Source organism: Streptomyces sp. NPDC048751 (assembly GCF_043198595.1).
Classification (GTDB): Bacteria; Actinomycetota; Actinomycetes; order Streptomycetales; family Streptomycetaceae; genus Streptomyces.
On record NZ_JBICUX010000014.1, the window covers coordinates 111,013 to 223,893 of the forward strand.

Sequence of the window (112,881 nt, forward strand, 5' to 3'; positions counted from 1 at the left end):
GCCGAACGCGCCGGAATGCCGCTGACCCGGGCTGCGGGGCTGTACGACGGTGCGGCACGCGGCGCGGCGCTGACGGCATCCGCTCTCGGAGGTGTGCTGATCGCCGTACTCGGAGCCGAGAACGTTTTGCTGGTGGATGCCGCGACCTTCGCCCTGGCCGCGCCACTGTTCGCGTTCGGGATGCGCGGCCTGCCAGAGGCACAGGCTCAACGACGGGCCGAGCCGATGTCGCTGCGTGCCTACGGTCGTGAACTCGCGGAAGGATATTGCTTCGTGGCAGCCGCGCCGCTGCTGTTGGGCCTGTGCCTGATGACACTGGTCACCAGGGGCCTCGACCAGGGGTGGAGCGCCGTGCTCCTGCCCGTGCATGCCCGTGCATGCCCGTGAGGAGCTTGATGGTGCCGTCGATCTCGGTCTACTGAACGCGGCATTCGGCATCTGCGCACTCACGGGGGCGCTGGTCTACGGGGCGGTCGGGAGCCGCTTTCGGCGGTGGCCCGTGTTCACGATCGCTTTTCTCGTCGGGGGCCTGCCGCGCTTCGTGGTGGCCGCCTTCACCGACACCTTCACCCCGCTGGCCGTGATCATGGCGGTAGAGGGCCTCGCCTTCGGTGTACTCAACCCCATCATGGCCACCGTGACGTATGAGACGGTGCCGGAGGACCTGCGCAGCCGCGTGCGGAGCGCGACAACGGCCTCGGTCCAGCTGGTCACTCCGCTGCTGCGTAAACCAAGTAAACGGGGACTTGGGAGTTCTCGATCCTGCCCGCGGCACCGGTGTACTGACGTTGGACGCCGACGGTGCAGGTGCCCTTCCTCACGTCGCCGGTTTCATCGACCACGAGCATCGCCTGCTCGTCGTGCAAGTGCTCGACCACATAGCTGCACAGGTCATCGCGGACGACGTCGGCGTGCCACTTGGCCCGGTTCAGCAGGTGCTGCATCCCGTCCGGGGTCGCCTCCCCGGCCCACTCAGCGATGGTCCAGCAGTTCTTTCGGGGCAGGTCCGAAAGCAGTCCAAGCACCAACCGCTATATCCGACGCCGGGGTTCAACCCGGACGCGGCCTGCGATCCGGCCCATCAGGCCCTCGAATGCCTCCTGCCACCGGGCAGGGTCTACGCTGTGTCCCGCAGCCACCGCATGATCTTCAGTCTTCACACACCGATGATCAACGGTGGCTGCACCCGTCTTCCTACCGGGTTGGAGTGGGGCACGAAGTGTCGACATCGTCTGAGTTCCGTGGCTTCGATCTGGTGCGGCGTGGCTATGACCGCCATCAGGTCGATCGCTATCTCAAGACCCTGTCTGAAGCCGACTCGCCTGTCGGCCCGCCGCCGTTCCGGATCGTGGGGCGGGGCTACGACCGCCATCAGGTTGACGCACGCATCAGGGACCTCCTGGCTGACAGAGGCATCAACGGCTAACCATCCGCGTCCCACCAGGCAGTGCTGTCTTCACGCCCAGAGCGGCAAGATCAGAGACCATCCGCCGCTGGTGCATGAAGTTCGGGCAGACCTACGCCAATGCGCTGCGCCGCCGCCAGCCCCGGCCTGGTGACAAGTGGCACCTGGACGAGGTCTTCATCAAGATCAACGGCGAGCAGAGTACCTCTGGCGGGCTGTAGACCAGGACGGCATGGTGCTGGACATCCTGGTGCAGAACCGGCAGGACAAGACCGCGGCGAAGCGGTTCTTCCGCCGCCTCCTCAAGACGGCAGGCGCGGTGCCGCGGGTGATCGTCACGGACAAGCTCCGCTCCTACGGCGCCGCTCACCGCGAGGTCATGCCCTCCGTCGATCACCGGCAGTCGAAGTACCTGAACAACCGGGCGGAGAACAGCCACCAGGGCACTGTCACGTTGGCTGACCGGTGGAATGATCTTCTGGTAGATCGTGCTGGAGAGGGCTGTCCGTGCGGGCCGTGTCGCCGTCGTGTAAGAGGCACCGGTACCCGGTCGAGGCCATCTCCCACTGTGTGTGGATGTATCACCGCTTCCCGCTGTCGTTGCGCGAGGTCGAGGAGCTGATGCTCGAGCGCGGGATCGTCGTCTCCTACGAGACGATTCGCCGCTGGTGAACGCCCTCGCGAAGTCCGCGCAATCGGGTGAGACGGAGGCGATGCGGGAGATCTGCAACGCGGAGGACGGCGCGCACGCCGAGAAGGCGATCGAGGCGTTCGCGAAGACCTACGGTACCAAGTGGCCCAAGGCCGTCGCGAAGATCACCGACGACCGGGAGGAACCGCTGGCGTTCTACGACTTCCCGGCCGAGCACTGGATCCACCTGCGGACCACGAACCCGATCGAGTCGACGTTCTCCACGGTCAGGCTCCGCACCAAGGTCACCCGCGGCGCCGGCAGCCCGGCTGCCGCACTCGCCATGGTGTTCAAGCTCGTCGAGTCCGCCCAGGACCGCTGGCGTGCGATCACCGCGGCCCACCTGGTGCCACTGGTCCGCACGGGAGCACGCTTCGAACGCGGCCAGCTCGTGGAACGAAAGGAGCTGGCGGCCTGATGACCACCCCGGAGTCTCCCTCATCGGCGGCGTCGACGTAAAAGGTGTTCAGCACCAGTTCGCCGCCCCTGGGGAGTCGGAAGCACCTGCCCAGGCATGCGGGTGCGGTGCCAGGACCGCTATGTCGCTCCCGAACCCCACCACCAGCCGCCCGTCGGACGCCATGGTCACGGCGGTCACCTCCGAGGGGAACACCAGATCCGAGCCCACCTGACGGTGGGCGGCCATGTCCCACACCCGTACCGTCCGGTCATCACCGCCGGTGACGACGAGGGGACGGCGGTCGATCACGGCCGTGGCGAGGGCCCACACCGGACCGGTATGGCCGGTCAGTGGCGCACGCCCCGTCACTTCCATGCACGCGGCCACGTCCCACACCTGAACCTGCTCGTTCCAGTTGCCGGTGACGGCGACCAAGCGGCCGCCGACGACGGCGGCGGTCAGCGACACCCGCTGCCTGTTGCCCCCGGTCGGGGGTGCGACCTGGCCCTGATACAGACGCTCAGTCAAATTCCATGCCCCGACGGTGCTGTCGTCGTGCAGAGTGACGGCCTTGGTGTGGCCGTCCACCACCGCCACTGCCACTGCCACCGCCACCACGACGCCGATGCGCCCTGCCGGTGGGTCGCTCACGAGATCGCCCACAACCTCGCCCGTGGCCGGGTCCCACATCAGCAGCCTGGGAACGTTTTCCCTGCCTATGAGGACCACGGGCCGACCGTTCACCACGCCTGTCGCCGCAGCCCACGCCCCACCAGCGAGACCCGGCAGGGGACGACCGTCGGCCAGGTCCCACGATTGCACCAGCGCAGACGGGTCGGCGATGAGGGCAACGGGACGGCCGTCCAGCATCTCCGTCGCCGCAGTCCACACCGCGCCACGGGCAGGCAGGGCGACACCGATCCGCTGTGCCAAAGATGCCACCTGTCCGCGACCTGGACCGCCTGCGGTGCCCCGGCCGTGGCACCTTCGGCGACGAACGGTGCCCGATCGCGGCAGACCACCTCCACCTCGGGCCGTTTCGCGAGCCAAGCTGCGAGGCTGGATGCCTCCCGATCGGCAGCAGATCCAGTGGACGCCGGCTTTCGACGTCGACCAGGACAGTCCCGTAGCGACGACCTTTGCGGGTCGCGTACTCATCGACGCCGACCACCCGCGGGGCTGGAACTTCGGGGTCAGGTAACCCCTCGACCAGCCGAAGCACCGTGCTGCGGCTCACGGACACGCCGAAGACGCGCGCCAGACGGGCGCCGGCCCGACCGGCGAGCGCGAGGCCGACCGCGGCCAGCGCCGACCGCAGCCGCTCGGTCCGTCGCCCGTACCGACGGGTCAATCCTGGCAGCTGTTCGGCGAAGGTCCGCCGTCCGCACGAGATGACCGGGCAGAGGCACCTGCGGACGCGCAAACAGAGAGCGACCCGTCTGCCTCCACTGGGCACATCAGCGGGAAATCGCAGGTAAGAGCTGTGAATCCGCCGTGACCAGATCCCACATCCGGGACAGACGGCTCCGGGCACCGTGCTTCGGACCTCTATGCGTACCGCCTCGTCGTTCACCGCGACGGACAGCACCGCCACATCGGCGATCGACGGGAACAGCAACTCCTCCAGCCGAAGCACCATTTCTTCCACGAGCCGAACTGTCAGCCACACCGCACCCGGGACGGGCCAATTCCGGGCAACTTCCCCACGGCCCACTCACCCGACAACCCTCACTCAGCGTGCATGCTCCACGGAAAGTGAGCCAGAACCAGCAATGGAGGCGAGGCCAGCTGGCTGACCGGCGATACCTGGACCGCCCCCGAGAGGCTGTGGGAGGACGAACGTCAGCCGATCCGCTACGAGTCCACCTGGCGGGAGGCGGCCTGGCTCCCCAGCGGCCTGCTTCGCCGCCTCGGGCTCCTGCACACCGTCGCCGTCCCTCAGGTCGTCACCGGCCATGAGGCCCGGCTGGGGGAGTGGTGGATCCTGGAGCTGGACCACGATTCCGACATCGGGCTGCGCCGGGCCGAGCTGGTGCAGGCCCTCACCGGCCCGGAGCACGGTCTGCCACTGGAACTGCAAGGGCACCGCGATCTGACCCCCGGCGGGAGCCTCGGCCTGGTCCTCCTGAAGTCCCCGGACCGCACCGCCACCCTCCAGCTGCGCTATGACCGAGTCGACTACCCGATCTGGGAAGACCGGGCCGAGATGTTCGTGGCGATCCGGCGGCGCACCAGGACCATGACGGGTGAGGCATCGTTGCCGGCGATGCCCGGCTGCTCGGCCACCGGCTGAGCCAAGTCACGAGGTGAAGGGGCCTTCGTCAAGGCCCCTTCACCGAAGGGATTGCCGCGTTACGACGATGTCCCATGCCCCGCGCGCTTGCCGTACCGTTTTCGGACTGCGCCTGCCCAGGGGAGTGCGGCGGGCCGGACCGGGGAGAGGACGGCGTCGGAGTGGACGGGGACGATCAGGAGACCTGGGGCGAGCGAGCGATCTGCCGAACCGCAGATCCGGACGAGCTCTTCGTGGACGGCGCGGCCCAGAACAGGGCCAAGGCCCTCTGCACCGGCTGCCCGGTGCGCACCGAGTGCCTGGCTTATGCCCTCGACCATCGCATCGAACACGGAATCTGGGGCGGCATGACCGAGCGTGAACGGCGGGCTCTCCTGCGACGGCGCCCCCTGGTCACATCCTGGCGACGCCTGCTCGAAGCCGCCCGGTCGGAACACGAACGACTCGCCGCTCCGGACGAAGGACAGGCCTGGGACGCCGCAGGATGAAAGCTCACCTGTCCCGCCGTTTCCTCTCCCGACACCTGCGCCGCTGAGCCCGGGCCTACAGCAGGTCCACCTCCGCGTCGACGTACTCGAACTCGCGGGCCATGTGCACCAGCGCCTCCCGCAGCAGGCGCTGGCGTTCTGCGCGGCCCATGGCGGGCGCGGCGGTGATGGTGACGGCCATCCGCGACCTGGTGCCACCGTCGTTCCTGCCGAGGGGCGCCAGGTCGACGAGCGTGTCCAGGGGCGGCAGGACGCCGTTGTCGGCGGGCTGTTCGCACGTCATCCGCAGTTCGGTGGGCGGGGCGGCCCACGAAAGCCCGGCCGGGTCGCCGACGACGTTGGGCAGCAACGCCGCCCGCCCAGACGCACGTCCATTGAGGTGAGCAGAAATACAAGGTTCGCGAGACGAGCGGAGCGGGCGGCCACCCGTCCGGGTGGCCGCCCGCGCGCTGTCACAAGCTGAGGTAGAAGCGCACGGTCGTGCCGTCGTCGCCGGTGTGCATGCGCACCAGGTCGGCCACGTAGTTGACCAGCATCAGGCCCCGGCCGCCCAGCTGGCCGTGCTCCGGCGGGCGGCGGCCGGCCAGCGGATCGGTCAGCCGGCCCGTATCGCGGACCTCACACACCAGCTGCCCCTGCTCGGCCCAGATGGCGAGTGTCCCGTGGCCTCCGCCGTGGACGACGCTGTTGGTTGTCAGCTCCGCGACCGCCAGCTCCACATCCATCAGCCGCTCCCCGGTCATGCCCAGCCGCATCGCCTGAGCGAGAGCGAACTGGCGGACCGCCGGAAGGTCCTCGCCACCGTAGGAGAAGGCCGCGGCGTCCGGTGCAGGCGCCAGCGCCTGGTTGTACCGGTCGACGATCGCCTGCCAGTCGTAGGCGTCGCTGACCGACTCACGTCCCTCCCCGCTGATGAGGGTCGGGTGGGTGACCTTCGCATCGGCGATCACCTCCGGGTCCAGCCGCACCTCGTCGTAGGGGCACAGGATCGTCACCGCCCGGCCCTCGAACGCGGTGTTGATCAGCGCCTCGTGCTGCGCGCACGCCGGGTACTCCACCGCGCTGCGTCCGGCCCAGATCGGCTCGCCGATGATCCGCACGCGCCCCTTCGGGTGGGCGTCGGCGAATCCGCGCAGCACCTTGGGGATGATCCGCCCCGGGTTGCGGCCGGCCTCGGTCATGTCCAGGAACAGGATGCCCTCGGCGTCCCCGCCCAGACCTGTCTTGATCAGTTCCAGGTTGGGGCCGGGCACCGCCACGGCCATCGGCTCGCCGTTGGTCAGGCCCTCGCGCAGGAAGGCCACCGTCTGCTGCGTGTACTCCTGCTCGGTGCGGTAGAAGAGGGCAGGGTGCACGAACGTCTCGTGGGTGGTCACCGTGCTCGTCACAGAGCCACCTCGATCCGGTCCAGGCCCGGCCAGAACATCTCCAAAACCCGCGGCAGCTGCGGCGGGGGATTCTCGACCACAACCTTGCCGTCGGGCAGGTTCATGGCGGTGACCGCCAGCGCGGTTACCCCGGCCACGTCGACGAACGCCACATCCGACAGCTCCACGTACGACACGCCCGCGTGCCGCCGGGCCAGCTCGGACAGGGCCTGCTCCCAAGACGGGCGAGTGAGGGCGCTGATCTCACCGCGGGCTCGTATCCCGGAACGACCGGGCAACGGGCTCACCTCCAACGCGGCCCTCCCGGGCTCCGCCGGGGCGGGCCAGCCCACCGCATGTGGGGCATCCACGCTCGGACTCCTTCACATCAAGCCGCCTGCCGACCGTCCCGGCACAGGCAGAGGAAAAGCTCCGCCGACGGGGCAGTGTATCCAGGCGGCAGACACGCCTGGTTCTGCAAATGGGAGCGAGCAACCTGTAGTCGGCCGATATGCCTGTATGCGTCTCATGCCCGGTCAGGGGCGCCTCTCGCCCAAGACTCGCGCAACAGTAAGACGCACCTTGGCGCGGTTCGGGCTCGAGGGCTGGAAGGCCGAGTGGCGGCAAGGGCATCGATGCCGCGGTCACTCACCCCAGCGCGCACCTACGCGCTCCCAGGGTTCGGCGTCTGCGCGGGAATGCCCTGCAACCAGGTGGTGACTCGTCTGCAGTGGGGTTGGGAAGCAAGCCCCCCGCGGGTGTCCTCCGGAACTACTGCCGGGGGACTCACGCGTAGTGACGCGCTGGAATCGGATGGATGCGGACTGGGAACCGGGGCAGGCGTGTGAGAGTGCCCCTGTCCGATGTCTTTCTCGGTGATTGCCTTGGCCTCATCCGTCCATCCCCGTCCACAGTCCACATCGGCGTCGGCCGGATGAGCTGGTGGAAGGGCTGGAACGGTTGCGGGCGGAGAACCGGCAGCTGCAGCAGGCCCTCGCCTCGCACGCCGTCGTCGACCAGGCCATCGGCGTCCTGACCGTCCTGGGACAGATATCCCCGTGCGACGGCTTCACGATGCTGCGGGAGGTCTCCCAGCACACCAACATCGAGCTGAACCAGGTCGCTGAACAGGTCCTCAAACACGGTCAGGGCTCGGCGCTGCCCGATGTCCTTCTCGGGGAACTTCACGCGGCTCTGGCCCGCCACGCCGCCTCACGCCCTGTCTGATTGGGGGCGGCCTGCGTCGTCTACAGGGGCCGACCCCCGGCGATGGCGCCGCCGGGGGTCGTCCAGGAGGGCGATGCGGGCGGTGATGCCCTTGCCGACTGGCTCCCGCTGCGCTTCGAAGCCCTGGGCGACGGCCATGACGCTCTCCAGACCGTGCTGGCCCACCCGTCCCGCGTCGGCGGCCCTCGCCACCGGCAGCACCGGATCGCAGTCCCACACCACCACCTCGACCGCGTCGCCGACGATGCGCAGGTCCATCAGCACCGGGCCCGGCGCGTACTTACGGGCGTTGGTGACCAGTTCGCTGACCACCAGCCGGGTGAGGTCCATGGCACACTGCGAGACCGGCAGGCCGTACTCGGCCTGCACACGGGTGAGGAAGCCGGCGGCGAGGTGGCGGGCGCGGGCGATGCACGTGCCGTCGCCTTCCAGGGCCACCGTGGTCTGTATGGCTTGCTCATCCGGTACCGCGCTGTCCTCACCCACCGGGGCTGGTTCCATCGCGGCTCGCTTCTCCTACCCCGTTCACACCCCCGCGCGTACCCGCGCATGCCTAGTACACGCTTTACGCCTTCGGTAGGAAGGCATTACCCGGGCTGTGCAGGGCAGCACTGCAGGTGAAGGGCCTGGTGTGCCAGGATCACCGACATGGCTGAGGGAGAGATGGCGGACACCGGACAAGCTGAGCAGCCGGGTCAGCTGTCGGTCGTCTCCGCCGCCACCGACGGCATCCGCGTGCTGACCCTGGCGGGTGAGATCGACCATGACACCGGCCAGGCGCTCCGCCAGGCCCTGGACGCCTCCGGCGCTCCCCGCCCCCGCATCGTGGTCGATCTGAGCAGGGTCACCTTCATGGACTCCACCGGCATCAACATCTTCGTCGCCGCCCACCGCCCCCTCACCGAGACCGGCGGCTGGATACGTCTGGCCGCACCCGGCGAAGCCGTGATGCGCACTCTGCAGATTGTCGGCGTCGACGCAGTGATCGACTGCCGTGAAACCCTCCACCAAGCCCTCGGCAACTGACCGATCCCCCGTACCGGCCATGTGCTGACCGATCGGCTCAGTGCTGATGGTGGTCGCGTTTGGACAGGTAGAGGGGACTGAGCTGGCGCCAGTAGCCGTGCACGAGGTCTTCTGCCTCCTGCACCGCCCGCTGAGCGTGTGGCGCGTCCGTCGGCAGGTGTTGCTCGGCTTGGACCATGGTGGATCCCCTGCGCCGGATCTCCCTCAGTGCCGTCCAGCGCGAGGCCCGGCGGGCTACGGCAGCATTGCGCGGCCTGGCACTTCGGCCCGCCAGGCACCAGCGCGTGAGCAGTATCGCGGCCACCACTGACAATGCGCTGGCGGCATAGACCTCATGACCTGCCACTGGCTCCTCCTGCCGGACACCCGTTCGGACCGTGCCGGGTTCATGTGCCCCGGTATCGCATCGTCAACGTCACAGCTGGGCTAAGAAACCCTCACAAGCCATCACCGCGTGGTGGGGGGTCGGTACTCAGGCGGCCAGCGGCACGTTCGCCGGGCCTGCTCGACCCGGCCCGGCGCGGCCATGGTGGACAGGGTGCTCATTCTGCGACGGGTGCGCCGCAGACGGGGACCGTGTAGCCGATCAGGACGTCGTCCAGCTCCAGGCCCTCGGCAGGGTCGAACGAGTCTGTGACGAACTGGGCGGCAGCGTTGTTCAGCACGGTGCACGCCAGCTCGTACGCGGGGCCGGGAGCCGAGCCGGGCGGTCGGCGGAACCGACGGTGATCGGATCCATACTGGCAAGACAGCCGGCTCAGGCGCGCTTCCGTCCACGGCAGCACGGCGAACGGGGCGGCGTAGCCGGGCGGGCGGATCTCACACCTATGCCCGGCGGGTCCCACTGAGTCAGGTGTACTCGTCCACGATGTCGACGATCAGCTTGGCCGCTTCATCGCGTGAGATGAAGCCTTGGCGTTCGGCATCCCGGACTCGGGCGATGCGATCCCGCGCTGGTTGCGGGAGCGTGGCCTCGGTGCGCCGGTGGACAGGTCCGCCGCCTGCGCCGGGCGGACGTTGCAGTGCGTTCCGCCACTCCCCAGTTCGCGCACTCCACAAGGGGTAGGTGACCCGAGTCTTGAGTTTCTGGTAGGCCTGCGTCACCTCAGCAAAGAGGCTCGGCAGGTTGTAGCTGGGTGGCATCTGGGGGACGAATTCCCAGACGCCGGAGGACAATTGTTGAAACCTGTACTCGACGGGGGATTTGGTAGGACCAAGTCCTACGTCTTCCAGTGCCCAGTCCGAGATCGGGTAGGAGTACCACTTGCCAGTAGGCGGGTGCCATCTCCACCGTTCGGGAGTATCCAAGCCGCGCAAGTGGACCTCTAGCCCGGCGGTGAACCGCTCGTAGGCGGGGTCAGGCGGAGGGGCGAAGGGGGACTTGAACTGCGGAAAGTCGCTCATGTCTCCAAGCATGGGACGGTCCACTCGTGGGCGCAGCTCGTGCCGCCGGGCCCTACGGAGGCGTCGTCTGGGCCAGCCTCGGTGATTGCGCGGACGGCCCGGCCCGCTGGCACGACGGGCGATGAACGCCTGCCAGACGCTGATGGCCGCCCGCCACCACGGCGGCGAACACCGCGCTCAGCGCGATCCATGGCGCTGTCACGTTGTTGGGTGGGTAGGTGTCTGATGGTGCGGCGTGGTGTGGTGGAGCCCGGTTGGGGGCTGTGTTCAGGCCGTGGTGGCGAGGCCGGCGACGCCGGTGATCTGCTCCCAGATTGCGAAGCGGACGGTCATCTCGGCTTGGTAGTCGTGTGCGGGCATCAGGTGGCGGCGGGGCCGGAAGTGGGGCGAGATGCCGCTGAACGCGGACAGAAACCGCTGGGCCCCGCCCACCGAGCGGAAGCCCTTCATCGCCCGTTCGCGCTGCCTGGTGGGCTGGTGGCTGTTCTCCGCCCGGTTGTTCAGGTACTTCGACTGACGGTGCTCGACGCAGGGCATGACCTCGCGGTGGGCCGCTCCGTAGGAGCGGAGCTTGTCAGTGACGACCACCCGCGGCACCGCGCACGTCTTCTTCAGAAGTCTGCGGAAGAAGCGACTGGCGGCGGCCTTGTCCCGCCGGTTCTGCAGCAGGATGTCCAGGACGTGCCCGTCCTGGTCGACGGCCCGCCACAGGTACCGCTGCATGCCGTTGATCTTGATGAAGACTTCGTCCAGGTGCCACTTGTCACCCGGCCGAGGCTGTCGGCGGCGCAGCGCGTTGGCGTACTGCTGCCCGAACTTGCCACACCACCGCCGCACCGTCTCATAGGAGACGGTCACGCCGCGCTCGAGCATCAGTTCCTCGACCTCACGGAGGCTGAGTGGGGAAGCGGTGGTACAGCCACACGCAGTGGGAGATGACCTCAACCGGGTACCGGTGCCCCTTGTACGACAGCAACGCGCTCCCCATGGACGACCCCTCCCAGCCTGATCGACCCGAAGATCATCTCACCGGTCAGCCAACGTGACAGCGCCTCGTCGGGGGTTGGTCGCGTTGGGCCCGCCCGTGCCTTCGTGCGGTGCCTGTGGGGGCGGCTCCTAGCGTCGCGAGGGGCGCAACCAGGTCTGTCGCCGTCGTGCAGCACGCCAGGCAGCCGAAGCTGCCTCCAGGTCGTCGCGGGTGCGCACGGTGTGTGGGTGCTCAGGGCCCAGCACACGGACGCGGTCAGCGAGGGTCTGTCGCAGCAGGCGTACCGCCCCTTCTTGCTCGCCCATCCTGGCCAGTGCGCTGGCGAGGTTGTGGCGGCTGGTCAGGGTATCGGGGTGGTTGAGGCCCAGCACACGGATGCGGTCGTCAACGGTCTGCCGGTGCAGGCGGACCGCCTCCGCATGTTCGCCCATCCCGTCCAGGGTGAGAGCGAGGCTGTCACGGCTGGCCAGGGTGTGCGGATGCAAGACTCCCAGTACACGGGCGTGGTCATTAAGAACCTCTTGCAGTAGCCGTTCCGCTTCCGCATGCTCGCCCATCCTGGCCAGTGCGCTGGCGAGGTTGTGGCGGCTGAGCAAGGTGAGGTGATGTTCGGGGCCCAGCACACGGATGCGGTCGTCAACGGTCTGCCGGTGCAGGCGGACCGCCTCCGCATGTTCGCCCATCCCGTCCAGGGCGAGACCGAGGCTGTCACGGCTGGCCAGGGTGCGCGGATGCAAGACTCCCAGCACACGGGCACGGTCGGCGAGGGTGTGCCGCAGCAAAGACACCGCTTCTGCATGCTGCCCCGTCCCGTCTAGGGCACAGGCGAGGTCATGACGGCTGATCAGAGTGTCAGGGTGCGCGGGGCCCAGGACACGGCTACGGTCCTCCAGGGTCTGCCGGAGCAGCAGTATCGCCTCAACTGGCTCGCCCATTCCGAACAAGGCGTTGGCCAGGTGGTTGCGGCTGGTCAAGGTGTCGGGGTGCTGGGGACCCAGGGTGCGGCTCTCGAAGTCGAGGAGGCGTTCGTGGAGCAGACGGGCTGCACTGAAGGCGCCAGCGTGCTCCAGTACTTGCGCGAGCGTACCGAGAGCGGTGCGGTGATGTGTGGAGAAGCAAGGGTCCGGGAGGTCGAGCAGCATTGGCAGGTGAGGGGCGAGGAGTACGGCGGCAGGCCAACCGGCGCGCCCCTGCTCGTCTACCTCGTGCACGGCCGCGGTCAACCGCTCGGCAAGGGCTTGGTGCCACGTGGCGAGATGGGATGCCCCGGCCGCTAGAGCGACGGCATTGATCTCTCGGATCAAAGGGTGCAGCACCACCTGCGCCGGGTCGCTGATGCCCGATGCCTGCCCGGCGTTGCCGGGAGAGTAAGGAAGGTCAAGCAGGCCATACCGGTGCAGACCTGCAAACGCAGCCTCCAACGCTGGGACGGTGACGTCGTCTCCCGTGACGGCAGACAGCAGGTCCGGGGTGATGAGGGACAGCGGGACGGGAGCTTCGGCCAGTACGGCTAGTAGTCGCAACACGGGGCGGGCCAAAGCGTTGCCTTCCCGGGCGAGCTGGTCCAGGGACACCTCCCAGGTGTGCCGCACCACAGTGCGGGCGACTCGCGGATGAGAGGCGTCCGGGTGTTCGGCTCCCAGCAGGAGGGGCAGTTCACGCTCCAGGGCCTGGCGGTAGGTGGTGAAGGTGCGGTAGCGGCTGGTAGGCGCGGCCAGGTAAGTACCGGCCGCGTGCAGCGCCAGCGGAAGCCCGCCCAGCCGCATGGCCAGGTCCCGAGCCTGCTCGGCTGTGCCAGCTGCGGGAGCAGCGTCGACCAGGATCTGGCCTGCAGGCTGTGCGGGCAGCGGCTTCAAGGGCAGTAGCCGGGCACGCGGCCCCCATGTCTGCGGGCTGCAATCTCGGCTAGTCATCACCAGCAGGCCTCGGCCGTGTGGGCGGATCCAACCGCGGTAATCGGCCAACGGTTCCCCTGCCGGGCCGATCTCTTGCGGCTCGTCGGCGTTGTCCAACACCAGCAGCCACCGCCGGGCCTGGCCCAGCTGCCGCCACACTACATCGGGCAGACTCGCCCGCCCGGCCCGCGCGGACTCCAACTCTGCCTCGGGCAGCCCACAAGCCAGTGCCGTCTGCACCATCTGCTGCGCCAGCTCGGCGGAATCGCGCCAGCGCACCCAAAACACTCGCCAGCCCGCCGCGTTGGCCTGCGAGGCGAACTGCGCGGCTACCGTTGTTTTCCCCATTCCGCCAGCCGCGCACAACACCGCGAACCGTCCTCGTGGCCGCCGCAGCATGCCTGCCAACTCGGCCAGCTCGGTTTCGCGTCCGCGCACGCGCTCCACATGTGGGGGGCGCAAGGAATCCTGCTGGCCCCTGGCCGGTCGGCCCACCGGTCCCAGCCGCGCTGGCGGTCTTGCTGCAACATCCAGCCGTCGGGTCCACAACACCAGCCCGATGCTGGCCAACACCAGCACGGCGAACAGCGGCCAGATTACCCACGCGTGAGCCGCCCATCCTGGCACGGCGGCACTGGCGTAGTTGGTCACCAGCCCCAGCCCCGCCGCCACGACTGCAGCAGTCCCCGTCACGGCCATCCCAGCCCACGCACCCTGCCTACGCCGCATCGTCACCACCCCCCGGTCCACCGTCATCAGCATGCCCAAACCGAGACCACCTGCGCAGGAGGTTGAAAGACTGGTGGTCAAGCTGGTGAGGCGCCCCTCTCTCACGTCCAGCACACCCGTTTCGAAAGAGCCGGCAATCAGGTAGCCCCGGTGCCGGGCGGTATCGAACTTGCTGGGTACGTAGCCGCGTACCGGGCTGGGTACTTTCACGCGAACGCTGACAGCTTGCAGCGATGGCGTGCCGACTCGGGGGTGCGTCGAGCTGCTCCGCTTCTGACGCAGATGCTGCTGCCACCACGAATACGAGACCGGGTCGGCGGCCACGGATTGGCCCCTGAGACCTGACCGCAGCCCGCACCAGCCTCCGCAGGATGATCCGTGACGAAAACCTTCGGTGAGCGATCACAACATCGCTGGCACAGGGACAGAAGGGGCTGTCACGTTGGTTGGCCGGGTGGGATGATCTTCTGGTTGACTGTGCTGGAGGGGGCTGTCTGTGGGGGCCGTGTCGCTGTCGTACAAGGGGCATCGGTATCCGGTCGAGGTCATCTCCCATTGTGTGTGGCTGTACTTCCGCTTCCGCTGTCGTTCCGCGAGATCGAGGAGCTCATGCTCGAGCGCGGGATCGTCGTCTCCTACGAGACGATCCGCCGCTGGTGCGCCAAGTTCGGGCAGACCTATGCCAACGCGCTGCGCCGCCGACAGCCCCAGCCCGGGGACAAGTGGCACCTGGACGAAGTCTTCATCAAGATCAACGGGGAACAGAAGTACTTGTGGCGGGCTGTCGACCAGGACGGCAATGTCCTGGACATCCTGGCGCAGAACCGGCGGGACAAGGCCGCGGCCAGGCGTTTCTTCCGCAGGCTGCCTGAAGAAGACCGGTGCGGTGCCGCGGGTGATCGTCACCGACAAGCTCCGCTCCTACGGCGCGGCTCATCGCGAGGTCATGCCCTCCGTCGAGCACCGGCAGTCGAAGTATCTGAACAACCGGGCGGAGAACAGCCACCAGCCCGCCAGGCAACGCGAACGGGCGATGAAAAACTTCCGCTCCGTCGGCGGAACCCAGCGGTTCCTGTCCGCGTTCAGAGGGATCTCGCCCCACTTCCGGCCCCGCCGCCATCTGATGCCAGCACACCACTACCGCGCCGAGATGACCGTCCGCTTCGCGATTTGGGACCAGATCGCCGGCGTCGCCAGCCCAGCCGCCACGGCCTGACCACAGCCCGGAACCGGGCTCCACCACGCCACGACGTGCCATCAGACACCTACCCACCCAACAACGTGACAGCGCCGACCGACGGGCACTGGACTCCGCCTCCTACATGCTCCCAGTCTTCTCGCTCCTCCGGAGTATGTCCTGGAACGCCTGGACCGTAGCAGGTGGCGGGGTCCCAGCCCGGGTGTCGAGCAGGACCCGGCGACGGGACGCCGGGCGGAGCGGCAGGGCCGTGATGCCCTGGCGTGAGGCGAGGCTCAGCTCGGGCACGACGGTGACGCCGAGGCCGGCTCGCACCATGGCCAGCAGAGTGGCCATCTCCCGCACCCGCTGTGCCACGCGCAGTGGGAGACCGGCCGCGGCGTGCAGCTCGTCGAGCAGCGGCTCGCAGCCGCCGTCGGAGACCAGCAGCGGGTCATCCTGAAGGTCCGCCAGGGCTACATCGGGCTCGGCGGCCAGCGGGTGCCGCTTGTCGACGACGGCCACCATCCGGTCGGCGGCCAGCACCAGATCGGAGGCAGCCGGCGGCGCAAGGCTCGCGCGCATTCCCAGGTCGATCAGCCCATCCGCAAGCCACTGCGCGACCTCCTGATCAGTCCCCTCCCACAGAGCGACCTCAATGCCGGGGTGGATCCGGCGCAGTTCGGCGATCAGCGGCGGGAGCAGCTGGCAGGCCGAAGGAAAGCCGCCGATGCGCAGCCGTCCGCGGCGCAGGCCACGAACGGCGGCCGCCTCCTCCTCGATCAGTTCCACCTGGCGCAGCGCGGACCTGGCGTGCACCAGAATTCGCTCGCCCAGGCCGGTCAGCCGAACGCCGTCACGCCCACGGCTGATGAGGGCCGCCCCGATCTCCCGTTCCAGAGCGGCCACGGCATGACTGACGGCCGACTGCGTAAGCCCGATCTCGTCGGACGCCGACGTGAAGCCGCCGGCGTCCACGACAGCGACGAAAGCACGCAGCTGCCGAAGCCCAAGTGACATGAAATCTCTTCATCCTCATATGAAGGCCATCTGTTTGCCTCATGTTCGCATCCGGCTCGACGCTGCTCCCCATGAACCTGCGCAGTCTCGCGTCGCTGACCGCCCTGGGAGCCCTGTGGGGTGCGTCGTTCCTCTTCATCAGGGTCGCCGTACCTCAGTGGGGCCCAGTCGCGCTGATCGAGGCCCGGTGCCTGCTCGCGGGCGCCGCGCTGTGGCTGGTACTGCGGGCGCTGCACCAGGAGCGCCCCACCTGGCGGCAGCACGGGAGCGGGAGGCGTTACCTCACGCTGGGCGCGGTGTCAGCAGCACTGCCATTCACGCTCATCGCCGCCGCCGAGCTGCGCCTGCCTGCCTCTTTGGCGGCCACCCTCAACGCCACCACTCCACTGTTCGCCCTGCTCATCGGCGCGTCACGGGGACAGGAAAGGCTGACGGCGTGCCGCGTCGGCGGCGTGCTCGTGGGCGTGGGCGGCGTCGCGGTCCTCGTCGGGCTGGGTCCCGTCAGGCCAGACGCGCCCCTGCTGCTCGCCGTAACCGCCAGCCTGCTGGCCGCGCTGTGCCTCGGCCTGGGCGGGGTGTACGCGGCCCGGCACTTCGCCACGGTCCCCCCGACCGCCGTGGCCGCCGGCCAGCAACTGGCCGCCGCCGCCCTGCTGCTGCCGCTGCTGCCGTTCGCGCCACCCCCGGAGCTGCCCGGCGCACGCAGTACCTGGGCGGTCCTGGCGCTGGCCCTGCCCTGCACCGCGCTCGGCTTCGCCCTTTTCTACCGGATCGTCGCAGCGCACGGACCGGTCACGGCACTGACCGTGACCTTCCTGGTCCCGGTGTTCGGCGTGCTGTGGGGCGCGCTGCTGCTGGACGAGCCGCTGACCCCCAGCATGCTGATCGGCCTGGCCGCCGTGCTGGCCAGCGTCGTCCTCGTCACACGTCGGCCGGGCGCTACCGTCACCGGCATGACGAGCGATGCCCCCGAAGGCCCGCCGACCGTCGACGCCTCCAACCCGGTGGCGATTCTGACGGCCCGCGGCGTCCCGTTCCGCCTCCACCCGCATCCCGCGCTCGACACGCCGCAAGAGGTGTGCGCCGCGCTGGGTATCCCGCTGGAACAAACAGTCAAGACCTTGGCGTTCACCGCCCCCGACGACCGACTGGTGCTGGCCGCGCTGCCCGGCCACGCCCGGCTGCGGTATGGCCCACTGGCCCGCGCCGCCGGAGTGCGCCGTACGGATCTGACGTCGGCGCCCGCCGAGCGGCTGGAGAAGCTGGACATGCAGCCTGGCGGCATCTGCCCGGTGTGCGCGGACGAGTCGGCGGTCGTCGTCTTCGACGAGAGACTGACGGATGCGGGGCGCATCTACTGCGGCAGCGGGCGGCGCGACAGCAGCGTCGAAATCGAGGCGAGCGAGCTGATCGCGCTGATCCCGGCGGCGAAGATCGCCGCCATCGCGGCGTTCGCCGATGCCCGGACGAAGGAGGAACGAGACGCGTGAACACCCCAGATGTCCGAGGCTGTCGAGATGCGAGGGCCGACGACGCGACGGACGCCTACCGGCTGCTGTGCGAGTTTGCGACCAGTTACCGGACCGATCGTGCCGTCTTCGATGCCGCGACATTCCCCGGTGTTATGGCGGCAGTCGGGAAAGGACGCGCAGAGTTTCTGATCGCCGAATCCGACGGGCAGGTCGCCGGATACGCCCTCGCGGCGCGGATGCCGACGCTGTTCGCAGGCGGAACTGTCCTGCAGCTCCTGGAGTTGGCGGTCCATGAACCGCTGCGCGGGCGCGGGCTGGGCTCGCTGCTGGTGCGGGAGACGCTGATACGGGCCATGCGGGCGGGCGACGCCGAGATGGTCGTGCCCACTCGCCGGGCTGCCGACTTCTACCGGCGCCTGGGTTTCGTCGAAACCGCCACCTATCTCAAAGTCGTCCCGTAGCGGGCACTATCGGGCCTGGACCCGAAGTTCCGCTGATTCAGCGCCTGCTGTCGCCGGGCGCGAGCAGGCTCGTGACCTCGGCCATCGCCTCCGGGGACGGCTTGAAGTACCGGCGGACGACCTCCGGCTTCTTGTGCCGCGACTTGGCCACGAGCATCAGCAGCGAGTCGCCCTGCTCACCGAGGGGGCGGGGCGGAATGGCGGTATTCGTGCAGGTCCCATCCGGTGCCCAGCCCGCGAACAGGCCGCACGGGCCAGGGTGAGCCTCACACCCGCCCAACCCATGCAGGCCCTTCTCACGTCACGGACCGATCGCGAGCACCGCTCTTCACAAAGTCGCTACGACCGTGCCGGCCAGACCAGCGCCTGGGCGACGATGACGCTCTCACCGTTGAAGGTGACGGCGGGACCTTCGTGCAGTTCGTAGCCAAGACCAATCGCTTCGCTAACACGCTGGCAGAACGCGGCGTCGTCCTGGCCGGTCAAGATTCGATAGATAGGCAATCCGTCTGGTGGTGTGCTCATGAGAAGAAGGATTTCAGACTCACCCCCCGACCGAGCCAGCGGGCCAGCATGTCCGAAGTCCATCGCACCCAAGGTCGTTAGTTCGGAGAAATCCCCTATTCCGAGGTCGGGCGCGGTGTCGCCCTCCCGGACGGCCGCATGCTGCCGCTCTCCGAGGACGACCTTGCCCGCCTCCCGCTGCCGACCAAGCGCACGATCACGGTGGTGGGCTTCATCGAGCCGCAGGGCGTGGTCCCGATCAGCTATGACCGGCCGTACTGCGTCGCTCCCGCAGCGCCGGAGGCGGACCGCCCGTACGCGCTGAACCCCGGGGATATGCACCGAATGCAAGTCGACTTCTCGGTGTAACCCTTCTGCCTGGACCTCTGTCGCGGTCTCACGTTAGCGCCGAACTTCCCTTCTGAACTGGCCGGTTGCCGCCATTCGTGCATGTGATGCATGATTCGCGCAGCGGATGAGCTGAGGGGGAAGTGGTCAGTGCTGGAGGTGAGAGCAGTCGTGCTCGCATGCTGCTGCTCGACGGCGTTGCCCTGCTCCATCCCGAGGACGCTGTGTTCGAGGCGATGTTGGAGGGCTGGGCTCGCCAGCAGCGCGGGGGCCGCCGCTTGGCCACGGAGACGATCCTGGGGCGGCAGCGGATCGTGCGCCGGTTTATGGCGGGCATCAACGAGTACCCATGGACCTGGACTGCTGGCCACGTGGATGAGTGGATGACCTGTCTCATCGCGGAGGAGAAGCGGGCGAGATCGACGATCCGCAGCTATCAGGACGCTCTGAAGCTGTTCTGCGACTACATCACCTCGCCGTACTACCAGTGGCCCGAGGTGTGCGAGGCCCGCTTCGGCACCCACCCGGTGCAGGTCTGTCATGAGTGGAACACGGTCGCCCATCTGACGGACTACGAGGGACGGCCGGGCCGCCGGCCGATGACCCGGGAGGAGGTTCAACTCCTCCTGGATCACGCCGATGACCAGGTCGATCGCGCGATCAGGCTGGGCCGCAAGGGCGCACTCGCGGCGTACCGGGATGCGACCGTGTTCAAGGTCATCTACGGGTGAGGGCTGCGCTGCAACGAGACCTCTCGGCTCGATACGACTGACTTCTACCGCAATCCCAAGGCGCCGGAGCTGGGGCGGTTCGGTTCACTCCAGGTCCGCTACGGCAAGGCGAGCAGGGGTTCTGGGCCTCGCCGCCGGATGGTGCTCAGTGTCATGCCCTGGGCCGTGGAGGCGGTCCAGGACTACCTGGTCAATATCCGCCCGCGGTACCGGTGCAGCGGCGGGTCGGCGGTGTGGCTGACGGAGCGGGGCGGCCGGCTCAAGCCGCGTGAGATGGAGGAACGCTTCGCGGAGTACCGGGACGAACTGGGACTGGATGTCAGCGGGGACTTCATGAACACGATGATGCGTAAGGCGCTCGACCGTGCCTATGCGGCGGATCAGGAGACATGATGGCGGACAAGCTCGACTACCAGTGGCATCTGCGCACGGTCATGGCAAGCCACGGGCTGTTCTCGACCACGGATCTGCGGCCTCTGCTCGCCGAGCGGGGCATCGACCTCTCGCCGAGCCAGGTCTACCGCCTGGTGGTGGACAAGCCGGAGCGGCTCAGCTTGAAGACGCTGATGGCGCTGATGGACATCCTGGGCTGCCGGATGGAGGAGCTCATCGAACCGGTGGCCACCGCCTCCGCAGGCCGCCGGCGCGCAGCCGGCGGCGGTGCGGGCGAGGGAGGAGTCGGCGCCTTCAGGCCCAAGCGGGCCCGCATCACCGGGGACAGTGACGGGTGACGGCTGCCGAGGAGCCGCAGCGGTACGCCGCCGACCCGGACGGCGTGATCTGTGAAGCGGTGCTGTGCGCCGAGCCGCACCTGGATCCGGTGATTGTGGCGAGAGTGGTGGGTGAGGTGGCGCCGGATCGCACGCGCCGCCGCCGATTGGCCCGAAGCCTTCAGGAGGCTCCTGACCTGCTGACCTCCGGCCGGCCGGAAGGCCCACGGCTGGTGGTTTCCCCGGCTCGGAGATCGCCGTCGGGATGCAGCTCAAGCACGTCGCCACGAGGGCGCTCGCGAACACCACCACCCAGGGCTACACCGAGCCCTCGCCCGCCTGGGCCCACCTGAGAACCGCCATCAGCGAGCGCCGCTTCGAGCGACTGGCCGAGCTCTTCGCCGCCGACGGCCGCGGCGAGCCAATCGGCTACGGACCAGGCGCCGACCGCCTGCGCGAGACCTTCGCCGCCATCCGCGCCAAGGCCGCCGAGATGAGAGCGACCAACAAGGCACAGCGAGGCGACGTCCGCGTCGAACTCGACCTCCTTCGCCGCACGCGCCTGTCCGTCCGCTTCGGCAAGCTCAACCACTGCACCATGGATGACGCCAACCCAGTCGGCGCCAAATGTCTTGAGAACGCCATCGCCCCCGAAGGCCACCAAGGCCCTCTGATCGACCGGTGCCAGCCCTCGCGCTGCGCCAACAGCGTCATCGCCCCCGCCCACCAGCCCCTCTGGGCAGCAGAACGAGCCTCGCTGACTGACCTGCTCGCCACCCCAAAGCTCCCACCCAACCGGCGGGCCCTGCTCACTGAGCAGCTCAACGAAGTCGACCTCGTGATCCGAAAGGCCAGCCGATGACCCCGCCCACGGTCTCCGCCAAGACTGAGCAGACCCTTCGCGAGGCGATGGAACGGCTCTTCACCGGCAGACCCGCACGAACCGACGGCAAACTGACCAAGAACAACCTCTGGCGCGAAGCTGGCGTCAGCCGGGCCACCATGAACCGGGCCACCGCCGTCCTCGCAGAATGGGACGCTCGCGCTGGCCACAGCCCAGCCAGCCTCCGCGACCAACAGCAGCGCGACGAGATCAGCCGTCTGCGCCGACAGCTGAAGGACAACCGGAAAGAGCGTCACCGGCTCCGGCATCAGGTCGATGCCGCAGCAACCGTCATCGCCACCCTCCTCGCCGAAAACGCCGCACTCCGCCAGCAACTCGCAAACCGCTCCGCAATGGTCATCCCGTTGCAAGGCGCCAGCGAGGTTCGATGAACTGCGAAAACATGGCTGGCCGAGACTCAGGTGGCTTGCGCGAAAGTCGTCTGCCGCAGGTCAGGATGGGACACCACGGCCAAACCGCGCAGAGGGTGACTCAAGACATTGGCCCGCGGGGATCGCTTTCACGCCGCACCACCAGCTGCTCCGCTCGCCTATATCCGTGCTCCGGAAGCCGCTCCTGGCCTTCCGGCGCACGGACCTGAGCCATGTCACGGCCAGATGGACCTCAGCTGCCACGCCTGCATGTGGTCGAGGGTGGCGCTGCCGCCTTCGGCGAAGGCGTCGACGCCGGTGCTGGAGGCGTCCGGGAAGACCTGGTCGGTGAGGATCACCTGTTCGCCGCGGGTGTTCTGGGCGTAGACCTCGACGGAGGAGGCGTCGACGAGGACGTGCAGGCTCAGCCCACCGCCGTGCAGGTCGAGGGGGGCGTGCTGGACGCCGGAGAAGGTGGGGTCGAAGTCGGTGGCGCCGGAGGCGGTGCGGTCGATGTAGACCTCGCCGCTGGCGGTGTCGTAGCCGATGCGGGTGCGCTGTCCGGCGCCGGTGCGGACGTCCAGGCCGAAGCGGTCGGCGGTGCCGGCGGTGAGGTCGGCCTGGAGTTCCTGGCTGCTGCCGTGCACCGCGAGCGGGGTGGTGGTGTTCGTGACGCGCGTTCTGGGCACCTTGGTACCGGCGCTGCGCAGGGTGGTCAGTTCGCGGACCGGCTGCTGGATCAGCTGGACCTTGCCGTTCACGGTCTTCAGGGAGAGCTGGCGGGGGAAGGAGTCGGCGCTGCGCCACGGGCTGGTGGGGATGGCCTGCCCGTAGTTCCAGTTGTTCATCCAGGCGATCATGACGCGGCGGCCGCCGGGGGCGTCGTTCCACGTGTTGGCGGCGTAGAAGTCCGCGCCGTAGTCGAGCCAGTGAGCGCGCTGGGTGGTGTTCAGGGCGGGCTTGTCGGCGGTGATGAACTGGTCGGCGAGGACGTGTCCCCAGCCGCCGGAGTTGGCGTCCACGATCTGGATCTGGACCTTCTTGCCCTTGTAGGCGGTGGTGTTGAAGGAGGCCCAGTCGAGGTTCTCGGAGTCGGCGCCGGTGGCATTCTGCACGACCTTGCCGTCGACCAGCAGGTTGACGCCGGTTTCGATGGAGGGCGGCTTCGCCTGGGTGTCGGAGAGGACGACCTGGTCGAGGTTGAGGTGACCCCAGCCGCCCGTGTTGTCGTCCACGACCTTGATCTGGGCCTGCTTGCCCTGCAGGTCGGACAGGTCCCACGAAGACCAGCTCAGGGCTTCGCCGTTGGATCCGGTGGCAGAGCGCACGACCTTGCCGTCCACGATGAGCTCGACCGCGGTGGGGGCGTCGGAGCTTGCGGGGTGGTAGCCGCCGCCGATGAGGAAGTCCAGGTACTTCTTGTCGATGGTGAACGTCGGGGAAGTGAGGGTGCCGGTGGAGGCGTCCCCGGTCAGGAAGGTGTTGACCAGGCCGTTGCCGAGATAGCCGGAGACCTGCTGCTGGCCCGGGAGGGCGCCCTGGGCCGGTCCGGTGCCGAAGGCGTCACCGGTGGTGGTCCAGTCGCCGAAGGGGCTGGTGTAGGTGCTGCCCTCGAAGTCGGCGAGGGTTTCGCCGGTGGGTGCCGGTTGGTCGCCCAGGACGGTATCAGGTTGGTACGGGTGGTTGCCGCCGCCGACCTTGAAGTTGATGTAGTCGCTGGTCACGGTGAACTCGGGCGAGGTCAGGGTGCCGGTGGAGGCGTCGCCGCCGTGGAAGCTGTTGGCGAAGGCCTTGCCCTCGATGCCGGTGACCTGTGACTGCCAGTCCACCGCCCCGGTCGCCGGCGCGCTGCCGAAGGCGTCACCGGTGGCCTTCCAGTCGCCGAACGAGCCGGACTCGAAGTCCTGCATCACGGTGCCGCTCGGTGGGGTGTAGCTGCCGTCGTCGTCGGAGGTGAACTTCTTGCCGTTGAAGTCGCCGACGAAGTACTGGGCGCCGGAACCGCCCGCTATGCCCCCGGGGTTGAGGTTGACGGCCAGCACCCACTTGGTCTTCCTCGCGTCGCCGTCGACCGGCAGCGGGAACAGGTCCGGGCACTCCCACACCCCGCCGGTGGCGCCGGCCGGGCCGAAGTCGCTCTGGTGGGTCCAGTGCTTGAGGTCTGCCGAGCTGTAGAAGGCGATCTTGTGCTGGTCGGCGAGGGAGACCGTCATCAGCCAGCGCTGCGTGGGGGCGTACCAGAAGACCTTGGGGTCACGGAAGTTGTTCGAGCCGATGTCGAGCACCGGGTTGTCGTCGTACTTGATCCAGGTGGTGCCGCCGTCGGTGCTGTAGGCAAGGGCCTGCTGCTGCTTGCCGGAGGCTTTCTGCGCGCTGGTGTAGATGGCGACGAGCGGAGGGTTCTTCTTCGTCCCGAAGCCGGTGGTGTTGTTCCTGTCCAGCACCACGCTGCCGGAGAAGATCATCTCCTGGTCGTCCTGGGGAATGGCCACCGGGAGCTGCTTCCAGTGCACCAGGTCGGTGCTGACAGCGTGGCCCCAGGACATGTTGCCCCAGGTGTTGCCGGACGGGTTGTACTGGAAGAACAGGTGGTACTTGCCCTTGTAGTAGATCAGGCCGTTGGGGTCGTTCATCCAGTTATGGGCCGGGGTGAAGTGGAACTGGGGGCGGTACTGCTCGTGGTAGAGCGTGTCGGCCATGGCGGGGGAGGCGGCGACCAGGCCGAGCCCGGACAGGACGGCCAGTGCGGCCAGGAGTCTGCGGCGCGGACGAAGGGTTCTGGACATGGCGCTCCTTGCAGGCGGGCGGGCTTCGGCTCAGCCGTAGGGGACGTACGCGTGACGCTTGATGCGTGTCAGGTGCGGGCGGCGGTTGCGCCGTGGCCTGGTCCAAGGCCACGGGCGAGCCCGGCTGTGGGGGCAGCACGGCACCGGCAGCTCCAGCCGGGGGGCTGGAAACGTTTCGCAGAACGTACGGGCAACATGTCGCCGAAGTCCAGGCCCTGTGCGGGAAAACTCCTGAATGCGAGGATGAGGGCGGCTGCACGGTGCCGTTGATCCCCGGGAGAAAACGTTGTCCAGCGAGCAGAACGACACAGGTCGGCGAGCGGCGACCATACGTGACGTCGCGACCATGGCCGGGGTTGGCATCGCCACCGTCTCGCGGGTCATCAACGGCAAGCCCGTCACCCCTGACCTGGCGCAACGGGTGACGCGAGCCGCCGAGCAGCTCGGCTATCGCCAGGACCTGACGGCCAGCAGCCTGCGCCGGGCCGACCGCCGCACACACACCCTCGGCCTGGTCCTGGAGGACGCGGCCAACCCCTTCTCTGCCGCGCTGCACCGCGCGGTGGAGGACGCTGCCGCCGAGCGCGGCATGCTGCTCCTGGCCGGGTCTACCGACGAGGACCCGATCCGGGAACGCAGCCTGCTGAAGACCTTCACCGCCCGCCGGGTCGACGGCCTCATCGTGGTGCCCACCGGGCAGGACGGCGCCGACCTCGATGCGGCCCGCCGCGCCGGCACACCCGTCGTCTGTATGGACCGCCGGACCACAGCGCCGCAGGTGGACACCGTGACGGTGGACAACCGGGCGGGCGTGCGGGCGGCGGTGAAGAGGCTGCACGAGGCGGGTCACCGGTGCATCGCCTTCCTCGGGGATCTCCGCTCGATCTGGACCGCCGAAGAGCGTTACGCCGGGTTCGTGGAGGGGCTCGCCGCGGTGGGATGCGTCCTGCACCCTTCTCTCGTCAAGCGCGGCCTGCACGGCGCGGACGCCGCCCAGGAGGCCACCCGTGAACTCCTGGCGCTCGCCCATGCGCCCACGGCACTCGTCTCCGGCCAGAACCTCCTGACCGTCGGGGCCCGCATGGCCCTGCAGGAGCGTCAGCTGCAGCGCCGCGTCGCGCTGGTCGGCTTCGACGACCTTCCCCTCGCTGACCTGCTCGAACCGGGCATCTCGGTGATCGCCCAGGATCACTCTGCCATCGGCCGGGAGGCCGCGAACCTCCTGTTCGACCGGCTCGACGGCGAGGGCGGGCCCGCCCGTCACCGGGTGCTGCCCACCCGCTACCTCGCCCGCGGCTCCGGCGAACTCCCCGCTCCCGGGCGCTGACGACTTCCCCGTGAACGAGTTGTTTCCGGTGTGTTGACGGGTCGGGCTTCTCGGTGCTTCACTGCCGGAACCGGTACCGAAACCGGTTCCGGAACCGCTGCCGGTACCGATTCCGCCGATCTCTGTACGATCGGCACCTTCGGTGCGGGAGGACGTCTTCCGCCTCTGCGTGGAGTGAGAGGAGGTGGCATGGGAGTCACCATCGCCGACGTGGCCTCACGGGCCGGCGTCAGCAAGACGACGGTCTCGCGAGTGCTGAACGGCAAAGGCGAGATCAACGAGAACACCGTCCTGAAGGTCCGCAAGGCGATATCGGAGCTGGGCTATGTGCCGAGCGCCGGAGCAGTCGGGCTCGCACGCGGCACCACACAGATGATCGGCATGCTGGTCCCGGACATGGCCTGGGCCTGGGCCGGCATCGTGCAGGCGGTCGTCGAAACGCTGGAGGCCGAGGGTTTCGGGCTGCGCATGCTGACCTGGAACCGCGGTGAGGAATCACTGCGCAGGCTCGGCCTGCAGGTCGCCGCCAAGTCGTTCGACGGTCTGCTGGTGATAGAGCCCGAAGGTGCCATGGGGTACATCACGGAGCTGCACGAAGCGGGGCTGCCGGTCGTGCTGATCGACGATCGCTTCCAGCGGCCGGGATTCCCCTACGTGGCCACCACCAATCGAGAGGGGGGTGCCCAGGCGGCGCGGCACCTGCTGGAGATCGGGCGCCGTCGTCCCCTGGTGGTGACCGGTCCCGAGGCGTTCGGCTGTACCCGGGAACGGCTGGACGGCTTCGTCGATGTCTATGCCGAAGCCGGGATCGAGATCGGCCAACACAGCATCATCCCCGGCGACTTCGACTTCGACCGCTGCCGTAGCGCGCTGGCGCGCGCTCTCGCGGACGGCGTGGAGTTCGACTCGGTTTTCGCGCACAACGATCCCTCGGCGGCCGGCGTGCTGGCCGCACTGCACGAGGCCGGTCTGTGGGTTCCGCAGGATGTCGCCGTGGTGGGCTTCGACGACCTTGAGATGGCGTCGTACACCTACCCGGCACTGACGACCATCCGCCAGCCGATGCGGGAGATGGGTGAGGCGGCGGCGCGTCTGCTGCTGGACCACGTGCGCGGATCGCCGAAGGCCGCCTCCTCGTGCATCGTCCCGACCAGCCTCGTGATCCGGGGCTCGACGTTACAGCCGGGCCTGAACTGACGCTGCGTCACCCAGATGTGTACGGCGTCGGCGTCTCACCAACTGTCCGTCTCCGCCGCTCCTGCCCAGCCCCGCAGGCGGGGACGGACCCCATCCGCCCAATGAACTGACCTCCCGGCTCTCGGGCAGGCTGGTAAGTCGGCCGGCTCTACCTGAAGCCGCTCCACGCAGCGGCCCCGACCGGCCTGTTCGGCTGTCGGCCGACTTCATCACCCGCCGCGCGGAACCGTGTTCACGCGTCACCGCCGAGGTGCAGTTTCCCTCGGTGCCTTCCTGATCCGGCACACGAACGGTACGCCGGGCACACCCCGCCCGGACGCTGCCCGCCGGGTCGGACGTTCCAGCCGCGACCCGCGGCTGACGGCCGATGCCGCTGCAGACGAACTCACCTCTTGGGCCGGCCCATCCGGGTGCCTGCCCGCTTGCACCTCTTCGCCGTCCCCCCGGCGCCCCTTTTTCGCTCAATGGCAAGGAGCCGCCCAATGCGTACTTCTACTCGTCACACCGTCAGAACCGTCCAGGTCCTGTGCGTCACCGTCACCGCAGCCCTGGTGGCCACCGGCTGCGGCCGCAGTGCCGACTCCGGGCCCGGCAAGGACGCACCCGCGAAGATCGGCAGCGGCAAGGCCACCGGCAAGGTCGTCATGTGGTCCATGGGCGACACCGACCCGGCCCTGTTGAGCCTGGCCAAGAAGTTCGAGCAGCAGAACCCCGACGTCAAGGTCCAGATCACCCCGGTGCCCTGGGCCTCCGCGCACGACAAGCTGACCACCGCCGTAGCCGGCGGCAACACACCGGACATGTCCGTGGTCGGCTCCACCTGGATGGCCGAGATGGCCGCCATGAACGCCTTCCAGGCCACCCCGACGTCGTTCAAGTCGGCGGACTTCTACCCCGGCCAGTGGGACACCACCAAGTACAAGAACACCTCCTACGGCGTCCCGTTCATCGCCGACACCACGGCGGTCTACTACCGGACCGACCTCACCGAGAAGGCCGGCATCAAGGGCCCCCTGGCAAGCGACCGGGACGGATACCTGAAGGACCTCAAGGCCATCCAGGCCACCGCCGGCAAGCAGAACCCCAAGCTGCGCCATGCCACCGGGCTGGTGATCGGCTTCAACTCCTGGATTTTCTGGGTGCCGATGGTCTGGCAGCAGGGTGGCGACATCTACGACGCCAAGACCAAGAAGTTCACCTTCGACACACCGGAGGTCGCCAAGGCGCTGGAGTACTACGCGAGCGTACCCAGGCAGGGCCTGGCACCGACCGACAAGGAGGACAACGTCCAGGGCTTCCAGGACGGGCTGATCGCCACCTACCAGGAGGGTGCGTGGGCCGGCGGTGCCTTCCACAAGGACTCCCCGAAGCTGGACGGCAAGTGGAAGACCATGCCGGTGCCGTACAGCAAGCAGCCCGCGGCGTTCGCCGGCGGCAGCGACCTTGCGGTGTTCAAGGACGCCAAGAACCCCACAGCGGCATGGAAGTTCTCCCAGTTCCTCACCGAGCCCGCCAACCTCGCCGCCTACAGCAAGGCCACCGGCGTCCTGCCCCCTTCGCCCGCCGCCTGGTCGGAGGGAAAGCTGACCGAGGACGAGACGAAGAAGGCGTACGAGGAGCAGCTGAAGGTCAGCAAGGCGCCGCCCGCCATCACGACCTGGCAGCAGATCGCCGACGCCATCGACTCCGAACTGGAGAAGCTGTCCCTCGGCAAGGCCACCGTCGCCCAGGTGCAGAAGGATCTGCAGTCCAAGGCCACCAGCATCGGCACCGGCCGCTGAGCGCCGGCGCGTGAGCAGTCCTCTGACAGCCTTCTTACGGACGGATGACATCCATGTCCACGAAAACGCTCCCCGGGCGGGGCGACGTCCATGAGCTGAGCACCGGGCGGCCGGACGGGGGTGCCGGCCGCCGGCACTCCGCGCCCCGCCGCACGGCGCGCGCGCAGGCCCGGGCCGCCTGGATCCTCGGCGCGCCCTTCCTCGCCCTGTTCGCGGCCTTCATGGTGTTGCCGGTGGTCTGGTCGCTGCTGATGAGCATGACCGACACCCAGAGCGCCGACCTACGTACTCCACTGAACGTGTCGTTCACCGGCTTCGACAACTACGTACGGCTCTTCGAGGACGAGCAGTTCGTTCATGCTCTGCGCAATACCGGCGTGTTCGTCCTGGTCGGCCTTCCTCTGACGCTGGCCGCAGGGCTCGCCGCGGCGGTCGCTCTCGACCGCGGCATACGCCGCTTCCGTGCCGTCTTCCGGGTCGGCTTCTACCTGCCGGTGATCACCAGCGTCGTGGCCGTCGCCGTGATCTGGAAGACGCTCCTGGACCCGCGCGCGGGGCTGGTGAACACCGTCCTGGCCTGGTTCGGGATCGACGGCCCGGCTTGGCTGGCGGACACCCGGTTCGCGCTTCCCGTCATGATCGTGATGGCAGTGTGGCGCAACCTCGGCACCGTCATGATCATCATGCTGGCCGGGCTGCAGTCCGTACCCCAGTCCCTGATGGAAGCGGCCGAACTCGACGGTGCCGGGGCCTGGCAGCGGTTCTGGCGGGTCACCTTCCCGCTCCTGCGCCCCGCCCTGCTGCTCACCGCCGTCACCACCGGCATCGGCTATCTGCAGTTCTTCGACGAGCCGTTCGTGATGACCGGCGGCGGGCCGCTGGACTCGACCCTGTCGGCCACGTTGTACGCCTACAACCAGTTCGGCAACGGCAACTACGACATGGCGTCGGCCGCCGGCTACGTCGTCTTCGTCCTCATCGTCGCGCTGACCGTTCTGCAGTTCCGGGTACTGCGAGACAAGGACTGATCCCATGAGCACCCTCACGCACCCTGGCACCGGACACGCGGACACGGACCGGACCCTGCGGCGCCGCCGCGTCCGGCAGAGGTGGGGTCAGCCCTGGCTGTATCTGCCGCTCACCTGCTGCCTCCTGCTGATGATCGCGCCGTTCTTGTGGATGCTGTCCGGCTCCTTCAAGCCCGAGGCCGACATCCGCAAAGTACCGCCCGTTCTCATCCCCACCTCACCCACGACCGCCAACTACAGCCAGCTGTTCCGCAGCCTCGACTTCACGAGCATGTTCGCGAACTCCGTGATCGTGGCCCTGGTCATCACCGCGGGCAACCTGCTCTTCTGCTCGATGCTCGGCTACGCCCTGGCCAAGCTGGACTTCCGTGGTCGGCGCGTCGTGTTCGGCCTGGTCATCGGCACCCTCATGGTCCCCGGCCTGGTCACCTTCGTACCGCTGTACGTGCTGGTGGCCAACATGAAGCTGACCGGCTCGCTGCTCGGGCTGATCCTGCCGTTCCTGGCCGGCCCGTTCGGGGTGTTCCTGATGCGGCAATTCATCTCCACCCTGCCCGACGAACTCATCGACGCCGCCCGGGTCGACGGCTGCCGTGAACTGGCCGTCTTCTGGAGGATCATCCTGCCGCTGACCAGGCCGGCCCTGGCCACCCTGGGGATCATCACCTTCCTCGGGTCCTGGAACAGCTTCCTGTGGCCCCTGGTCGTGGCCCAGAACCAGGACCAGTACACGCTCCCCGTCGGCCTCGCCCTGGCCAGCAGCGGCCAGTCCTTCACGCGCTACGGCATCCTGCTCGCCGGTGCCGTGGTCGTCCTGCTGCCGGTGATGATCGTCTTCCTTCGCTTCCAGCGCCAGTTCGTCGCCGGAATCGCCACCACCGGCCTGAAGTGACCTCCGTCGCTCACCCTCATCAACTCTCTGACCTGCAATGACTCATGACTTGGAGACCACAGTGGGACAGCCGGTCCGCGCTGCCGTGTACCTGGATCCGCGCGCCTCCGCGGAAGCGAGAACCGAGGACCTGCTGTCCCGGATGACCCTGGCGGAGAAAGTCGGGCAGTTGCTGATGCTCGACGCCCAGCACGGGGACCTCGAGGACATCGTGTCGGCCAAGCTGGCCGGGTCGGTCCTGCATGTGATGCCCGAGCGCATGCCGGAAGCCATGGAACGGGCCCAGCGGACACGGCTCGGCATTCCGCTGCTGACCGCCGACGACTGCATCCACGGCCACTCCTTCTGGCCCGGCGCGACCATCTTCCCCACACAGCTCGGCATGGCCTGCACCTGGGATCCCGCTCTGATCCACCGGGTCGCCCGTGCGTCCGCGATCGAGATCTCGACGACCGGGATCCACGGGACGTTCTCCCCGGTGCTGTGCATCACCCGGGACCTGCGCTGGGGCCGGATCAACGAGACGTTCGGCGAAGACCCGTACCTGATAGGCGAGTTGGGGGCCGCGATGGTGCGCGGCTACCAGGGTGAGGGTCTCGGCGACCCGACCGCCGTGCTGGCGTACGCCAAGCACTTCGCGGGCTACTCCGAGACCCTGGGCGGACGCGACGCCAGCGAGGCGGATCTCAGCCCGCGCAAGCTGCGCTCGTGGTTCCTCCCCCCGTTCGAGCGGGCGGCCCAAGCCGGCTGCCGCGCCTTCATGCTGGGCTACCAGTCGATCGACGGGGTGCCCATCACCGCCAACGAATGGCTGATCAACGACGTGCTCAAGGGCGAGTGGGGCTTCACCGGCACACTGGTGACCGACTGGGACAACGTCGGCCGGATGGTCTACGACCAACGGACCTGCGCCGACTACGCCGAGGCGGCGGCGGTCGCGGTCAACTCCGGGAACGACCTGATCATGGCCACGCCGGCGTTCTTCGAGGGCGCCCAGGAGGCGGTCGCCCGCGGCCTGATCGAGGAGAAGCAGATCGACGACGCGGTACGGCGGGTGCTGCGGCTGAAGTTCGAACTCGGGCTCTTCGAGGACCCCCGTGCCCCCGACCCCGAGCGGCAGGCGCAGGTGATCGGCTGCCGCGAACACGCCGACCTCAACCTCGAGACCGCCCGACGTTCCCTCGTACTGCTGCGCAACGAGGGGGTCCTGCCCCTCGAAGGCGGGCTGACCGCGGACGGAACCGGCCGCGCCACAGGCCAGGGCACGCCACGCACCATCGCGGTCATCGGCCCCAACGCCGACAGCCCGGAGGCCATGCTCGGCGACTGGGCGGGTGCCACCGGCCAGGTGCCGTGGATGCCCGAAGGACATCCACGCGAGTTGGTCGAGACGGTGCTGGACGGCCTGCGCGCCGTCGTCCCCGCCGACTGGACCGTCACACACGCCCGCGGAGCCGACATCGAAAGCCCCGCCTTCGACCCCGACCAGTGGGTCGCCGGGCCCGACGGCCAGCCGCAACCGCCCGTGTTCCTCCCCGCCCCGGTCGATGAGGCACAGCTTCGGGAGGCCACCGCCGCTGCCGAGGCCGCAGACTACGCCGTCGTGGTCGTGGGGGACACCATCGCCCTCACGGGCGAGGTGCGCTCCACGGCCACCCTCGACCTCCAGGGAGGCCAGATCGCGCTGCTGGACGCGGTCGCCGCTACCGGCACGCCCATGATCGTCGTACTGCTGCAGTCCAAGCCGAGCACCCTCCCCGACTCGGCACTGAACGCGGCAGCGCTCATCGAGGCGTTCAATCCGGGCATGCGCGGCGGCCGCGCCGTCGCCGAACTCCTTCTCGGACTCACCGAACCCGGCGGCCGGCTCCCGGTCTCCTTCGCACGCCACGTCGGGCAGCAGCCGGTCTACTACAACCAGGTGCGGGGCCAGCACGGTGACCGCTACGCGGACCTCACCCAGGACCCCCTGTTCGCGTTCGGCGAGGGCCTGAGCTACACCACCGTCACCTACTCCGACCTCACCGTGCACGAGGACGAGGTCTCCGCCGACGGCACCGTCCACGCCACGGTGTGCCTCACCAACAGCGGAAGCCGCCCGGCCCTGGAGACGGTCCAGGCGTACGTCAGTGACCTGACCACCAGCGTCACGTGGGCCGAGCAGGAGCTGAAGGCGTTCACCCAGGCCGAAGTCCCGCCCGGGGAAACCCTCGCCGTCGGCATCAGCGTCCCTGCCGGACACTGCTCACTCGTCACCGCCGACAACCGCCGCGTGGTCGAACCAGGCGAGTTCATGCTCCGCGTCGGCCCCAGCTCACGACGGGAGCACCAGCTCAGCGCGGGATTCCGCATCCGGGCCTGAGGGCCGGCGCCCGGCTGCCCCCCAGGGGCAGCCGGCGGGCCCTGCCTGACATACCGAAAGGCACGCGTGTGTCCACTCCACCCCTCGATCCGCACTACCCCGTCGCGCATCTGCGCCCGCCCCGCAACTGGCTCAACGACCCCAACGGGCTGGCCTTCCACGACGGCTACTACCACGTCTCCTACCAGTACAACCCGTACGGCGCGACACACGCGAACCTGCACTGGGGCCACTTCCGCAGTCCCGACCTGCTGAGCTGGGAGCCGCTGCCGATCGCCCTGTCCCCTACGCCCGGCGGCGTGGACGGCGACGGCTGCTTCTCCGGCAACGCCGTCTCCGACGGCGACCGGCTCGTCGCCTTCTACTCCGCGCACCTCGTGGCCCGCTCCCCCCAGCACCAGCCGGTCACCTGCGCCGTCTCCCACGACGGCGGCACGACCTTCCGCCCGCGAGGCGAACTGCTCATCCCCGAGCTGCCCGAGGGCTGCACCATGTACCGCGACCCGTACGTCTGGCGGGACGGTGACGGCTGGCGGATGCTGGTCGGCGCCGCCCTCGCGGACGGCCGCGCCGCCGCCCTCCTGTACGACTCACCCGACCTGGAGACCTGGGTTTACCGAGGCCCCTTCCTGGCCCGCCGTCCGGAGCCCGTCGGCGGCACCGAAGAGCTCACCGGCGACGGCTGGGAATGCCCCCAGTACCTCCCGGCAGCCGGCGGACAGGCAGCCCTCATCTTCAGTACCTGGACCGAACCCACCGGCCCGATGCGCGTCGCAGCTCTGATCGGCGAAGAGCATGACGGCCACTTCGAGGCAGGCGCACCGGTGTGGGCGGACCACGGCCCGGACTGCTACGCACCCGCCCTGCTGCGTGCCCCTGACGGCAGATGGCTGCTGTGGGGCTGGTCCTGGGAAGCCCGCGACCAGGCCTGGGCCGTCGCCGGCGGATGGGCCGGCGTCCTCACCGTGCCCCGCGAGATCCATGTCGGCGGCGACGGCACGCTGCGACAGCGGCCCGCCACCGAGCTGCTCACGCTGCGCGGTGAGCGCATCGTGCAGGCCGAGGGTGCGACCCATGGCCCGGAGCCGGTGGAACTGGGCAGCGTGGGACGGGCCTTCGACCTGACGGCCGGTCTGGAGCCGACCGGGACCGCCGGCCTGCGGCTGCTCACCACCCCGGACGGATCCGAGTACCTCGACATCCGCCTCGATCCGGACGCAGGCGAACTGCTCGTCGACCGCCACCACGCCTCCTTGGACACGCGGGCCCACGGCGGTGCCTACCGGATGCCCTGCCCCACCGGACAGCCGGTCGAGCTCCGCGTGGTCGTCGACCACTCCATCGCCGAGGTCTTCCTGACCTCCACCGGCCAGGTCCTCACGCTGCGGTTCTACCCGACAGGGCAGGGCCCGTGGCGACTTCAGGCCCGCACCGCACCGGGCACGCGCCTTCGCTACGCGGTCGACGCGTGGGAGTTGCACCCGCTCGTGATCAAGAGGCCGACCGCCGGCGCCGCAGAGCAGTACTGAACCAACAGGTCTGAAGGAGGATCCTCAATGAGCTCGCACGGATTTGGACGACGTCAGTTCCTCACCACCGCCATCGGCGTCGCCGCCGCCTGGACCCAGGTTTCCGGCAACGCTGCCGCCGCCTCGTCGCGCAGTTCTTCCGCGCAGGTCTGGCTGACCGACATCTCGGCCAAGAAGTGGGTCGTCGGCCAGAGCGATGTGCTCTTCCGGACGAGGAACACGGACAACCCGCTCACGATCAAGGTCGACGACAGCGTCAAGTACCAGAAGATCCAGGGCTTCGGGGCGGCCATGACCGACTCCTCCGCCTGGCTCATCAGCAAGCTCTCCACCGCTGACCGAGCGAAGCTGATGCAGAAGCTGTACGACCCCTCGAAAGGCATCGGCCTCAGCCTGATCCGTACGCCGATGGGCGCCACGGACTTCAACGCGTCCGGCAACTACTCCTACGACGACATGCCGGCCGGACAGACGGACCCGACGCTGTCCCACTTCTCGGTCCGGCACGACGAGAAGTACATCATTCCGGTCCTGCGGCAGGCGCTCGCACAGAACCCGCCCGCCAAGATCCTGGCCAACCCATGGAGCCCGCCAGGCTGGATGAAGACCTCGGACTCCATGATCGGCGGCACCCTCAAGAGCGACTACGCTTCCACGCTGGCCGACTACTTCGTGAAGTTCATCAAGGCTTACGACAAGGCCGGTGTGCCCATCTCCTACATCACGCCGCAGAACGAGCCCATGGGCACGCCCAGTTGGCCCGGCATGTTCCTGTCCGCATACCAGGAATCCGCGTTGATCCAGGAGATTGGCCAGGCATTCGCGGCCAACGGCATCTCCACGAAGATCCTTGCCTGGGATCACAACTGGGATGTGCCCTCGTACCCCGAGACGATCTTCAGCGACCCCGCAGCCTCCCAGTACACGGCTGGCACCGGATGGCACATCTACAGCGGCAACCCGGCGTACCAGACTGTGGTCCACAACGACTTTCCGGGCAAGGAAACCTACATCACGGAGGCCAGCGGAGGCGTCTGGCAGGGTGACGACGAGACGGCGTTCCATGACGCACTCGGCACCTGGATCATCAAGGGCATGCGCAACTGGGCGAACGGCGTGATGCTCTGGAACACCGTCCTCGACCCCGAGCTGGGGCCCCTCAACAGCGACACCAACGGCATCCCCATGTGCCGGGGACTGGTCACGGTCGATCCGGACAGCGGGCAGGTGTCCTACAACGTGGACTACCACGCACTCGCTCACGCCAGCCGGTTCGTGAAGCCCGGAGCGCATCGCATTTACTCGAACACCTTCGGGGAAGGAAGCATCGAGAGTGTCGCGTTCCTGAACCCGGACGGCTCGAAGGTCGTGATCGCGTACAACTCCGGAACCTCCGCGAAGGACTTCAGCGTGGCGGACGGGAAGCAGTCCTTCGACTACACCCTGAACGCCGGCGACGCCGTCACGTTCACCTACGCGGGCGTGCGCAGCGGCGGGACCCCCGCGGCGACCACTGTCGTCGACCCCACCCATGACTTCACGTTCAAGTCGTCGCTGGGGCCGATGACGGTCACGTACGACCCGGCACTCCTGCAGTACCAGAACGCCGTCCGCACCGGAAGCAAGCTGCTCACGTACTCCCTGCCGATCGGAGCGTCCATCAAGACGCCCGGAACGTCACTGAGCCGTGGCAAGTGGACCGCTACGGCCTCGTCGAGCCCGGACTGGGGTGCGGCCTCGAACGCGATCGACGGCGACATCAACAGCCGGTGGAATCTCGGCCAGGGGACGACCAGCGGCGCCTGGTTCCAGGTCGATCTGGGGAGCCCGACGGGCTTCAACAAGATCGTCTTTGCCACCGGAGAGAGCAACTCCTTCGACTACGTCACCAAGTACCAGATATACGTCTCCGACGACGGGGCCGACTGGGGCAGCGCGGTCGCGAACGGCAGCGGGAACATAGGGAAGATAGCCGTCACATTGCCGGAGCAGACGGCACGGTACATTCGCATCGTCTGCGTCGCGGCATCCGGTTTCTGGTGGAGCATCGCCGAAATCAACGTATACGGATCCTCGAGCGGCACCGGTTCGATCGCAGCCCCGACAGCGGTGCCCAAGGGCCTCCAGCTGAAGACCTGGACCAGTCCGGAAGGGGCGCAGGTCACCGTGGTGTTCAACGGCACCTCCGGCAGCCGGAGCTTCCCGGTGTCCGCCGACGGCTCGTACACCTACACCCTGCCGAGCGGAACGTCGGCGATGTTCACCACGCAGAAGCTGTCCAGCTTCCCCACACCGGTCTTCGGAAGCCTGAAGCCGAAGCAAGGCATACCGCGCGCCAAGTTCACGATCAGCGGTTCTCACTTCGGTGAGGCGCAGGGGCTGGGTACGGTGCGTTTTGGGAAGCTCTTCGCCGAAATCGACAGCTGGTCGGACACGAGCATCAGCGCGTACGTGCCAAGCGGTCTTGCAGTGGGCACGTATAAGGTCTCGGTGAACGGCGCCGGCGGAGCGGAAGCGGGTTCAGCTCCGTTCGACGTCATCGACCTGGGGCCCGCGCTGTCGCGCACGGGCTGGACCGCCACGACCTCCGACACAAGCCCGTACAACGACGGTCCCGCGAACATGCTGGACGGCGATGCCGGCACCCGGTACAGCTCCGGAAGGGGCCAGTACGACGGTCTCTGGATCCAGATCGACATGGGGCAGACGCAGACGTTCGGCAAGATTCTGCTGGATTCCGGCAGCAATATCGGCGACTATGCGCGAAGCGCGGACGTGTACGTCTCCTCGAACGGCACCGATTGGACCAAGGTTTCCTCTATAGACGAAGGTCAGCGAGTCGAGCTGATTTCCTTCTCGACTCAGACAGCCCGCTACATCAAGGTCGTCAACACCGGCAATGTCGCGAGTAACTGGTGGTCAATCGCAGAATTGACCGTCTATAGCTGACCTCGGGCATTCAGGCGGGGTGACTATTCACCTTGCCTCCGAGGTCTAGAAAGTGCCTCCGGCCAGCGAAAGCAGGGATCCCTGACCCCCTTGTTCTCGCAATGGCCGGAGGCACTTCAGTGTCCCGGGCGACTTTAGGCCCACAGCGCCTCGGACATGCCTCAGGCCCAGCAGGCCGTCGCAAGCTGGCCGGCCGCCTCGGCGCTGATGGTCGCGGGGTCCCGGGGCCGCGTCCACCAGCGGCATTTGCCCCGGACCTCAAGGGCCACCTCCGCCTCGACAACGGTGCAGAAGACTGCAGAACCTCATCGGCACCCGTCATCTCCAGAATCCGCCGCAGTGGAGAAAGCCGCTCTCGGTGACGGGCGATGGTCGGCGCTCATCGGTCCGATGCCGTATGGCCTGTCTCATGAGACATATCTCAGCCTGGAGAACCTTGGCTGCGGTGGCCGAGCCGGCGCAGGTCCGCCGAGCGGGTGCCGGCGGGCAACATGGTGGAGATCCAGTGGGTTCCCGGAGGGTCTTCGCGTCGACGAGCCTCCTGTTCACCCTGGTCAAGAGGTCTCATGGGAGCTCCACTCGATGGTGTGAGGTTCTGACGATCACTGGCAGATTCCTGCAGTGAGGCCCGTAATTTTCGGGCTCGTGGCGGATTCCGGAACTCGCCGTTTCTCCGTCATCACAGGCGGAAGCAGCGACGAGGTTGAGGACGAGCCGGGCGCTCAGGAACACCTGGAGCCTGGTCTCGCAGACGTGCGTACGCTGCAGCGCCGAGCAGAAGAGACCTCTGAGCCAACTGACGAGCGAGGGCTGTTCCAGGACGCGATCGCCGAGTACCTGTGGGCTCGTGACGTCGCAGGCCTGTCGCCTGTGACGTTGGAGTCCCTAGTTGTTGCGGGTCAGGGCGTTGTTGACGGCGTCACGTGCTCGTCCTCCTGCAGGGGGACGCTTGCGGCATATCTCGTGCACGCATCGCACCTTGTGAGTAGGTCGTGCTCGCAGTTGATCACGTGCACGAGGAATCGTTCGGCATCCTCGAGTTGTGCTCGCTGCGTCCGGATCCTGTGGAGTTGCCGCTCGATCACGCCCGTTCTCTCGGGTTCACCTCGGTGCAGAACCTGCCGGATCTCCGGCAGGCTCATGCCGACGCCCTGGCATGCCCGCAGAACCCGCAAGCGGTGAAGGTGCTCCTCGCTGTAGTCGCGCTGGCCTGACGGTGTGCGGTCGGGCACGACGACACCTACATCGTCCCAGTGCCTCAGCACATGCACCGCTACTCCAAGACGGTGAGCGACCTCTCCGATCTTCATGGGGGCCATTATCCCTGCTTGACCTCAGGTTGACCTGAGGTTCTAGCTTCATCGCATGAATACGAGGGAATCGCGGCTGCCGGATCCTGTCCACATCACCGTCGACGGGGCAAGCGTCGCAACATACGTACTGGTCCCCGAGCGGGGGGCTCCGCTGGGAGATGTGGTGTTCTGCCATGGCACGCCGTGGTCGTCACAGGTATGGGCGGAGGCTGCACGGCACCTAAGCAGCAGGTATCGGGTGTTCATGTGGGACATGCCCGGCTACGGCAGATCACCGAAGGATCCGGCAGTACCGATCGATCTTGCCTCCCAGATGTCACGATTCGCTCAGCTGCTCACGTACTGGCGCCTGGACAGGCCATACGTCGTCGCACACGACATCGGAGGAGCCGTGGCACTCGGGTCTCATCTGCTTCACGACAGTGAGTACGCGGGTCTGTTCCTCTGGGACGTGGTGACACTCGATCCGTGGGGATCGCCGTTCTTCCGACTGGTCGCCGACCATGCCGACGTGTTCGCGGAACTCCCAGCCACGCTCCACACAGCCTTGGTCAAGGAGTACATCGCCGGTGCGGCACGCCACCAGTTGACAACCGGTTGGGTAGATACTTTGAGTCGGCCGTGGTTGGGGGCGTCGGGTCAGCCGGCCTTCTACCGTCAGATCGCTGCGCTCCGGCCTGAACACACCAGGCCGGTCGCGGAACGCCTGCAGCAGGTGAGCTGCGCGGTGACGATCGGCTGGGGCGAGCAGGACCCCTGGATTCCTGTCGACCAGGCAGCTCAACTGCAAGACCGGCTCCCCGGGAGTCCACGCGTGACCGTGCTGGGCGAGGTTGGGCACCTTGCCCCTGTCGAAACGCCGTCGCGTGTGTCTCGCGCTCTCAGCGACTGGCTCGCCCAATCCGTAACGTGCCACGGCAAGGGTACGGACAGGTGAGAACTCATGCCAATGCACCGCTGTCTATCGAGGGGCGTCGCCGTCTGATCGAACGGTGCAAGACTCGTCCGATCTCGCACGTCGCAGCCGAGATGGGTATCTCGCGGGCGTGCGCGTCGAAGTGGGTGAACCAGTGGCGCAAGCACGGCGACATCGGCCTCCTCGACCGTTCGTCGACCCCGCACCACCAACCGACCGCGACGCCGCCCGATGTCGTGGAGCAGATTGAGTCGATGCGGCGGGAGCACAAATGGTCCGCGGCGCGGATCGCGTTCGAACTCAACCAGACTGGCGTCACGATCAGCCGCCGTACTGTCACTCGGGTACTGGGGCAGCTCGGGTTGAACCAGCGAAGATTCATCGACCCCGACGGTGACTCCAACCGCAAACCACGCGCGATCATTGCAAAGCGGCCCGGGCACATGGTGCACGTCGACGTCAAGAAAGTCGGGCGCATCCCCGACGGCGGCGGCTGGCGCGCCCACGGCCGCGACTCCGACCGAGCCCGCGCCGCAGCCCGCACCAAGACCAGGACCGGAAAACGTGGATACGTGTACCTGCACTCCGTCGTCGACGGGCGCACCCGTCTCGCGTACACCGAACCACTGCCGGACGAGAAAGCCGCAACAGCAGTCGGATTCCTGCACCGCGCACGGGCGTGGTTCGCCATGCACGGCATCACCCACATCGAACGAATCGTCACCGACAACGGTGCCTGCTACCGCGCCGACGCCTTCACCAGAGCCTTGCTCGGTGCCAAACACAAGCGCACCAAGCCCTACACACCGAAGCACAACGGGAAGGTGGAGAGGTACAACCGCATCCTGGCCGAAGAGTTCCTCTATGCCCGCACCTGGACCTCCGAACAACAACGCTCCGACGCTCTCGCCACCTGGAACGTGCACTACAACTACCACCGCCCTCACGGAGCAATCGGCGGTCGACCACCCGCCGCAGCCCTCGACCGACGTGTCACCAACGTCACGGCCTCATACACCTAGTGCAACCCGTCCTGCAGATCTGCGCTTTCTACGACACCGTGCCGTGGCGCCTGACGCCGCGGGACCTCGACCGATACTTCGCCGGCCCGGGCAAGGCGCCGAAGCAATCCACCACGAGATCGAAGATCACACGGATCGACGGTTTCTTCGCTTTCCTTGAGCAGCGATACGCCGGTGAGATCCTTCGTCGCTTCGGTGCTGCAGTCGAGTCCCCCATCGACGCCTTCAACCGACCGTGCCATCGCTGGGACTTCGGCCTGCGCATCCCGCCTTCGGCGCGCGCCATGAAGGAGTTCTTCGCCTCCTGGCGGGAGTCCTTGCCGGGCGAGCGGAAGTACCCGGTGGCAGCCCGGAACTACGTGATGAGCAAGCTCACCTACATCTCGGGGGTACGTGCCGCGGAGCTCTGCGGCATCCGGATCGGCGACATCCACTGGGAGAACGGTCAATGGGGGCGGTTCCTCGTACATGGGAAAGGATCGAAAGGATCCGGGCCTCGCGAGCGCGAGGCCTTCCTCTTTCAGGAGGGACGTGACCTGCTGTGGTGGTACGTCGAAGAGATCCGTGGGGAGTTCTGCGACGACCCCACCGACCCGCACGCGCCGCTGTTCCCGTCGGAGCGAGTACCGAGCGCGATCGCCGCGCTGAACCTGCCGACGTCGCCTGCCCTCCTTCCAGACAGCTTTCGCAGGGTGCTCAAAGCAGCTTCGAAGCAGCACCTGAAGGGACCGGTGCAGGAGTTGTTCCCGCACCTTCTGCGCCATGCCTGCGCCACCCATAACTACGAGGCCAGCATGCCTCTTTGGGACGTACAGGTCCTCTTGGGACACACCTGGGCGACTACGACGGTCGGCTACCTCGCGACAGCGAAGGGCGACCCGGAGCGCCAGTGCCTGGAATCTTCCCGGCGAGCAGCTCGCCGGCTGAGCTCGGAGACGTGAACCGATGAAATGGAACCTGCGCTGGGCCGCTGCCCGCCGCGACATCTGGCGGCCCACCCAGCTACTCGCCGCTTTCCAATAAGTCGGCTTCAACCCATCGCTGAGCAAGACGGCAGCGTTGTGGTCGTCCAAGCCGATCACCGTCCGACTCGATGACCTCGACATGATCTGCACCGCCTTGGACTGCACCGTCGCCGACCTGATGGAGGCCGAGCCGGTCGCTGCGGCGACTCCTTCGGCCTCGGAGTGGGCGAGTCGCCGGTGAGGGCGCGAGCGCGGAGCAAGTCCGCCCGGTCCCCAAACCCGGCAGCGGAGGCCGGCGTCGCTCGATGCCTCCCAACTGAAGGGCAGGGGGATGCCCCGTCACCAGGGCCCCGGGCTCGGCAGTTGCGCTCACTGCTTGGCCTGGGCAAACGACCGTAAGCGCCTGTGCTTCGGATGCCGCGGCTGGCGTCAGCTCCATCCCGACGTGTCCGCCTGTGAGCGCTGTCAACGCCACCTGCCGCTGAAGCAGGGGAAGTGTCGCTTCTGCACCTTGTTGTTGAAGGAAACCGAGTTCGATGTCAGCGGCATCTCTCTGGCAGGTGGCGACCAGCTCTGGTTCGGCCGCGAGTTCGCCTTGCGCAGGAGCGACAGGTACTTCAGTGGCAGTCCCGAGGGGCGGCTCAAGGTCAAGCGGAGGCGATTCAGGCAGGACACGCTCGCCCGTCGTCCCACCTCGCCCCATGTGATCGACCCCAGTCAACTGGAGCTGTTTCCGACGCCACCCCGGGATTGGAGCCGTCTTCGCCCCGACGACGAGTACGCGCTCACCCCTATGGCCAGGGCGCTGTACGGCGACTTCACCGACTACTTGCGCGATCAGGGAGTCGACCCCCGCTACGCCGGAACCGGAAGCCTCCGCACGTTGCGCGTCCTGACCGCTCACCTCGGCGCCGCGGCCCCCATCGACGAAGTGGACGTCAAGGCCATCGCGACTCTGAGCGACCATCACAACGGCCGGCGAGTGATCTGCTTCCTCCGCCAACGCGGCATCCTCAGGGCGGAACCAGCACGAGACGCGTACCTGCTCCGCGCCCGAAAAGTAGCGGCCTCGCTCCCCGCTCCGTTCGACCAGGCCGTACACATCTGGATCGACGTCCTCCTGGGCCAGGGCAGTCGATCCAACCCTTCGCTCGCGTCCGCAACGATCTACAGCTACGTCCACAACGTGCATCCAACCCTGAAGACCTGGGCAGAATCCGGGATCACCGACCTGAGAGAGATCACCAAGGACGACGTCCAAACCGCGATCACCGATCTTGCCCCCGCCCGACGGCACTCCGTCCACCCGCCTCTGCGTTCCCTGTTTGAGCACTACGCCGCGAAAGAAGGATCTTCCGAGATCCCGCGCGGAGCGTTTCGCTGCCCTCTCCGGTGAAACTGCCCGTGGCCCAGCTGTATCTGCGCGACATACCCCTGCTGCGGCCACCCGGACAGGCCGATCTGCTCCAGGTTCTCTGGTGTCCCTACGACCATGATCCGGATTACAAGCCGTCGACCGCGCTGTTCTGGCGGTCCGCCGCCGAGGTCGTCGACATCCTCGCCACACCGCCGGAGCCGTACGAGGTGAACTGTGAGGGCTATGTGCCGGAGCCGTGCGTCGCTCCGCGAGCATCGCGGCGTTCCGCTGCTTTGCCTCCTCCTCCTCCTCGGGTGTTGTCGCAGGACCACCGTGATCACCGTGCCACCGGGCCCGCATGCGCCTGATGAGCCGCACGTCGGCCGGCGACTGGCGGAACCCGCTGTCCACGTGCAGGTGCGAGGCTTCGCAGTGCGGCCACGGCTCCTCAGCCGGCCACAGCAACGGCCCCCCCGACCGAGCTCTCCCCGACCGAAGGAGACCCGGGACGAGGGTGCAGCCGGATCGCGGGACGCGCCAACGGCGCCAGCTCAGGAAAGACCGCGGTCACGTCCACGGGCCGCGGCGGAGTAGTACGCACGAAAACCATGCCGGTGATCCTGCCATCAGACACTGACAACCCCTGGCCGCCTCAACCAGCTTCGGTGGCATCGGTGTTCAGCTGGTCAAGTCCAATGCATGCAGCCTTGGTCACAGCGACAGCAAGCCTGCCTATGCGACAACTGGACTGCATCGGCTCAGCCGTCACTCGATCAGTGGCAGGGCATGACACCGGCTTTGCCTAACCGGCCACCTCGTACTGCCCCACCTGACGGAAGTAGCGCAGGGTTTCAGGAGAGCCGTCGTCCAGGGCTGCGTTTGCTGCGGCGCGCAGGGCATCACTGATGTTCGGAGCCGCGAGCATGCGAACGATGTAGAAGGCGTCGTCCTCGGCTTGGGCCAGTCGGTAGCCGGTCTTCAGCCAGGCGCGCATCTCCTCCGGGGAGCGGGTTTCGAGAAGTTTGTTGGCCTCGTTGATGACTCGCTTGTCTTTGTTCTGCGTTGCTGTGTAGAGGATGCGGGCGATGTGGACGGCGTCGTCCTCGGCTTGGGCCAGTCGGTAGCCGGTCTTCAGCCAGGCGCGCATCTCCTCCGGGGAGCGGGTTTCGAGGAGTTTGTTGGCCTCGTTGATGACTCGCTTGTCTTTGTTCTGCGTTGCTGTGTAGAGGATGCGAGCGATGGCGACCTGGTCGTCTTCGGCCTGGGCCAGTCGGTAGCCGGTCTTTAAGAAGGTGCGCATGTCATCCACGGTGCCGTTGAGTGCCTTATTGGCCTCTCGGGCGACCCCTCGGCCGGTGTCTTCGTGCGCCAGGATGGCGGCGATTGCTGCTCGCAGTTCGTCCTGCGACATCTCGTCCACCGGTGTGTCGGACATGGACGCGACGGTGGCGGCGACAGGGGCCGCCGAACCGTTGGCGTGCGCCGGGGCGGTGAAGAGGAGGGCTGGGGCAAGGGCGGTGGTCACGGCGAGCAGAACGGCACGCATCGGTCTCATGGGTATGCGCCTCCATGTTCGAATTGTAGGTAGGCAGATGATCTCTCATGCTCGCCCAAACCGCATCGGGAATCGGGTAGTCCGGAAAGGGCGTTCGGACTCATCGAGCTTCGACCACCGGCCTGTACGACCTCGTGACCAGCGAGGGTGACGACGGCACCATGCACCCTGCCGAACCGCTCTGGACGCCCGGCGAGGACGGGGTGGAGTCCAATCAGTGCGCTCCACCGGGTGGGGGAGTGCGTTGACGGCCTGCCCCGTGCCGTGCGGGTGTCGGCGGCCGGGGTTCTGGAGGCCATCGGCAAAGGCCTGCACGCCGAACAGGCTCGGGCCGCGATGAAGGCGCTGTTGCTCACCGTCTACGTCTGCCGGGCCGGTCGCTGACTGCTTCGACGGCCTGCGGTCAGGTGTCGTCGATGTGGTCGAAGCCCCGCAGGAGCGGCGTCAGCTGTTGGGCAGCCCCGCACTGCGTGCACAGCCGGGTACTCGGATGCTCCGCCACGTCCAGGGCGCGGTCCACATCGTGCAGAGGCGCCCCCTGCGGCGCTTCCTCGCAGTCCGGCGCGTGTAGGACGCCTCGGTCTGAGTCTCGCCCTTCGCGCATCTTCTGCAGCACCCCACCCGAAGGCCGCTCTCCGAGGACCTCCCGGACCACCGACTGCGGTGACCGCTCCAGCCTCTCGGTGACGACCTGGGCGTAGTCGACGCCGTCGACCGCCCGCACGCGGCGCTGATCCGTCGTAGCAACCGACGTGCGTCGCAATGTCATCATCCGGCTGCGCGACCCGGTCGCGGCCGTGCGGCAGAACATCTCAACGCGAATGGCACGGCGTTGCTCCGTTCCGCGCTCGAGCATGAGCTCCTCGACCTCGCGGACTGGCAGCGGGAAGCGGAAGTACAGCCACACGCTGTGGAAGGTGACCTCGACCGGGTACTCGTGCCCCTTGAACGACAGCAAGACGGCTCCCACGGACAGCCCCCTGCGACACGATCATGCAAGAAGGTCATCCCGCCCGGTCAGCCAACGTGACAGCGCCCTCAAGCGGCGTACGGCCGGACAGCGCCTGGGTGCTCGGTGTTCCACCAGTGTGTCCAGGCAAGCGCTTCCGCTCCACTGTGCGGTCCTGCAACGGCATGGCCCCGGATCTTTCCGGCGACGCAGTCCCGGGACATCTCGGCCGCCGCGCCGACTGACCGGCCCGGCACCGCCTGCCGCCGTTGACGCCGTCAGAACGCCCATACCTGCCCCAGACCTCCCCTGTCGTGGATGCCGAGCTTGCGGTAGACCCGGCCGAGCGCGTTGTCGACCGTCCGTACTGACAGACCGCACTGGTCGGCGATCTCCCTGCTGGTGTGCCCATGAGCCGCCAGTTGCGCGATCTGCCGTTCGCGCGGGCTGAGTTCCGCCGCCGGAGACAGGTCCGCCAGCGCAGGGGTCGCCGCGTCCTCGCACTGCCGTCGCAACGAGTGGGCGCGGGCTGTGGCCCGTCGGCCGGCCCCCTCCCAGGCCGTGCCGCCCGATGCGCGCCACAGTGCGGCCGCTTCGGCGAGGCATTCGGCAGCCAGGAGCAGCGCGCCCATCGCCGTCCAGGCGTCGGCCACGACCACCAGCGCGTCCGGGTCACCGTCGGCCACCGCGCGCGCATGGGCGGCACGAGCCGCCGCGTAGGGTCCTTGGGCGTCCTCGGCCAGTGCGCGTACGCGAGGGGCCGCGTCCCGGTCGCCCCAGCGGAGCAGATCGTGTTCAAGTGTCAAAGCGCCGGCGAACTCCCCTTCGGCCCGAGCCTCTTCGGCCCCGGTGCGCAGGACGGCTTCCGCCTCGGGGCGGCGCCCCCGGCACCGCAACGACCAGGCCTTTGCGCGCAGCGTGTCAGCCTGAGCGAGCGGGGAGTACGGGTCGGTGGAGCCGGGGGCGAGTGCGGCCGTCTCCGGGGCGCAGCGACCGGCGTATGCCTCAGCCAGCACCAGCCCGGCGAGCGCACGCTGCTCGGCGAATCTGTGTCTGCACAGATGGGCCTGCGCCCGGGCCTCACGGAAGTGGGTGGCTGCCTGCGCACACCGGCCCCGGTCGAGCGCGATCCGCCCCCGCACCCAGCCGAACCAGACGACCAGCGCGGGCACCGGTGAGGGCAGCAGTGCCTCGAGCCCCTCGGACGCGGCCCGCTCCGCCTCATCGAACCGGCCCGCCTCCAGCAGGCCCGCCGCGACGAGGTAGAGGCTGCGCGCCGGATAGAAAACCGCCGACCGGTCGGTGAGCATGCGGTGCGCTGCATGGGCCGCGCGGCCGCTGCGGACAGCGTCCTCGGGCCGTCCCGAGGACAGTTCCACCCTCAGGCGGGCTTGGAGCAGCAGTACACCGGAGTCGGACGGCTCGAGTCCGTCCGGCAGCGGCAGCCACGGGTCGAGCACGGTGCGGGCCCGCGCGGTCCGCCCCGCCGCGGCCAGCAGGGTGGCCTCCCAGGCGGCCATCTCGGCGCACGGACCGCCGCGGCGCCCGGCCTCGTCGAGTACGGCCAGCGCGCGGGTCATGTTGCCGGGCCCATAGAAGTGGTGGACGGCCAGGGTGAGGCCGGCGGTGTGCAGGTACGGCTCTCGGGCAGCGGCGAAGGCGTCTTCCAGGACGGCGATCCCTTCGTCGAACTCGCCCCGCTGTCCCAGGGCCTCGCCGAGCATCAGCCCGGCCCGGATGTTGGGACCGTGTACCAGCGCGGCGCGTGCCAGCCGGCACATGGTGTCCACGTCATCGGCGTGCAGAGCCTGCGCCGCGGCCCGCACCAGCAGGGCGGGATCGGCGGTGCCGGTGGCCTCCAGTTCCCAGCCCGCCAGCGCGAGGGGGTCACCGGCGCGCCGGGCGCCGTGCCCGCGTACCCGGCCGGCCTGGTCCAGCAGCAGGGTCCGGGCCCGGAGCCGGGTGATGCCGGCGCGCAGCAGCCGTGCGTGCATCGGGTGGGCGAGGGTGAGCTGTTCGCGGCGCCCGTCGAGGCGTGACTCGATGAGTTGCTGCCGCTCCAGCTCGGCCAGGGCGTCCGCATCGACGTAGGCCAGGCCGTCCCGCAGCCCGATCGGCCCGCATACCGCGAGGAGTTCCATCAGGGTCCGCTGCGGACCGGCCAGTTCCCGGAGCCGTACGTCGAGCAGGGTGCCCGGCAGCACCGCGGCGAGTGGCCGCGTGAGGCACCACACGCCGTGCACGGGGCTCAGCCGCCCGTCAGCGAGGGCGCTTCGCAGCAGTTCCCTCAGGCACAGCGGGTTGCCGCCGCTGGCCTCGCACAGGGCCCGCAGGGCAGGTGCGGCGACCGGCCCGCCCATCGTGGAGATCAGCAGCCGGGCGCTCTCTTTCTCACCCAGCGGCGACAGCGCGATGTGGCGCAAGGCGTCCTCCCGCCACAGCGACTGCAGCACGTCGGGCCAGTCGGCGCTGTCGGGGAGGGTTACGGCCAGGAAGAGCGAGGAGTCCGCCAACAGCAGTGCGATCAGCGCCAGTGACGTGGGATCGAGCAGCTGGATGTCGTCGACGACCAGGACGGTGCGGGGGGCGGACACGCGGTGCGCGGCCATCCGCCGCCGTACCCGGCGGATGAACTCCGCCGGTTCCTCGGCGTACACGTCCGGGGGCAGCAGCGGCGCCAGCGCCGACAGCGGCAGCGCCCGGGCGCTGTGCGTCGCCTGGACGCGTACGACACGGTGGCCGCCGCGACCGCCCGCCCCGGTCGAGAACTCCTCGACGAGGCGGCTCTTGCCCACCCCGTGCGCTCCTGTGATCACCACCGCTTTGCAGTCCGGTCGGCGCAGCGCGCGGCGGAGCGCCGCCATTTCCGTGTCCCGGCCGGCGAAATGCAGGCGGCCGCTCCCCAAACCCCTGTCCACCGTGGGTCCCCCTCGGCGCCGGGGCGATCCGGCCCCCAACCGGATGGTTCGCCCACGGCGTGTGGCCCGCAGCGTGGCACGCCGGCCGTCGAAAGCGGCCGGGGTGGCACGCGGTTGGCCGAAAGGGAGCGCGGGTTCGTCCGGAAGGCAGGTCGGCACGGAGTAGTGGCCTGCGTCGGTGGAGTAGTCGACTGCTCTGTGCCGCGGCGCGGGGACAGGTGAAGGTGTTGCCACGTCGGGGCAGCGGGCCGAGTGGCCATGCGGGCCCACGGCGTGACCACCGATTCACCACGGGGAAGGAAAACCAGATGCGATCGACAACGCGCCGTCGCCTTGCCACCGGGGCCGTGGGCCTCGCGGCCGCGTTCACTCTGACCGTCCCGGCGGCCGCGGCCGCTCAGCCGCCCGAGCCCGGGGAGCTGTACAAGGTCCAGCTGCTGACCCTGCGCTGCACCAACATCTCGGAGAACGGCGAGGACGAGTTGTACATCAAACTCGACGGTGGTGTCGCGATCCCCACTTCAGTCTGCCGTGAACGGGGCACGATCGACTACAGCGGAGTGGATCCCGAGCGGTTCATCTTCGAGGGCGGCACGATCCTTTCCCTCGAACTGTGGGAGCAGGACACCGATGTCATCGACCCGGACGACAAGCTGGGCGTATTCGAGCTCAATGACAGCCGGGTCGGCACGACCAACCTGGCCAAGATTGTCAAAGGGACCGACTACTCCTACAGCCTGACCTACCGGGTGCTGCCGCTGGACTAGGACGACGTCACTCAGCCGCCGCGCCCCGACTGCACGACGAATGCGGACAGGGTGCGGCGCTGGTCGTCCCCTGGGCGATCGGTTGAGCGAGCGCCTGGCGGGAGCCCTTCGCGTTCGACCCTCACCACGAATCCCGCGCCGCCGTCGCTCCGGGGATGATGATGCACCAGGCGGTCTGGCCCTTCACCCTGCTTGTCATCGGGGACCTGGACGAGTTCATCAGCCGGTGGGCCGACTGGCTCGCCGAGGCGGCGACCGGCCGACTCGCCCACCCGAGCCGCATGCCCGAACGCGACCCCCAGGGCTCCGGGAGGCGATGACCACATGGGGCCGCCTGGCGGCGGCCCCGATCCACGCGGAGTGGTTGTACGGAGCGAGTGCGAGCGGGGATGGGAGGGCGACTCGGCAGGGGAGGGGTTGGGGAGACAGCCTCTCGGGCTCTTCGCCGACCGTGCCCGGTGAGGAGCCCTCCCTACACCTGCATGTGATCTTCGCGTCGGGCTGAGGGCGTCTTACTGTTCCGGTGCGGGCAGGCGTACTGGGAACCTTGCCCCTGCGTGGAGACCAGTCATGACGACCTCCCGCGAACAGCGGCCCAGGCCGACGGAACGCGTGGGGCAGCCGCTGCCGAAGCCGGTGGGCCAGGAGCTGGACGCGGCGGTGCGGCGGCGCTCACATCGAGGAGAAGCCGGGGACCAGCCCGAGTAGAGCGGTCAGGCGTTCAGGGCCTGCTCGATGGGGGGCAAGGGATGGTGTCGACGCCGACCAGCTGCAGGACGCGCAGGACGGATCCCTGGGCGCCGGCTATGCGCAGCCACCCTTGCGTTTCACTCACCTGCTGGTAGGCGGCGACGAAGACGTTGCCGCCGCTGGAGTCCATGAAGGTCACACCGCTGAGGTCCACCAGGATCCGCGGCGGCACCGTGCTGTCTTCGGACATCGGGGCTGTGCTGAGGACGCCCTTGACGTCGTGGTCGATCTCGCCCCGCATGGTCACGACGGGGACGCTGTCGACCACTTCGGGCTCGAAGGAGAGCCGGTGGACCGGTCGGCCCTCTGGTCGTCGGTCACCGTCTCCTCGACTGCGCTCAGACTTGCTCGGGCAGGCGCGCGCGGACGATTCTGCCCCATCGCCGTGGCGACGGGGGACTGAGGGCGCCACGTGGGATCCATAGCGATGGTGACGGCTGTACGGGGCCGGATGAGCACCTGATGCGCGCCGGCTACGCCCTGGACGGAGAGGGCGGCTGTATCGCCGACGCCCGCCACCACGCCGTCGTCTTCCTCGACCAGGCCCACGCCGACCATCACCTGCCCGTGCCTGCACGCGCCAGGGACCTCACCCAGCTGGTGGTCAGCGAGCTGGTCACGACCTCAAATCCTGCGTCGACGAGCGCGAGCGCGGCCGCCTTGCCGATGCCTGACGATGCTCCGGTCACGAGTGCTACCGGCCGGTTTGTGGTCATGTTGGGGCCGGGCCTCCTCAGCGATTGAATTATGATCGTAATGCAATTACTCTAGGATGGGAGTCGGCAAGCGGCCTCGCGGCCGGAGCGGCGAGGAGGAGTGCGTGGCGCGCTACACGAAAGACCACAAGCAGGCGACGCGGCAGCGGATCATCGACGCGGCCGGCCGCCGGTTCAAGAAGGACGGCATCGACGGTTCCGGGATCTCAACGCTCATGGCGGACGCGGGCCTGACCAACGGCGCCTTCTACGCCCACTTCGCCTCCAAGGAGGATCTCGTCGCGAACGCCGTCGCCGACCAGTTGGGCATGCAGAACGCCAGCCTTGAAACGCTGGCGCATGGCCGCGCCGGGCTCGAACAGTTCGTCCGCGCGTACCTGTCCCCCGGACACCGCGACGACCCCGAGAACGGCTGCCCCACCGCCGCCCTACTCGACGAGATCGGCCGCTGCACGGACGCGACCAAGCAGGCGTTCACCGGGGGCATGCTGGCCGTTATCGACGACATCGCAGCCCGTCTGGCACCCGACAACCCGCCCTCGGCACGCGCGCAGGCGCTCAGCGTCTTCGCCATGATGGTCGGGACGCTGCAACTCTCCCGAGCCCTGGCCGACCGCAAGCTCGCCGACGACGCCCTCGACCAGGGCGTCCGCAACGCCCTCGCGCTGCTCGACGCCTCACCTGTGCGGTAGCCCGCTCTTCGCCTCGTGGACGAGCCTGACTGCCCCACGGAAGGCGGCGCGCAGGCGCTGCTGCCCCACCAGAACCCACCGCGGCACGATGAAGTAGCCCGCGCGAGATCTGGCTGCCAGCCACAGATGACGGATACCGCGCCCAGGTGACAACTATTCCAGCCGCGGTGCCTGTAGACACACTTCTCGGCGGCTTCGCCCAGGTTGTGCCATAGGTGCCACCGATCGGCGACCTGGAGGGCCTGCGGGGCCCCGCGAGTGGCGCCTTAAGCGAAGAAGGGAGCATGGTCGCGGCAGACGACCTCGATGCCGGGCCGCTCGGCGAGCCAGGCCGCCAGCGTGTCCGCCTCCCGGTCAGGCAGAAGGTCCACCGGACAATGCTCTCGACGTCGACGAGCGCAGTTCCGTAGACGCGCTCCTGGGTCCTCCTTGGCGGAGCGAGAACACGTCGCGGAGCCGGGACTTGTCGCCGTCGGCGTCGCGGCCGCACTCAAGGCAGGAGCTGCGCCTGCTCACCACGTCAGGATTGGCGCCGCCGGACTTAAGTTGGACCGGGGCCGGGGGAGGATGACGATCGTGGCAATCACGCTGGCTGCTGCGCGACACGGCCCGGCCGGGCCCGAGGTCTGGCGCTTCGGCCGCGAAGACCGCCAGAACCGTCGGCAACCCCCGCCGGGAGGCTGCCCTCGCCCGCCGTGCCGAAGACACACGCGGCGCCGCCAAGTGCAGGAGGCAGCCGAAGGTGAGGCTCAGCGTCCGCTGCGCGCGGACTGCGGACAGAAGTTCACCGACGACCGGTGGAAGGCCGGCGTCCCGGTCGACTGGCGCCGAGAGGGGGGACAGTCACCCGCACTTGTGTGACGACTGCAACTGGTGGTCTGAGGGGGGCTCGGAACGGGGTCCTGCGCGGCTTCGGCAGCCCGAGGCGTGCGCCGCAGGTGATGCGGCAGGCGGCCACCCTACTCGGGCACCTCGACCCGCACCCTCGCCGCGACCCTCGGGCTTTCCACCTCCAGCCTCTACGCCGCCTTCGGCAGCAAGGCTGGACTGTTCGAGGAAGCGGTGCGGACCTACGCCGAGCGTTACCGCGAGATCTACCAGCAGGCTGTCGCCCAGGAGGACGTCCAGACGGTCATCGAACGCATCCTCACCGACTCGGTCCACGAGTTCACCCAGCCAAGCGCCACGCACCCCGGATGTCTCATCAGCAGCGCCGTGATGACCGACAGCACGAGCACGCTCGATACCAGCGCCTACGTCGCCGAGCTGCACAGCTCGAACAAGCAGGCCCTCCTCGTGCGCATCGAACGAGCGATCCAAAACGGGGAACTAGCCGCGGGCACCAACGCAGCGGTCGTGACCGGGCTCATCCAATGTGTCTGGCACGGATGTCAGTGCGGTCCAACGTCGACACGGCTCGCGAGGACCTGCTCGCGACGGCGCATCTTGCTCACGATCTGATCTGCCAACAACTCATGTCGCCAACGTCCTGACCCGCAACACCTAAGCCGTGTTTCAGGTAGCGGGTGAGTCTTGGGCAGACAGTTCTTCCGCCAGTTCCATACAGCGCAGGCGGGCTGGGGAGAAGTCGTAGGGCATCTTACCGGTGGCTTCCAACACGCTCATGGAGTCAGCCTCCCGCCTGCCAGAGCCGAGGTCGGCCTCGCCCTCGCCGTCACCGGCGGTGGCAGGGTGCAAAGTGTCCCAGGCGTCGAAGAGGGCATCGTCGTCCTTACCCAGGCCGGACTCCTCGATGACGGCCTGCAGGGCGCTTTCGAAGGCGTGCCGCTCGACGGCCACTTGAGCCACCCGTGGATCATCGACGGCGACACTGTCATCGAGTGCCTCCTCGGCGTCATCGAGGCGGTCGGAATCCTCCCGCAGAGTCGGATGCGTGGCCAGGGCGACGAAGCGGGTGGCCTGGACGGCCGCGCCGAGCGGACCGAAGATCCGCTCGGTGACCAGCAGACTGTCCAGGTCCGCCTGACGCAGGGAGCCCTCGGGCAGGCTCTTGAGGCGTTCGGTGACGAAGTCGGAGAGCAGGCCCATCCGGCTGCCTTCGGTGCGCATCCGCTGCACGGCGGTCCGTTGCCGCCGCAATTCCGCCTCCTGCTCGGCGAGGGTTTCCTCCAACCGCTCGAGGATGCCCGCGATATCTTCTCCGCTGTCCGCGCCGGCGGAAGCCGTGCCGGTGGTGAAGGCGTCACGGATGTCGTCCAGGGCGATCCCGGCATCGGCCATCTTGCGAATCCACAGCAAGCGGATCATGTCCTCGTACCTGTAGCGGCGGCGGTCATCGCCGCCTCGCTCAGGCTCGGGGAGGAGGTCGATCTCGTGGTAATGGCGAATCGCCCGTGGCGTGCTGCCGGCGAAGGCCGCCGCGTCACCGATCTTGACCTGGCGGGGTGGCATGAAAGACGAATGCATGAGCAGGGACCTTTCCTCAAGGCATCGGGACGTAAGTCCACAGGACCACATGCCGCTACGGAAGGTGCAACCCCATACACACCGCGCCGCGCCAACGCCAGGAACTTGCGCCCTTCCTCCGTATTGACCGCAGGGCCGTCCTTTGCTGCTGCGGCATCCGCACGACGGCAGGCTGAGGGTTCACAGCCACTGATGAACCGCCGCGACCTGAACCGTCGCATGGAACCGAACCGCAAGTTTGTCGAACAGGGTCCGCCGCTGTCGCCCACCCATCGCGGTAACAGCTGTTACCATGCTGGTATGGCGAAGACACAGCTGGGCGCGCGCGTGGACGAAGACGTCGCAGAACTCGCGAAGAAACGCGCAGCCGATCTCGGACTGAGCATCGGCGACTACCTCGCCCGCCTCGTGCACGATGACACCAGCGGCCTGCGCGCCCGCGCGGTGGACGCCGCCGCCCGGTTCCTGGCCGACCACCAATCGGTCTTCGACGAGGCGGAACAAGCCCAGCAGACGCCCCCCGGAGCGCGCGCCGCCTGATGGAACTGCACATCGACGTTCCTTGGATCCTGCAGGTCGCCGAGGCCGCCGGAGCCAACGACCCGGCCCCCGACGACTACGGTGTCCCCCTCTCCGCGGTCGCCCGCCACCGGGCCGAGCTGTTCGAGCAGCCCGTTTACGACGGCCCCTACGCCAAAGCCGCCGCCCTGGTACACACATTGGGCCGGTGCCGCTGGCTGGAGCGCTCCAACGTGGCCGTCGCCGCCGCGTCCGGCGTCATGTACCTCGAGGCCGCCGGGATCTCCGTCAAGCCCAGCCGTGAGGACGCCATCGCCCTGAAGGACCTGCTCCTTGACCCCGCCTGCACCGCGGGGAAGATCGCCGCCCTGCTGCGGGCCTGGCCCGCCACCACCTGAAACGACTCGGTGGCCCGCCCCGCACACGGGACCGGGCCTTGCTGCGGCAGGACACCAACCACCGAGGGAGGATGCGCAATTGGATGTGGGCTCGGTGCTCGGCAACATAGGCCGGATCGCGGCCGGGGTGGGCCGGTTTGCCTGGGCGGCGATGACTGCGCCGACCACAGGCACAGAGGATGACGCCCGGTTCGAGATCGACAGGCTCGCGAAGAAGATCGAAGACGAGGTACCGGAGGAACTGCGGGACCGGGCGTGGGGCCTGGTCCTGGAGGTGCTGCACGAAGTCCCCCGGGAGATCGAGCAGTTGGTGGAGGAACACCAGGAGCCGCATGACGAGACCGAGGAACAGGCAGCCAAGCAGTGAACGCCGGAATTCGTAGACTTCCTTTGTCCCGGCCCGCCCAAAACCCGCTGGCTCGGGGGCGGCCGCGCGCATGTTCCGGCCCGACCGGTGGCCGAGGTCCTGTGTACGTCCGGTGGCCCGTACGGGCGCACCCAGAGCACGCCGCCGTACCGACCCGTCAACCAAGCCAGCCCGGCCGGTACCGCAGGATGCTGGTGCGTTCGCCAGTCGCGGCACCCGTCACCCGGTGCGGGCCCGGGCAACCGCCGCTCTGCCTCGTGGCCCAGTCGACGTCACCACGCCCCTCAAGGTGTGCCCTCCAGGTACGAGCGTCGACCGCTCGGATCGCCGAGGAGCGGCCCAGGCCCATCCGGGTTGGCCTCGCCCGCTGCACAGGCGCGCACTGACCGCGCCGCAACGGCGAGCTCCTCGGTCCCCGGCCATACGGCTGGGGCCCGAGAGCATTCCCGGGTGAGATTTCAGCGAACCGGTCCGCGGCCCGGTCACGGCCCCCAGGATGGGCCGGGTGACCACCAGCACCGCAGACCTCTGGCACCACTACGGCCGCGCCCGCGCCACCCGTGACCGCGCCGTTCCCGGCACCTTCTACTGGAGCTGGGGCCAGGACGCCGGGCCCGGCCCCGAGGTCCTCGGTGACCTGACCGGCCGCTGGGTGGGCGACCTCGGCGCCGGCGCAGCCCGGCACGCAGCACACCTGGCGGTTCACCAACAGCCGGCCCAGGTCGTCGCCGTCGACGCCTCGCCCGCCCAGCACGCCATGGCAACCGACCTCCACGCCGCCCTCGCCCCTCGCCTGCGCCTCGTGCAGTCCGGCGCGGTGCCCCACCTGCAGGCGATGACCGGCACGTACGACGTGCTGTACAGCGTCTTCGGCGCCGTGGACTTCACCGAACCGCGCGAGCTGCTGCCGGCGGCGGCAACCGCTCTCAAGCCGGGCGGGCGACTGGTGTTCGCAACCCTCGCCCACCATCTGAACGGGGCGCCCGCCCAGCCCGATGCAGTGGCTGCCGACATCCCGGCAAAGACCCCGGACGGCGAAGCCACCACGATGCGCCGCTGGGTCCTCCAGGAGCACGTGTGGACCAAGCTGCTCGACGAGGCCGGTTTCACCACCATCACCGTTGACGTGCTGCCCGCCGCCACCGGCGGGCCTCGCACCGCCGACACCCTGCTGGTGAGCGCGTACCACCCGTCCTGGAACAGGGCCCAGCTGCGCCAGCGGCCTGCGGAAGCTGCGCGCGGCGCGGCGAGGGGTTCACGTCCACGAGGCGCTGAACAGGGCGTAGCCGAGCAGGTCGGGCGAGGCGGCGGTGTCGCACACCACCCACACCAGGCGGCCGATGTCGTAGCCGTCGCGGTCGAACATCCTCAAACTGCGGTATCCGGTCAGGTGCTGGGGCGGCCAGTAGACGATCCGCACCGTGCCGGGTGGTCATCAGAATCCAGTGCCACCGCAGGGGCGAGAGGGACTCGGGGGTGGGCGGTGCCACGATTGCTCCCTCCAGGCCGGCCGGGATGGTTAGGGGGGCGCCGGGTCCGCGCCCCGAGACCTCTGGTCACAGCGTCGGCTTCTGCTGTCACGCGAGGAGTTCGGCGAAGAAGCTCTCCAGGAGCTGCTTGTCATCCGGGCCGGTTAGTTCCCAGCCACCGAAGCGGTAGATCTCGTATCCCAAACGACGACGGCCCGCACCGTCGGCGGAAGGCCAGACGGTGCGGGCCGTGCCGGTCGGCGGCTCAGCTCGGGTGAGGGCCGTCGGCCGGTGCGTCGAGGTCGCACCCCCACGTTAGACGGCCCGCACTGCGAGTTCAGCCACGCGAGGTCGACCACGGGCAAGCCGTCGCGCTGGTTGCCGAGCGGCCGGCTGTCCTCGTCGACGCGGACGAACGGCTCACCGTTTCGAGCGCCGCACTCGGCGCAGCGGGCATCGAACCAGTACGAGAGCTCGGTGTGCTCGTCGGTGGGGGCGACGGGGTACTGCTCGCCGTCGTTGTGGAGTTGGACGGTGAGGCTCGCGTTGCACGCGTATCGGCCCGCAGGCGCAGAGCGTCGTCCGGGGCTGAGCAGGCAGGGGAAACGGACAGTGAGGCGGCTGTCTGGACCGGACAGCCGCCTCACTCATGCACGGCGTAAGACGGTGGGCTGCCGGAGGGCAGAGGTGCAGAGCGTCGCGGCGCGCGATGTCGGGGTGGCTGGGGTCCGGTGGTTCGGAGGCGCAGGTTCCACTGCTCACCGGGCCCCAGCTATGAGGCCCGGTTCCCGGGAAGGTGGTAGTTACACCGTTTGCCCGGAGAGATGTCCTGATCCAGGACATGCCTGTGGGCTCCGGGTGCATCCGGAGCCCACAGGCATGCTGCTGCATGGCGGGTTACCAGCGATACCAGCGTCCCTTGCGCCCGCCCGCGTCCGCGGAGCGCATGACGAAGCCGAGCAGCCAGACGACCAGCACGATGACGGCGATCCACCACAGTGCCTTGAGCGCGAAGCCCGCGCCGAACAGGATCAGAGCCAGCAGAAGAACGAGAAGCAGGGGAACCATAGTTATCAACCTCCGTTGCTCCTCGTGCCCGGCGAATGCAAGAACACACGGTCGATTTCCCTGGTTTCTCCACTGCTCTTGCGGGCACTCAACACAGTTTCTCTACGGCGTTGACCTCACCGCCGGATCGATGGACGGCTGTCGGTTCGGTCGAGTTCCACGCAGAGCGGCCGCAGGCACCGCCCGGTACGTGGGTGACGTCTTTCCGGCCGGTCGGCCGCCGCCGTGGCTCAGACGTAGATCATCGGGCAGCCGTACCGCAGTGAGTACTGGGCGGCGCGCAGGTAGAGCGCCACGTAGAAGGCCGCGTCCCGGTCCTCGGCCCACGGACCCGGCCGCACCCGGGCGGTCCGCTCCGCCCCGCCCTCCAGGAACCACAGGCTCAGTGCGAGGTTCTCGCCCGCCGGTAGCGCATCTACGGGCAGTTGGACGGCACCGGCCAGCCGCTCAGCCAGGGCGAGCACCCGCGGGGCCCCGGCGACCGCTGCCTCCTCGCCGGAGTACGCGGTGCCGACGGGGAGCACGATCTCCTCCTCCAGCGCGAACGGCACCAGCACGCTCCAGTCGAGGAGGGCCGACAGCTCCGCGTCGGTCAGCCGCGTTCTGCACAGCGCCACGAAGCCGTCCATGGACGGGCTGACCTTCTCCTCGAACCAGCCCGGCGCCTCCCGTGCGGCCTGCCGTAGCTCATAAGGGGGCAGTCCGCGTCGCTCCAGCTCGCTGGCCAGCGCGGCGGCGATGTCCCCGTACCCGTCCTCCCCCGGCTGCGACCAGTCCTGCGCGGTGACACTCACCAGATAGACACCCATGATCGCAACGTACCGGCCGCCACCGACAACGTCCCCGGCCCCTCGTGACCACCGGGGTGAGCAGGCGCTTAGTACTCCAGTAGTACTCCAGTCAGAAATCGTGTCCTGAGCTTGTTCTTCTTCGGTAGTGGCAGCGGCGGGCGATGGCTTGACGGTGTCTGCGCCAGTGGGACCAGTTCAGTGCGTGCAGTTGTCGGTCCTGGTGGGGTCTGGGATGGGACAGGAGAGCGTCCAGTAGGCGCCGGATCTGCCACGGTGAGCGGGATGAGGCTGGTGGTGTCGCTGCTGCTGCCCCCTTTGCGGTGTCCAGGGCATGGGCTGCAAGGACAGCGAGGAAGGCGTGGGCGAGCATGGCCAGGGTGATGTGGCGATACCAGCCCACGTAGCGTCGGGCCTCGTATTCGTCCAGGCCACACTGGTTCTTCGCGGCCTGGAAGCACTCCTCGATGGCCCAGCGTGAGCCGGCAACGCGAGCCAGTTCGGCGATCTCGACGCCGACGGGTGCGTATGCGAGGTAGTAGGCGAGCTCGCTGGGATCGGACAGGCTGCGTCGGGCCGTCACTCAGCGGTGATGGGTGGGTGGGTCCGGGTCGAAGACGATGTTGCGGGCAGTTTGGCCGCGGCCCAGTCGTAGACACGCGGGCCCTGGGCCCCGTCGCCGCTGGAGAGGGTCTGCCAGGCGTCGGCGGGTGCTTCCTCGATGAGCTGGTCGATGCGTCAGAAGCCCGCCAAGGACTTGATCTGCTGGGACCTGGGCACCGCCACTACATAGCCGCCGTCGAGCTGTTCGAGCAGGCGGCGGAATGACCAGTCCTGTCCGTAGGCTTCATCAGCAGTCACCCAGGCGGCGGGCAGACCCGCGGCGATGCAGCGGCGGACCAGGCCCCGGGCCAGCTCTCCCCTGGTAGGAAAGGTGCGCTCGTACGGGGATCTTCGCTTCCCGGCACCGCTCTCGATCCTTGGTCCAGGACTTGGGCAGGTAGAGCTCGCGATCGACGAGGGTTCTGCCATGCCCGGTGGCTGCTGTAGGCCGCGAAGACACCGATCTGGCAGTTGTCAATCTTTCCGGACGTGCCGGTGTACTGCCGGGACACCCCGGCCGACGTGGTGCCCTTCTTGATAAACCCGGTGTCATCGATGATCAGCACGCCGTCCGGGCCGAGCTGTTGTCCGACGTACTCGCGCAAGCCGTCTCGCACAGCATCGGCGTCCCAGCGGGCACCGTTGAGCAGGTGCTGCAGCCCAGCAGGGTCACGATGTCCGGCATACTCGGCCAGTTGCCAGCCGTTCTTGCGGCCCACCGGCGCCAGCAGGCCGCCGACGTAGTCCCGCATCCGCCACCGCAGATCCGCACGACCGAACCGGCCCGCCGCCCGAGGGAAGACGGACTCCAACTCCTCAGCCCAGCACTCGACTTCAGTAATACCCTCCATGACCGAGATCGTGATCTCCGTTACCGGGCCGTTGCGGTGGCCGCTGGCGCCGGGGTCAGGCTGACGCACCTGTCGGTCGACCGGCTATCTTGCCGGGCATGCAGGCAGTGAACTGGGATGAGGTGCGGGATCGGACCGTCGCTCTCTACGCACGGCAGAGCACCGGTCTCGGCAGACAGGAGCTCCCGGAAGTCCTGAGCGAGACGCAGGTGCGCCAGACTGAGGAACAGTTCGGCGTGCAGTTCCCCGAGGACTACCGCCAGTACCTGCTGCATGTCAGTGCGGGCGGCCGGGTGCGGAAGCTGCATTTCAACGGGTCGCGCTGGGATTGGGAAGGCGCTCGGTATGGGGACCACGAGAAGCTGCATGTCCCCTTTCCCGACCACGACACCGCGTTGGCGGCATGCGAGGATGCGTGGGACCGCCAGCCGAAGCGGGAGGACTACCTGTCCGATGCGGCCTACCAAGCTGATCACAACGCCTGGCAGGAGGTCGCCTATGCGATCGAAGCCGCTCGGGTCACCGGGGCCGTCTTTCTCCACGACGACGGCTGCGGCTTCTACACGCTTCTCGTGGTCAGCGGGCCCATGCGAGGGACCATGTGGTTCGACGGGCGTGCAACGTGCGATCGCCTGAACCCGCTGCTCAACGATGGCCGCCGAGCCTCGACGTTCGCGGAGTGGTACCTCGACTGGCTGGCCCACGAGGAGTCGCTGACAACGCCCGAACAGCGCCGTGCCGCTCACGAGAGCTGGCACGCAGGCGTCGGCGCGCCCATCTGGTACCGCTGGTTCGACTCGTAGATCCAAGACCCATAGTGGTCTCGCGATCTCGCTGGTGGAGGCCGGCGCGGGCATGGGTGCGGCCACTACTGATCATCGGTTTGTGAAGGCTAACGATCTTGCGGTAGCCGCGGGGAACAGCGTAGTACCTGCCCGATGGCAGACGGTGTGGGAGGACCTGATGGCGCGGATTGCGGGACGATTCAGCCGAGTCGAACCTCGATGTCGCGCAGGGCAGTTGCTGCTCGGGCTGAGAAGCTGTTGTCTTTTCGATCTTGAGCAGTGGTAGTCGAACGCGGGTTCCCGGTCGGGTGATCCTGCGGGATGAGGGCATGAAGACGGGGCCTCCTGAACAGCTCGTGGGTGTCGAATCCATAGAGCACCAGGAGGCCCCTGTGCTGCAGTCTTCCGTGCCGATGGCCGGGCAGTCCAACTCGGCTGCTCCATGGTGTGATTGCCTCGCGCACGTGTACGGCAACGCGGCCGACCGGCCCGAGCGGCAGCGCCGGTATCCGACGGACATGACAGATACGGAGTGGGCGGCGATCCGGCCGCTGCTGCTGGTACCGGGCTGGATGCACGGTCGGGGCGGCCGGCCCGAGGGGTACTGCCACCGGGCGATACTTGATGCGGTCCGGTATCTCGTGGACAACGGGATCAAGTGGCGGGCGATGCCCGCCGACTTCCCGCCGTGGGACCGGGTCTATGCCTTCTTCCGCCGCTGGCGCGAGAACGCCCTGATCAAAGAGTTCCACGATCGGTTGCGCCGCGGGTCCGCGAGAAGCTGGGCCGGGACGCGGAGCCGACGGCCGGGGTGATCGACTCCCAGTCCGTCAAGGCGGACGCCGTCGTCGGAGCGGACAGCCGCGGCTTCGACGGCGGCAAGAACATCAACGGGCGCAAGCGGCACGTCGTGGTCGACACCCTCGGCCTGCTCCTGGGTGTGATGGTCACCCCCGCGGATGTCGGCGACAGCACCGCCGCCCAGGTCCTGCTCGCGCAGGTGGCCGACGCCCACCACCGCCTGGCCCTCGTCTGGGCCGATGGCGGCTACACCGGCAGCCTCGTCGAGTACTGCCTCACCGCGCTCGCCCTGGTCCTGGCGATCGTCAAACGCAGCGACGACATGCGCGGCTTCGTGGTGCTGCCCAAGCGGTGGATCGTCGAGCGCCTCTTCGCCCACCTGATGCGCACCCGCCGTCTGGCAGGCGACTACGAACGCCGCACCACCAGCGCCGAGGCGATGGTCTACTGGTCGATGATCCTGCTCATGACCCGCCGCCTGGCCCGGCCACGGCCTGCGCGAGGGTGAACCTGCCCGGCGCGGGCTCGGCCAGCCAGCCGCGCGCGACCAGGCTTCGCTTTCGACCGCAGCGCCTCCACCCGTGCCGGCACCGCGTCCATGCCGAACGCCGCAGCCATCTCCTGGCAGGTCAGCGGCCCTTGACGGAGCCGGTCCCGGTCCGCGAGGGCCTGCAGGATGCGCTGGTAGTCCACCGACAGCACCGACCAGGCCAACCCCTCACGCCACATGGGCACCTGCGACTTCGTCTTCGCCGCATCCGGCACCTGCGACGTCTTTCCGGTCAGCTCCCCGGCGGCCGGCGCGGTCCCCTCGACCCGGGCGTGGTCCTGCCCGCTCTCACCCGCCGGGGCCAGCACCTCGCCGACCCGCGAGCAGGCGATGGCCCACTCCTTCCATTCCCGCTCGGCCACGGCCAGCTCGGCCTGGATACGGTCGGCCTCCTCCCGCAGCTCGCCCACCCGACGGCGAGCACCCAGCTCACGCTGTTCCAACAGCCCGACCACCGACGGCATCCACGACCTCCCGGGGAGCGACAGCACGACAGGCCACTGCTCCCACCGAATCACCGACCCCACGCTCGACCAGCGGAAACGCGGCGATCACGTCCGGAAAGACAACAGCTTCTGAAATGGGACGTCGACCTCGTTCGCGACGACCTGCGTGCGTTCGTGCTGGAGCACCTGGCCGACGACCAGGCCGTGCTGGTGGTCGACGAGACCGGCGACCTGAAGAAGGGCAACCGCACCGTCGGAGTCCAGCGCCAGTACACCGGCACCGCCGGGCGGATCGAGAACGCGCAAGTCGCCGTCTACCTGACCTGTACCTCCAGGCACGGACATGCTGCTGTCGACCGTGCGCTCTACCTGCCCAAGTCCTGGACGAGCGACCCGGAACGCTGCCGGCAGGCCGCCGTTCCCGAGGAGTTGCTCTTCGCGACGAAGCCGCAGCTCGCCCACCGGATGATAGAGCGCGCCCGCGCTGACCACCTGACCAAGAAGATCCCCAAGCCGGGCTGGCAGAAGCTGTCCGCCGGACGCAGTGCGAAGGGCCACCGTTGGTACGACTGGGCACAGGTCGCCCTCATCGCTCCCGGCCTGGTAGGCCAGCAGCACCTGCTGATCACGCCGACAAGGCGATCAGGGACTTCGAGCACGCCTAAGGTGCGAAGTGGCCGAAAGCGACCAAGAAGGTCACCGGCGAGGCCGACGAGCTCCTCGCGTTCTACGACTTCCCCGCCGAGCACTGGGTGCACCTGCGCACGACAAATCCCATCGAGAGCACTTTCAGCACCGTGAAGTTGAGGACCAAAGTCACCCGCGGGGCCGGCAGCCCGGCCGCGGCGCCGGTGATGGTGTTCAAGCTCGTCGAATCCGCCCAGGCCTGCTGGCGCGCGAGCCATTGCGGCCTGAACAACGCCGCTGATGTTGACAATTACTCTTCCGCGTCGAACATGACCGCCCCATCAGATGTGCTCGCACGTGATCGCCGCAGCATAGGGCGACTGGGACACGGCTGATCCGACCCCCTCGTGGCTACGAGGTCATCACGAACGAGGCGGGGGAGTGGTGAGCAGGTTTGCGGGCGTTCTACCGTGAGGGCGGATCCGGGGGGCGCGATGAGGCATCGGTGGCGGCGAGGGCTACTGGTCGTGGTCGTGGGGCTGCTGGTGGCGGGCTGTTTCGCCCCGTCGCCGCCGATGTTCGGCGATGGGGAGGCGGTGCCCGAGGAGGCCTCGCGTGTTCCACTGCCGGTGCGGCCGGGCCCCGATGGCACCTGGGTGCTGAACGCCCCCGCGACGGGGCTGCTCGGCCAGGGCCGCACGCTGGTCCGCCTGGATGGCGCAGAGAACGGGGGCTGGCGGCTGGCATTGCCGGCCGAATTCGCGTTGACCTCGCACCAGCCCGGCGCGGCGCACTCCGTGATCGGCGGTGGTCGCCGGGTGGTGCTGGTCGGCGGCAGGGACGGCCGCCGGGGGCCGAGTGCGATCGCCGGGCTCGACCCGGAGCGGGGGCTCCTGATCTGGCGCCAGGCATTGCCGCCCGGCAGCCAGGTTTTCCTGTTGGAGAACAGCTCCGTGGTACTGACGGCGGTCTGCCGCCCCACGTCCTGCCGCCTGACCGGCTGGGACACCTGGTCGGGTGTACTCCAGTGGACGCGCGCAGTGTCCGGGGCGGTACGCATCGTCTGCCAGGCCGACGCGCTCGACACCGCCGACGGCCGCAGTGGGGACCATTGCGGGCCCCAGCTGGTCACCCCCGACCGTGTCGGCACCGTCGACCCGGACGACGGCGGGCTTCACTGGCAGGCGGGGTTGCGGCCGCCCGACGGCACCGTCGACCGAATCATCAAGGACAACGACCGGGTCATCATGGTCACCGCACCGGCCAAGGGCAGCTGCCGCGCCACCGTCATCGCCAGCGGGGTGGAATCCGGTGACGGCGACCGCGGCTGGCGGTACAGCTTCGTCTGGGACCAGCCTCAGGCCCCGCGCGACGCGCGCACCGGATGCCGCTGGAACCGCACTCTTCCCCTGACCGTCGGCTTCCACATGGTACTGCCAGACGCCAAAGGCGCCCTGGTCGTCGATCCCTACTTCGGCACCCTGCGCCCCTCCCGGCGACTGGCCCCGGGCGAGTACCTGTTCACCGACGGCACCATGAACGAGATCATCCGCGCGCCCGGCCGACCGGACCGGCTCCTGAACGCAGGCGCCGACCAGCTGGTCCGCCCCCACGGGCTGAGCCCCGCGGCGCGGTCCGTCACCGGCAGCTTCTGGCAGGACGGTCGCCGCCTGCTCCTGCTGGACCACCGGGGCAACACCCTCTGGCGGGGCACATCGGACTGCCAGGCGTTCCGGCACACCGACAAGGGCATCGGCGGGCCGCTCACCTACTGCGACGGCAACGACCTGGTGACCCTGCGTCCCGTGCACAAAGACTGACAACCCCGTACGACCGGTCGGCAGGCACCGCTTGGTGGCGTGCCGGCCTGGGCAGGGCCGCGCCGGCCCGGGGGGCCTGTCGCACAGCCGCCCCACGGACGCGAGTGACGGCGCGAAGTAAACAGAACCCACCACCGCGGTCAAGGGCCAAGCAGAGGGGCCCGGAGCTTGCGAGCAGCCCCATCCACAGGATTTGACAATTACTCGCCTGATCGGGCTTCGGCCTCCAGCCGGGCACCGGCCTCGGCGAGTGGCAGGCACTGTCCTTGAGCAGGCCCCAGTCCTGGTTCTGGGCTGCCCGGATACAGGCGGCGAGGTGAACATGCAGACCAAGCTGGTCAACGAGCTGGTCGAGGCCGCGGACGAGAAGGTGCTGACCAAGACCATCGCCCGCTACGGCCGCGTCGATCTTTTGTGCATCGATGAGCTGGGCTATATGGAACTGGACCGCAGGGGCGCTGAGCTGCTGTTCCAGGTTCTGACGGAGCGTGAGGAGAAGAACAGCGTCGCCATCGCCTCGAACGAGAGTTTCAGCGGCTGGACCAAGACCTTCACCGACCCCCGCCTCTGCGCGGCCATCGTCGACCGCCTCACCTTCGGCGGCAACCTCATCCAGACCGGCACCGACTCCTACCGCCTCGCCATCACCCAAGCCCGAGCTGCCGCCCAGGACTCGGCCGGTAACTGACCTGTCCGCCATCGCCCCCACCCGCTCAGCCTCGCCCGGAACCGACCTCCGGTGACCAGGATGATCGTGTTGCCTTGCCGGACGTTACGGTGACGAGCCGTTCGAGGCGATGGCGTCTCAGGTATGCCGAGACCAGAAGACGACGAACGCGACGTAGGCGATGGCGGCGGTGGCCACGAACCAGAAATACGGATCGCCGCTTCGTCCGGATGCCAGCTCACCGATGAAGGCGCTGAGATTCCCCACGGTAAGCACCACGCCCGTGCCGGCCCAGGCTCGCCCTGCGATCCGGGCGAAGCGCTCGTCGGGCTCCTTCTCGGTGAGGCCCTGATAGGTCTCGTTCCGGCGTCCCAGCAGCACTAAGGCGAGACTGCAGACCGCCAGGATCCCGAACGTCACCACGCCGAGAGCAAGGCGGCCTCCGAAAGTCGCGGCCACGAGGCAGGCGCCTCCGAGAACGAGAAAGAATCCGGGGACGGACCTCCTGGCCGTGTTACTGGTCATCTGCTGGGCCCTCATTGGCATGAAACATCTCCTCAACGCTGACCTTGAAGAACTTGGCCATGGACAGGGCGAGCGGCAGGGAAGGTGTGTACCGCTCGGTCTCGATGGCGTTGATCGTCTGCCGGGAGACCCCGAGGGCCGTGCCCAGTTGGCCCTGGGAGAGCCCTCGTGACGACCGCAGTTCCCTGACGCTGTTTCGCACGTGTAAAGCTTACTTGTCACCCCTCGGTGGCTGTCAAGCTTGCTTTACAGGAAGGGCGGGGCTTGCAACCGCGCCTCGCGCAGCGTGTTCACCGTGCTGATGGTCAGCCCGGGATGAAAGTGTGAGTGCATCCCCGACCGCCCCTTGGGCGGCCTCAACCCCGCCCCGAGCACGGCCCCAGCTCCGAGGTGGTGTCACTTCTCACCGACATTTCGCGGCGCTGTGATCGACAAGCGCTGTCTGAACTCGTCGACAAGCGGTGTCAGGTCTCGCCTACAAAGCCAGCGCAGGGGCGTTCCTCGGCGTCACCACTCTTACGCTGACCATCGAGGCACGCCTCAGCCCGCCCTGACTGATCTCGCCGCATCCACCATCATCGGCGTCATCAGCATGCTGGGGATTTTGGTCGGCTTCCACATGCGGGAGCGGTCCGCCCGCGATCGCCTCGCCCACCAGATCGAAGAACTCGCCGACGCCTGCTGACCCGGCGATGGCCGTCATCATCTGGCGCGGTGAACCCACGCCATGAAAGAACGCTCGTTCCCCGGCGCCGAAGCCGCCTGGGAACGAGCCGTTCCGTGCCTTGCCCGTGATGGCCGCGAAGTCAGCGACGGATGTTGATCGTCACCACCCCAGCCCACAGAACGAGGGATCCAATGCGAAATTCAATGCGCGATCTGATGCGCAGGAGTCCTGTCAGCGACGGGGAGGCGCAAGGTGTGGGCTGCCGCGATGTCAGACGTCAGCCGGTGCGGGCTGGTCCTCACTGCTCCGTTCCGGGGTGTCGGGAGCGGTGTAGAACACGGACGCGCCCTGCTTGGTGCGTTGAGCCTGGCTTTTGGCCACCAGCCCTTCGATCGTGGTGCGCACCACGTTTGTCTTGATAGCGCGTTCGGGATGGGCCTGACCGAGGGCCGCGGCGACCTCCGCAGCCGAGCGCGGTTCGCTCTGCTCCGCCAGGTGTCGGCGGACCAAGTCGACCAGCGTCGGCTGCGCCGCTTCCTTCGCTGTGGTGGTCTTGCCGCCGCTCTTGCGGGCAGCCTGCTTGCCTGCTGGGGCGGGACGGGGCTCGGGGGCGGCCTTCTTCGTCCGTCGCCGCTTGCTACTTTCGGGCTGCGCGGCTGTCTTCTTGCGGGGGGCGGGCAGCGTGGCGCTGTCGGATCCGGCGGCCCGTTCAACGGGAGCTAGAAGGCGCGGAATGCCTCGAAGGGCGGCTCGAACGGTGAGTCAGGCAAACGTACGGCCTTGCAGCGCGTCGCTGGCTCGGCCCGGACATCAGCGGCAACCGTCGTCAGAGTGCCGTCAGCGAAGGCGCTGGGAATCACCGTCCACCCCAGGTTCTGCTCGTAGTACCGGACGGCGGCCTCCACTGACGGCGCCCCGGCTTCGTCCATAACGATCAATCCGCCAGGTCGGACGATCTTACGCAAGAAATACAGATCGACGAAGACCTCATGGAACCGGTGGCTACCGTCCACGAATGCCGCGTCGGTCACAAGACCTTCAGTGAGGAGTTCCGGGAGCGCGATCGACGACGGCGCGAGGATGAGCGAGGCAATCGAGTCCAGTCCCGCGGAGCGCAGCAGGTCCCAGCCAACATTGGACCAGTCACGTTCTTGAAACGGGTCGATGATGACGTGCCGGGGACCGGGCGCGTCGACGGCGACCAGCGCTTCGCCGATCGCGAGCGCGGAACTGGCGTAGGCGAGACCGACCTCGACAATCGTCTGCACGCCCTCGGAGATCAACAAGTCGCGCAGCTGGTCGCAATCACCTTCGGGCACCGTGACTGTCTCGAAGTCCGCCCCGCGTTCCCGAGTCCACGGCGGCCCTTCCTGCGCGAGCCGACGACGCACCTCCCGGATCCGCGTCCTACGTTCATCCGGTTTCCTAGGGCTGGCCACCCTTCCACACTGCGGGCGCACCTTCTCTGAAGGTGAAGGATCAAAACACTCCCTGACACTTGCGAGCCCTGGGATCCGCACCGACAGTGACTGGCCAGAGGCCAGGCGCGTGTATCCCCGGGGCGACTCGTCAGCGGGCAGAGAGGAGGCCGTCCACCATGGCTCGTAGCCCATCTAGATAGGTGTCCTCAGCGGTCAGTGCCGCCCAGTGGTCGGCAGCCTGTGCCAGACGGGGTAGTTCGCTCGGGTCGAGATCGGCGAAGACCCGCTCCCGGTAGGTGGGGCGGTCGTCGTCTGTGCGCCTTCGGGTCGCTGTCGCCCGGACCACGATCTCTCCGACCGTGTAGTACCAGATCGCCCGGTATCCATGTGTGGCCCGCTCGGGTGTCAGTCCGCATGCGACCAGGCCGTCGACGATCTGCTCGACGAACCACAGGGCGGATGAGGACATCAAGTCGTCGGCAGTCAGCACCTCCACGATCCAGGGGCAGGCGGCGAGCGCCTCGTGGATCGCTGCAGCGGCGACGACGATCCGCTCGCGAGGCTGGGCGGGCAGTTCGGGCCGACGCAGCGCCCGCGCGGCGTAGTCGTCCAGCAGCAGGACGAGCAGTTCTTCCTTGTTGCGGACGTGGTGGTAGAGCGCCATCGGCGTACTGCCGATCTCCGTGGCCAGCCGCCGCATGGTCAGCCGGTCCACTCCTTCCGAGTCCACGATCCGGCGGGCCGTTGTGACGACCTCCTCGCGGGAGATACGGGGAGGTCGGCCGAGCGTTTTGCGCGGTGCGGACGGTTGCGGCATGCCCTCATCATCCCCCAGGTGTCGACAGCGGTGATCCTCTGAGGCTACTTTATTTACATGTATAAAAACTCGCGGGGGCGGCCCGGATGGATGCTGGCGGCAGTGGCCGTCGCCCAGTTCGCCGTCGCCCTGGACCTGTCGGTGGTCAACGTTGCACTGCCCGCAATGCGCACTGCGTTGGAGTTCGCACCTCTCGACCTGTCGTGGGTCGTGCACGTCTACGCGCTCACGCTCGGCGGATTCCTGCTGCTGGGAGGCCGCGCGTGCGACCTGTACGGCCGGCGTCGGCTCTTCGTGCTGGGGCTGGCCGTCTTCGGGCTGTGCTCCCTGGCGGGCGGGCTGGCTCAGGCTCCCTGGCAACTGATCGCCGCCCGCGCGGGGCAGGGCCTGGGCGCCGCAGCAGCCACCCCGGCCACGCTGGCGATGCTGACCACGACGTTCCCCGAGGGCCCGCGGCGCGTACGCGCGCTCGGGGTGTGGAGCGGGGTGAACGCCGCAGGAGGAGCACTGGGCGTGCTGGCGGGTGGCCTGCTCACCCAGTACGCGGGCTGGCGCTGGGTGATGCTGATCAATCTGCCCATCGTGGCGGTGGCTCTCGCGCTGGTTGTCGCAGGCGTGCCCGCCGAAGCAGGCCCCGCACGACGCGAGAGGCTGGACGTGCTCGGCGCCGTCCTGGCAACCGGCGGAGTCGGGCTGCTGGTCCTCGGGGTGGTCCGCACCGACACCCAGGGCTGGGGTTCCCCTGCCACATGGGCGATGCTCGTCGCTGCGGCCGCGCTCCTGGCCGCTTTCATCGTCGCCGAATCCAGGACTCCCGCACCGCTGTTGCGCCTGGGCCTGCTACGCAGCCGCTGGGTCGCAGGCGCCAACCTGCTGGTCTTCTTCTCCACGGCCGGGCAGTTCGCGGCGTTCTACTTTGTGTCCCTGTACATGCAGCAGGTGCTCGGCATGAGTGCCGCAGCAACCGGCACCGCGTTCCTGCCCTTCTCCGCGAGCCTGGTCGCGGGCAGCCTCGTCGCGACCCGCGTCACCGCGACACGTACCCCCCGCACGTCTTTGGTGCCCGGCGCCCTGCTCGCCGCCGTGGGTCTGGCCTGGTTCGCCTTCATCAGCCCCGACGGCGGCTTCCTCACGGACGTACTCGGCGCCTGCATCACCACCGGAGTCGGCGTCGGACTGGTCATCGCCCCGATCGTCGCCGCCGCGACCACCGGCGTCGCCCCCCGCGAGGCCGGCATGGCCTCCGGCCTCATGAACAGCTCCCGCCAACTCGGCGGCTGCATCGGCCTGGCCTCCCTGGCCACCATCGCCGCACACCGCAGCGGCACGGCCGGCTCCCCCGCCGCGCTCAACGACGGCTACGCCCTGGGCCTGGCCCTCGCCGCCGCCCTTTTCGTGCTCGCAGCGGTCGTGGCGATCGGCGTACTGCCCCGCCGCCAGGCCGAAACACCTGTCCCCCAACCCGCCACCACCGCAGAGAACCGACTGGAAGGAACGCCGTCATGACGACGACACCCCTCTCACCCATCGACCTGTTCGCCTCGGCGCTGCACATCCACCCCGATGGCGTCGTCCAAGCTGCCGAACGGCGGATGACGAGCAGCGACTCCGGCGCCTGGCAGATCGCGACGTTCCGCGTGGAGGCCGACGCCGACGTTCACGCCGACCACTGGGAGATGCACCCGGAGGCCGAGGAGGCGGTGTGCTGCCTGACCGGAGGTGTCCGTCTCTACCTCCGTCCCACTGGGCCCGGCGGTGACGAAGACATGGTGCAGCTGCAGGCAGGCACCGCCGTGATCGTCCCCCGCGGTCGCTGGCACCGCCTGGAGCTGCACGCCCCCAGCGACCTGATGTCGATCACCCTTCGCCACGGCACCCGCCGCGAAAGGCGCACTGACACTCGCTAAGCGGAATGCGGCCCGGCAGACGCCCTGCCGGGTCGTCGCAACCTCACCCCGTACTCGCTCAGCTGGGCTCGCTGGCGGCGGTCTTGGAGCGCGTCGGCCGGGGCAGATTGACTGCATACCCCAGGTCGAGGCGCTTCTCCATGGCGAGCCGGAAGGCGCGAAGCGGTCCGGGGACCGTGTGCCATGCGATGTCCCGCGGCCAGACATGCACTGACGAGTACACCCCGATCCCCTTTCTGGTCTGTGGTGTCATTCTCTTCTCCGCGGGGTTTATGATCTTCATGATGCTCGACCGTAGAGGCAGGAGCACCGGCTGATACGGACAGCCTCTCGCACGCAGCAAAGGTTCGCCCCGATAACCGTCCATGCAGCGATCAGAACACGCCCCGGGGTGATTCAAGAGACACCCTGAACAGCCCGTATAAAATGGCGAGCTGGTCGTATCCAGAGCCGCCGGTGAACCCCGCTGGCCGGCCAGCGCACCGGCCGTATCCAGTGGGACTGGCGCGAACGTCACGAAGCACAGCGCTACGACACGATGCTGATACCGCACCAGATCCCGCCTGCCCTCTGAGCCAGGGCTCCGAGCCTCGAGCCGGCAGGGGAGGTGGAGCCGGGCGGTACAGCCGACCGGGGACGCGGTCAGCCGATGGAGACATCGGCGAACTCCACGTCGGTGAAGGCGATCTCGAGACCGTGGGCACGCCGGCCTCCGTCACGGAAGTAGGCATGCCTCAGCGCCCAGGCGGGGATCACCATCTGCTGCCGCTCGCCTCCGCCGGCGTCCCGGGCGGAGAACAGCTCGCGGGCCACCTTTCCCGACAGGTACTGGGTGATCAGCCGGATGCGCGGGTCGTCCGACGAGCCCGCCACAGCGGCGAAGCCGAACCGCGCCCTCGTGTGGAGGGCAAACCCGTCGGCCTCGGCCCGGGCTCGCACCCGGGGCTGCCACCGGGCCCTGACGGCCATATCGATCAGCCCCGCGTGCACGGCACTGGGACGGCGGCGCATCCCCGGCCGGGTGGTGATCCATCGCTGCACCGTGCGCTGAGAGGCGCCAAGAAGGGCCGCCACGCGTTTCGTTGAGCCCTGCTCCACTCGGAGCAGGAAACGCACGGCTGCGTCACTGGTGGGTACGGGTGGGTCAGCAGCGCTCGCTCGAGTCCCTCAGCGATCCCGCCCATGTCTGCCCCCAAGCCGTTCCAACGCCGCCCAGCGGCTGCCTGCACCTCTGGTCTCTCACGCTTGCCCGTTCGCTTGAGGTCCACTTCCGGCATCTTCGGGACATCTCTGCGGATGCTGGGCCAGGGCGTGTTTCGCAAGTAGCGTCGTCCGCCCGCAGGGCGGGCCCGGCGGCGGCGTGGGGCGCGCGAGCGAAGCCGAGCGTGGGGGAGCGTGCGATCGCAAGGCGGAGTATCACCCCGATAATGTGCGTATCGGGGTGATCCCGACAACGTGGGCGAGCGCGCGTGCCAGGCGTCCCCGGGCAGGCGGGACTTTCGAAACGCGCCCTAATCCTCTGGCTCCGCGAGCCCGCGTCGGCAATGGCTCAGCGGCCGGGTGCCAGGACGGTGAGCACAGCCGACGGGATCCCCAGCAGACCCAATCGGGACAGAAGCGCTGCTTCCTGTTCCTCCCTGACCTCAATCCACAAGGCGGTTCCCGAGTCGCTGGCACTGAAGACCAACCGGCCGTCCCGCCGGCCCTCGGCGTGGATTGTGTAAGGAGCCAAGTCCAAGAGCACTTCGAACTGCCCGTCGTCTCGGACATCAATGTCGATCCCCATCCCAGGATCGGAGCGCCTGGAGCGATGACCGCGCGCGACTTCCTCACGAGCAAGCAGGAGGGCGCGCTCGTACGAGTGCAGGACCTCGGGTGGCCAGGCGTCATCGCTGTAGGCGTCGATATGGGCTGCGTCGATGCTCGGACGCAGCACGTGCAGCGCTTCGCGATGAACACGCACAACATCCGCCGGGCGAACTCCGTCCGCAAGTACGAGCTCGCGGGCTTGGACGCCATCCTGACTGATCACATGCAGGACCCTCCCACAGGCGGCCAGTCGACTCCACAGAGAAAGCCGCCGCAACGTGATCATTATCAGACACGGCCGCAGGTCAGCGAGACTGCCCGCGAGCACGCGAGAATGCCGATGATGACACCGGAGACACCGCCGATCTGGGCCAGTACGGGCTGCGCCACATAGATCGTCGCGACCGCGACCGCGCAGATCACGGCGAACAGCATCCTGCGGCCAGGCGTAAGACTCACCGACCCACCTCCCATGGAGGAGGCCGAGCCCGAAGGCGCGTCCTTGGCCGATGCCGGTGGTGATGGCCTGGCGAAGGGCGATGGGGTCGGTGATGGTGGCGATGCCGTCGGACCGTGTGACGTAGAGGCGTGCTCGCTTCTTGTCAACCCGGGTTACGAGGACGGAGGGGCTGTGGGGTGTCGAGGATGAGTTGGACAGTGAGTCCGGCGTCTGCTGCTTTGCGCTCCCACCAGGTGGTGGCTGCTTCGCCGGTGAGGGGGACGCGGCGTCCTCTGCGGCCGGGGACGAATCCAAGCAGCCGACGCCTGGGTCGCCGGGCTTGGGGCGCCTTCGGTGTCGAGGCCTGTTGCTATGACAGGGCGCCGCCTTCGCAGAACCGCGGCACCTCCTGGACGTCGACGTCTGTGCGGATGCGGTGGGGGCGGGCCGGGTGCCGCCGGCGTCCGGCGCTGTCGCCTGCGACGTCGACCTCGAGTTCCATCACGACGTCCGGCTGCACCAGGACGGCATCGAGGGTGCGTTGCGTTCCCCAGCCTGCCGATTCTCTGTCAAGTTCTACGTGTTGGAGCCCAAGGGTTTCTGTCGGCTGAGCAGCCCGAGCGGGGTGGTGGGCCACGGCGACGACCAGACGCGTTGTTCGCCGACCGCGGCTTCGCCGACGGCGCGGAGCGCCGTCTGGTACCCCACGAACAAGTCCCGGAAAATGTGATGACGTCGCGCAGGCTGTGACACGGGGGAACGGGGAACCACGGGGAGGTGCGGCCATGCCGCGCAAAGAGCGACCACTGTCCACGGAAGACGGCCCGTTACGGGAATTCGCCACGGGACTCAGGCAGTTGCGGCAGAAGGCCGGGAATCCGCCCTACCGGAGACTGTCGGAACAGGCGCACTACTCGATCTCGACTCTGTCGTCCGCGGCGTCCGGCCAGCGGCTGCCGACGCTGGAGGTGACGCTGGCGTACGTCCGCGCCTGTGACGGGGACCTGCGGGAGTGGGAGCGCCGTTGGCGAGAGGCGGCGGTACGCCTCGGTGAAGAGGACCCTGCCTCAGGGGCGGCGGAGCGGGTCGGCCCGCCCCCGCCGTACGTGGGCCTGCGGTCGTTCCGGGAGGAGGACGCCGAGTGGTTCTTCGGCCGGGGACAGCTCGTGGAGGAACTGGCCGAGCGGCTGGAGCGACAGCGGTTCGTGGTGGTGATCGGGGCTTCGGGTTCGGGTAAGTCGTCGCTGCTGAGGGCCGGGTTGGTACCGCACCTGCGGTCTCCGGCGACAATGACGGTGGTGTTGACGCCGGGGCCGCGGCCGCTGGAGGAGTGCGCGGTGCGGCTGGCAGCACGGGCGGGCGTCACGGCAGGGGGGCTGTATGAAGAGTTGAAAGACGATCCGGAGAATCTGGGCCGGGCAGTGCGGCAGGCCATCGCGCGCTCCGGAGGCCCGGGCGGTGATCTCGTGTTGGTCGTCGATCAGTTCGAAGAAGTCTTTACCCTGTGTCAGGACGCTGTCGAGCGCAACCGTTTCGTCGAAGCGCTGATCGCCGCCGCCTCGTCCGAGGCGGGCCGGTGCAGGGTGGCGCTGGCGGTGCGGGCCGACTTCTACGCGCACTGCACCCACCACCCACTGCTGCTGGAGGCGATGCGCGACGCGCAGGTGCCGGTCGGGCCGATGAACCTGGACTCGTTGCGCCAGGCGGTCACCAAGCCCGCCCAGCGGGCCGGCCTCTCCGTCGAGGGGGCGCTGCTGGCGACGCTCAACGCCCAGGCACAAGGGCGTGCCGGGATGCTGCCGCTGCTGTCGCACGCACTCCTGCAGACCTGGCGGCGACGCCGCGGCAACGCGCTGACGCTTGCTGCGTTCGAGGCCGCGGGCGGACTCGAGGGCGCACTGGCGCGTACGGCGGAGGAGTTCTACCAGCAGCTCGACCCAGGGCAGCGAGAGCTGGCCCGCCTGGTGTTCCTGCGGCTGACCGCGCTGGGAGAAGGCACGGAGGACACACGACGGCCGGCGTGCCTGGCGGAGCTGGACGGACTGGCCGACTCCGGCGGCGGCCTGGGCGCCGTATTGGACCGTGCCGCCAAGGCACGGCTGCTGACGCTCGACCGCGAGCGGGTGGAACTGGCGCACGAGGCCCTGATCCGCTGCTGGCCCAGGTTGCACGGATGGCTGACCGAGGACCGCGAAGCCGTGCGGACTCTGCGCCGGCTCACCGACGCCGCCCAGGCGTGGGAAGCGCTCGGGCGGGACCCCGGCGCCCTGTACCGCGGGACCCGGCTGGAGACGGCAGCGGGGCTCGACCGTACGTCCTTGTCGGTGAAGGAGCGAGAGTTCATCGACGCGAGCCTCGCCGCGCAGGCCGGTGAACGTGCGGCGCAACGGCGTCGCGCCCGGCTCCGGCACATGGCGACGGCGCTGCTGAGCGTCCTGCTCGTGCTGGCGACCACGACCGCGGTCCTCGCGGTGCGGGCGCAGCGGGCGGCGGACCGGCAGCGCGATGCCGCCAGTTCGCAGCGGGCCGCCGACAAGGCCGGGGCGCTGCGGATGGTCGACCCCGCTCTGGCTGCCCAGCTGAGCCTGGCGGCCTACCGCGTGTCGCCCACTCCAGAGGCACGCAGCAGCGTCCTGAGCTCCTTCGCCACTCCGTACGCCACGCGACTGACCGGTCATACGGGCGCGGTCACCGCCGTGGCGTTCAGTGGCGACGGGGGCATATTGGTCACCGGCGGGGCCGACCGCACGCTGCGCCTGTGGCGGGCCGGGGATCCGCACCGGCCGCGCGAGCTGAGCACGTTGCCCCGCCTCGCCGGCCCGGTTCGTACCGTCGCCGTCAGCCCGGACGGACGCCTGCTGGCCGCGGGCATCGACGACGGCACGGTGCTGGTGTGGGACATCGGCGACGCACGGCGACCCCGGATCTCGGCACGCCTGCCGGGCGGCGCGGGCTCGATCGCCGGATTGAGGTTCGGCCCCGGAGGGCGAACACTCGCGGCGGTCGCCCGCAAAGGGATCCGCGTCTGGCAGTTGACGGATCCCCGGCACCCGCGCGGACTTGCTGAACTGGACGTGCGTGCCGCCGTGACCGCGGTGGCGTTCAGCCGGGACGGGCGGACGCTGGCCACGGGCCATGCCGACCACGCGCTACGGCTCTGGCGGATGACCGCGTCGGGGGAGCGGGTGCGTGAGCTGTCGACCGCTTCTGGCCACAGCGGTGAGGTGAGAGCGGTGGCGTTCGCCCCCGACGATCGCCGGCTGGCGACCGGAAGCGCCGACTTCACGGTGAGGTTGTGGGACGTGACCCGGCGGGGCCACGCCCGCACGGCGAAGGTGCTCACAACGCACACCGACGCCGTCAACGCGGTGGCCTTCGCTCCCGACGGCCGTACCCTGGCCACCGCGGGCGCCGACGCCACCGTACGCCGCTGGCAGGTGACGGGTTCCGGATCCGCCCAGGAACTGTCGGTCTTCACCGGCCACACCAACAACGTCCGCGCGATGGCGTTCAGCCCCGACGGCCGCACCCTGGCCACCGGCAGCGAGGACCAGACCGCGCGCCTCTGGGATCTGCCCGGGCCGGCCGTGACGGGCCACAGCAGCTCCATCTACTCCGTCGCCTTCAGCCCCGACGGACGGACACTGGCCAGCGGCAGTTACGACCGGACCGTGCGCCTGTGGAGCCTGGCGGACGCACGACATCCCCGGGAACTGGCCCGGCTCACCGGCCACACGGGACCCGTGAACTCGGTGGCTTTCCGGCCGGACGGCCGCATCCTGGCCACCGGCAGCGCCGACGGCACCCTGCGGCTGTGGAGCGTGGGAGCGGCACAGCGGCCCCGCCTGCTCAGCACCGTTCGATGTCGTATCGGCCATGTCAACTCGGTGGCTTTCATTCCTGACGGCCGCACCCTGGCCACCGGCGGAGAGTCAGGCACCGTGCGGCTGTGGGACACCACGGACGTACCGCACCTCCGCCCGCTCACCATCCTGCGGGGAACGAGCCCGGTGGATTCCACGGCCTTCGCTCCCGACGGCCGCGGCCTGGCCGTGGCGAGCCGGAACCGCACGGTCGTCCTGTGGCACCTGACCGCACAGCGGCAGCCCGCACGCCGGGCCGTCCTCACCGGCCACACCGACGCGGTGAAGTCGGTGGCGTTCAGCCCCGACGGCCGCACCCTGGCCACCGGCAGCGAGGACCGCTCCGTACGGCTGTGGGATCTGACCGATCCACGGCACCCGTTCGCGCGAGACCGGCTCACCGGTTACACCGACGGCGTCATGGCCGTCGCTTTCGCCCCCGGCGGCGGGATGCTCGCCACCGCGAGCTCCGACCGCACGGTGCGGTTGTACGGCCTGACAGACCGCGGCGATGCCGGGGAGCCGATCCTTCTGACGGGCCACACCAAGGCAGTCGACACCCTCGTCTTCAGCCCCGACGGCCGCATCCTGGCCACCGGCAGCGAGGACTGGACCGCACTGCTGTGGGACCCCGACATCGAGCGCGTCGCCGCCCGCATCTGCGACAGCACCTCGTGGGCGATGACCCCCGGAGAATGGCGTCAGTACTTTCCCCAGCGCACCTACCAGCCACCTTGCTGAGTACGACCGGGGCCCCGCACCGCTGACCCTTTCCCGGACACCGGCGCGAGCGTCCGCGGCCATTGTTCGGCGTTCGTTTGTTCGGTGACGCGCGGCGAAAACGAACAACGCGCATGCCGCTAGACCTTGGGTCACGAGGGCTTGGTCACGCCGCGCCGAAAGGCGTCCAGGAGGCCGCTGCCCCGGCACGGAGGCCGGTCGACCGATCGGCCTCGACAACCGACCGAAGGAGAACCGATGCCAGTGACATCCCTGGCCGAACGGCTGGCCGGAAACGGACTGCAGCAGCACCTGCACTCCGAGACGACCGCCGTCGAGGAGGCCTGCGTTCCGCGCTATGAGGACTGCTGGTGGGACTCGGAGTGCTGCCACGGCCTCATCTGCGAGTGGTTCCACTGCTACCTCCAGGGCTGAGCGACCGCCCGACTCTGCTCGAAGAGTGAGTGGAACAGGGCCTTCGCCGGGGCGCGCCGCGACGGCGCGGCCCGGCGAAGGCCCCCGCCCTCGCTCCACCTGGGGAACTGGAACTGGTGAGGAAATGCACCTTGTCTGGAAAGCCGCCCAATACGCACGAGAGTTCGTGATCTCCGCCCGACGCGAGAACGGCACCTACGCACTGAACTGGCCCACCGTACGGCCGCGTGCGCGCACGACACCCCACGGTGCGGCCAAGGCCGTGGCCCCGCTGCGGCTGGCCCAGCGGATCATGATGGGCTTTCTCGATCCCGTCGAGGACGCCCTGTTCATGACGGCCGCACTACGGACCCTGGGGCACCCCGTCACCTTCCACCTCGGGCGCGAGAAGGCGCCCCTCGTGGCGCCCGGTGGGTTCTACGCGTGGGCCCAGTACGGCGACGAGGTGCTCACCACCTCGCTGCCCGTGCGGGAGGAGTACACAGAGGTGCTTCGCTCAGGAGAGGTGACCGTCCCATGATCGGCACTGCGGAAGTGACTCCCGACGGCGTCAGCGGCACCCCTGCCGACGGGACCGACCGGTGCGAGGACGTGCGCGAGGAGCGCACGGCAAACGGGTTCCTGCTCTCCCGGGAACGCCCCGGGACGACTCCCGTGTACTACCGCGTCGGATACGGACGTCTGGAGTGGGGCGCGGACGCGGCGGCGTTCCGCCCGGACGCGGGCCGGCCCGCGCCGGAGCCGGGAACGCTGCTCGCCCTCGTCCACGGTTTGGTGCCGCCGCCGGACGCCACACCACTGCCCGGCGTGCGTCGGCTCACCCTCGGCACGCGCGTCGAGGTGAACAACCGGGGCGTCACCGTCTCCCGGCGGCAGCCGGCGCTGCCGAGCACGGGGCGAGGGCTGCTCGCCTCGCTCGGGGACGTCCTGACCGCCGGCCCCGACGACTACGCCATCGCCTACAGCGGCGGTCTGTCGTCGGCGTACCTCGCGATGGCGGCGCTCTCCGCCGGCCACCGGCCCCAGCTGCTGCACGCGGATCTGGGCCTGCCCGGAGAACGGCCGCCGCTGCCGGAGATTCCCGGGCTGCGTACACGGACCATTCCGCTGGACGTCTTCGAACTCCTGGACCACCACCAGGTGTCCGGAGCGGGTGTCACCCCGCCCCTGCCCGACCAGGAGTTCCCACGCCGCCTCGCCGAGCGGCTCTTCGCGGCCGCGGGGCTTCCCCTGGCCGCCGGCACCCTGCTGGAGGACATCGTCTCCTCCTCGCTGTCGCAGACCGACCGGGGCCCGCGCGACTGGCGTCTGCTGACCTGCGAACCGTTCCACCTCAGCGGCACTCTCGGCTCACTTCGCGAGGCGGCCTCCCTGCTCGCCGAAGGCGTCGTACGCAGCGACAGCCCGGTGAGGCCGCCGTCGGGCACCCCCTCGGGCGACGCTCAACCGGTGGACTCGCCCACCCCGCCCCCGACTCCCTTGGGGCGCAGAGACCTCCCAGGGCTCACCGGGCAGGGGAGGCTGGCGTTCCAGTCCGCTCAGCAAGCCGCGCTGTCGGTGTGGAAGAACCACCTCGACTTCCTCGGCCCCGTCCTGGGCCGGCTCGAAGCCGGACTGGCGGCACGCGTCCCGGCCGGTGGCCCACTCGTCCTCCCCGTCACGCAACCAGCGGTCCTGGGAGCCGTCGACGCGATACCGCCCGGACGCATGGGCCGCATCAGGGGCGGGCTCTACCAAAACCACCAGCCACTGCGCGAACTCCTCGACAAGCACCGCGTCCGCGGGCTGCGACGCTCCACCTCCTCCTTCGACCTGCGGCTCGCGGCAGCCGCTTACCTGCACCGCGAGAGCGACAAGATCGCCGCCGAACTGGAACGCGAGTGCGCCCTCGGCGACCTGGGGCTCGTCGACCCGCGCGTCGTCGCCGGACTCGTACGCGAAGGACCGCACCGCTCCGATCACGCGCTCCCGCTGCTGCGCCTCCTGTGGATCGACCAATGGCTGAGGAAGGGCTGACGATGCCTCCATCTGCCCAGAACGCCGCGAGTTCTCCCGGGAGCGGCGCGGATTCTCCTGCGAGTGGCGTGAGTTCTCCTGCGTCCGGCGCGGATTCTCCTGCGACGGTCGCGGGCTCTCCGGCGGACGCCACGTCCTCTCCTGGCACCGCCGCCCTCCCTCCCGACGGGGTGCGACTCGCGCTGGCCGACGGAGTCCGGGTGACCCGGCTGCCCTTCGGTGGTGCCGCTCTGGTCGACGTCCGTTCCCTGCGGCTGGTCGAGTGCGCCGAGTACGAGGCCGACGCCCTGGACCGCCTCCTGGCCACCGGCAGGCCGGACCGGACGGACGTCCACGTCCAGCGGCTGGCGCGGCAACTCTTCCGTGCCGGACTGCTCGTCGCCGTCACCGAACCGAAGTGAGGTCCCGATGTCCTCCCTCCTCTTCCACTCCGCTCTCGCAGCCCTGGCCGGACCGCTGGCGGCCGCCGGGGTGGCCAAACTCTGCACGCCACCGGCCCGGCTGGCCTGGCCGTTCCACTCCCCACTCCTGCGGGCCCCGCACGGCCCCCGGCTGGCCGGAGCCGCGGAGGCGGCTGCCGGGATCTGCCTCGTGCTGCTCCCCGGGCGGGCCGCCGCCGCTCTGGCCCTGATCGCGTACGGGGCGCTCACCGCCGCCGCACACGCGATGCGCGGACGGCGCTGCGCCTGCTTCGGCGCCGCCCGACTGGCCGCGGTGGGCCGCCTGCACGTCGGCGCCAACGCCATGGGCGCGGCGGTGGCAGCCCTGCTGCTCCTTCCCGACGTACCGTCACGACCGGAGGTGCGCGGTCCCCTCGCCGTCGTGGCCACTGGCCTCGTCGCAGCGACCGTCCTGGTCACCGATCGCAGGCGTGCGGCGCGCGAGGCGATCGCCGTGCCCTGTACATCGCAGGTCGACGGCGTACATCTGTATGTGTCGGAGAACTGCCCCGCCTGCCGGGCCCTCCGCCAGTTGCTGGCCGCGATGGAACCGGCCCGGCAGGCGGCGGTACGGGTGACCGTGGTGGAGCGGGGCAGCGATCTGCCGCCCCACCTCGCGGACATGTCGGTGCCGTGTGCCACCGCGGTGGACGGCCAGGGGACACCTGTCTGCGAGCCCACCTCCGGCATCGGATCGGTGAAGGCGCTGATCGACACCATCACCGTCGGCCGGGCGGACGTCACACGTGCGGGCTGAGACCACGGGGAACGTGCCATGCCGGCCCGGACACGAACCCGAACCCGAACGCGGACGTGACATCGTGGCGTTCGCCCCCATGCTGTCCGCCTGGGCCGTGATGACCGCGCCCCGTACGCCCTCCGTCGCCGACCACAACCCGGCGACCCTCTACTGGCGCGACCTGCCGGTGGACCCCGACCTCGGCGGAATCGCTTCCGAACGCCCCCCGCTGACGTCCATCCGCATAGGAAGCCTCCGGCGGGACGGCGTCTGGCCGCTGGATCTCAAGGCGGCCCTGCCGGTCGAACCCGCCTGGCACCCCAGGCTGCCGCTCGTCGCGGGGCTCGTACGGCGCCGGCGGCACGCGGTCGTGTGGATCGCCGACTACGAGCGGCGCGAACTCACCGTGCACACACGGGCCCGAGCCGCGCTGTCCCTGACCGCGCACGGCGGAACACCGTCGGCCCTCGCCTGGTGCGGTGACGAGGAACTGGCCCTGCTGACGCGACCCCCGATGCGGGAACCGGCCGGCGACGGCTGGAACCCCGCGGCGTACGAGGCCACCGGACCGGGCAACGTCGTGTTCCTCGCAGGCCTCGACGACCTCGCGGACCGGGCCGCGGCGGCCGTGAGCCTTCTGCACCGCGTCACCGGAGACGTCCGCGTGCTCACCGACCCCCTGCTCGTCAGTGGTCTGACGCCCTCTCCCAGCGGACGGAGTCTGCTCGTCACCCATGCCGACGGCATCGACGCCTCGCCCCCGCGGGGACCTGCCGGGCGGGCACGGGACGCGCTGCACTGGGCGTGCACCACCATACGCACCGACGGTCCGGCCGACGCCCGCCCCGTGCCCACCGGTGAACGGCCGCTGCCGCCCGGCGCCCGATGGTGCCTTACGGCGGACGACCTCCCGGCCTCCGCCCGGCGCACCCCGTCCGGCACCGCGATCCGGCTCCACCCGGACGAAGGCCGGGCGGCGGGGCCTACCGCCCTGCACGAGCAGGACGTTGAGCATCCGCAGGACGACCCCGTCACGCACTGGTGGCTCCTCGGCACGGCCGAGTACCCCGTCACGATCACCCTTCACCGGCAGTCGGTCCGGGTGACCACCGTGCACTCCACCCGGGTCCTTCCCCTTCCCGGTGTGCGGCCCCTGCCCGGCAGGGCCGGCCACGGGGCGGCAGTCCACGAGCACCTGCTGTCGGTCGCCTGTGAGCGGGCCGACCAGGCCGGAGTCCTCGTCGTCGACTGGCGTGGGCCGGCCGTGCGAGCGGTTCTCGTCGACGATGCCTCGGACGTAAGGCCGCCCGCTCCCCTCGATGCTGCCTGGGTGGGACACGACGGCGACGCTCTCCAGCTCGTCACGCGGCATGCCGGAGAGTTCCGCCGCCATGTCCTTCGCGGGGACCGGCTGGAGCCCCTGGAGCGGAGTGTCCCGGCCCCGGTGGCGACGGCCGGACGGGCGACCGGCCCACTCCAGGGCCCGAATCGACGAGCCGGGGCGCCGCGCCGCCTGGTCCTGCCCGGCGGCCTCCCGGACCCCGCCTGCCTGCTGCTCCCGGCGGACGCCCCGGCGTGCTCCTCACCGGGGGACGGCGCCCCGCGCGCCGCGCGCCTCCTCTGGATCAGTGTCCGCCGGTCGGGAACCCGGCCTCCTGCTCCCCGCTCCCTGCCGTTGGCGGGGTTGGGACCTGTCGGGTCGGGCGCGGTGACGGCGGCTCTCGACCTCCCGCTGGACTGGCCCGTCGACGCGACTGTCCCGTACCTGAGCCGTCAGATCACCTCGGCGGTCACCGAGGCGCTCCTGGCCCTGTCGGCGGAGTCCGCGGACCCGGGACCGGTCGTTGTGGGTGGGCACAGTTTCGGCGCTACCGTCGCCCTCCACGCCCTTGCCCGACTGCCCGCCCTGGCGGGCGCCATCGTGCACAGCGGCTGCTACAACCGTACGCTCACGCCGTACGGCTTCCAGTACGAGGAACGCAACTACTGGACCGTCCCCGACCTCTATCACGCCTTCAGCGCCCTGCATTTCGCCGACCGGCTCGACCGGCCTGTGCTCATCGTGCACGGAAGCGAGGACACCAACAGCGCGACCCCGGCGGACCAGGCAGTCGGCCTCTACCGGGCCATCGTCGCCACGGGAGGGATGGCCCGGCTGCTGCTGCTGCCGTACGAGGGCCACACCTTCCGGCACCAGGAAACCCTCCGGGCCGTCACGGCGGAGCACCGCGCCTGGCTCCGAGTCTGCGCCGGCCATCGCAGCGACCGACGGGCGAAGGGGTTGACCCATGCGTGACGGGAGAACGGCCGTGAAAGACAGGCCCGAGACGGAGCGGGTCAGTACCGCCGACATGGCCGGTGCCTGTGCCTACGTCGTCAGGACGGCCTGGCAGGCCGACCGCGCCCGACTGACCGGTGTCCTGCTGGTTCAACTCGTCACCGCTACCGGTCTCGCCGCGGTGGTGCTCCTCCTGCGGGGGACGCTCGGCGACGTACTCTCCTCGGGCTCCTCCTCATCCGGTTCGTCGCCGGCGGCGGGGGCGGGGGAGGGGGAGCAGAGCACGCGGCTCGTCTTCGCCGTGATCGCCCTGATCGCGCTCGCCTCCGCGAGCGGTGTTCTGCGCACGTTGAGCAGTGGCTGGCAGCGACTCCTCACGCTGGCGGTGGACCGTCGGATCATGGCCGACGTCCTGCGCGGCGCGGCGCGTGCCGACCTGGAGTCGTTCGAGGACGCCCGCTTCCACGACAGGCTGCAACGGGCCGTCTTCGCCTCCCGCTCCCAGCCCGTCATGCTGGTGACGGCGCTGACCGGTGCGCTGCAAGCGGTGCTCAGCATCGTCGCGGTTGCCGTGGCGTTCGCCGTCATGACCTGGTGGCTGCTGCCGTTCACGGCGCTGTCCGCCCTTCCGATGCTCAAGGCGGCGCGCGACGAACGTGATGCCGACTACAGCCTGCACGGTGACCTCGCCGAGGGCAGACGGGCCCGCCAGTACCTGGAACATCTGCTGTCCGGCCGCGACGAGGCGAAGGAGGTGCGCGCCCTCGATCTCGGCCGGGCGCTGCACCGCCGCTGGAGCGACCGCTACAGCGAGGAGATCCACCGCACCGCCGCGATGGTGCGCATGCACACCCGCCGCAAGGCGGTCGCCCGGCTGCTGAGCGACTGCGGCCTCCTCGCCGTCGTCGCAACCCTGTGGTGGATGGTACGTCTCGGCGAGATGCCACTGTCCACGGCGCTGGCCGCACTCGGGGCGCTCCTGCTGCTCGCCACACGGGTGCAGATGCTGGGCTACCTCTTCAACACCATCGGCGCTGCCGTTCTGTACGTGAAGGACATCCGGACCTTCACCAGGCCACAGACAGCGCATCCTGATGCCGTGCGTCCCGCCGACGACCCGGCGCCCTTCACCTCCCTGCGCGCCCGGGCGATCGAGTTCCGCTACCCCGGTTCTCCCGCGTACGCCCTCAGCGGGGTGTCAGTCGAACTGCGGGCAGGTGAGGTCGTGGCGCTCGTCGGGCGCAACGGCTCGGGCAAGACGACGCTGGCCAAGATCCTCGCCGGGCTCTACCGGCCCGACGGCGGATCCCTGCTCCGGGACGGCCTGTGTGTGACGGACACGACCGGACTGCGTGCGGCGTCGGCCGTCCTCTTCCAGGACTTCGTCCGCTACAAGCTCCCGGCCCTGGACAACATCGCCTTCGGACGGGCGGAGGCGGCCCTCGACATGGCCGGAGTGCAGCGGGCCGCCGCCAGCGCCGGGGCCGAGTCCCTGATCCGCTCGCTGCCCGACGGATACGGCACCGTGCTGAGCAAGGAGTACACCGACGGAGCCGACCTGTCCCTGGGACAGTGGCAACGCCTCGCCCTGGCCCGGACGTTCTACCGCAACGCGCCCTTCGTCATCCTGGACGAGCCCACTGCCTCACTGGACCCCCAGGCCGAGGCCGATCTCTTCGACCGGATCCGCACACTGTTCGCCGGGCGCACGGTGCTGGTCATCTCCCACCGCTTCTCCAACGTCCGCAGCGCGGACCGCATCTACGTCATGGACGAAGGCCGCGTCATCGAAGAGGGCGACCACGAGAGCCTGATGGCGGCGGAGGGGGCCTACGCACGCCTCTTCCGGCTCCAGGCCGACGCCTACCAGGAGAACACCCCCCGGTAGACCAACACCGTTCCCTGGGAGAGACGTCCATCTCAGTGGCCCTGCCCGTCCACACCGCCATCGAGAAGGACGTCCTGGACCGGAACTGCCGGTCACCCCCGACACACCGGGCAAGGTCGCGGTTACCTGGCTCTCTGTCAACGATGCCAGGGTGGAGAAGAGGCCCAACCCGCCATCGGGTTGGATGGTTCACGTCGACTGCGGTGCGGGTGAAGTCCACCGCGGCCTGAACGGGCGGCACCGGCTCGCCACCGTGCCTGAGCGCGAGGGCCGGCCGCCGGTCGGCAGCGACCGACATCCAGCCCTCGAGGCGCGCGCCGGGAGCTGTTCGGTATCGGGGAACTGGTGCAGCACACGCCCGTCCCGACCAGTGAGCACCACGTTCGGGCGCGGCGCCACGGGCGGCGCGCCGGGCCGGCGGCGCGCAACGGGCAGGCGGTGGCGATCTCGTGGGTTTCCCAAGCCAGGACGACCTCGTCCGCGCCACTCCTGTACGGTCACCGAGATCGAGCCGGTCTGGGCTACCGACGTGCGGTATGAGTGCGTTCCTCAGGGCGAGACCTGTCTGGGCAGCAGCGACGGCATCGACTAGGTGGTGTGCGTGGGGGCTGCTGACTTGTCACTGGAGCAGTCGCGATGCGACGACGTGGCGGTGTCCTGAGGGGGCCGTCAGGCCGCGTGCTTCGGAGAAGGAGCACTGCGAACGGGCGCTCCGCTTTGGCATGTGATCCACTTGCCGGTGCCGTCGAACCCGGCGCCCGCCCGAAGCAGCGAGGCTAGTGCCGAGCCAACCAATGCTGAAAAATGTGACACCCCCTTGATTCCTGTGACGTGCCGGAAAGCAGGTGGTGTTGCTGTGCCGCGTGGAGAGCGACCGCTGGAAGCCGGAGACAGCCCGCTGCTGAAGTTCGCCGCGGACCTGCGACGGCTGCGCCAGAAAGCGGGCAGCCCGCCGTACCGGACGCTGGCAGAGCACGCGCATTACTCGATTTCGACTCTTTCCAGCGCGGCGTCAGGACAGCGGCTGCCGTCTTTGGATGTGACTCTGGCGTACGTGCGGGCCTGCGACGGAGATCCGGAGGAGTGGGAGCGTGTCTGGCGGAGGGTGGCGGCCGAGCTCGAGGAGAGCTCTGCGGACGCAGATCCGGTGGAGGCCCGGGGCGGGGAGCCATACATGGGGCTGGCAGCGTTTCAGACGCGGGACGCACAGTGGTTCTTCGGCCGGGAGCGGCTGGTGGCCGAGCTGATGGAGAGAGTGGAGCGGCAACGGTTCGTCGTGGTCTGCGGGGCCTCGGGGTCGGGGAAGTCGTCACTCTTGCGAGCCGGGCTGGCTCACCGGCTCATCACCACGACGCCCGTGATCGTTCTCACGCCGGGTGCCCGGCCGTTGGAAGAGTGCGCTGTGCGGCTGGGCGCACTGGCGGGGGTCACTCCGGGCGGATTGTACACGGAACTGGCCTCGGGGCCGGAAAATCTGGGGCGGGTGGTACGGCAGATCGCCGCCCGGGAGGGGGAAGGCGACGGTGACGTCCTGCTCGTCGTCGACCAGTTCGAGGAGGTCTTCACCCTCTGCCAAGATGATGCCGAGCGGGACGGCTTCATCACCGCATTGGTCACCGCCGCTTCCGCTGTCGGCAGCCGGTGCCGGATCGTCCTGGGGGTGCGCGCCGACTTCTTTGCGCACTGCACCCGCCATGCACTGCTGGTGGAGGCGATGCGTGATGGGCAGATGTCGGTGGGGCCGATGACGCTGGAGGAACTGCGGCAGGCGGTGGTTCAGCCGGCTCAGCGAGCCGGGCTGACCGTGCAGGGAGCGCTGCTGGCAGCGCTGACAGCGCAAGCGCACCGCCAGGCAAGCGTGCTGCCGCTGCTGTCGCACGCGCTGCTGCAAACCTGGCGTCGGCGGCGCGGCAACGCGCTGACACTGGAGGCGTTCAACGCGACAGGCGGGCTGGAGGGCGCTCTGGCGCGAACAGCGGAGGAGTTCTACCAGGGTCTGGACACCAAGCAGCGCGAGTTGGCCCGGGAGATGTTCGTACGGCTGGCCGCACTGGGGGAGGACACGCAGGACACTCGACGGCCGGCGCAACGGCGGGAGCTGGAAGGTCTGGCCGATTCCGACGACGACGTCAGCGTCATACTCGATGCTGCGGCCAAGGCACGGCTGCTGTCCCTGGACCGCGGCCGCGTGGAGATAGCCCACGAAGCCCTGATCCGCTGCTGGCCCAGGCTGCACGGTTGGTTGTCCGAGGACCGCGACGCCCTGCGCACATTACGCCAGCTCACCCACGCGGCCCAGGAATGGCAGCAGCTGGGCCGAGACCCCGGCGCGCTGTACCGCGGCACCCGCCTGGAACTGGCCGCAGCACTCGAACACCGATCACTGTCCGCCCTGGAACGATCCTTCCTCGATTCCAGCTTCGCCGCGCAAGTCACCGAGGGTGCGGCAGTCCGGCACAGGATGCGGATCCGACGCCTGGCGGTGGCTCTGCTGGGCGTCCTCGCCCTGGTGGCCACCACAGCCGCGATCTGGGCCACAGGAGCGCAGCGCACGGCGGACCGGGAGCGCGACATCGCCATGTCACGGGAGTTGTCAGCCCGGGGGGACGCTCTGCTGAATCGCCGCCCGGAGGAAGCGATGCTGTTGGCCCTCGAAGGGCTTCGGAAGGCGCCCACGACGGAGGCACGCGGCAGTCTGCTGAGCGCCTACAACATGCACCGGGCCAATCAGCTCACCGCACACACCGGCAGTGTGAACGCTGTGGCATTCAACCCCGACGGGCACACCTTGGCGTCGGCGAGCGAGGACCACAGCGTAAAGCTGTGGAATACGGCGACGCGACGGTTGACCGCCACGCTCAGCGGGCACACGGACGCGGTGACCGGCCTGGCGTTCAGCTCGGACGGACACACTCTGGCCACAGCCGGCGCCGACGGCAGTGTGAAACTCTGGAACCCGGCAACACAACGGGAAACGGCCACTCTCACCGGCCACAACAGCGCCCTGAACGCGCTGGCGCTGAGCCCTGACGGACGCACCCTGGCCAGCGCCGCCAACGACGGCACAGTACGCCTGTGGAGCACGTCCAACCGCAGGGTGATCGCCACACTCTCCCCTCATGCCGGGGCCGTTCACGCGGTGACCTTCTCGCCGGACGGACGCAGGCTGGCAACGGCCGGTGCCGATCGCACCGTACGCGTGTGGGACGCGGCATCACGCCGCATCACCGCCAGGTTCACCGGGCACGTCGACACCGTCCGCGCCCTGGCCTTCTCGCCGGACGGCCGCACCCTGGCGTCGGCCGGCGATGACACCACCACCCGCCTGTGGAGCCTCGAGGCGCAGCACATCATCACCGTCCTGCGCGGCAACGGCGATTCAGTGAGGGCCGTCGTTTTCTCTCCGGACGGCCGCACCGTGGCCACCACAGCCGCGCACAGCACCGTCAGGCTGTGGAACCCCGACACACACCGTCAAGTCGGCACCCTTACCGGCAACGTCGACGCCGTGAACGCTGTGGCGTTCAGCTCCGACGGAGGTTTGCTCGCCACGGCCGCCGCCGACGGCACGGTGCGCCTGTACAACCCAGCCACCCGCCGACCGCTGATCACATTCGGTGACACCGCGAGTGCCCTGCGCACCGCTTTCAGCCCCGACGGGCGCACCCTGGCCACCGGCTTCGGCGACGGCACCGTCAGGTTGTACGACGTAGACCGGCAGCAGGAGACGGCGACGTTCACCGCTCACGACAACGGAGCCTGGGGCGTGGCCTTCAGCCCTGACGGCCGCACGCTGGCCACAACCGGCACCGACAACACCGTCCGGCTGTGGAACACCGCCACCCGTCGGCAAACCGCTGTCCTGACCGGCCACAGGAAAAACGTGCTGGCAGCCGCCTACAGTCCGGACGGGCGCATCCTGGCCACCGCCTGCTACGACGGCACTGTGCGCCTGTGGGACGTGTCCACACGGCGTGCCGTCGTCCTCGCCGGGCATACCGACGCGGTCCTCGCCGTCGCGTTCAGCCCGGACGGGAAGACACTCGCCTCCGCGGGCGCCGACCGGACCACCAGACTGTGGGACACCACCACCCACCAGAGCACCGCCACCCTGACCGGACATAAAGACGCGGTGTCAGACGTGGCGTTCAGCCCCGATGGACAGACACTCGCCTCTGCGGGCGCCGACGGAACCACCAGACTGTGGGACACCACCACCCATGAGAGCACCGCCACCCTCACCGGACACCACACGGCCGTCTCCGCGATCGCATTCAGCCGGAACGGGGACCTGCTGATCACCGGTGGACAGGACGGCACGCTACGTCTGTGGAATGTCACCACGCGGCGCACCGTGGCCGTCCTTCGCAGCAACGCCGACAGCCTCAACGACCTGGCGCTCAGCCCTGACGGCCGCACCCTTGCCACCACCCTCGGCGAGCCCATGGCCAAGGTGCGGCTTTGGAATCTCGATGTCCGCCAGGTCACCCACCTCACCTGCCGGGCGAGCAACGCCCACCACTGGCCGAAGCTGCTGACCGGTTCCCCCGAGGCAGCCGCAGCCTGCGCCTGACCCGGTTCTGTTACCCGGAGCTGCCCGTGGCGGAGGTCACCTCGCCTCGGTGGACCAGGTCGAAGGCAAACGGAGTGTGTCGGCCACTCCCGCGCCGCCTGAGCGGCCGCCGTCCCGCGCCGGGCCCACCGACGCGCTGGTCCGCGTCACCGCGTCCTGCGTGTGCGGCAGCGACCTGTGGCCGTACGCCTCAGCCAAGCCCGAGGACGCCCCGCCCGGATGGGCCACGAGTTCGTCGGCGTCGTCGAGGGCACCGGCTCGGATGTGACCACTATCAAGCGCGGCGACCGGGTTGTCGCCCCGTTCGCCATCTCCGACAACACCTGCGCGTTGCGCCGCGCGGGGCTGCACACCTCCTGCGCCCATGCCCAGGCGAACATCTGGGACGGCGAGGCGGAGGAGGGGGGCCAGGCCGAGGCGGTCCGGGTCCCGCTCGCCGACGGCACCCTCGTCACGCTCCCCGTCGCCGCGGATTCCGCCCTCATCGCGTCCCTGCTCACTCTCTCGGACGTGTTCGGCACCGGTCACCACGCGGCCGGGGCGCGCGTCGTGAGATCGCCTCGCATTACACGCTGCCGGCCCATGAGGGGACGGCGTAGGTGTGAACATCGCCGAGTACGAGGCGGAGGGGGTCGAGGCGGCGGTGGGCGAGGCTGGGGGAGAGGTCTTCGATGGCGAGGGCCGCGGCGGCGAAGCAGACGGTTTTCTGTTCGTCTGAGAAGTCCTGTACGCGTTTGCCGTAGGTGCGGGCTGTTCGGGCCAGTCGCGAAGGGCAAGTAGTTGGCACCTGATGCATGTGGTGCTGCACGGTGCCACGGCTGCTTGCGGCGCCGCAGCGGTACGCCGGGTGCTTCGTCGATGAGGATGCGACGGCGGTCGCGCAGGGCGGCGGCGTAGTCGACCGGGTCGTCGTTGAAGCCGCGGCCTGAAGGGCGTGTGACCTTCCAGCCTCAGTCGGCCGGCAGACGGTTTGGGTCCAATTGCGCGGCTGTCCAATCTTCCCACCCAAGGCCAGGCACCTGATCCCCCTCTGTGACGCTACTGGAGCCCATTTTGGGGCACCTCGAAGCAGGCACGCCTGCCATGCAAGAGTCGCGCGGTGACTCCGCTGTGACGGTCCGGGTAAAAGCGATGGGGTTCGCCGGTCAGATCACGGCAAGCCCCATCGCTTGAGCGTCCTGCGCCAACAGCAGCTCACCTCGCATCGCGATGCACAGTCCGGGTGCCCCCGACAGGCCAGTTTCTCCACCGGCCTGTCGGGGGAGCCCCCGTGACCGCAACCGAGGCGCCACGCAACCCGCCCTGCGGCAGCAACTTGCCGTCTCGGTGCGGTAGACCAGGGCGGGCCTGGACAGCGCGGCTGTCCCGGCCCGCCCTCCTTCTGGCGTGACAGCTGTTGACGCACCGCAGCTCCCTGCGGACGTCGCCTCCGTCCGTCAGTGAGCCAAGTCCGGGGTGGACGCGCTGCGCCTCCTGCCTTCCTGAGCGGCCAGTACCTGCCGCTGGGCGGGTGGTTCCGCTGCCGGTACTGCGGCTCGCAGACCGGGGACGTCGTGAAGGTCACGGCCGGCACGAACACCGGCGGGCTGGAGACGAAGGGCAACACGGCTCGTAACGCGAAGGTTTTGCTGGGCAGCAACAACAACACCGGCAGCGTGAGAGTGAACCTCGGCCGTCTTGACACCACCTCGGTGGTGGACAACAGCCGGGTTTGCGCGATCGTCCAGCGCGTGCCGGACAATGGCGGCGGCGCGGTGAGGGGTCCGGTGACGGTCTGCGACCAGGACCCGACCCTGACCGTGAGCGGCAACTCGGCTTCGGTGAGCGTGCCGTGGACGGATGCCTCCGACGGCTGCACCGTCATGCTGCTGCCGCCGCCGTCGGACACCACCGTCTCCACGGTCGCGGTGGCCCAGCACAGCGGCCAGTGCCTGGACGACACCAACCTGTCCACGGCCAACGGCACGCAGGACCAGCAGTAATGCTGCGAGGGCGGCTGCCAGCAGATGCTCGACGTCAAGCCGGTCGCCGGACGGGCGGACGCCTGCACCGTCGTCAACGAACACAGCGGCAAGTGCCTGGACGTGGCAGACGCGTCCACCGCTGACGGCGCCGCCGTCATCGAGTACAGCTGCAACGGCTCCACGAACCAGATGTTCACCCTCAAGCCCGTCACCGCGCTCGGCTACGGCAAGGACTACCAGCCGGCTGCCGTCCACAGCGGCAAGTGCGTCGGTGTCAGCGAGCTCTCGACGGCGGCCGGAGCGAAGACGCGCAGGGGCCCTGCGGCCCGGCGAGCGCGCTGCACACAAAGAGGAACCAGATCTGGCGCCTCCAGGGCATGAGCTGACGCGTGTGCCTTCCCCCATGTGGGCTCCCGGCCACAGCAGCAAGCCCTCACAGGCCACCACCACCTCGCCGACGAGAGCAGCGCCCGCTCAGGCGCCCAGTTCAGCGCTGAGCCGGGCCAGGCCTTCCGGGTCACCCCTGCGGACCACACCGACCCCAAACCGGTGACGCACTGGCGCCGGGTGGAGCCCTGCCGGCGGAGCCTTCCCGCACCTCGCCCGTGGTTGTTGTTGCGGGACGTCACGGGTGAGCTCAGACTTGTCGCGGAGGAAGAGCCTGCGGTACGCGCGCGCCGCCGTACCGTGCCGGCTTTCGCCCTGGCGCGCGGGGGCGTTCTCCTCGACCAGGTGCGCCTGCATGGCCGAGGACCAGGTGCGCCTGCATGGCCGAGGTCACGGCGGCCGCAAGCGCGAGGCGGGTCTTGGCGAGGAGGCCGTCGATGAGGCGGGGCGGTACGGCATTTCGTGCGCGCCGGGTCCTCGCCGGCGCGGTGAGCTGATCGAGACCGCGTCCGGTGAGTTGCGCCGGCGGTCTCCTCAGGAGGGCCGGCAGCCCTACCGCGGCCACACACCTCCGGCCGGGGCGAACTCGCGTGTGTGCGGAGCGGTTGGTAGGAGGTCAGTGATGATCGGCCGTCGATCAGCTCCGTCGGGGTGTGACCCCCGGGCCACATTGCACGTCTTACGTTCGAGACCGCATCTCGACGGCCCCCAACGGAAGGTTCTTCGATGGACAGTCAGATCGTGAAGGTGAAGATTCACCCCGCCATCGGTGTCGCCCGGGTCGGCAACAGTGTCGAAGCACCCTTCATCGGCCCGGAATCACCGGACCAGAAACCAGCCGACCCCGGCTCCTACAAGGACGGTTCCGGGGCGCTCCGCAGGCAGGCCGCACGGTTTCGTGTGTACGGCTACAACGCCGCGGGGGAGGTGGTTAGGGAGCTGAAGCCGGGCACCGAGGGTGTCTCCGAGATCCAGTGGACGGTGCATCTGGCCAACAAGAAGGCCGCCTGGTACCAGTTCCATCTGGCGCTGGACATACCCGAGGGCAAGACGCTCGCGGCAGAGCAATACGCTCTGCGCAACGCCGACGTCGTGGGCGCCGAGAGGAAGAAGCTGGTCAACGACCCCGGAAGCCGCACCGTCCGCGGCTCGAAGACCGAGACACAGAAGTTCGACACCGGCAAGATCATGGGCAAGGCGGTGTACCTCGGCGAGATCTCCACCCGTTCCGACGGCCGCCTGCTGGTGCTCGGTGGCCGGGGAAACTCCGCCTCCTACACGAACCAGCCGATCACCGGGGTCGCCAACAACAACACCTGGTACGACGACGTGTCCGACGGCCCGGTGACGGCGACGGTCCGTATCGACGGCAAGGATCTGACCGCCGCCCCGGCCTGGGTCGTGGTCGGGCCTCCGCACTACGCCCCCGGCGTGAAGTCCATACGCACCCTCCACGACCTGCTCTTCGACGTCTTCGTCCAGGCCGGTTCGCTGACCCGCCCGCAGCAGATCTCGTTCACGGATCACATCGAGCCGATCCTCCGCCGGTTCTGTGATCTGCAGTGGGTCAACCAGGGATTCGCGGCACAGTTCGGCTGGAACGGCCCCCACTTCTTCCTCTCGCCTGCCATGCGCAAGAGGCTCGCCGATCCGTCCGGTCGCAGCCGGGAACTGCGCCGCCAGACGTACGCCGCCCTGCGCGACTACGACCGGGACGGAAAGTCCCCGCTGCCGTGGCCGTGGATCTACGGCGACGCCATGGCCAGCACGCCCAAGTCCGTGCGTCAGCACCTGGTGCTGTCGCCGACCCAGGACTGGATGCTGCAGCGCTGGGCGGACGGGGCTTTCCTGGCCGGATCCCTGCGGCAGTCGCGCCCCACGGTCGACGACGCCCCTGTCGGCGAGCAGCCGGGGCTGTTGGACCGGGCGGCCCTGGAGAACTGCGCCGCCGACGCGTTCCACCCGGGGTGCGAGGTCACCTGGCCGATCAGGCACCCGAGCATGTTCAGTGAACCCTTCCGCATCGGGCACCGCGCCACTGGCACCGCGGAACCCGACTACGGGCCCACCCTCACCCCGCAGGAAGCGGTCGCCGCCAACGGCCCCCTGCACGCACAGGGGCCCGGAGACCTCACTCGCTGGATGGCCGCCCCCTGGCAGGCGGACACCGCGAGCTGCCGCTCCGGCTATGAGGTGCTGGCCAACCTGGGGCCCCGGTACAGCCCTTACCTGCCGACCTTCTGGCCTGCCCAGGTACCCAACCATGTCCTCAAGCTGGAGGACTTCGAGAAGGTCAACACGCCGTCGACCGGGAGCGACGACAGCGCCCGGGAAGAGGCGTTCGAGCGGCGGGCGACCTGGCTGCGCGGCCTCAACGGCACCATGAACCAGCAGCGCACACAGATGATCAAGGACTGGCACAAGCTCGGTATCGTCGAGGTGCGCGACTACACAGTGGGCGACGGGAAGTTCCCGGAACGGATCCTGGTGGAGTCGCGCCCGGGACAACCGCTCGATCAGGCACCGGACACGGCGAACCTCGTCAACCTGCACGTGCCCGAGGCGGGCCCGCACGTGTTGTCCGCGGCGGCGGGCATCCGGCCCGAGGGAAGGCTCTCCCCCGACACCGCCGAGGCCGCCTCCGCGGCACGGGTGATCGGCGAGGCCGCCCGGGCGACCGGCTACCGCGAGGAGGAGATCACCGCCGGATATCTCGAGATACTCGACCCCTTCCGCGACGCGCGGTGAGCGCCGCACTCGCTCCCGGCACGGACACCTACGACGTCGTGGTGGCGGGCGGCGGCCCGGCCGGCTGTGCCGCCGCGCTCGTGCTCGCCCGTGCCGGCCGTACGGTTCTGCTGGCGGACGCCGGCACCGGGCCGCCCAAGGTCGGCGAGACGCTCGTGCCCGCCGGGCGGGTACTGCTCGGCGACCTCGGCGTCGCCGACCGTGTTCTCGACTCGGGGCATCTGCCCTGCTACGGCAGCCTCTCGGCGTGGGGTTCGGCCGACCTGCACGCCGTGGACTTCATCAACGACCCGCACGGCCATGGCTGGCACCTCGACCGGCGGTTGTTCGACCGGCGTCTGCGCGACGCCTCGCGCGCGGCGGGGGCCGAGGTCGCCGAGGGCTCGGCCGTACGCGACACCGCGCGGACGCCGGACGGCGGCTGGACCCTGGTCCTGCGCGGCGGTACCGGCCCTGCCGGTACCCGCTCCGTTGGTGAGCGTACGGTGCGCTGCCGCTGGGTGATCGACGCCACCGGCCGCGCCGCCGCGATCGCCGTCCGCTGCGGGGCCCGGCGGCGGGTCGGGGACCGGCTCACAGCTCTGTACATGCCCCTGGAGGCGGACCCGCTGGACACCGACCGCCGTTCCCTCGTCGAGTCCGACGAGGACGGCTGGTGGTACACCGCCCCGCAGCCCTCCGGCGGGCGACTGGTCGCCTACTTCACCGACGCCGACCTGCCCGCCGCCTCCCACACCGCACGCCACTTCCGCCGACGGATGACGGCCACCCGCCACGTGTCCCGATGGATCCACCGGGACGGACCCCCGCCCACATCACCTGCCGCGCCCCGCCGGGCCGCCGCGCACACAGCGCACCTGGACACGGTGTACGGAGACGGCTGGACCGCCGCCGGGGACGCGGCGGTCGCGTTCGACCCGCTCTCCTCCCAGGGCGTGCTGACCGCTCTCTACACCGGGCTGGGCGCGGGACTGGCCGTCGACACCCGCCTGGGTCGCGCCCCCTACGGCTCGGACTCGGCCCTCGCCGCATACGCGGACAAGGTCGCGGCCGCACGGAGCGCGTATCTGCGCGGCCACCGTGTCATCCACGCCCAGGAGGCCCGCTGGACCGACCGCTCCTTCTGGGCGCGGCGCCTGGCCGACCTCCCGGACTCGTCCTGCCGACCGCAGGAAGGGCCCAGCACGTCATGAACACGCAACGGCCCCGAGTCGTCGCCGAGATCGGCTTGACCGTGCCGCAGCGAAGGCACTCGGCTGGACGGCGCCTTCCGGCCGGCGCCAACCGAGCGCGGCACCCCGGGTGTCGTCGGGGTGCCGCGCTCGTTCGCCGCTGTTGAGGCGCTGGCGGCCGCCGTCGCGGAGTGGCTACCCGGCGTCGGCCTGACCTGCCCGCCCGTCGTGGGGAACTCCCTGGGTGGGGCGGTCGTCTTGGAGCTGACACGTATCGGCGCGGTCGGCAGCGCCGTCGCGCTGTCCCCGATCGGGTTGTGGACGCGTGCCGAGGCCGCCTACGCTCTTGGTTCGCTTCGAGTCGCCCGTGCCATGGCGCGGGCCTGCGCCGAACCTCCCGGCTGGATCGCCGGCCACCCGATCGGGCGTACCGTGGCGTTCTGGCAGCTCGTCGCCCGGCCCTGGCGGATCCCTCAGGAGACGGCGGCAGGCGCGCTGCGCAACCTGGCCCGCTCGCCCGGCTTCGAGCCGACGCGGCGCGCGGCGCTCGCCTACCGGCTGCGGGCCTTCACCCCTGCGGTCCCGGTCACGGTAGGCTGGGGGCACACGGGACCTGATGACCCCGCCCCATCAGGCCCTCAGGGCAGCCCCACTGTTTCCGGGTGCCAGGCACGTCTCGCTCGAGGGCTGCGGGCACTCGCCGGTGGTGCTCGACGCCATCGGCGCCTGGGTCCACGTGAGCGGTGGGACGGCCCGGCGCTTTTGGACTGCTGGCCCATCCTCGTCGACCTTGAACGCGGAGACGTGCGATTCGGGACCCTGGACGAGCGGCATCGGTGGAGGACACCGAGCGCCTGACGGCTGCCCCTCACCCACAGTTACGGACAGCCTTTAGGGGTCTCACCGGCTTCCCGCCTCCCCGGCCATGCTGCCCTTTCTCCGGCCACGCTGCCCCTTCCTCACCCCCGCTGTTCCCGGCCGTCGACCCGGGGCGTCCAGCCGTTCGGCCACGGCGGTGAGGGCCTCGCCCAGCGGGAACGCGACCCGGGTGACTGCGTGCTGGTAGCCGCGGGTCGGACACAGGTTCAGGATCAGCATCGGTTTCCTCGCAAGGGCCGCCTCGCGGACGATGCGGAACCCGGACATCACGGTCAGCGAGGAACCCAGGACCAGCAGCGAAGCCGCCTCGTCTAGAAGCTTGCCGCAGTGCTCGACACGCGACGCGGCGCCTCTTCCCGGAGAACACGACGTCCGGTTTGAGGGCGCCGCCCGCAGGAGGCGCAGGACACCACCCGGAAGTCCCTGACCTGGTCGTCGGTGAGGTCGGCGTCCCGTCCGGGGTGATCCCGGCGCCCATCGGCGCGAAGTCCGTGTTGGCCTCCTCCAGCCGCCGCGCGAGTTCCCGGCGCGGGCTGGAGGCGCCGCAGGACAGGCAGACGACCCGGTCCAGACTCCCGTGAAGTTCCACGACCCCCTCGGCCCCGGCGGCCTGGTGCAGTTCGTCGACAATCTGGGTGATCACACAGGTGAGCAGCCCGCGCCGCGCGAATCCGGCCACGGCCCGGTGCCCGGCGTTGGGGCCAGCCCGTTCGAAAGTGCACAAGCCGAGGTGACTGCGCGCCCAGTAGCGGCGCCGGGCCGGAGCACTGGCCGTGAAGTCCCGGTACGTCATCGGGGTGTGTCGGCTCAGGCTCCCGACTTCCACCCCTCGCCCCGGCAGTCGGGGATGCCCGACTCCGTGGAGATGCCCGCACCGCTGGGCACCAGCACACGGCCGGTGCCCAAGCGCCTCGACGACCGGACTCCAGGTCCGTGGTGCCTGGCGGCAGGTCCTCGGGAGGGGTCCAGCTCAGGGGGGACGCATGCGCATGCCGCCAGCGTACGAAAGACCGAGGTCCCCGGCTCCCGCCGTAACTCACCCCCCACCTGCACGCACCCCACCCGGCTGTTCGGGTGGGAGGTGGCTTCCGCCCGGTGAATGTGGGAACCCGGTGATCCAGAACACCGCACGATCACAAGGGAGGCCTACGTGGGCGACGAGCAGCACGCACAGCAGGATCCGACGACGCAGCACCCCAGGCCCGGCTTCCCCTCGCAGGACCAGCCGCATCCGGGGTGGACCGGCCCGATGGACCCGCCGCCGGACCACGGCGAGGACTCCTACCGGGGCTCCGGCCGGCTGGATGGCCGTAAGACGGTCATCACTGGCGGCGACTCCGGCATCGGCCGGGCCGTGGCCCTGGCGTTCGCCCGCGAGGGCGCCGACGTGCTGTTCACCCACTTGGAGCAGGAGGCGGACGACGCGGCGGAGACGACCCGGCTGGTGAACGACGCAGGACGCAAAGCGATCGCCGTCCCCTGCGACATCCGCGAGGAGGACGAGTGCCGGGCGCTCGTCGACAGGGCGGTCGAGGAGTTCGGCCGCATCGACGTCCTGGTGAACAACGCGGCGTACCAGATGTCTCAGCCGGACGGGATCGAGGCGATCTCGACCGAGCAGTTCGACCGGGTGATGCGAACGAACCTCTACGGCATGTTCTGGCTGACCAAGCACGCCCTGCCGCACATCCCGGAGGGCGGCAGCGTCATCAACTCCACCTCGGTGCAGGCGTACAAGCCGAGCCCGCACCTGCTGGACTACGCGATGACCAAGGGCGCGATCGTCACCTTCACGCAGGGACTGGCGCAGATGCTGGCGGAGCGCGGCATCCGCGTCAACGCTGTGGCACCCGGCCCGGTGTGGACGCCGTTGATCCCGGCGACAATGCCCGACACGGCGGAGTTCGGGAAGCAGAGCCCGCTGGGCCGACCGGCGCAGCCGGCCGAACTGGCTCCCGCGTACGTCTACCTCGCCTCACAGGAAGCGAGCTTCATCACCGCCGAAATCCTCAACGCGACCGGCGGCACCCCCCTGCCGTGACCCCACCGCGACGCCGCGCCCCCATGCCTCCGCCGGGCGCTGTCACGTTGGCTGACCGGGTGGGATGATCTTGTGGCTGATCATGCGGGAGGAGTGTCTGTGGAGAGCGGGTCGCCGTCGTACAAGGGTCACCGGTACCCGGTCGAGATCATCTCCCACTGCGTGTGGCTGTACCACCGCTTCCCGCTGTCGTTCCGCGAGGTCGAGGAACTGATGCTCGAGCGCGGCGTGACCGTCTCCTATGAGACGGTGCGGCGGTGGTGTGGCAAGTTCGGGCCGGCCTACGCCAACGCGCTGCGCCGCCGGCAGCCCCGGCCTGGGGACAAGTGGCACCTGGACGAGGTCTTCATCAAGATCAATGGGGAGCAGAAGTACCTGTGGCGGGGTGTCGACCAGGACGGCAACGTGCTGGACATCCTGGTGCAGAACCGGCGGGACAAGGCCGCGGCCAGGCGATTCTTCCGCAGGCTGCTGAAAAACACGGGTGCGGTGCCGCGGGTGGTCGTCACCGACAAGCTCCGTTCCTACGGCGCCGCCCCGCCGCGAGGTCATGCCCTGCGTCGAGCACCGTCAGTCGAAGTACCTGAACAACCGGGCGGAGAACAGCCACCAGCCCACCAGGCAACGCGAACGAGCGATGAAAGGCTTCCGCTCCGTGGGCGGGGCCCAGCGGTTCCTGTCCGCGTTCAGCGGCATCTCACCCCACTTCCGGCCCCGCCGCCACCTGATTCCCGCACACCACTACCGAGCCGAGATGACCGTCCGCTTCGCGATCTGGGAGCAGATCACCGGCGTCGCCGGCCTACCACCGCGTCGTGAGCACACAGCCGGAACCCGACTCCACCACGCCCCGGCACACCGTCAGAGACCCCCACACCCAATAACGTGACAACGCCCTCACCACCCGTCGCATCCGCCGCACACGAGACACCGACGAAGGTGGGCGCGGACTGCAACTGGTCGCGATGCTCAGCCAACGCTGGGGCGTGCGCTACACGCCCGACGGCAGACCGAACAGCCGCTGCCGAGCTCCCTGCCGGGCCCCAGCACAGCCCAGTGAGGCCATTGGCGCAGAGGCCGACTGCGCCATGGCCGGGGAGCGCCTTGAGGCGACGGGACCGGCCGCATGGAGTTCCACGCCGAAACGGGCCGCCCGCGACATTCGGCGAACGGCCCGCTCCTTGCGCAGGGGCTGCGCTGCCTGACCGTCAGTTCTGAGTGGCCGTACGGCGCCTGCGGGCGAAGTAGACCGCGCCGGTGCCGGCCAGCACGACGGCGAGACCGGAACCGGCGACGAGGGGGTGCGCTGCTCGGAGCACCCGTCTCGGCGAGGTCCCCGTCGGCCGTCGGCTTGTTCGCCCCCGCATCTCCCGCGTTCTTGGCCGCTCCGGGAGCGGAGGAGATGCTGGGGCCGGATGCGGGCTGCTGCTCGAGCTCCGAGACCTGCGAGAACTGCGCTGCGAACGCGGCGGCGATCACCTTGTGGCCAACGGCGTTGGGGTGCGGGTCCCGTTTTGGGGTGCACGCCCAGGTCAGCTTGCAGATCTCGGCTACGTTCTCGGGCACCTTGCCCGCACCGGGCAGGTTGACCGGGTGGCCGAAGTCGTCCGAGCGGTAGGCCCTGGCCACATCCGCGACCTTGAAGCCGACAGCCTTGTAGACCTGGGCGATTCCCGCATTGCCGGCCTCGATAAGGGGAACCGACGCCTTGGCGGCCTTCTGACCGTCGTCTCCCAGCAACCAGGTCGCCAGGAGCGGGTTGTAGTACGTTGACCCGACGAACTGGGTGTTCGCAGTGCCCGCCTTACGCAGCGCGCCCGCGATCTGGGCCAGGCTCTTCCCCATCGACTGGCTTGTCTTGGCCAGGCATGTCCCGTCGAGGGTATCGACAGGGCTGAGACGCATGTCTGGATGTCGTTGGCATGAGCCTCCGCCAACTTGAAGTTGCAGGTCAAAGCCCTGGTGTGACCGGCTCTCGGCGTACTCGCCCTGGTCGTGGGCGGCTGCCTGAGGAGTAGATCGTTTGTCAGCGGTCGGTTTGCAGTTTCCTGCTCGCTGTGTCCGGGTGGCCTTCTACGATCCGGTGCATGGATCCCGAGTTGTTGGAACGGATCACCGCGCGGCGCGCGGAACTCGATGAACGCGAAGAGCGACTGGCCAAGGAGCTGGCGGAAGTAAGGGCTGAGCGGGACGAACTCGCCGTGGCCGAGCGCGTCCTTGAGCGCGTGAGCGAGCAGCTGGCCGACGAGCGCGCATCGGCTGCGCCAGTATCCGGCCAGGTGGGTGGTCGGTCGGTCACGCTGATCCCGCATCGCGCGCCGGACGTGGAGGAGAGCACGCTCCCGTTGGACTACCAGCGCATCCTCGCCGCCGTGCGGCAGGCTGCCGGACCGGTCATGGCTCGGCAGGTCGGTGAAGTGGTGGGCGTGGACGTCAGCGTGCGGGCCAAGCTGGAACCGCTGCGCGGGAAGCTGGTCAGATTCGTTGATCGCGGCTGGCTGCGCAAGCTTCCCGACGGCCGGTTCACCACCCGACTGTGACCTGGGACGCCGCCACCCGCCGTGCGGCACGGGCGTAACCGGGGTGCCCCCGGCGGCCGTTGAAGCTGTGTGACGAGAACCGAAGCACGCGCCGAAGACAGCTGCCCGCTTGTCTACCAATGCCGTCTGTCACTGTCCACGAGCACCGTCAACCACCTCGCCGACGTGCTGCGCCGCCACCTGAAGGCGATACGGTCCCGGTGGCGGATCCTGCCGCCCGGGAAGATCGCGGTGATCGTCCTGGCAGTGCTGCGCCATGACCAGCGCTTGGCCGACATGGCTGGCGGCAACAACGTCTCCGAGTCCACCGTCCGCCGCTGGCGCGACGAGCTGATCGGACTGCTCGCCGCACAGGCCCCTCGCCTGGACCGCGCCCTGAGGAAGATCGCGAAACGGGGCGGTGAGGTGGTCCTGATCGACGGCACCCTCATTCCCACCCAGCGCCGCACCGGAAGAGCCGACCGACCGAACTACTCCGGTAAACACCGCCGCCACGGCCTGCACTTCCTCGCCCTGACCGACGAGAGAGGCCGCCTGATCTGGATATCCGCCGCCCGGCCCGGCCGCACCCACGACATCACCGCCGCCCGCCACGACCACGTCGTGACTCACCTGCGCGCCGCCGGCCTCGGGGCCCTCGCGGACCTCGGCTTCCGCGGCCTGGACAACGACATACGCGACCCTGTGATCGTTACCGGCTTCACCGCGACCCGTGCCCACAAGCTCACCACCGGTCAGAGGGTCGCCAACCGCGTCCTCTCCACCGGCCGCGTACCGGTTGAGCATGGTTTTGCTCATCTCAAGAACTGGCGGACTCTCACCAAGCTCCGCGCGAACCCCGTCCGCGCCACCCACCTCGTGCGCGCCCTGCTCGTCCTGACGAACCCTGAAGTCAACCGCTGAGCTTCTTCTTTAACCTCTGCACTGACCACCCACTACAAAAGGTGTGGCCTCGGTTGCTTGTTGCTCGGTACGGTCGCGGCCATGGCGACCGTGGAGGCTCCGGGATGGATGGTTCAACGTGCGGGCACGGGCGACGTGGCCGGGCTCGCGCAGGTTCCGCGATGGACAGCGTCCGTCGCTGATGAACCGGAAATGACCAAGTGACTCAGCGGGTGAAGAGCGGATACGTGTCCACCATCCCGACGGCCCGCAAGAGCGGACGAGCCTGGGCCCTGCTACTCGTCCTGTGCGGAACAATCTTCCTCGAGGGCAGCGACGTCGCCATGCTGGCCGTTGCCGTGCCCACCATCCGCGCCGATCTCGGTCTGAGCACCGGCACCACGGCGTGGGTGATGAGTGGCTACGTGCTCGGCTACGCCGGTTTCACCCTGCTCGGCGGCCGCGCCGCCGATCTGCTGGGCAGGCGGCGGATGTTCCTCACCTGGCTGGGCGTTTTCCTGGTCTTCTCCATGCTGGGCGGCTTCGCGACCGACGGCTGGATGCTGGTCGTGGCCCGATTCGTCACCGGCGTGGCGGCGGCCTTCATGACCCCCGCCGCCATGTCGATCATCACGACCTCGTATCCGGAGGGGCCGCAGCGCGACAAGGCCCTGCTGGTCTTCGCCGGCGTCGGCGCCGGCGGCTTCTCGCTGGGCCTCGTCATCGGCGGGCTGCTGACCGAACTCGGCTGGCGCTGGGTGTTCTTCGCCCCGGTGTTCCTGGCCGGCGCCATCCTGCTCGCGGCGCTCAGGCTGCTGCCGGCCGAGGCCCGCCCCGAGCCCGCACAACAGGGCTACGACCTGGTCGGCGCGGCCACCGCCGCCGCCGCGATGCTGCTGCTCGCATACGGCATCGTCCGGCTCGAGCACGGCGGCGAAGGGCTCGGGCTGACCCTCGGCGCGCTCGCCGCCGGGCTGGCGCTGGTGGGGGCGTTCATCGTGATCGAACGGCGCGCCAAAGCGCCGCTCGTCCGGCTGGAGATCTTCCACAAAGCCGTGATGGTGCGGGCCGACCTCGGCGCCCTGCTCTTCCTGGGCGCTTTCTTCGGCTTCCAGTTCATCGTCACGCTCTACCTGCAGGAGGTGCGCGGCTGGTCCTCCCTGCAGACCGCGATCGCACTGATCGTCATGGGCTGCGACGCCGTGCTGGCGCCCACCCTCACCCCGCGCCTGGTGAACCGCTACGGCAACAGCCGGGTGATCTTCGGCGGCTTCCTGCTGGCGATCGTGGCCTACGGACTCTTCCTGTTGGTCGAGATGGACTGGTCATACGCGGCGATGTTCCCGAGCCTGATCATCGCGGGCACCGCCTTCGCCCTCGCCTACGGTCCGCTCACCATCGCGGCGACCGACAGCGTGGCCAAGGAGGAGCAGGGCCTGGCCGGCGGGCTGCTGTACACGTTCACCCAGTTCGGCTCAGCGGTCGGGATCGCCGCGGTGACCGCGGTGCACGGGATCGCCGCGGCCGGCACCGATGGCTCACCGGACGCGGTGCTGGACGCCTACCGCACCGCCCTCGTAGTCCCGGTGGTCATGGTGCTGCTGGGAACGGCGGTCTCCGCCTTCGGTCTCCGCAGTACCAGGACCGCCAGCCAGCGGAAGAGCGCGGCGCCCGCGGCTCGCGGCGAGGCCAACGACGGCGTTCCAGGGTAAGGCCGACGACGCCCCACACCGAGTCCATCACGCCTCCCCCGTACCAACCACCGCTTCCGTACTGCCGCCTAAGGCCTGTCCCGTAATCCCTGGTGGATCAGCGTGCGGCGTCAGATGCGGTGCATCGCAAGGCGGAGGGACGTCCGCATACTGGATGTATGCGGACGTCCCGACAACGCGGCGAGGTGCCGTAGCTGTCGTCGCACGCCCGCCAGGGATTACGGGACAGGCCTTAGTTTGCCTGACGGCAACGTCGCCCCCAGGCATCTCGTGGCACGGTGATCAGCGGAAAGGGAATGCGATACAGCTTTGGCAGACGATCTACTTCACAGTCTCCAGTCCACGACCAGCGCGAGCACCTCGGAATACCGTCACACCAGCCTTTTGACCAGCGACTTCAAGTTGGCGGAGGCTCACTGAGGGTCACATAGGCGACCTTGCCCCGGTGCTGGGTCAGGACCTTGAGGGCGGCGTCGAGTTGGGACTTGGCGTACGAGTACGTGCACGTGCCGCCCTTGATCAGCGACGCCGTGGTCTCGCCGGTGCAGCCCAGGCGTATGTGCTTCAGCCCGGGGTCGTGCTTCTTGAGCTGCGCGTAGAGCTGGTCGGTATAGGCGACGTCGGTGTCCTTGGCAGCATCCGGCTGATAACCGGATGCCAGGGAGTCACCGAGCGAGATGTAGTACGTGGCGTTACTGCTCTGGGCCGCCGTGTCGGCTGCGGCCAGTCCGGGCGTGCTCAGCACGACCGTCATCGCGGAGACGGCCAGCCCGCGGCTGAATCGCTGAAGCAATCTCATCACTTGCGTGCACTTTCCAGTTGTTGGGGGGGGGGACACCGGAGAGCAGGGAGTTGCCGAAAGGACGCGGACTATTCCGCTGCGGTTTCCGGGGACCTGCACGACGCTCCGCTGAATATGTACGTGAGTCGTCGCGGTGAGAGTGCGGGATCCGCCTTACTTCGTATCGGCGGCGCGGTGATCAATTTAGCGGGCTGAGGCTCTACTTGGGCGGAGGCTGTCGACAAGCGAGTTCCTGTTGCGACACGTGTAACCGTCAGAAAGGCGTGATCGGTCGCAATTCGGTGACACGACCGGCCGGTAACTCATCTCTGGGTGATCATCACGACGAGTTCGGCGCGCCGGAAAGTCGGCGCCTAGCGCAGTTGATGGCGGACCCCGACCGGGCCCGTAGGTCGGAGAGCGGTTCGAGTTGCTTCACCAGCCCCTCCACCTGTTCCGCTCCGATGCTGAGCCTGGTGAGGCTGCCGCGTACGGCGGCCTCGTAGGTGTCGCTGATCCGGTCGAGGAGGGCCGTGCCCTGCGCGGTAACCGCGGCGTGGGTCGCGCGTGCGTCCCTGGGGCAAGCCGAGCGGGTGACCCGTCCTTGAAGTTCCTGCCGGGTTATGGCCCGGGTGACGCGGCTTCTGGAGAATCCGAGTGCGGTGGCCACCTCGGTCATGTGGAGGAATTGGTGGGGAGATCGATGGAGTGCGGACAGGACCGCGTATTCCTCCCACGAGATGTCGAATTTCTGCTGCAGAACCCGGTTCACCGCGGTCTCGAGCAGGCGGCCGAACAGTGCGACCGTTTCGTAGGCTCGGATGTCCGTCGCGGTGGGGATTTCTTGCATGGGGGCAGGCTCGTTTCCTTAAGGTGTCCGTATGCGTGAACGAGTGCGACGGCATTGGCCTGGTTCGCGGGCTTACTGGGCCAGCGGGTCCGAAGTGGGACGCCATGGGCGGCAGAGGGCCAGGAAGCAGACCGTCGCGGCCAGCGCGAGGCCGAGCACCGACAGGGCCATGGGTAGGGCGGTGCCCTGGTCGCCGAGACCGGTGAGGGCCGGCGCGAGGGCTCCCATGAGGAACTGGGTGGTGCCCAGGAGCGCTGAGGCGCTGCCCGCCGCGTGCGGGGCGCGTTGCAGGGAAAGGGCGGTGGTGGTGGGCAGGATCATGCCGACCGGGCAGGCCGTGAAGAACAGCGCGCCGGCGATCCAGGGCAGGCCCACGTGCGTGAGGGTGGCCAGGACGACCAGGGCGGTGCCGGCGGTGGCGAGTACGGCCAGGCCCGCCCCAAGGATGCGATGCGAGGGGAAACGGCCGAGGAGCAGTTTGCCGTTGAGCTGACCGGTGGCCACCATGCCGATCGAGTTGAGGGCGAAGAGCAGGCTGTAGGTCTGCGGGGAGGCGCCGTAGACCTCTTGCAGGGTGAAGGAGGAGCCGGCGATGTAGGCGAACAGGGCGGAGAAGCCGAGGCTTCCGGTGAGCAGATAGCCCGAGAAGCGGCCGTCTTTGACGAGGTCGCGCATGGTGCGCAGGGTGTCGGGGAGCCCGCCGCGCCGGCGTTGGTGGGTCGGCAGGGTTTCGGTCTGCAGGGTCGCGGTGGCGGCGAGGATGGCCAGGCCCAGCAGGGTGAGGGTGACGAACACGCCGCGCCAGGAGGTCAGGCGCAGCAGTTGGGCACCGAGCACGGGGGCGAGGATCGGCGCGGTGCCGGAGACGAGCATCAGCGAGGACAGCAGGCGGGCGGCGCCGAGACCGTAGTACAGGTCACGGACGACGGCCCGGGCGATGACGATGCCGGCGGCGCCCGCCAGGCCCTGGACCAGGCGCATGCTGATGAGGACCGTGGGATTGGGGGCGACGGCGCACAGGAGGCTCGCCGCGATGTACACGGTCAGGCCGGTCAGGAGGGGGCGGCGTCTGCCGAGGGTGTCGCTGAGGGGCCCGATGACCAGCTGGCCCAGGGCGATCCCGGTCATGAAGGCGGTGAGGGTGAGCTGGGTGACGGTCTGTGAGACGTGGAGATCTCCGCTGACCTGAGGGAGGGCAGGGAGATAGAGGTCGATGGTGAGCGGGCCGAGCGCGGTCAGGGATCCCAGGATCAGGACGAGGGGCAGGCGGCGCGGATGGCGGTCGGGGGACGGCGCGTGGAGGGTGTCTGCTGTCCCGGCGCTGCTGGTGGGGGAGGGTTCGGACATGTCGGTTCCAGGGCTGTCGGGGAGAGCGGGCCGTGCGGACCACTGTGCTGCCGGTTCTGCACGGGCCGGTGCCGCGCGGTCGGCGCGGCACCGGCGCGGTGGGATGGGTCCTGCCGGCCGCGTCAGCGGCCGAGGCGGGCGATGAGCAGGTTGGGGTCCTTGCCGGTCATGTAGGCGGCGCTGGGGACATACACCTTGCTGCCGTGGACCGCGATGGAAGTGGGGGTCTGAAGACCGTCGGCCGGGGTGAGGACGGTGGTGTGGGTGCCGTCGGGGCGGACGAGGTCGACCTGGTTGTCGTCACGGGCGGCGAGCAGGGTGTCGCCGTGGCCGGTGAACGCGAAGTCGTCGATGGACGGCATGCCAGTGGCCCGGACCTGGATCTTTCCGGCGGTGCCCTTGGCGGTGACCGGGATACGCAGGACGGTGCCTCGGTCGAGGTTGGTGGCCCAGACGGAACCGTTGTGCAGCTTCAGGCCGTTGGCGCCGGCGAACGTGGTGGGCTCCAGCTGCGTGCCCTTGGCCCAGACGGTGGCCTTTCCGCCGCACGCGGGGAGGCGGTAGATGACGCCGTGCACGGAGTCCGTGACGTAGAGCTTGTGGGTGTGCTGGTCGAGGGCGAGGCCGTTGGGCAACCCGTCGGCGGGCAGGGCGGCGATACGGTGCGGGCGGCCACCGGGACGTACGACCCAGACGCCGGTGAGGTCCGCGGTACCGGTGGCGTAGGTGACGTACAGGGTGCCGTCGTCGGCGCGGGCGATGCCCCCGACGAACGCCTTGCCCAGGTTGGGGGTGTTCGCCTTGGCGGGGGCGGGCAGTGTGGCCAGGACGTGCGGCCGGCTGCCCGGAGTGACGCGGACGATCTGCCGGGCGAAGGAGAAGGTCAGGTACGCAGCCCCGGTGCGGTCGACGGTGATGTTCTCGGGCTGCTGCGAGGCCGCCAGCTGGAAGTGGTTGGTGATGTGCGGCGCCGAGAGGGGCTGGGTCGCTGCGGTTGCGGTGGCCGCGGAGGCCAGCAGGACCGCGGTCGCGGCGAGGGCGGTCAGGGAGGTACGGACGCGCATGGGGTGGTTCTCCTGTGGGGTTCTGCTGACGGTCCACTGCCGGCCCGTGGGGGGGGCGGGCCGGCAGTGGGGCTCGATGGGGTGCTACAGCTACGGCTACGGCTCAGGGGGCGACGATCTTGATCGTGCTCGCCCAGCCGTGGCCCGCCTCGCGGATCTGCAGAGCCATGTGCAGCAGCTGGAAGCCCTCCAGCTCGCGGGCGTGCCTGAGCGCGCCGACGTCGACCGGGTTCAGCCCGCCGGAGGTGACCAGGTCGGCGACCTGCTTACGGGCGGCCTCGTCGTCACCGGCGATGAAGACGTCGAGCACAGTGCCGTTCACCTCGCCGGCGATCAGGGTCGTGGCGAACGTGGTGTTGAACGCCTTCACGACACGGGTGCCCGGTGCGACGGTCTCGGCGATCTCTTCGGCGGCCGAGGTGCCCGGGGCGACGACGAGTGCGTCGAGGGAGGCATCGACGGGGTTACTGATGTCGACCAGCACCTTGCCGCTCAGCTGCTCTCCGTAGGTGGCGGCGAGCTGCTTGGCGGCGTCGAAGGGGACCGCGAGGACCACGATGTCCGCGGTGTCCACGGCGGATGCGTCGGCGGCGGCGATCCGGCCTTCGCCGGTCGCCTGCCCGCGCAGTTCGTCGACGAGTCGTACGGCCTTGCCGGGGTCCTTGGCGGTGACGGTGACCGTGTGTCCGCCCGCCAGAGCCCGGGTGGCGATACCCCGGGCCATGTTGCCTGCACCGACGATGGTGATCTTCATGAGAGTGGTGTCCTTCCGCCTGTACTGCGCTGCGCTCTTGTCCTGTCCTGTGCCTGGTTGCTGTCAGACGTGGACCCGCACCACGTTGAACGGGAGCTTGGGGTCGGCGATCTGGAACTGGAAGTTGACGATCAGCAGGTCGCATCCGTCGACGGCGGCCGTGGAGGGGCTGTGCATGCCGTGGCCGTGGACCGTGCGCACGAGTTCGGCCCTGGTGTAGTCGTGACTCAGCTTCAGGACGCTGATCTGACCCTCGGGGTGGTCGAGTTCGGTGACGGCGGTCAGGGTGTCCCCCCTCAGCAGCAGACCGTCGCCGGAGACGCCCTTGGCGCCGCCGAGGTCGATCGGAACGACCTGGTGAGTGCGCAGGTCGATGCGGTAGAAGGCGTAGTCGTTGTAGTCGGCGAGCAGGACGTAGCGGCCATCGCCGGTGACCACCAGGCCGTTGCCGTTGAAACCGTCGTCATAGACCATCGGGGAGTGGCTCAGGTCCGTGCCCACGTGCAGCGGCTGCTGGACCTGATTGCTCTTCAGTTCGGCGGCGGTGATGTGCCACAGCGTGGGGTGGATGGAGTCGGAGATGTAGGCGTCGCCGTTGGGGGCGAGGGCGACGTCGTTGAGGAAGACGTCGCTGCGGCCGGTGTCGAACACGTGCAGCAGGGCGCGGGTGCGGGTGTCGTAGACGAAGACCTTGCCGGTGGCGCCGCCTGCGACGATGAGCCGTCCCGAGCGGTCGGTCTTCATGCCGGCGACGGAGGTCCGTCCGTCCTTTCCGCCGGGCAGGAAGACCCTGGTCGCGCTCTGGTGGACGTCGCCGCGGTAGATGGTGCCGTCGCTGGTGCTGCCGACGTAGAAGTAGGGCGTGCCCTGCTGGCGTGCGATGCCCTCGGGGTAGGTCTTGTCGCCGGGGAGCGTGTAACTGGTCGGCAGCGGTTCTCGGTGGTGCGTGCCGGTGGCGTGATGCGGGTTCCCGCCGGAGGCGGCCAGGGCCGGGGCGGTACCACCCAGGACGAGGAGGGAGGCCACGGCTACGGCGGCGGCGCGGGGACGGAAGAGGCGGTTGTGGGACATGACGGATCTCCGGGCGTGAGTAAGTGAGCAGACCAAGGGGGTGATCAACAATGTGGGGCAATGAGCGCAGAGGACGCGGTCCGCGCGAAGTGCCCCGGATCCGCGCGGCGCGGGCGGCACACGCCGGCGGCGCTCAGTTGCCGGCCGGGAAGAGGGAGCGGTTGGCGATGTCGATGATGAACGGGCCGACGTGGGCCGGGTATTTGTCGACGATCGCCTTCTTGTACGCGTCGCCGTCGTTGCCGAGCAGCTCGCGCGCGTCGTCGAGGTAGCGGCGGATGCCCTGGTAGACCTCCGGGCCGGTGGGGGCGCCGTGGCCGGCGAGGATCGTGTCGTAGCCGGACTCGGCGGCCAGGGCGTCGACGGCCTGCTGCCAGCCGGTGATGTCGTTGTTGCCCAGGTAGAGATGGACGTCGTTGTAGACGAGGTCCTGGGCGATCAGGACGCCCTGCTCGGGCAGCTTGATGAGCAGTTCGTCGGCGGCCTCGCCACCGGAGACGGCCTCGAATACGAAGGTGACGCCGTCGATGACCTCGGTGCCCGGGATGATGGCCACGGACGGGGTGAACTCGCTGAGGGGGATGACTTGTCCGGTGGGCAGGTGGCTGTCGCCGCGGGCGATGATCTGCTCGCGCACCTGGGCCAGCGCGTGGACGGGGACACCGAAGCGGGCGGCACCGTTGTAGTGGTCCGGATGGGCGTGGGTGACGATGAGGCGGTCGATCGGCTTGCCGAGCCCCTTGGCGTAGGCGACGGCCTCGTCGGCGTAGGCGGGCAGCAGCTGGGCGTCGATCGCGATGACGCGGGCCGTGGTCTCGATTAGTTGGGTGGTGGTGTGGAAGGTGTCCGCCGGGGACATGTAGCTGTGGATGCGCACCGCGCCCTTGTCGAGGACCGTGACCGTGCCGTTCATGAGCGACTCCTGGAGGTGGAGGCGGCCCTGCGCCGCCTTGACGACCTCCACTTTCGTCGCGAAAGCGCAGGCAGGCGAGATACGCTGAAGACGCGGCATGGTAAATCGAGGACATCTGGAGATCGTGGTGCTTTACGGGGATCCTGGCGGCGCCGACCCTGCTCCGGACGGGGCCATCCTTCGCCTCGACTTCAACCCGCCCGAGGAACGGGTCCCGGGTTTCGAGATCATCGATCTCGCCACCCTGCACGAGCGACGGCGGCGGCGGGGGAGACGGCCCGACCTGGTGCACCGGGTGGACTTCCACACCCTCACCCTGATCACGGAGGGCAGCGGGGAGCATGCGATCGACTTCGTGACCTACCCCGTCCGTCCCGGCACCCTGTTGTGGGTCCGGCCGGGCCAGGTCCAGCGCTTCGTCCGGCCCGGCACCGCGAACGGCACGCATCTGCTGTTCACGTCGGCCTTTCCCCCGCACTCCAGCAGCGCCGACAGGCTGGTGAACGAGTGGTACGGGTCAGCATGCTGGCAGCTCGGCGCGAGCCCCGCGTACGCGGGGCTATCGACCCTGCTGGGCCAACTGCGCGCCGAATACGACCGCACCGGGCAGGCCGTTTCGCCGGAGATCCTCCAACTCCTGCTGGCCACCGTGCTGTTGCAGATCGACCGGCTGCCCCACCCCGACGGCGGCGCCGACCCGCACGCCGGTGGCGAGGTGTATGCCGGTGGCGAGGTGTATGCCCGCTTCCGCGCCGAACTGGAACGCTCCTACGCCACCACCCGCCGCGCCGCCGACTACGCCCACCGCCTCGGCTACACCGTCAAGACCCTCACCCGCGCCTGCACGGCCGCGACCGGACAACCCGTCAAGCACGTCATCGACGGCCGGGTCGCCCTGGAGGCCAGGCGGCTGCTGGCGCACACCGACGAGCCGGTGGCGACCATCGCGCGCAGCCTCGGTTTCCCCGAGCCCACCAACTTCGGCAAGTTCTTTACCCGCCACACCGGTGCGACGCCCGGCGCGTTCCGGCTCGCCCAGGGCCGGTAGTCAAGTCGGCAGACCCGCCGCTCAGCTGGTGCGGCATGATCTCGACGTCGAGCGACGCCGCGAACAACGCGCTGATCCTGGCCTTCGGGCGCTTGCAGGGGGCCGCGAACCGGCTGGAGTACATCCTGGGGCGGGCTCTGGAGGTGGACTGCGGTATCAGCCATCTGATGTTCGAGGTGCTGCTCATCCTGGGCAGGCCGGGGGAGCCGGGGCTGTCGATGCGGGCCGTCGCCCAGGAGCAGGTCCTCACGACAGGTGGCGCCACGCGTCTGGTGGACCGTATGGAGGCGGTCGGCCTGGTCGAACGCGTCGAGGATCCCGGTGACCGGCGCGGGAGGCTGGTGCGCCTGACGCCGCTTGGCGAGGAGACCACGGTCTCCGCGTCCCGGATCCATGTCGAGAACATCAGGCGCTACTTCCTGGCGCCCCTCCCGGTGGAGGACCGGGACCGGTTCGCCGAAGACCTTCGCATCCTGAGTCTCGCGGCACGGGACACACTGCCCCGGCTTCCCTGAGGGTTGTGGGCCGTCCCGGAGGCCCCTCCCCGCGTGCGTCGCTGCACCGGCGACGACCTCCAAGCCGCGCAGCACCTCATCGACCTGCGCCCCCGCGTCATGGCGCACGTCATCCTGGCTGTGGGCCTG

103 protein-coding genes and 21 pseudogenes (1 of these 124 only partly in view) are annotated in these 112,881 nt (G+C 69.0%); 74 read left to right on the forward strand and 50 right to left on the reverse strand.

What is annotated here, in order from left to right:
* Positions 1-721: pseudogene (locus ACGFNV_RS35800) on the forward strand (MFS transporter); its annotated part reaches 354 nt to the left of the window's first position; the annotation flags it as partial.
* Position 722: 1 nt separating this feature from the next.
* Here ACGFNV_RS35800 and ACGFNV_RS35805 read toward each other — a convergent pair.
* A pseudogene (locus ACGFNV_RS35805) lies at positions 723-1,028 on the reverse strand (transposase); the annotation flags it as partial.
* A 179-nt stretch (positions 1,029-1,207) separates the two neighbouring features.
* On the opposite strand from ACGFNV_RS35805, the gene ACGFNV_RS35810 reads away from it, so the two are divergent.
* The 4 genes and pseudogenes from ACGFNV_RS35810 to ACGFNV_RS35825 form a co-directional block, all read left to right on the forward strand.
* Complete coding sequence (locus ACGFNV_RS35810) at positions 1,208-1,426, forward strand: hypothetical protein (protein WP_393628588.1); 219 nt, start codon at positions 1,208-1,210, stop codon at positions 1,424-1,426.
* A gap of 53 nt (positions 1,427-1,479) precedes the next feature.
* Positions 1,480-1,844 (forward strand): annotated as a pseudogene (locus ACGFNV_RS35815) (IS6 family transposase); the annotation flags it as partial.
* Positions 1,845-1,921: 77 nt separating this feature from the next.
* Positions 1,922-2,074: pseudogene (locus ACGFNV_RS35820) on the forward strand (IS6 family transposase); the annotation flags it as partial.
* A gap of 5 nt (positions 2,075-2,079) precedes the next feature.
* Positions 2,080-2,514: pseudogene (locus ACGFNV_RS35825) on the forward strand (transposase); the annotation flags it as partial.
* Positions 2,515-2,562: 48 nt separating this feature from the next.
* On the opposite strand, the gene ACGFNV_RS35830 reads toward ACGFNV_RS35825, so the two are convergent.
* Both ACGFNV_RS35830 and ACGFNV_RS35835 read right to left on the reverse strand, forming a co-directional pair.
* Entirely contained in the window at positions 2,563-3,429 is an 867-nt protein-coding gene (locus ACGFNV_RS35830) for a WD40 repeat domain-containing protein (protein ID WP_393628376.1), read from the reverse strand.
* Positions 3,430-3,904: 475 nt separating this feature from the next.
* Positions 3,905-4,135 (reverse strand): annotated as a pseudogene (locus ACGFNV_RS35835) (transposase family protein); the annotation flags it as partial.
* A gap of 393 nt (positions 4,136-4,528) precedes the next feature.
* On the opposite strand from ACGFNV_RS35835, the gene ACGFNV_RS35840 reads away from it, so the two are divergent.
* Both ACGFNV_RS35840 and ACGFNV_RS35845 read left to right on the forward strand, forming a co-directional pair.
* The gene (locus ACGFNV_RS35840) at positions 4,529-4,789 is read left to right on the forward strand and encodes a hypothetical protein (RefSeq protein WP_393628378.1); all 261 of its coding nucleotides are present in this window, start codon (positions 4,529-4,531) and stop codon (positions 4,787-4,789) included.
* Positions 4,790-4,863: 74 nt separating this feature from the next.
* On the forward strand, positions 4,864-5,277 hold the full coding sequence (locus tag ACGFNV_RS35845) for a WhiB family transcriptional regulator (protein WP_393628379.1): 414 nt from the start codon (positions 4,864-4,866) through the stop codon (positions 5,275-5,277).
* 55 nt (positions 5,278-5,332) lie between these two features.
* Here the strand turns inward: ACGFNV_RS35845 and ACGFNV_RS35850 are convergent, their stop codons facing one another.
* The 3 genes from ACGFNV_RS35850 to ACGFNV_RS35860 all read right to left on the reverse strand — a co-directional run bounded on the left by ACGFNV_RS35850 (position 5,333) and on the right by ACGFNV_RS35860 (position 7,015).
* Positions 5,333-5,626 (reverse strand): hypothetical protein, encoded by a 294-nt coding sequence (locus ACGFNV_RS35850; protein ID WP_393628381.1) that lies wholly within the window; start codon positions 5,624-5,626, stop codon positions 5,333-5,335.
* A gap of 103 nt (positions 5,627-5,729) precedes the next feature.
* Complete coding sequence (locus ACGFNV_RS35855) at positions 5,730-6,665, reverse strand: anti-sigma factor RsbA family regulatory protein (protein ID WP_393628383.1); 936 nt, start codon at positions 6,663-6,665, stop codon at positions 5,730-5,732.
* Complete coding sequence (locus ACGFNV_RS35860) at positions 6,662-7,015, reverse strand: STAS domain-containing protein (protein ID WP_393628385.1); 354 nt, start codon at positions 7,013-7,015, stop codon at positions 6,662-6,664. The genes ACGFNV_RS35855 and ACGFNV_RS35860 overlap by 4 nt, the downstream gene beginning before the upstream one ends.
* A 571-nt stretch (positions 7,016-7,586) precedes the next feature.
* Between ACGFNV_RS35860 and ACGFNV_RS35865 the strand changes: the two genes are divergently transcribed.
* Positions 7,587-7,871, forward strand: a complete 285-nt coding sequence (locus ACGFNV_RS35865) for an ANTAR domain-containing protein (protein WP_393628387.1) — start codon at positions 7,587-7,589, stop codon at positions 7,869-7,871.
* Here the strand turns inward: ACGFNV_RS35865 and ACGFNV_RS35870 are convergent.
* Positions 7,857-8,372: an ATP-binding protein gene (locus ACGFNV_RS35870; protein ID WP_393628388.1), complete on the reverse strand. Its 516-nt coding sequence runs from the start codon at positions 8,370-8,372 to the stop codon at positions 7,857-7,859. The genes ACGFNV_RS35865 and ACGFNV_RS35870 overlap by 15 nt on opposite strands.
* Positions 8,373-8,519: 147 nt before the next feature.
* On the opposite strand from ACGFNV_RS35870, the gene ACGFNV_RS35875 reads away from it, so the two are divergent.
* Positions 8,520-8,897 carry an STAS domain-containing protein gene (locus ACGFNV_RS35875; protein WP_393628390.1) on the forward strand — a complete coding sequence of 126 codons (378 nt, stop codon included), beginning with the start codon at positions 8,520-8,522 and terminating at the stop codon, positions 8,895-8,897.
* A 37-nt stretch (positions 8,898-8,934) separates the two neighbouring features.
* On the opposite strand, the gene ACGFNV_RS35880 is transcribed toward ACGFNV_RS35875, so the two are convergent.
* From ACGFNV_RS35880 to fxsT, 5 genes and pseudogenes are all read right to left on the reverse strand, one after another.
* On the reverse strand, positions 8,935-9,075 hold the full coding sequence (locus ACGFNV_RS35880) for a hypothetical protein (RefSeq protein WP_393628392.1): 141 nt from the start codon (positions 9,073-9,075) through the stop codon (positions 8,935-8,937).
* A 364-nt stretch (positions 9,076-9,439) separates the two neighbouring features.
* Complete coding sequence (locus ACGFNV_RS35885) at positions 9,440-9,562, reverse strand: hypothetical protein (RefSeq protein WP_393628393.1); 123 nt, start codon at positions 9,560-9,562, stop codon at positions 9,440-9,442.
* A 184-nt stretch (positions 9,563-9,746) separates the two neighbouring features.
* Positions 9,747-10,301, reverse strand: coding sequence for a hypothetical protein (locus ACGFNV_RS35890; protein WP_393628394.1), 555 nt, complete (start codon positions 10,299-10,301; stop codon positions 9,747-9,749).
* A 267-nt stretch (positions 10,302-10,568) separates the two neighbouring features.
* Positions 10,569-11,289: pseudogene (locus ACGFNV_RS35895) on the reverse strand (IS6 family transposase).
* A gap of 128 nt (positions 11,290-11,417) precedes the next feature.
* Positions 11,418-14,237, reverse strand: a complete 2,820-nt coding sequence (gene fxsT / locus ACGFNV_RS35900; protein ID WP_393628395.1) for an FxSxx-COOH system tetratricopeptide repeat protein — start codon at positions 14,235-14,237, stop codon at positions 11,418-11,420.
* A gap of 172 nt (positions 14,238-14,409) precedes the next feature.
* Here fxsT and ACGFNV_RS35905 point away from each other — a divergent pair.
* Positions 14,410-15,129: pseudogene (locus tag ACGFNV_RS35905) on the forward strand (IS6 family transposase).
* Between the two features lie 102 nt (positions 15,130-15,231).
* Here the strand turns inward: ACGFNV_RS35905 and ACGFNV_RS35910 are convergent.
* A complete protein-coding gene (locus ACGFNV_RS35910; RefSeq protein ID WP_393628397.1) occupies positions 15,232-16,110 on the reverse strand; it encodes a LysR family transcriptional regulator in 879 nt (292 codons plus the stop codon).
* Positions 16,111-16,181: 71 nt separating this feature from the next.
* Here ACGFNV_RS35910 and ACGFNV_RS35915 point away from each other — a divergent pair, with 71 nt between their 5' ends.
* Together ACGFNV_RS35915 and ACGFNV_RS35920 are read left to right on the forward strand one after the other, a co-directional pair.
* Positions 16,182-17,600 (forward strand): EamA family transporter, encoded by a 1,419-nt coding sequence (locus ACGFNV_RS35915; RefSeq protein ID WP_393628399.1) that lies wholly within the window; start codon positions 16,182-16,184, stop codon positions 17,598-17,600.
* Positions 17,597-18,043, forward strand: a complete 447-nt coding sequence (locus ACGFNV_RS35920; RefSeq protein WP_393628401.1) for a GNAT family N-acetyltransferase — start codon at positions 17,597-17,599, stop codon at positions 18,041-18,043. The genes ACGFNV_RS35915 and ACGFNV_RS35920 overlap by 4 nt, the downstream gene beginning before the upstream one ends.
* 37 nt (positions 18,044-18,080) lie before the next feature.
* Here ACGFNV_RS35920 and ACGFNV_RS35925 read toward each other — a convergent pair.
* Both ACGFNV_RS35925 and ACGFNV_RS35930 read right to left on the reverse strand, forming a co-directional pair.
* Positions 18,081-18,285 (reverse strand): annotated as a pseudogene (locus ACGFNV_RS35925) (site-specific integrase); the annotation flags it as partial.
* A gap of 97 nt (positions 18,286-18,382) precedes the next feature.
* Complete coding sequence (locus ACGFNV_RS35930) at positions 18,383-18,568, reverse strand: DUF1737 domain-containing protein (protein WP_393628402.1); 186 nt, start codon at positions 18,566-18,568, stop codon at positions 18,383-18,385.
* A gap of 90 nt (positions 18,569-18,658) precedes the next feature.
* Here ACGFNV_RS35930 and ACGFNV_RS35935 point away from each other — a divergent pair, with 90 nt between their 5' ends.
* The 6 genes from ACGFNV_RS35935 (at position 18,659) to ACGFNV_RS35960 (ending at position 21,611) form a co-directional block, all read left to right on the forward strand.
* Positions 18,659-18,916, forward strand: coding sequence for a Ku protein (locus ACGFNV_RS35935; protein ID WP_393628574.1), 258 nt, complete (start codon positions 18,659-18,661; stop codon positions 18,914-18,916).
* A 158-nt stretch (positions 18,917-19,074) separates the two neighbouring features.
* On the forward strand, positions 19,075-19,626 hold the full coding sequence (locus ACGFNV_RS35940) for a hypothetical protein (protein ID WP_393628404.1): 552 nt from the start codon (positions 19,075-19,077) through the stop codon (positions 19,624-19,626).
* 153 nt (positions 19,627-19,779) lie between these two features.
* Positions 19,780-20,019, forward strand: coding sequence for a hypothetical protein (locus tag ACGFNV_RS35945; protein ID WP_393628406.1), 240 nt, complete (start codon positions 19,780-19,782; stop codon positions 20,017-20,019).
* Entirely contained in the window at positions 20,016-20,357 is a 342-nt protein-coding gene (locus ACGFNV_RS35950) for a helix-turn-helix domain-containing protein (protein WP_393628407.1), read from the forward strand. Before ACGFNV_RS35945 ends, ACGFNV_RS35950 begins: the two co-directional genes overlap by 4 nt.
* Before the next feature lie 244 nt (positions 20,358-20,601).
* The gene (locus ACGFNV_RS35955) at positions 20,602-21,198 is read left to right on the forward strand and encodes a hypothetical protein (RefSeq protein WP_393628408.1); all 597 of its coding nucleotides are present in this window, start codon (positions 20,602-20,604) and stop codon (positions 21,196-21,198) included.
* Positions 21,195-21,611, forward strand: coding sequence for a hypothetical protein (locus tag ACGFNV_RS35960; protein ID WP_099918330.1), 417 nt, complete (start codon positions 21,195-21,197; stop codon positions 21,609-21,611). Before ACGFNV_RS35955 ends, ACGFNV_RS35960 begins: the two co-directional genes overlap by 4 nt.
* Before the next feature lie 215 nt (positions 21,612-21,826).
* Here ACGFNV_RS35960 and ACGFNV_RS35965 read toward each other — a convergent pair whose 3' ends face one another.
* Positions 21,827-24,376, reverse strand: coding sequence for a GH32 C-terminal domain-containing protein (locus tag ACGFNV_RS35965; protein WP_393628410.1), 2,550 nt, complete (start codon positions 24,374-24,376; stop codon positions 21,827-21,829).
* Positions 24,377-24,662: 286 nt separating this feature from the next.
* Between ACGFNV_RS35965 and ACGFNV_RS35970 the strand changes: the two genes are divergently transcribed.
* From ACGFNV_RS35970 to ACGFNV_RS36005, 8 genes are all read left to right on the forward strand, one after another.
* Positions 24,663-25,703, forward strand: a complete 1,041-nt coding sequence (locus ACGFNV_RS35970; protein WP_393628411.1) for a LacI family DNA-binding transcriptional regulator — start codon at positions 24,663-24,665, stop codon at positions 25,701-25,703.
* A 189-nt stretch (positions 25,704-25,892) separates the two neighbouring features.
* Entirely contained in the window at positions 25,893-26,900 is a 1,008-nt protein-coding gene (locus ACGFNV_RS35975; RefSeq protein ID WP_393628413.1) for a LacI family DNA-binding transcriptional regulator, read from the forward strand.
* Between the two features lie 482 nt (positions 26,901-27,382).
* Positions 27,383-28,681, forward strand: a complete 1,299-nt coding sequence (locus ACGFNV_RS35980) for an extracellular solute-binding protein (RefSeq protein WP_393628415.1) — start codon at positions 27,383-27,385, stop codon at positions 28,679-28,681.
* Positions 28,682-28,725: 44 nt separating this feature from the next.
* The gene (locus tag ACGFNV_RS35985; protein ID WP_393628417.1) at positions 28,726-29,709 is read left to right on the forward strand and encodes a carbohydrate ABC transporter permease; all 984 of its coding nucleotides are present in this window, start codon (positions 28,726-28,728) and stop codon (positions 29,707-29,709) included.
* A gap of 4 nt (positions 29,710-29,713) precedes the next feature.
* Positions 29,714-30,601 carry a carbohydrate ABC transporter permease gene (locus ACGFNV_RS35990; protein ID WP_393628418.1) on the forward strand — a complete coding sequence of 296 codons (888 nt, stop codon included), beginning with the start codon at positions 29,714-29,716 and terminating at the stop codon, positions 30,599-30,601.
* A 61-nt stretch (positions 30,602-30,662) separates the two neighbouring features.
* Entirely contained in the window at positions 30,663-32,963 is a 2,301-nt protein-coding gene (locus ACGFNV_RS35995; RefSeq protein WP_393628575.1) for a glycoside hydrolase family 3 N-terminal domain-containing protein, read from the forward strand.
* A gap of 68 nt (positions 32,964-33,031) precedes the next feature.
* A complete protein-coding gene (locus ACGFNV_RS36000) occupies positions 33,032-34,492 on the forward strand; it encodes a glycoside hydrolase family 32 protein (protein ID WP_393628420.1) in 1,461 nt (486 codons plus the stop codon).
* A gap of 27 nt (positions 34,493-34,519) precedes the next feature.
* Complete coding sequence (locus ACGFNV_RS36005; RefSeq protein WP_393628422.1) at positions 34,520-37,441, forward strand: discoidin domain-containing protein; 2,922 nt, start codon at positions 34,520-34,522, stop codon at positions 37,439-37,441.
* Positions 37,442-38,340: 899 nt separating this feature from the next.
* Here the strand turns inward: ACGFNV_RS36005 and ACGFNV_RS36010 are convergent.
* Complete coding sequence (locus tag ACGFNV_RS36010) at positions 38,341-38,760, reverse strand: MerR family transcriptional regulator (RefSeq protein WP_393628423.1); 420 nt, start codon at positions 38,758-38,760, stop codon at positions 38,341-38,343.
* A 46-nt stretch (positions 38,761-38,806) separates the two neighbouring features.
* On the opposite strand from ACGFNV_RS36010, the gene ACGFNV_RS36015 reads away from it, so the two are divergent.
* The 6 genes and pseudogenes from ACGFNV_RS36015 (at position 38,807) to ACGFNV_RS36040 (ending at position 43,382) form a co-directional block, all read left to right on the forward strand.
* On the forward strand, positions 38,807-39,691 hold the full coding sequence (locus tag ACGFNV_RS36015; protein ID WP_393628425.1) for an alpha/beta fold hydrolase: 885 nt from the start codon (positions 38,807-38,809) through the stop codon (positions 39,689-39,691).
* A complete protein-coding gene (locus ACGFNV_RS36020) occupies positions 39,688-40,692 on the forward strand; it encodes an IS481 family transposase (protein WP_393628427.1) in 1,005 nt (334 codons plus the stop codon). The genes ACGFNV_RS36015 and ACGFNV_RS36020 overlap by 4 nt, the downstream gene beginning before the upstream one ends.
* Complete coding sequence (locus ACGFNV_RS36025; protein WP_393628429.1) at positions 40,692-41,633, forward strand: tyrosine-type recombinase/integrase; 942 nt, start codon at positions 40,692-40,694, stop codon at positions 41,631-41,633. The genes ACGFNV_RS36020 and ACGFNV_RS36025 overlap by 1 nt, the downstream gene beginning before the upstream one ends.
* 4 nt (positions 41,634-41,637) lie before the next feature.
* Positions 41,638-41,977 (forward strand): annotated as a pseudogene (locus ACGFNV_RS36030) (helix-turn-helix domain-containing protein).
* Between the two features lie 56 nt (positions 41,978-42,033).
* Positions 42,034-43,053, forward strand: a complete 1,020-nt coding sequence (locus ACGFNV_RS36035) for a hypothetical protein (protein WP_393628431.1) — start codon at positions 42,034-42,036, stop codon at positions 43,051-43,053.
* Positions 43,050-43,382 carry a hypothetical protein gene (locus tag ACGFNV_RS36040; protein WP_393628432.1) on the forward strand — a complete coding sequence of 111 codons (333 nt, stop codon included), beginning with the start codon at positions 43,050-43,052 and terminating at the stop codon, positions 43,380-43,382. The genes ACGFNV_RS36035 and ACGFNV_RS36040 overlap by 4 nt, the downstream gene beginning before the upstream one ends.
* A gap of 434 nt (positions 43,383-43,816) precedes the next feature.
* Here ACGFNV_RS36040 and ACGFNV_RS36045 read toward each other — a convergent pair whose 3' ends face one another.
* Positions 43,817-44,560 carry an ALF repeat-containing protein gene (locus tag ACGFNV_RS36045; protein WP_393628434.1) on the reverse strand — a complete coding sequence of 248 codons (744 nt, stop codon included), beginning with the start codon at positions 44,558-44,560 and terminating at the stop codon, positions 43,817-43,819.
* Positions 44,561-44,800: 240 nt separating this feature from the next.
* Here ACGFNV_RS36045 and ACGFNV_RS36050 point away from each other — a divergent pair, with 240 nt between their 5' ends.
* The gene (locus ACGFNV_RS36050) at positions 44,801-44,953 is read left to right on the forward strand and encodes a hypothetical protein (protein WP_393628436.1); all 153 of its coding nucleotides are present in this window, start codon (positions 44,801-44,803) and stop codon (positions 44,951-44,953) included.
* A 19-nt stretch (positions 44,954-44,972) separates the two neighbouring features.
* On the opposite strand, the gene ACGFNV_RS36055 is transcribed toward ACGFNV_RS36050, so the two are convergent.
* Both ACGFNV_RS36055 and ACGFNV_RS36060 read right to left on the reverse strand, forming a co-directional pair.
* Entirely contained in the window at positions 44,973-45,539 is a 567-nt protein-coding gene (locus ACGFNV_RS36055; RefSeq protein WP_393628438.1) for a DUF6233 domain-containing protein, read from the reverse strand.
* 257 nt (positions 45,540-45,796) lie between these two features.
* Positions 45,797-48,706, reverse strand: coding sequence for an AAA family ATPase (locus ACGFNV_RS36060; protein ID WP_393628440.1), 2,910 nt, complete (start codon positions 48,704-48,706; stop codon positions 45,797-45,799).
* A gap of 38 nt (positions 48,707-48,744) precedes the next feature.
* Between ACGFNV_RS36060 and ACGFNV_RS36065 the strand changes: the two genes are divergently transcribed.
* From ACGFNV_RS36065 to ACGFNV_RS36075, 3 genes are all read left to right on the forward strand, one after another.
* A complete protein-coding gene (locus ACGFNV_RS36065; RefSeq protein ID WP_393628442.1) occupies positions 48,745-49,203 on the forward strand; it encodes a hypothetical protein in 459 nt (152 codons plus the stop codon).
* Positions 49,204-49,358: 155 nt separating this feature from the next.
* Positions 49,359-49,523 (forward strand): hypothetical protein, encoded by a 165-nt coding sequence (locus ACGFNV_RS36070; protein ID WP_393628444.1) that lies wholly within the window; start codon positions 49,359-49,361, stop codon positions 49,521-49,523.
* Between the two features lie 250 nt (positions 49,524-49,773).
* Complete coding sequence (locus tag ACGFNV_RS36075; protein ID WP_393628446.1) at positions 49,774-49,911, forward strand: hypothetical protein; 138 nt, start codon at positions 49,774-49,776, stop codon at positions 49,909-49,911.
* Between the two features lie 13 nt (positions 49,912-49,924).
* On the opposite strand, the gene ACGFNV_RS36080 is transcribed toward ACGFNV_RS36075, so the two are convergent.
* Positions 49,925-50,194: an STAS domain-containing protein gene (locus tag ACGFNV_RS36080; protein ID WP_393628577.1), complete on the reverse strand. Its 270-nt coding sequence runs from the start codon at positions 50,192-50,194 to the stop codon at positions 49,925-49,927.
* Between the two features lie 340 nt (positions 50,195-50,534).
* A pseudogene (locus tag ACGFNV_RS36085) lies at positions 50,535-50,669 on the reverse strand (SDR family NAD(P)-dependent oxidoreductase); the annotation flags it as partial.
* A 104-nt stretch (positions 50,670-50,773) separates the two neighbouring features.
* On the opposite strand from ACGFNV_RS36085, the gene ACGFNV_RS36090 reads away from it, so the two are divergent.
* Together ACGFNV_RS36090 and ACGFNV_RS36095 are read left to right on the forward strand one after the other, a co-directional pair.
* The gene (locus tag ACGFNV_RS36090) at positions 50,774-51,361 is read left to right on the forward strand and encodes a TetR/AcrR family transcriptional regulator (protein ID WP_393628448.1); all 588 of its coding nucleotides are present in this window, start codon (positions 50,774-50,776) and stop codon (positions 51,359-51,361) included.
* Positions 51,362-52,423: 1,062 nt separating this feature from the next.
* The gene (locus ACGFNV_RS36095; protein ID WP_393628450.1) at positions 52,424-52,822 is read left to right on the forward strand and encodes a hypothetical protein; all 399 of its coding nucleotides are present in this window, start codon (positions 52,424-52,426) and stop codon (positions 52,820-52,822) included.
* Between the two features lie 54 nt (positions 52,823-52,876).
* Here the strand turns inward: ACGFNV_RS36095 and ACGFNV_RS36100 are convergent, their stop codons facing one another.
* The gene (locus tag ACGFNV_RS36100) at positions 52,877-53,788 is read right to left on the reverse strand and encodes a MerR family transcriptional regulator (protein ID WP_393628452.1); all 912 of its coding nucleotides are present in this window, start codon (positions 53,786-53,788) and stop codon (positions 52,877-52,879) included.
* Between the two features lie 300 nt (positions 53,789-54,088).
* On the opposite strand from ACGFNV_RS36100, the gene ACGFNV_RS36105 reads away from it, so the two are divergent.
* The 4 genes and pseudogenes from ACGFNV_RS36105 to ACGFNV_RS36120 all read left to right on the forward strand — a co-directional run.
* The gene (locus tag ACGFNV_RS36105) at positions 54,089-54,328 is read left to right on the forward strand and encodes a hypothetical protein (RefSeq protein WP_133931978.1); all 240 of its coding nucleotides are present in this window, start codon (positions 54,089-54,091) and stop codon (positions 54,326-54,328) included.
* Positions 54,328-54,705 carry a fic family toxin-antitoxin system, toxin component gene (locus ACGFNV_RS36110; RefSeq protein WP_393628454.1) on the forward strand — a complete coding sequence of 126 codons (378 nt, stop codon included), beginning with the start codon at positions 54,328-54,330 and terminating at the stop codon, positions 54,703-54,705. The genes ACGFNV_RS36105 and ACGFNV_RS36110 overlap by 1 nt, the downstream gene beginning before the upstream one ends.
* Positions 54,706-54,790: 85 nt before the next feature.
* Entirely contained in the window at positions 54,791-55,072 is a 282-nt protein-coding gene (locus tag ACGFNV_RS36115) for a hypothetical protein (RefSeq protein ID WP_393628456.1), read from the forward strand.
* Positions 55,073-55,568: 496 nt separating this feature from the next.
* Positions 55,569-56,267 (forward strand): annotated as a pseudogene (locus ACGFNV_RS36120) (class I SAM-dependent methyltransferase); the annotation flags it as partial.
* A 60-nt stretch (positions 56,268-56,327) separates the two neighbouring features.
* Here ACGFNV_RS36120 and ACGFNV_RS36125 read toward each other — a convergent pair.
* The 6 genes from ACGFNV_RS36125 to ACGFNV_RS36150 form a co-directional block, all read right to left on the reverse strand.
* Entirely contained in the window at positions 56,328-56,492 is a 165-nt protein-coding gene (locus ACGFNV_RS36125; protein ID WP_393628590.1) for a hypothetical protein, read from the reverse strand.
* A gap of 946 nt (positions 56,493-57,438) precedes the next feature.
* Complete coding sequence (locus ACGFNV_RS36130; protein ID WP_133931976.1) at positions 57,439-57,609, reverse strand: hydrophobic protein; 171 nt, start codon at positions 57,607-57,609, stop codon at positions 57,439-57,441.
* 230 nt (positions 57,610-57,839) lie between these two features.
* A complete protein-coding gene (locus ACGFNV_RS36135) occupies positions 57,840-58,418 on the reverse strand; it encodes a hypothetical protein (RefSeq protein ID WP_393628457.1) in 579 nt (192 codons plus the stop codon).
* Between the two features lie 91 nt (positions 58,419-58,509).
* Entirely contained in the window at positions 58,510-58,980 is a 471-nt protein-coding gene (locus tag ACGFNV_RS36140) for a hypothetical protein (RefSeq protein ID WP_393628459.1), read from the reverse strand.
* Positions 58,981-59,135: 155 nt separating this feature from the next.
* The gene (locus ACGFNV_RS36145) at positions 59,136-59,312 is read right to left on the reverse strand and encodes a transposase (protein ID WP_393628579.1); all 177 of its coding nucleotides are present in this window, start codon (positions 59,310-59,312) and stop codon (positions 59,136-59,138) included.
* Positions 59,255-59,851, reverse strand: a complete 597-nt coding sequence (locus tag ACGFNV_RS36150) for a transposase (RefSeq protein ID WP_393628581.1) — start codon at positions 59,849-59,851, stop codon at positions 59,255-59,257. Before ACGFNV_RS36150 ends, ACGFNV_RS36145 begins: the two co-directional genes overlap by 58 nt.
* 98 nt (positions 59,852-59,949) lie before the next feature.
* On the opposite strand from ACGFNV_RS36150, the gene ACGFNV_RS36155 reads away from it, so the two are divergent.
* The 3 genes from ACGFNV_RS36155 to ACGFNV_RS36165 all read left to right on the forward strand — a co-directional run bounded on the left by ACGFNV_RS36155 (position 59,950) and on the right by ACGFNV_RS36165 (position 61,945).
* On the forward strand, positions 59,950-60,654 hold the full coding sequence (locus ACGFNV_RS36155; protein WP_393628460.1) for an SMI1/KNR4 family protein: 705 nt from the start codon (positions 59,950-59,952) through the stop codon (positions 60,652-60,654).
* Between the two features lie 374 nt (positions 60,655-61,028).
* On the forward strand, positions 61,029-61,451 hold the full coding sequence (locus ACGFNV_RS36160; RefSeq protein WP_393628462.1) for a transposase: 423 nt from the start codon (positions 61,029-61,031) through the stop codon (positions 61,449-61,451).
* Positions 61,448-61,945, forward strand: a complete 498-nt coding sequence (locus tag ACGFNV_RS36165; protein ID WP_393628464.1) for a transposase — start codon at positions 61,448-61,450, stop codon at positions 61,943-61,945. Before ACGFNV_RS36160 ends, ACGFNV_RS36165 begins: the two co-directional genes overlap by 4 nt.
* Here the strand turns inward: ACGFNV_RS36165 and ACGFNV_RS36170 are convergent.
* Positions 61,882-62,451, reverse strand: a complete 570-nt coding sequence (locus ACGFNV_RS36170; protein WP_393628466.1) for a hypothetical protein — start codon at positions 62,449-62,451, stop codon at positions 61,882-61,884. The two genes, ACGFNV_RS36165 and ACGFNV_RS36170, sit on opposite strands and share 64 nt — an antisense overlap.
* Before the next feature lie 111 nt (positions 62,452-62,562).
* Between ACGFNV_RS36170 and ACGFNV_RS36175 the strand changes: the two are divergent.
* The 4 genes and pseudogenes from ACGFNV_RS36175 to ACGFNV_RS36190 form a co-directional block, all read left to right on the forward strand.
* Positions 62,563-63,009 (forward strand): annotated as a pseudogene (locus tag ACGFNV_RS36175) (transposase); the annotation flags it as partial.
* 89 nt (positions 63,010-63,098) lie between these two features.
* Positions 63,099-63,332: pseudogene (locus tag ACGFNV_RS36180) on the forward strand (transposase); the annotation flags it as partial.
* A gap of 222 nt (positions 63,333-63,554) precedes the next feature.
* Positions 63,555-64,880, forward strand: coding sequence for a hypothetical protein (locus ACGFNV_RS36185; RefSeq protein ID WP_393628467.1), 1,326 nt, complete (start codon positions 63,555-63,557; stop codon positions 64,878-64,880).
* Positions 64,881-65,202: 322 nt separating this feature from the next.
* Positions 65,203-65,568: pseudogene (locus tag ACGFNV_RS36190) on the forward strand (ATP-binding protein); the annotation flags it as partial.
* Positions 65,569-65,685: 117 nt separating this feature from the next.
* Here ACGFNV_RS36190 and ACGFNV_RS36195 read toward each other — a convergent pair.
* The 5 genes from ACGFNV_RS36195 to ACGFNV_RS36215 form a co-directional block, all read right to left on the reverse strand.
* The gene (locus tag ACGFNV_RS36195) at positions 65,686-66,006 is read right to left on the reverse strand and encodes a hypothetical protein (protein WP_393628468.1); all 321 of its coding nucleotides are present in this window, start codon (positions 66,004-66,006) and stop codon (positions 65,686-65,688) included.
* A 55-nt stretch (positions 66,007-66,061) separates the two neighbouring features.
* Positions 66,062-66,274, reverse strand: a complete 213-nt coding sequence (locus ACGFNV_RS36200) for a helix-turn-helix transcriptional regulator (RefSeq protein ID WP_362157416.1) — start codon at positions 66,272-66,274, stop codon at positions 66,062-66,064.
* 735 nt (positions 66,275-67,009) lie between these two features.
* On the reverse strand, positions 67,010-67,249 hold the full coding sequence (locus ACGFNV_RS36205; RefSeq protein ID WP_393628469.1) for a hypothetical protein: 240 nt from the start codon (positions 67,247-67,249) through the stop codon (positions 67,010-67,012).
* 209 nt (positions 67,250-67,458) lie between these two features.
* Entirely contained in the window at positions 67,459-68,130 is a 672-nt protein-coding gene (locus ACGFNV_RS36210) for a class I SAM-dependent methyltransferase (protein ID WP_393628471.1), read from the reverse strand.
* Between the two features lie 178 nt (positions 68,131-68,308).
* Entirely contained in the window at positions 68,309-68,977 is a 669-nt protein-coding gene (locus ACGFNV_RS36215) for a TetR/AcrR family transcriptional regulator (RefSeq protein ID WP_393628473.1), read from the reverse strand.
* A 57-nt stretch (positions 68,978-69,034) separates the two neighbouring features.
* Here ACGFNV_RS36215 and ACGFNV_RS36220 point away from each other — a divergent pair, with 57 nt between their 5' ends.
* The gene (locus ACGFNV_RS36220) at positions 69,035-70,483 is read left to right on the forward strand and encodes an MFS transporter (protein ID WP_393628475.1); all 1,449 of its coding nucleotides are present in this window, start codon (positions 69,035-69,037) and stop codon (positions 70,481-70,483) included.
* On the forward strand, positions 70,480-70,884 hold the full coding sequence (locus ACGFNV_RS36225; protein ID WP_393628476.1) for a cupin: 405 nt from the start codon (positions 70,480-70,482) through the stop codon (positions 70,882-70,884). Before ACGFNV_RS36220 ends, ACGFNV_RS36225 begins: the two co-directional genes overlap by 4 nt.
* A gap of 58 nt (positions 70,885-70,942) precedes the next feature.
* Here the strand turns inward: ACGFNV_RS36225 and ACGFNV_RS36230 are convergent, their stop codons facing one another.
* From ACGFNV_RS36230 to ACGFNV_RS36250, 5 genes and pseudogenes are all read right to left on the reverse strand, one after another.
* Positions 70,943-71,167, reverse strand: coding sequence for a hypothetical protein (locus ACGFNV_RS36230; protein ID WP_393628478.1), 225 nt, complete (start codon positions 71,165-71,167; stop codon positions 70,943-70,945).
* A gap of 359 nt (positions 71,168-71,526) precedes the next feature.
* Positions 71,527-72,012: pseudogene (gene tpg / locus ACGFNV_RS36235) on the reverse strand (telomere-protecting terminal protein Tpg); the annotation flags it as partial.
* Between the two features lie 421 nt (positions 72,013-72,433).
* Positions 72,434-72,916, reverse strand: a complete 483-nt coding sequence (locus ACGFNV_RS36240; protein WP_393628592.1) for a hypothetical protein — start codon at positions 72,914-72,916, stop codon at positions 72,434-72,436.
* Positions 72,917-72,981: 65 nt separating this feature from the next.
* Entirely contained in the window at positions 72,982-73,152 is a 171-nt protein-coding gene (locus tag ACGFNV_RS36245; RefSeq protein WP_393628594.1) for a hypothetical protein, read from the reverse strand.
* A 28-nt stretch (positions 73,153-73,180) separates the two neighbouring features.
* Positions 73,181-73,447: pseudogene (locus ACGFNV_RS36250) on the reverse strand (type I-E CRISPR-associated protein Cas6/Cse3/CasE); the annotation flags it as partial.
* Between the two features lie 470 nt (positions 73,448-73,917).
* Between ACGFNV_RS36250 and ACGFNV_RS36255 the strand changes: the two are divergent.
* The 16 genes and pseudogenes from ACGFNV_RS36255 (at position 73,918) to ACGFNV_RS36330 (ending at position 97,213) form a co-directional block, all read left to right on the forward strand.
* A complete protein-coding gene (locus tag ACGFNV_RS36255) occupies positions 73,918-77,736 on the forward strand; it encodes an XRE family transcriptional regulator (protein WP_393628480.1) in 3,819 nt (1,272 codons plus the stop codon).
* A 237-nt stretch (positions 77,737-77,973) separates the two neighbouring features.
* Positions 77,974-78,150, forward strand: coding sequence for a hypothetical protein (locus ACGFNV_RS36260; protein ID WP_158756574.1), 177 nt, complete (start codon positions 77,974-77,976; stop codon positions 78,148-78,150).
* A 166-nt stretch (positions 78,151-78,316) separates the two neighbouring features.
* Complete coding sequence (locus tag ACGFNV_RS36265; protein ID WP_393628482.1) at positions 78,317-78,670, forward strand: hypothetical protein; 354 nt, start codon at positions 78,317-78,319, stop codon at positions 78,668-78,670.
* Entirely contained in the window at positions 78,667-80,166 is a 1,500-nt protein-coding gene (locus tag ACGFNV_RS36270; protein WP_393628484.1) for a hypothetical protein, read from the forward strand. The genes ACGFNV_RS36265 and ACGFNV_RS36270 overlap by 4 nt, the downstream gene beginning before the upstream one ends.
* A 68-nt stretch (positions 80,167-80,234) precedes the next feature.
* Positions 80,235-80,567 carry an actinodefensin-associated protein B gene (gene adfB / locus ACGFNV_RS36275; RefSeq protein ID WP_393628485.1) on the forward strand — a complete coding sequence of 111 codons (333 nt, stop codon included), beginning with the start codon at positions 80,235-80,237 and terminating at the stop codon, positions 80,565-80,567.
* 7 nt (positions 80,568-80,574) lie between these two features.
* On the forward strand, positions 80,575-81,363 hold the full coding sequence (locus ACGFNV_RS36280) for a hypothetical protein (RefSeq protein WP_393628487.1): 789 nt from the start codon (positions 80,575-80,577) through the stop codon (positions 81,361-81,363).
* Positions 81,364-81,427: 64 nt separating this feature from the next.
* Positions 81,428-83,641 (forward strand): alpha/beta hydrolase family protein, encoded by a 2,214-nt coding sequence (locus ACGFNV_RS36285; protein ID WP_393628489.1) that lies wholly within the window; start codon positions 81,428-81,430, stop codon positions 83,639-83,641.
* Between the two features lie 13 nt (positions 83,642-83,654).
* Positions 83,655-85,511: an ABC transporter ATP-binding protein gene (locus tag ACGFNV_RS36290; protein ID WP_393628490.1), complete on the forward strand. Its 1,857-nt coding sequence runs from the start codon at positions 83,655-83,657 to the stop codon at positions 85,509-85,511.
* Positions 85,512-86,235: 724 nt separating this feature from the next.
* Complete coding sequence (locus tag ACGFNV_RS36295) at positions 86,236-90,084, forward strand: XRE family transcriptional regulator (protein ID WP_393628492.1); 3,849 nt, start codon at positions 86,236-86,238, stop codon at positions 90,082-90,084.
* A gap of 49 nt (positions 90,085-90,133) precedes the next feature.
* On the forward strand, positions 90,134-90,352 hold the full coding sequence (locus ACGFNV_RS36300) for a hypothetical protein (protein ID WP_393628596.1): 219 nt from the start codon (positions 90,134-90,136) through the stop codon (positions 90,350-90,352).
* Positions 90,304-90,462: pseudogene (locus tag ACGFNV_RS36305) on the forward strand (alcohol dehydrogenase catalytic domain-containing protein); the annotation flags it as partial. The gene ACGFNV_RS36300 and the pseudogene ACGFNV_RS36305, both read left to right, overlap by 49 nt.
* 1,061 nt (positions 90,463-91,523) lie before the next feature.
* Positions 91,524-92,066 carry a hypothetical protein gene (locus tag ACGFNV_RS36310; protein ID WP_393628494.1) on the forward strand — a complete coding sequence of 181 codons (543 nt, stop codon included), beginning with the start codon at positions 91,524-91,526 and terminating at the stop codon, positions 92,064-92,066.
* A 24-nt stretch (positions 92,067-92,090) separates the two neighbouring features.
* A complete protein-coding gene (locus ACGFNV_RS36315) occupies positions 92,091-92,429 on the forward strand; it encodes an RICIN domain-containing protein (RefSeq protein ID WP_393628496.1) in 339 nt (112 codons plus the stop codon).
* Positions 92,430-93,161: 732 nt separating this feature from the next.
* Entirely contained in the window at positions 93,162-95,183 is a 2,022-nt protein-coding gene (locus ACGFNV_RS36320; RefSeq protein ID WP_393628498.1) for a LodA/GoxA family CTQ-dependent oxidase, read from the forward strand.
* Complete coding sequence (locus tag ACGFNV_RS36325; RefSeq protein WP_393628500.1) at positions 95,180-96,376, forward strand: NAD(P)/FAD-dependent oxidoreductase; 1,197 nt, start codon at positions 95,180-95,182, stop codon at positions 96,374-96,376. Before ACGFNV_RS36320 ends, ACGFNV_RS36325 begins: the two co-directional genes overlap by 4 nt.
* 120 nt (positions 96,377-96,496) lie before the next feature.
* Positions 96,497-97,213, forward strand: a complete 717-nt coding sequence (locus tag ACGFNV_RS36330; protein WP_393628502.1) for a hypothetical protein — start codon at positions 96,497-96,499, stop codon at positions 97,211-97,213.
* Positions 97,214-97,255: 42 nt separating this feature from the next.
* On the opposite strand, the gene ACGFNV_RS36335 is transcribed toward ACGFNV_RS36330, so the two are convergent.
* Entirely contained in the window at positions 97,256-97,453 is a 198-nt protein-coding gene (locus tag ACGFNV_RS36335) for a hypothetical protein (protein WP_393628598.1), read from the reverse strand.
* A 187-nt stretch (positions 97,454-97,640) separates the two neighbouring features.
* Positions 97,641-98,027 (reverse strand): annotated as a pseudogene (locus tag ACGFNV_RS36340) (Sir2 family NAD-dependent protein deacetylase); the annotation flags it as partial.
* 357 nt (positions 98,028-98,384) lie between these two features.
* Between ACGFNV_RS36340 and ACGFNV_RS36345 the strand changes: the two are divergent.
* Both ACGFNV_RS36345 and ACGFNV_RS36350 read left to right on the forward strand, forming a co-directional pair.
* Positions 98,385-99,275: an SDR family oxidoreductase gene (locus ACGFNV_RS36345; protein WP_393628503.1), complete on the forward strand. Its 891-nt coding sequence runs from the start codon at positions 98,385-98,387 to the stop codon at positions 99,273-99,275.
* Between the two features lie 99 nt (positions 99,276-99,374).
* A pseudogene (locus ACGFNV_RS36350) lies at positions 99,375-100,164 on the forward strand (IS6 family transposase).
* 80 nt (positions 100,165-100,244) lie between these two features.
* Here the strand turns inward: ACGFNV_RS36350 and ACGFNV_RS36355 are convergent.
* A complete protein-coding gene (locus tag ACGFNV_RS36355) occupies positions 100,245-101,180 on the reverse strand; it encodes a hypothetical protein (RefSeq protein WP_393628600.1) in 936 nt (311 codons plus the stop codon).
* A gap of 182 nt (positions 101,181-101,362) precedes the next feature.
* On the opposite strand from ACGFNV_RS36355, the gene ACGFNV_RS36360 reads away from it, so the two are divergent.
* The 3 genes from ACGFNV_RS36360 to ACGFNV_RS36370 all read left to right on the forward strand — a co-directional run bounded on the left by ACGFNV_RS36360 (position 101,363) and on the right by ACGFNV_RS36370 (position 104,409).
* Positions 101,363-101,815 (forward strand): hypothetical protein, encoded by a 453-nt coding sequence (locus ACGFNV_RS36360; RefSeq protein WP_393628505.1) that lies wholly within the window; start codon positions 101,363-101,365, stop codon positions 101,813-101,815.
* A 69-nt stretch (positions 101,816-101,884) separates the two neighbouring features.
* Positions 101,885-102,718, forward strand: a complete 834-nt coding sequence (locus tag ACGFNV_RS36365) for a transposase family protein (protein ID WP_393628507.1) — start codon at positions 101,885-101,887, stop codon at positions 102,716-102,718.
* A 227-nt stretch (positions 102,719-102,945) separates the two neighbouring features.
* Positions 102,946-104,409 carry an MFS transporter gene (locus tag ACGFNV_RS36370; RefSeq protein ID WP_393628509.1) on the forward strand — a complete coding sequence of 488 codons (1,464 nt, stop codon included), beginning with the start codon at positions 102,946-102,948 and terminating at the stop codon, positions 104,407-104,409.
* Positions 104,410-104,806: 397 nt separating this feature from the next.
* On the opposite strand, the gene ACGFNV_RS36375 is transcribed toward ACGFNV_RS36370, so the two are convergent.
* From ACGFNV_RS36375 to ACGFNV_RS36405, 7 genes and pseudogenes are all read right to left on the reverse strand, one after another.
* Positions 104,807-105,208: a hypothetical protein gene (locus tag ACGFNV_RS36375; protein WP_393628510.1), complete on the reverse strand. Its 402-nt coding sequence runs from the start codon at positions 105,206-105,208 to the stop codon at positions 104,807-104,809.
* A gap of 322 nt (positions 105,209-105,530) precedes the next feature.
* Positions 105,531-106,040, reverse strand: coding sequence for a MarR family winged helix-turn-helix transcriptional regulator (locus ACGFNV_RS36380; protein ID WP_393628512.1), 510 nt, complete (start codon positions 106,038-106,040; stop codon positions 105,531-105,533).
* 72 nt (positions 106,041-106,112) lie between these two features.
* Positions 106,113-107,387: a multidrug effflux MFS transporter gene (locus tag ACGFNV_RS36385; protein WP_393628514.1), complete on the reverse strand. Its 1,275-nt coding sequence runs from the start codon at positions 107,385-107,387 to the stop codon at positions 106,113-106,115.
* A gap of 122 nt (positions 107,388-107,509) precedes the next feature.
* Positions 107,510-108,451, reverse strand: a complete 942-nt coding sequence (locus ACGFNV_RS36390) for an SMP-30/gluconolactonase/LRE family protein (protein WP_393628516.1) — start codon at positions 108,449-108,451, stop codon at positions 107,510-107,512.
* A gap of 103 nt (positions 108,452-108,554) precedes the next feature.
* Positions 108,555-109,214, reverse strand: a pseudogene (locus ACGFNV_RS36395) (NADPH-dependent F420 reductase); the annotation flags it as partial.
* A gap of 54 nt (positions 109,215-109,268) precedes the next feature.
* Positions 109,269-110,276 (reverse strand): SMP-30/gluconolactonase/LRE family protein, encoded by a 1,008-nt coding sequence (locus tag ACGFNV_RS36400; protein ID WP_393628518.1) that lies wholly within the window; start codon positions 110,274-110,276, stop codon positions 109,269-109,271.
* Positions 110,277-110,409: 133 nt separating this feature from the next.
* Positions 110,410-111,189, reverse strand: a complete 780-nt coding sequence (locus ACGFNV_RS36405; protein WP_393628583.1) for an MBL fold metallo-hydrolase — start codon at positions 111,187-111,189, stop codon at positions 110,410-110,412.
* Positions 111,190-111,286: 97 nt separating this feature from the next.
* Between ACGFNV_RS36405 and ACGFNV_RS36410 the strand changes: the two genes are divergently transcribed.
* Together ACGFNV_RS36410 and ACGFNV_RS36415 are read left to right on the forward strand one after the other, a co-directional pair.
* Positions 111,287-112,237, forward strand: coding sequence for an AraC family transcriptional regulator (locus ACGFNV_RS36410; protein WP_393628520.1), 951 nt, complete (start codon positions 111,287-111,289; stop codon positions 112,235-112,237).
* Positions 112,238-112,272: 35 nt separating this feature from the next.
* Entirely contained in the window at positions 112,273-112,752 is a 480-nt protein-coding gene (locus ACGFNV_RS36415; RefSeq protein WP_393628521.1) for a MarR family winged helix-turn-helix transcriptional regulator, read from the forward strand.
* Positions 112,753-112,881: the final 129 nt, after the last annotated feature.

Bases quoted from the DNA above. Each gene is read 5' to 3' on its own strand.
- ACGFNV_RS36220 (WP_393628475.1), top strand. From the start codon at position 69,035: ATGTATAAAAACTCGCGGGGGCGGCCCGGATGGATGCTGGCGGCAGTG.
- ACGFNV_RS36360 (WP_393628505.1), top strand. From the start codon at position 101,363: ATGGATCCCGAGTTGTTGGAACGGATCACCGCGCGGCGCGCGGAACTC.
- ACGFNV_RS36280 (WP_393628487.1), top strand. From the start codon at position 80,575: ATGTCCTCCCTCCTCTTCCACTCCGCTCTCGCAGCCCTGGCCGGACCG.
- ACGFNV_RS36270 (WP_393628484.1), top strand. From the start codon at position 78,667: ATGATCGGCACTGCGGAAGTGACTCCCGACGGCGTCAGCGGCACCCCT.
- ACGFNV_RS36070 (WP_393628444.1), top strand. From the start codon at position 49,359: ATGATGATGCACCAGGCGGTCTGGCCCTTCACCCTGCTTGTCATCGGG.
- ACGFNV_RS35940 (WP_393628404.1), top strand. From the start codon at position 19,075: ATGCTGCTGCTCGACGGCGTTGCCCTGCTCCATCCCGAGGACGCTGTG.
- ACGFNV_RS36390 (WP_393628516.1), bottom strand. From the start codon at position 108,451: ATGCGCGTCCGTACCTCCCTGACCGCCCTCGCCGCGACCGCGGTCCTG.
- ACGFNV_RS36215 (WP_393628473.1), bottom strand. From the start codon at position 68,977: ATGCCGCAACCGTCCGCACCGCGCAAAACGCTCGGCCGACCTCCCCGT.
- ACGFNV_RS36045 (WP_393628434.1), bottom strand. From the start codon at position 44,560: ATGCGTGCCGTTCTGCTCGCCGTGACCACCGCCCTTGCCCCAGCCCTC.
- ACGFNV_RS36185 (WP_393628467.1), top strand. From the start codon at position 63,555: ATGAGGCATCGGTGGCGGCGAGGGCTACTGGTCGTGGTCGTGGGGCTG.
- ACGFNV_RS36170 (WP_393628466.1), bottom strand. From the start codon at position 62,451: ATGCCGTCGGTGGTCGGGCTGTTGGAACAGCGTGAGCTGGGTGCTCGC.
- ACGFNV_RS35845 (WP_393628379.1), top strand. From the start codon at position 4,864: ATGCCCCGCGCGCTTGCCGTACCGTTTTCGGACTGCGCCTGCCCAGGG.
- ACGFNV_RS35875 (WP_393628390.1), top strand. From the start codon at position 8,520: ATGGCTGAGGGAGAGATGGCGGACACCGGACAAGCTGAGCAGCCGGGT.
- ACGFNV_RS36015 (WP_393628425.1), top strand. From the start codon at position 38,807: ATGAATACGAGGGAATCGCGGCTGCCGGATCCTGTCCACATCACCGTC.
- ACGFNV_RS36410 (WP_393628520.1), top strand. From the start codon at position 111,287: ATGGTAAATCGAGGACATCTGGAGATCGTGGTGCTTTACGGGGATCCT.
- ACGFNV_RS35915 (WP_393628399.1), top strand. From the start codon at position 16,182: ATGAACCTGCGCAGTCTCGCGTCGCTGACCGCCCTGGGAGCCCTGTGG.
- ACGFNV_RS36065 (WP_393628442.1), top strand. From the start codon at position 48,745: ATGCGATCGACAACGCGCCGTCGCCTTGCCACCGGGGCCGTGGGCCTC.
- ACGFNV_RS35975 (WP_393628413.1), top strand. From the start codon at position 25,893: ATGGGAGTCACCATCGCCGACGTGGCCTCACGGGCCGGCGTCAGCAAG.
- ACGFNV_RS36230 (WP_393628478.1), bottom strand. From the start codon at position 71,167: ATGAAGATCATAAACCCCGCGGAGAAGAGAATGACACCACAGACCAGA.
- ACGFNV_RS35910 (WP_393628397.1), bottom strand. From the start codon at position 16,110: ATGTCACTTGGGCTTCGGCAGCTGCGTGCTTTCGTCGCTGTCGTGGAC.
- ACGFNV_RS35965 (WP_393628410.1), bottom strand. From the start codon at position 24,376: ATGTCCAGAACCCTTCGTCCGCGCCGCAGACTCCTGGCCGCACTGGCC.
- ACGFNV_RS36100 (WP_393628452.1), bottom strand. From the start codon at position 53,788: ATGCATTCGTCTTTCATGCCACCCCGCCAGGTCAAGATCGGTGACGCG.
- ACGFNV_RS35955 (WP_393628408.1), top strand. From the start codon at position 20,602: ATGCAGCTCAAGCACGTCGCCACGAGGGCGCTCGCGAACACCACCACC.
- ACGFNV_RS35990 (WP_393628418.1), top strand. From the start codon at position 29,714: ATGAGCACCCTCACGCACCCTGGCACCGGACACGCGGACACGGACCGG.
- ACGFNV_RS36105 (WP_133931978.1), top strand. From the start codon at position 54,089: ATGGCGAAGACACAGCTGGGCGCGCGCGTGGACGAAGACGTCGCAGAA.
- ACGFNV_RS36135 (WP_393628457.1), bottom strand. From the start codon at position 58,418: ATGGGTGTCTATCTGGTGAGTGTCACCGCGCAGGACTGGTCGCAGCCG.
- ACGFNV_RS36400 (WP_393628518.1), bottom strand. From the start codon at position 110,276: ATGTCCCACAACCGCCTCTTCCGTCCCCGCGCCGCCGCCGTAGCCGTG.
- ACGFNV_RS36315 (WP_393628496.1), top strand. From the start codon at position 92,091: ATGCTCGACGTCAAGCCGGTCGCCGGACGGGCGGACGCCTGCACCGTC.
- ACGFNV_RS36110 (WP_393628454.1), top strand. From the start codon at position 54,328: ATGGAACTGCACATCGACGTTCCTTGGATCCTGCAGGTCGCCGAGGCC.
- ACGFNV_RS35985 (WP_393628417.1), top strand. From the start codon at position 28,726: ATGACATCCATGTCCACGAAAACGCTCCCCGGGCGGGGCGACGTCCAT.
- ACGFNV_RS35960 (WP_099918330.1), top strand. From the start codon at position 21,195: ATGACCCCGCCCACGGTCTCCGCCAAGACTGAGCAGACCCTTCGCGAG.
- ACGFNV_RS36320 (WP_393628498.1), top strand. From the start codon at position 93,162: ATGGACAGTCAGATCGTGAAGGTGAAGATTCACCCCGCCATCGGTGTC.
- ACGFNV_RS36405 (WP_393628583.1), bottom strand. From the start codon at position 111,189: ATGAACGGCACGGTCACGGTCCTCGACAAGGGCGCGGTGCGCATCCAC.
- ACGFNV_RS36130 (WP_133931976.1), bottom strand. From the start codon at position 57,609: ATGGTTCCCCTGCTTCTCGTTCTTCTGCTGGCTCTGATCCTGTTCGGC.
- ACGFNV_RS36260 (WP_158756574.1), top strand. From the start codon at position 77,974: ATGCCAGTGACATCCCTGGCCGAACGGCTGGCCGGAAACGGACTGCAG.
- ACGFNV_RS35930 (WP_393628402.1), bottom strand. From the start codon at position 18,568: ATGAGCACACCACCAGACGGATTGCCTATCTATCGAATCTTGACCGGC.
- ACGFNV_RS35890 (WP_393628394.1), bottom strand. From the start codon at position 10,301: ATGAGCGACTTTCCGCAGTTCAAGTCCCCCTTCGCCCCTCCGCCTGAC.
- ACGFNV_RS36385 (WP_393628514.1), bottom strand. From the start codon at position 107,387: ATGTCCGAACCCTCCCCCACCAGCAGCGCCGGGACAGCAGACACCCTC.
- ACGFNV_RS36225 (WP_393628476.1), top strand. From the start codon at position 70,480: ATGACGACGACACCCCTCTCACCCATCGACCTGTTCGCCTCGGCGCTG.
- ACGFNV_RS36010 (WP_393628423.1), bottom strand. From the start codon at position 38,760: ATGGCCCCCATGAAGATCGGAGAGGTCGCTCACCGTCTTGGAGTAGCG.
- ACGFNV_RS36155 (WP_393628460.1), top strand. From the start codon at position 59,950: ATGCAGGCAGTGAACTGGGATGAGGTGCGGGATCGGACCGTCGCTCTC.
- ACGFNV_RS36080 (WP_393628577.1), bottom strand. From the start codon at position 50,194: ATGCGGGGCGAGATCGACCACGACGTCAAGGGCGTCCTCAGCACAGCC.
- ACGFNV_RS35980 (WP_393628415.1), top strand. From the start codon at position 27,383: ATGCGTACTTCTACTCGTCACACCGTCAGAACCGTCCAGGTCCTGTGC.
- ACGFNV_RS35950 (WP_393628407.1), top strand. From the start codon at position 20,016: ATGATGGCGGACAAGCTCGACTACCAGTGGCATCTGCGCACGGTCATG.
- ACGFNV_RS36335 (WP_393628598.1), bottom strand. From the start codon at position 97,453: ATGCTGATCCTGAACCTGTGTCCGACCCGCGGCTACCAGCACGCAGTC.
- ACGFNV_RS36415 (WP_393628521.1), top strand. From the start codon at position 112,273: ATGATCTCGACGTCGAGCGACGCCGCGAACAACGCGCTGATCCTGGCC.
- ACGFNV_RS36380 (WP_393628512.1), bottom strand. From the start codon at position 106,040: ATGCAAGAAATCCCCACCGCGACGGACATCCGAGCCTACGAAACGGTC.
- ACGFNV_RS36355 (WP_393628600.1), bottom strand. From the start codon at position 101,180: ATGCGTCTCAGCCCTGTCGATACCCTCGACGGGACATGCCTGGCCAAG.
- ACGFNV_RS35870 (WP_393628388.1), bottom strand. From the start codon at position 8,372: ATGGAACCAGCCCCGGTGGGTGAGGACAGCGCGGTACCGGATGAGCAA.
- ACGFNV_RS36375 (WP_393628510.1), bottom strand. From the start codon at position 105,208: ATGAGATTGCTTCAGCGATTCAGCCGCGGGCTGGCCGTCTCCGCGATG.
- ACGFNV_RS35945 (WP_393628406.1), top strand. From the start codon at position 19,780: ATGCCCTGGGCCGTGGAGGCGGTCCAGGACTACCTGGTCAATATCCGC.
- ACGFNV_RS36075 (WP_393628446.1), top strand. From the start codon at position 49,774: ATGACGACCTCCCGCGAACAGCGGCCCAGGCCGACGGAACGCGTGGGG.
- ACGFNV_RS36255 (WP_393628480.1), top strand. From the start codon at position 73,918: ATGCCGCGCAAAGAGCGACCACTGTCCACGGAAGACGGCCCGTTACGG.
- ACGFNV_RS36005 (WP_393628422.1), top strand. From the start codon at position 34,520: ATGAGCTCGCACGGATTTGGACGACGTCAGTTCCTCACCACCGCCATC.
- ACGFNV_RS36150 (WP_393628581.1), bottom strand. From the start codon at position 59,851: ATGGAGGGTATTACTGAAGTCGAGTGCTGGGCTGAGGAGTTGGAGTCC.
- ACGFNV_RS35880 (WP_393628392.1), bottom strand. From the start codon at position 9,075: ATGGTCCAAGCCGAGCAACACCTGCCGACGGACGCGCCACACGCTCAG.